This is a genomic window from Streptomyces curacoi (assembly GCF_001513975.1).
Taxonomy (GTDB): Bacteria; Actinomycetota; Actinomycetes; order Streptomycetales; family Streptomycetaceae; genus Streptomyces; species Streptomyces curacoi.
Genome location: NZ_KQ947991.1, coordinates 1 through 115,343 on the forward strand (window position 1 = coordinate 1; position 115,343 = coordinate 115,343).

Annotated in this window: 95 protein-coding genes, 2 pseudogenes and 1 riboswitch (1 of these 98 running past the window's edge); of the genes and pseudogenes, 37 read left to right on the forward strand and 60 right to left on the reverse strand. The window is 71.5% G+C overall.

Annotated elements, in window-relative coordinates; all coding sequences use genetic code 11:
• Positions 1–467 precede the first annotated feature (467 nt).
• Positions 468–917: a PTS sugar transporter subunit IIA gene (locus AQI70_RS25915; RefSeq protein ID WP_062154181.1), complete on the forward strand. Its 450-nt coding sequence runs from the start codon at positions 468–470 to the stop codon at positions 915–917.
• A gap of 82 nt (positions 918–999) precedes the next feature.
• Positions 1,000–2,670: a phosphoenolpyruvate--protein phosphotransferase gene (gene ptsP, locus AQI70_RS25920; protein ID WP_062154183.1), complete on the forward strand. Its 1,671-nt coding sequence runs from the start codon at positions 1,000–1,002 to the stop codon at positions 2,668–2,670.
• A 70-nt stretch (positions 2,671–2,740) separates the two neighbouring features.
• On the opposite strand, the gene AQI70_RS25925 is transcribed toward ptsP, so the two are convergent.
• Positions 2,741–3,634, reverse strand: a complete 894-nt coding sequence (locus AQI70_RS25925; protein WP_062154185.1) for a hypothetical protein — start codon at positions 3,632–3,634, stop codon at positions 2,741–2,743.
• Between the two features lie 135 nt (positions 3,635–3,769).
• Complete coding sequence (locus AQI70_RS25930; RefSeq protein ID WP_062154187.1) at positions 3,770–5,737, reverse strand: acetoacetate--CoA ligase; 1,968 nt, start codon at positions 5,735–5,737, stop codon at positions 3,770–3,772.
• A gap of 212 nt (positions 5,738–5,949) precedes the next feature.
• Here AQI70_RS25930 and AQI70_RS25935 point away from each other — a divergent pair, with 212 nt between their 5' ends.
• Complete coding sequence (locus tag AQI70_RS25935) at positions 5,950–8,316, forward strand: glycoside hydrolase family 31 protein (RefSeq protein WP_062154189.1); 2,367 nt, start codon at positions 5,950–5,952, stop codon at positions 8,314–8,316.
• A gap of 2 nt (positions 8,317–8,318) precedes the next feature.
• On the opposite strand, the gene AQI70_RS25940 is transcribed toward AQI70_RS25935, so the two are convergent.
• Positions 8,319–8,855, reverse strand: coding sequence for an NUDIX domain-containing protein (locus AQI70_RS25940; protein ID WP_004002789.1), 537 nt, complete (start codon positions 8,853–8,855; stop codon positions 8,319–8,321).
• A gap of 47 nt (positions 8,856–8,902) precedes the next feature.
• Positions 8,903–9,712, reverse strand: a complete 810-nt coding sequence (locus AQI70_RS25945) for a M15 family metallopeptidase (protein WP_062154191.1) — start codon at positions 9,710–9,712, stop codon at positions 8,903–8,905.
• 244 nt (positions 9,713–9,956) lie between these two features.
• Between AQI70_RS25945 and AQI70_RS25950 the strand changes: the two genes are divergently transcribed.
• From AQI70_RS25950 to glpK, 5 genes are all read left to right on the forward strand, one after another.
• Positions 9,957–10,382 (forward strand): Zn-ribbon domain-containing OB-fold protein, encoded by a 426-nt coding sequence (locus AQI70_RS25950; RefSeq protein WP_062154930.1) that lies wholly within the window; start codon positions 9,957–9,959, stop codon positions 10,380–10,382.
• Positions 10,379–11,569, forward strand: a complete 1,191-nt coding sequence (locus AQI70_RS25955) for a lipid-transfer protein (protein WP_062154928.1) — start codon at positions 10,379–10,381, stop codon at positions 11,567–11,569. The genes AQI70_RS25950 and AQI70_RS25955 overlap by 4 nt, the downstream gene beginning before the upstream one ends.
• Before the next feature lie 169 nt (positions 11,570–11,738).
• Entirely contained in the window at positions 11,739–13,394 is a 1,656-nt protein-coding gene (locus AQI70_RS25960) for a GGDEF domain-containing protein (RefSeq protein WP_062154193.1), read from the forward strand.
• A gap of 484 nt (positions 13,395–13,878) precedes the next feature.
• Positions 13,879–14,604, forward strand: coding sequence for an MIP/aquaporin family protein (locus AQI70_RS25965; protein ID WP_062154195.1), 726 nt, complete (start codon positions 13,879–13,881; stop codon positions 14,602–14,604).
• Positions 14,605–14,626: 22 nt separating this feature from the next.
• Positions 14,627–16,138, forward strand: a complete 1,512-nt coding sequence (gene glpK, locus AQI70_RS25970; RefSeq protein WP_062154197.1) for a glycerol kinase GlpK — start codon at positions 14,627–14,629, stop codon at positions 16,136–16,138.
• A 193-nt stretch (positions 16,139–16,331) separates the two neighbouring features.
• Here the strand turns inward: glpK and AQI70_RS25975 are convergent, their stop codons facing one another.
• From AQI70_RS25975 to AQI70_RS25995, 5 genes are read right to left on the reverse strand one after another with little or no spacing between them, the layout of a single operon-like run.
• Positions 16,332–16,937, reverse strand: coding sequence for a GTP-binding protein (locus AQI70_RS25975; RefSeq protein WP_062154199.1), 606 nt, complete (start codon positions 16,935–16,937; stop codon positions 16,332–16,334).
• Positions 16,918–20,556 (reverse strand): hydantoinase B/oxoprolinase family protein, encoded by a 3,639-nt coding sequence (locus AQI70_RS25980; RefSeq protein WP_062154201.1) that lies wholly within the window; start codon positions 20,554–20,556, stop codon positions 16,918–16,920. Before AQI70_RS25980 ends, AQI70_RS25975 begins: the two co-directional genes overlap by 20 nt.
• Before the next feature lie 24 nt (positions 20,557–20,580).
• Entirely contained in the window at positions 20,581–20,976 is a 396-nt protein-coding gene (locus AQI70_RS25985) for a DUF742 domain-containing protein (RefSeq protein WP_062154202.1), read from the reverse strand.
• A gap of 9 nt (positions 20,977–20,985) precedes the next feature.
• The gene (locus AQI70_RS25990) at positions 20,986–21,423 is read right to left on the reverse strand and encodes a roadblock/LC7 domain-containing protein (RefSeq protein ID WP_062154205.1); all 438 of its coding nucleotides are present in this window, start codon (positions 21,421–21,423) and stop codon (positions 20,986–20,988) included.
• Positions 21,420–24,275, reverse strand: a complete 2,856-nt coding sequence (locus AQI70_RS25995; RefSeq protein WP_062154207.1) for a nitrate- and nitrite sensing domain-containing protein — start codon at positions 24,273–24,275, stop codon at positions 21,420–21,422. The genes AQI70_RS25990 and AQI70_RS25995 overlap by 4 nt, the downstream gene beginning before the upstream one ends.
• A gap of 421 nt (positions 24,276–24,696) precedes the next feature.
• Between AQI70_RS25995 and AQI70_RS26000 the strand changes: the two genes are divergently transcribed.
• Together AQI70_RS26000 and solA are read left to right on the forward strand one after the other, a co-directional pair.
• Positions 24,697–25,338 carry a hypothetical protein gene (locus AQI70_RS26000; RefSeq protein ID WP_062154209.1) on the forward strand — a complete coding sequence of 214 codons (642 nt, stop codon included), beginning with the start codon at positions 24,697–24,699 and terminating at the stop codon, positions 25,336–25,338.
• A gap of 157 nt (positions 25,339–25,495) precedes the next feature.
• A complete protein-coding gene (gene solA, locus AQI70_RS26005; RefSeq protein ID WP_062154211.1) occupies positions 25,496–26,647 on the forward strand; it encodes an N-methyl-L-tryptophan oxidase in 1,152 nt (383 codons plus the stop codon).
• On the opposite strand, the gene AQI70_RS26010 is transcribed toward solA, so the two are convergent.
• The 4 genes from AQI70_RS26010 to AQI70_RS26025 form a co-directional block, all read right to left on the reverse strand.
• Positions 26,644–31,293 (reverse strand): coiled-coil domain-containing protein, encoded by a 4,650-nt coding sequence (locus tag AQI70_RS26010; protein WP_062154213.1) that lies wholly within the window; start codon positions 31,291–31,293, stop codon positions 26,644–26,646. The genes solA and AQI70_RS26010 overlap by 4 nt on opposite strands.
• 145 nt (positions 31,294–31,438) lie before the next feature.
• Positions 31,439–32,320 (reverse strand): hypothetical protein, encoded by an 882-nt coding sequence (locus AQI70_RS26015; RefSeq protein ID WP_062154215.1) that lies wholly within the window; start codon positions 32,318–32,320, stop codon positions 31,439–31,441.
• A gap of 31 nt (positions 32,321–32,351) precedes the next feature.
• Positions 32,352–33,878 (reverse strand): hypothetical protein, encoded by a 1,527-nt coding sequence (locus AQI70_RS26020; RefSeq protein WP_062154217.1) that lies wholly within the window; start codon positions 33,876–33,878, stop codon positions 32,352–32,354.
• A gap of 136 nt (positions 33,879–34,014) precedes the next feature.
• Positions 34,015–34,710 carry a GntR family transcriptional regulator gene (locus tag AQI70_RS26025; RefSeq protein ID WP_062154219.1) on the reverse strand — a complete coding sequence of 232 codons (696 nt, stop codon included), beginning with the start codon at positions 34,708–34,710 and terminating at the stop codon, positions 34,015–34,017.
• 134 nt (positions 34,711–34,844) lie between these two features.
• Between AQI70_RS26025 and AQI70_RS26030 the strand changes: the two genes are divergently transcribed.
• Genes AQI70_RS26030 through AQI70_RS26050 form a run of 5 tightly spaced genes read left to right on the forward strand, consistent with a single transcriptional unit; the run spans position 34,845 to position 39,247 of the window.
• Positions 34,845–36,143 carry an MFS transporter gene (locus AQI70_RS26030; protein ID WP_062154221.1) on the forward strand — a complete coding sequence of 433 codons (1,299 nt, stop codon included), beginning with the start codon at positions 34,845–34,847 and terminating at the stop codon, positions 36,141–36,143.
• A complete protein-coding gene (locus AQI70_RS26035; protein ID WP_062154223.1) occupies positions 36,140–36,961 on the forward strand; it encodes a putative hydro-lyase in 822 nt (273 codons plus the stop codon). The genes AQI70_RS26030 and AQI70_RS26035 overlap by 4 nt, the downstream gene beginning before the upstream one ends.
• 38 nt (positions 36,962–36,999) lie before the next feature.
• Positions 37,000–37,767, forward strand: a complete 768-nt coding sequence (locus tag AQI70_RS26040; protein WP_062154225.1) for a LamB/YcsF family protein — start codon at positions 37,000–37,002, stop codon at positions 37,765–37,767.
• Positions 37,764–38,381: a 5-oxoprolinase subunit B family protein gene (locus AQI70_RS26045; RefSeq protein WP_062154227.1), complete on the forward strand. Its 618-nt coding sequence runs from the start codon at positions 37,764–37,766 to the stop codon at positions 38,379–38,381. The genes AQI70_RS26040 and AQI70_RS26045 overlap by 4 nt, the downstream gene beginning before the upstream one ends.
• Positions 38,378–39,247, forward strand: a complete 870-nt coding sequence (locus tag AQI70_RS26050) for a 5-oxoprolinase subunit C family protein (protein WP_062154229.1) — start codon at positions 38,378–38,380, stop codon at positions 39,245–39,247. Before AQI70_RS26045 ends, AQI70_RS26050 begins: the two co-directional genes overlap by 4 nt.
• A 143-nt stretch (positions 39,248–39,390) precedes the next feature.
• Here the strand turns inward: AQI70_RS26050 and AQI70_RS26055 are convergent, their stop codons facing one another.
• The 5 genes from AQI70_RS26055 to AQI70_RS26075 all read right to left on the reverse strand — a co-directional run bounded on the left by AQI70_RS26055 (position 39,391) and on the right by AQI70_RS26075 (position 44,941).
• A complete protein-coding gene (locus AQI70_RS26055) occupies positions 39,391–40,248 on the reverse strand; it encodes an SGNH/GDSL hydrolase family protein (RefSeq protein WP_062154231.1) in 858 nt (285 codons plus the stop codon).
• Complete coding sequence (locus AQI70_RS26060; RefSeq protein WP_062154233.1) at positions 40,245–41,408, reverse strand: glycosyltransferase; 1,164 nt, start codon at positions 41,406–41,408, stop codon at positions 40,245–40,247. Before AQI70_RS26060 ends, AQI70_RS26055 begins: the two co-directional genes overlap by 4 nt.
• Entirely contained in the window at positions 41,405–42,535 is a 1,131-nt protein-coding gene (locus tag AQI70_RS26065; RefSeq protein ID WP_062154235.1) for a glycosyltransferase family 4 protein, read from the reverse strand. Before AQI70_RS26065 ends, AQI70_RS26060 begins: the two co-directional genes overlap by 4 nt.
• Positions 42,536–42,828: 293 nt before the next feature.
• A complete protein-coding gene (locus AQI70_RS26070) occupies positions 42,829–44,247 on the reverse strand; it encodes a hypothetical protein (protein ID WP_062154237.1) in 1,419 nt (472 codons plus the stop codon).
• Positions 44,248–44,548: 301 nt separating this feature from the next.
• Positions 44,549–44,941, reverse strand: a complete 393-nt coding sequence (locus tag AQI70_RS26075; RefSeq protein ID WP_062154239.1) for an ankyrin repeat domain-containing protein — start codon at positions 44,939–44,941, stop codon at positions 44,549–44,551.
• Positions 44,942–45,247: 306 nt separating this feature from the next.
• Between AQI70_RS26075 and AQI70_RS26080 the strand changes: the two genes are divergently transcribed.
• Both AQI70_RS26080 and AQI70_RS26085 read left to right on the forward strand, forming a co-directional pair.
• Positions 45,248–45,442, forward strand: coding sequence for a hypothetical protein (locus AQI70_RS26080; RefSeq protein WP_004002760.1), 195 nt, complete (start codon positions 45,248–45,250; stop codon positions 45,440–45,442).
• Positions 45,443–45,482: 40 nt separating this feature from the next.
• Entirely contained in the window at positions 45,483–47,117 is a 1,635-nt protein-coding gene (locus tag AQI70_RS26085; RefSeq protein ID WP_062154241.1) for an ATP-binding cassette domain-containing protein, read from the forward strand.
• Between the two features lie 54 nt (positions 47,118–47,171).
• Here AQI70_RS26085 and AQI70_RS26090 read toward each other — a convergent pair whose 3' ends face one another.
• The gene (locus AQI70_RS26090) at positions 47,172–48,671 is read right to left on the reverse strand and encodes an SCO1417 family PLP biosynthesis transcription factor (protein WP_062154243.1); all 1,500 of its coding nucleotides are present in this window, start codon (positions 48,669–48,671) and stop codon (positions 47,172–47,174) included.
• A 101-nt stretch (positions 48,672–48,772) separates the two neighbouring features.
• Between AQI70_RS26090 and yczE the strand changes: the two genes are divergently transcribed.
• The 4 genes from yczE (at position 48,773) to AQI70_RS26110 (ending at position 52,287) form a co-directional block, all read left to right on the forward strand.
• Positions 48,773–49,426, forward strand: coding sequence for a membrane protein YczE (gene yczE / locus AQI70_RS26095; protein ID WP_062154247.1), 654 nt, complete (start codon positions 48,773–48,775; stop codon positions 49,424–49,426).
• Positions 49,423–50,193: a glycerophosphodiester phosphodiesterase family protein gene (locus AQI70_RS26100; RefSeq protein WP_062154249.1), complete on the forward strand. Its 771-nt coding sequence runs from the start codon at positions 49,423–49,425 to the stop codon at positions 50,191–50,193. The genes yczE and AQI70_RS26100 overlap by 4 nt, the downstream gene beginning before the upstream one ends.
• Positions 50,194–50,248: 55 nt before the next feature.
• On the forward strand, positions 50,249–51,634 hold the full coding sequence (locus AQI70_RS26105; RefSeq protein WP_062154251.1) for an MFS transporter: 1,386 nt from the start codon (positions 50,249–50,251) through the stop codon (positions 51,632–51,634).
• 278 nt (positions 51,635–51,912) lie between these two features.
• Entirely contained in the window at positions 51,913–52,287 is a 375-nt protein-coding gene (locus AQI70_RS26110; RefSeq protein ID WP_003977404.1) for an RNA polymerase-binding protein RbpA, read from the forward strand.
• Positions 52,288–52,467: 180 nt separating this feature from the next.
• Here AQI70_RS26110 and fxsA read toward each other — a convergent pair whose 3' ends face one another.
• The 4 genes from fxsA to AQI70_RS26130 form a co-directional block, all read right to left on the reverse strand.
• Positions 52,468–53,022, reverse strand: coding sequence for an FxsA family membrane protein (gene fxsA / locus AQI70_RS26115; protein WP_062154253.1), 555 nt, complete (start codon positions 53,020–53,022; stop codon positions 52,468–52,470).
• Positions 53,023–53,094: 72 nt separating this feature from the next.
• Positions 53,095–53,916, reverse strand: a complete 822-nt coding sequence (locus AQI70_RS26120; RefSeq protein WP_062154256.1) for a polyprenol monophosphomannose synthase — start codon at positions 53,914–53,916, stop codon at positions 53,095–53,097.
• 556 nt (positions 53,917–54,472) lie between these two features.
• Positions 54,473–56,074 (reverse strand): amidohydrolase, encoded by a 1,602-nt coding sequence (locus AQI70_RS26125; protein WP_062154258.1) that lies wholly within the window; start codon positions 56,072–56,074, stop codon positions 54,473–54,475.
• 79 nt (positions 56,075–56,153) lie between these two features.
• On the reverse strand, positions 56,154–56,594 hold the full coding sequence (locus AQI70_RS26130) for an Lrp/AsnC family transcriptional regulator (protein ID WP_004002750.1): 441 nt from the start codon (positions 56,592–56,594) through the stop codon (positions 56,154–56,156).
• 267 nt (positions 56,595–56,861) lie between these two features.
• Between AQI70_RS26130 and AQI70_RS26135 the strand changes: the two genes are divergently transcribed.
• Positions 56,862–57,299 carry a hypothetical protein gene (locus AQI70_RS26135; RefSeq protein WP_004002749.1) on the forward strand — a complete coding sequence of 146 codons (438 nt, stop codon included), beginning with the start codon at positions 56,862–56,864 and terminating at the stop codon, positions 57,297–57,299.
• 493 nt (positions 57,300–57,792) lie between these two features.
• Here the strand turns inward: AQI70_RS26135 and AQI70_RS26140 are convergent, their stop codons facing one another.
• Positions 57,793–58,965 (reverse strand): acyl-CoA dehydrogenase family protein, encoded by a 1,173-nt coding sequence (locus AQI70_RS26140; protein WP_062154260.1) that lies wholly within the window; start codon positions 58,963–58,965, stop codon positions 57,793–57,795.
• Between the two features lie 335 nt (positions 58,966–59,300).
• Between AQI70_RS26140 and AQI70_RS26145 the strand changes: the two genes are divergently transcribed.
• The gene (locus tag AQI70_RS26145) at positions 59,301–60,533 is read left to right on the forward strand and encodes a glycoside hydrolase family 18 protein (RefSeq protein ID WP_062154262.1); all 1,233 of its coding nucleotides are present in this window, start codon (positions 59,301–59,303) and stop codon (positions 60,531–60,533) included.
• A gap of 62 nt (positions 60,534–60,595) precedes the next feature.
• Here the strand turns inward: AQI70_RS26145 and AQI70_RS26150 are convergent, their stop codons facing one another.
• The 5 genes from AQI70_RS26150 to AQI70_RS26165 form a co-directional block, all read right to left on the reverse strand.
• Positions 60,596–61,255 carry a TetR/AcrR family transcriptional regulator gene (locus AQI70_RS26150; RefSeq protein WP_062154264.1) on the reverse strand — a complete coding sequence of 220 codons (660 nt, stop codon included), beginning with the start codon at positions 61,253–61,255 and terminating at the stop codon, positions 60,596–60,598.
• 147 nt (positions 61,256–61,402) lie between these two features.
• On the reverse strand, positions 61,403–61,543 hold the full coding sequence (locus AQI70_RS38730; protein WP_107117085.1) for an SCO1431 family membrane protein: 141 nt from the start codon (positions 61,541–61,543) through the stop codon (positions 61,403–61,405).
• Positions 61,544–61,646: 103 nt separating this feature from the next.
• Positions 61,647–63,011, reverse strand: coding sequence for a peptidase C39 family protein (locus AQI70_RS26155; RefSeq protein ID WP_062154266.1), 1,365 nt, complete (start codon positions 63,009–63,011; stop codon positions 61,647–61,649).
• A gap of 273 nt (positions 63,012–63,284) precedes the next feature.
• On the reverse strand, positions 63,285–64,739 hold the full coding sequence (locus tag AQI70_RS26160; protein WP_062154267.1) for an amino acid permease: 1,455 nt from the start codon (positions 64,737–64,739) through the stop codon (positions 63,285–63,287).
• A gap of 125 nt (positions 64,740–64,864) precedes the next feature.
• Positions 64,865–65,818, reverse strand: coding sequence for a hypothetical protein (locus AQI70_RS26165; protein ID WP_208607446.1), 954 nt, complete (start codon positions 65,816–65,818; stop codon positions 64,865–64,867).
• Between the two features lie 241 nt (positions 65,819–66,059).
• On the opposite strand from AQI70_RS26165, the gene AQI70_RS26170 reads away from it, so the two are divergent.
• Positions 66,060–66,680, forward strand: coding sequence for a uridine kinase family protein (locus AQI70_RS26170; protein ID WP_079051493.1), 621 nt, complete (start codon positions 66,060–66,062; stop codon positions 66,678–66,680).
• A gap of 427 nt (positions 66,681–67,107) precedes the next feature.
• Positions 67,108–68,973, forward strand: coding sequence for an AAA family ATPase (locus tag AQI70_RS26175; RefSeq protein WP_062154272.1), 1,866 nt, complete (start codon positions 67,108–67,110; stop codon positions 68,971–68,973).
• A gap of 25 nt (positions 68,974–68,998) precedes the next feature.
• Here the strand turns inward: AQI70_RS26175 and AQI70_RS26180 are convergent, their stop codons facing one another.
• From AQI70_RS26180 to AQI70_RS26220, 9 genes are all read right to left on the reverse strand, one after another.
• Complete coding sequence (locus AQI70_RS26180; protein WP_004002738.1) at positions 68,999–70,087, reverse strand: hemolysin family protein; 1,089 nt, start codon at positions 70,085–70,087, stop codon at positions 68,999–69,001.
• Positions 70,084–71,409 (reverse strand): hemolysin family protein, encoded by a 1,326-nt coding sequence (locus tag AQI70_RS26185; RefSeq protein ID WP_062154275.1) that lies wholly within the window; start codon positions 71,407–71,409, stop codon positions 70,084–70,086. Before AQI70_RS26185 ends, AQI70_RS26180 begins: the two co-directional genes overlap by 4 nt.
• 213 nt (positions 71,410–71,622) lie before the next feature.
• Positions 71,623–72,078 carry a PH domain-containing protein gene (locus AQI70_RS26190; protein WP_062154277.1) on the reverse strand — a complete coding sequence of 152 codons (456 nt, stop codon included), beginning with the start codon at positions 72,076–72,078 and terminating at the stop codon, positions 71,623–71,625.
• A gap of 11 nt (positions 72,079–72,089) precedes the next feature.
• Positions 72,090–72,938, reverse strand: coding sequence for an ATP phosphoribosyltransferase (hisG, locus tag AQI70_RS26195; RefSeq protein ID WP_004002735.1), 849 nt, complete (start codon positions 72,936–72,938; stop codon positions 72,090–72,092).
• Positions 72,939–72,986: 48 nt separating this feature from the next.
• Positions 72,987–73,259, reverse strand: coding sequence for a phosphoribosyl-ATP diphosphatase (locus AQI70_RS26200; protein WP_030048796.1), 273 nt, complete (start codon positions 73,257–73,259; stop codon positions 72,987–72,989).
• Between the two features lie 34 nt (positions 73,260–73,293).
• Positions 73,294–73,779: a 6,7-dimethyl-8-ribityllumazine synthase gene (gene ribH / locus AQI70_RS26205; protein WP_004002733.1), complete on the reverse strand. Its 486-nt coding sequence runs from the start codon at positions 73,777–73,779 to the stop codon at positions 73,294–73,296.
• A gap of 25 nt (positions 73,780–73,804) precedes the next feature.
• On the reverse strand, positions 73,805–75,169 hold the full coding sequence (locus AQI70_RS26210) for a bifunctional 3,4-dihydroxy-2-butanone-4-phosphate synthase/GTP cyclohydrolase II (RefSeq protein WP_062154278.1): 1,365 nt from the start codon (positions 75,167–75,169) through the stop codon (positions 73,805–73,807).
• Entirely contained in the window at positions 75,166–75,807 is a 642-nt protein-coding gene (locus tag AQI70_RS26215) for a nicotinamide mononucleotide transporter family protein (RefSeq protein ID WP_062154279.1), read from the reverse strand. The genes AQI70_RS26210 and AQI70_RS26215 overlap by 4 nt, the downstream gene beginning before the upstream one ends.
• Complete coding sequence (locus AQI70_RS26220; RefSeq protein WP_062154280.1) at positions 75,804–76,421, reverse strand: riboflavin synthase; 618 nt, start codon at positions 76,419–76,421, stop codon at positions 75,804–75,806. Before AQI70_RS26220 ends, AQI70_RS26215 begins: the two co-directional genes overlap by 4 nt.
• 146 nt (positions 76,422–76,567) lie before the next feature.
• A riboswitch (FMN riboswitch) is annotated at positions 76,568–76,698 on the reverse strand.
• Between the two features lie 225 nt (positions 76,699–76,923).
• Between AQI70_RS26220 and AQI70_RS26225 the strand changes: the two genes are divergently transcribed.
• From AQI70_RS26225 to AQI70_RS26235, 3 genes are all read left to right on the forward strand, one after another.
• Positions 76,924–79,257, forward strand: coding sequence for a chitinase C-terminal domain-containing protein (locus tag AQI70_RS26225; RefSeq protein WP_062154281.1), 2,334 nt, complete (start codon positions 76,924–76,926; stop codon positions 79,255–79,257).
• 183 nt (positions 79,258–79,440) lie between these two features.
• The gene (locus AQI70_RS26230; protein WP_062154282.1) at positions 79,441–80,055 is read left to right on the forward strand and encodes a sigma factor-like helix-turn-helix DNA-binding protein; all 615 of its coding nucleotides are present in this window, start codon (positions 79,441–79,443) and stop codon (positions 80,053–80,055) included.
• A 50-nt stretch (positions 80,056–80,105) separates the two neighbouring features.
• Positions 80,106–80,861, forward strand: coding sequence for an SDR family oxidoreductase (locus AQI70_RS26235; protein ID WP_062154284.1), 756 nt, complete (start codon positions 80,106–80,108; stop codon positions 80,859–80,861).
• Between the two features lie 344 nt (positions 80,862–81,205).
• On the opposite strand, the gene AQI70_RS26240 is transcribed toward AQI70_RS26235, so the two are convergent.
• Complete coding sequence (locus tag AQI70_RS26240; protein ID WP_062154286.1) at positions 81,206–82,444, reverse strand: ROK family transcriptional regulator; 1,239 nt, start codon at positions 82,442–82,444, stop codon at positions 81,206–81,208.
• A 202-nt stretch (positions 82,445–82,646) separates the two neighbouring features.
• Between AQI70_RS26240 and AQI70_RS26245 the strand changes: the two genes are divergently transcribed.
• The gene (locus tag AQI70_RS26245) at positions 82,647–83,858 is read left to right on the forward strand and encodes an MFS transporter (RefSeq protein WP_062154288.1); all 1,212 of its coding nucleotides are present in this window, start codon (positions 82,647–82,649) and stop codon (positions 83,856–83,858) included.
• Here AQI70_RS26245 and AQI70_RS26250 read toward each other — a convergent pair.
• A pseudogene (locus tag AQI70_RS26250) lies at positions 83,818–84,275 on the reverse strand (acyl-CoA thioesterase). The gene AQI70_RS26245 and the pseudogene AQI70_RS26250 sit on opposite strands and share 41 nt — an antisense overlap.
• A gap of 145 nt (positions 84,276–84,420) precedes the next feature.
• Between AQI70_RS26250 and AQI70_RS26255 the strand changes: the two are divergent.
• The gene (locus AQI70_RS26255; protein WP_062154290.1) at positions 84,421–85,827 is read left to right on the forward strand and encodes a uracil-xanthine permease family protein; all 1,407 of its coding nucleotides are present in this window, start codon (positions 84,421–84,423) and stop codon (positions 85,825–85,827) included.
• On the opposite strand, the gene AQI70_RS26260 is transcribed toward AQI70_RS26255, so the two are convergent.
• Positions 85,809–86,948: a glycoside hydrolase family 6 protein gene (locus AQI70_RS26260; protein WP_062154292.1), complete on the reverse strand. Its 1,140-nt coding sequence runs from the start codon at positions 86,946–86,948 to the stop codon at positions 85,809–85,811. The genes AQI70_RS26255 and AQI70_RS26260 overlap by 19 nt on opposite strands.
• A 173-nt stretch (positions 86,949–87,121) precedes the next feature.
• On the opposite strand from AQI70_RS26260, the gene AQI70_RS26265 reads away from it, so the two are divergent.
• Complete coding sequence (locus AQI70_RS26265) at positions 87,122–87,808, forward strand: DUF5995 family protein (RefSeq protein WP_062154294.1); 687 nt, start codon at positions 87,122–87,124, stop codon at positions 87,806–87,808.
• A 98-nt stretch (positions 87,809–87,906) separates the two neighbouring features.
• Positions 87,907–88,836 (forward strand): LLM class F420-dependent oxidoreductase, encoded by a 930-nt coding sequence (locus AQI70_RS26270; protein WP_062154295.1) that lies wholly within the window; start codon positions 87,907–87,909, stop codon positions 88,834–88,836.
• A 13-nt stretch (positions 88,837–88,849) separates the two neighbouring features.
• On the opposite strand, the gene AQI70_RS26275 is transcribed toward AQI70_RS26270, so the two are convergent.
• Positions 88,850–90,550: a flavin monoamine oxidase family protein gene (locus AQI70_RS26275; RefSeq protein ID WP_062154298.1), complete on the reverse strand. Its 1,701-nt coding sequence runs from the start codon at positions 90,548–90,550 to the stop codon at positions 88,850–88,852.
• A 56-nt stretch (positions 90,551–90,606) separates the two neighbouring features.
• Positions 90,607–91,395, reverse strand: a complete 789-nt coding sequence (locus AQI70_RS26280) for a carbon-nitrogen hydrolase family protein (RefSeq protein WP_062154301.1) — start codon at positions 91,393–91,395, stop codon at positions 90,607–90,609.
• Positions 91,396–91,694: 299 nt separating this feature from the next.
• On the opposite strand from AQI70_RS26280, the gene AQI70_RS26285 reads away from it, so the two are divergent.
• A complete protein-coding gene (locus AQI70_RS26285; protein ID WP_062154303.1) occupies positions 91,695–92,228 on the forward strand; it encodes a hypothetical protein in 534 nt (177 codons plus the stop codon).
• Here the strand turns inward: AQI70_RS26285 and AQI70_RS26290 are convergent.
• Positions 92,197–93,441, reverse strand: a complete 1,245-nt coding sequence (locus tag AQI70_RS26290) for an MFS transporter (RefSeq protein WP_062154305.1) — start codon at positions 93,439–93,441, stop codon at positions 92,197–92,199. The two genes, AQI70_RS26285 and AQI70_RS26290, sit on opposite strands and share 32 nt — an antisense overlap.
• Before the next feature lie 169 nt (positions 93,442–93,610).
• Between AQI70_RS26290 and AQI70_RS40945 the strand changes: the two are divergent.
• Positions 93,611–93,784 (forward strand): annotated as a pseudogene (locus AQI70_RS40945) (cholesterol oxidase substrate-binding domain-containing protein); the annotation flags it as partial.
• A gap of 255 nt (positions 93,785–94,039) precedes the next feature.
• Positions 94,040–94,528, forward strand: coding sequence for a hypothetical protein (locus tag AQI70_RS38740; RefSeq protein ID WP_062154307.1), 489 nt, complete (start codon positions 94,040–94,042; stop codon positions 94,526–94,528).
• Positions 94,529–94,781: 253 nt separating this feature from the next.
• On the opposite strand, the gene AQI70_RS26300 is transcribed toward AQI70_RS38740, so the two are convergent.
• The 6 genes from AQI70_RS26300 to rpe all read right to left on the reverse strand — a co-directional run bounded on the left by AQI70_RS26300 (position 94,782) and on the right by rpe (position 100,923).
• Positions 94,782–95,234 carry an Lrp/AsnC family transcriptional regulator gene (locus AQI70_RS26300; protein WP_004002713.1) on the reverse strand — a complete coding sequence of 151 codons (453 nt, stop codon included), beginning with the start codon at positions 95,232–95,234 and terminating at the stop codon, positions 94,782–94,784.
• 10 nt (positions 95,235–95,244) lie between these two features.
• Complete coding sequence (locus tag AQI70_RS26305) at positions 95,245–96,714, reverse strand: amino acid permease (RefSeq protein WP_062154309.1); 1,470 nt, start codon at positions 96,712–96,714, stop codon at positions 95,245–95,247.
• A gap of 438 nt (positions 96,715–97,152) precedes the next feature.
• Complete coding sequence (locus tag AQI70_RS26310) at positions 97,153–98,595, reverse strand: GuaB1 family IMP dehydrogenase-related protein (RefSeq protein WP_062154932.1); 1,443 nt, start codon at positions 98,593–98,595, stop codon at positions 97,153–97,155.
• Positions 98,596–98,726: 131 nt separating this feature from the next.
• Positions 98,727–99,038, reverse strand: a complete 312-nt coding sequence (locus AQI70_RS26315; RefSeq protein WP_062154935.1) for a barstar family protein — start codon at positions 99,036–99,038, stop codon at positions 98,727–98,729.
• A 76-nt stretch (positions 99,039–99,114) separates the two neighbouring features.
• A complete protein-coding gene (locus AQI70_RS26320; RefSeq protein WP_062154311.1) occupies positions 99,115–100,158 on the reverse strand; it encodes a sugar-binding transcriptional regulator in 1,044 nt (347 codons plus the stop codon).
• A 78-nt stretch (positions 100,159–100,236) separates the two neighbouring features.
• Positions 100,237–100,923, reverse strand: a complete 687-nt coding sequence (rpe, locus tag AQI70_RS26325; RefSeq protein WP_062154313.1) for a ribulose-phosphate 3-epimerase — start codon at positions 100,921–100,923, stop codon at positions 100,237–100,239.
• Between the two features lie 146 nt (positions 100,924–101,069).
• Here rpe and AQI70_RS26330 point away from each other — a divergent pair, with 146 nt between their 5' ends.
• Positions 101,070–103,349, forward strand: coding sequence for an MMPL family transporter (locus AQI70_RS26330; RefSeq protein WP_079051495.1), 2,280 nt, complete (start codon positions 101,070–101,072; stop codon positions 103,347–103,349).
• Positions 103,350–103,619: 270 nt separating this feature from the next.
• On the opposite strand, the gene AQI70_RS26335 is transcribed toward AQI70_RS26330, so the two are convergent.
• Positions 103,620–105,038, reverse strand: a complete 1,419-nt coding sequence (locus tag AQI70_RS26335) for an RsmB/NOP family class I SAM-dependent RNA methyltransferase (protein ID WP_062154315.1) — start codon at positions 105,036–105,038, stop codon at positions 103,620–103,622.
• 76 nt (positions 105,039–105,114) lie between these two features.
• Positions 105,115–106,047 carry a methionyl-tRNA formyltransferase gene (gene fmt, locus AQI70_RS26340; protein WP_062154317.1) on the reverse strand — a complete coding sequence of 311 codons (933 nt, stop codon included), beginning with the start codon at positions 106,045–106,047 and terminating at the stop codon, positions 105,115–105,117.
• A gap of 447 nt (positions 106,048–106,494) precedes the next feature.
• Between fmt and AQI70_RS26345 the strand changes: the two genes are divergently transcribed.
• The gene (locus AQI70_RS26345) at positions 106,495–107,037 is read left to right on the forward strand and encodes a hypothetical protein (protein WP_062154319.1); all 543 of its coding nucleotides are present in this window, start codon (positions 106,495–106,497) and stop codon (positions 107,035–107,037) included.
• 93 nt (positions 107,038–107,130) lie between these two features.
• On the opposite strand, the gene AQI70_RS26350 is transcribed toward AQI70_RS26345, so the two are convergent.
• The 8 genes from AQI70_RS26350 to AQI70_RS26385 all read right to left on the reverse strand — a co-directional run.
• Positions 107,131–109,287, reverse strand: a complete 2,157-nt coding sequence (locus AQI70_RS26350) for a primosomal protein N' (protein WP_062154321.1) — start codon at positions 109,285–109,287, stop codon at positions 107,131–107,133.
• A gap of 409 nt (positions 109,288–109,696) precedes the next feature.
• Positions 109,697–110,905, reverse strand: coding sequence for a methionine adenosyltransferase (metK, locus tag AQI70_RS26355; protein ID WP_062154323.1), 1,209 nt, complete (start codon positions 110,903–110,905; stop codon positions 109,697–109,699).
• Between the two features lie 240 nt (positions 110,906–111,145).
• Entirely contained in the window at positions 111,146–112,348 is a 1,203-nt protein-coding gene (gene coaBC, locus AQI70_RS26360) for a bifunctional phosphopantothenoylcysteine decarboxylase/phosphopantothenate--cysteine ligase CoaBC (protein WP_062154324.1), read from the reverse strand.
• A 105-nt stretch (positions 112,349–112,453) separates the two neighbouring features.
• A complete protein-coding gene (rpoZ, locus tag AQI70_RS26365) occupies positions 112,454–112,726 on the reverse strand; it encodes a DNA-directed RNA polymerase subunit omega (protein WP_003988945.1) in 273 nt (90 codons plus the stop codon).
• A 79-nt stretch (positions 112,727–112,805) separates the two neighbouring features.
• Positions 112,806–113,363, reverse strand: a complete 558-nt coding sequence (gmk, locus tag AQI70_RS26370; RefSeq protein ID WP_062154327.1) for a guanylate kinase — start codon at positions 113,361–113,363, stop codon at positions 112,806–112,808.
• Between the two features lie 59 nt (positions 113,364–113,422).
• Entirely contained in the window at positions 113,423–113,746 is a 324-nt protein-coding gene (locus AQI70_RS26375; RefSeq protein ID WP_003977346.1) for an integration host factor, read from the reverse strand.
• 288 nt (positions 113,747–114,034) lie between these two features.
• Entirely contained in the window at positions 114,035–114,880 is an 846-nt protein-coding gene (gene pyrF / locus AQI70_RS26380) for an orotidine-5'-phosphate decarboxylase (protein WP_062154329.1), read from the reverse strand.
• Positions 114,877–115,343 carry the end of a quinone-dependent dihydroorotate dehydrogenase gene (locus tag AQI70_RS26385; RefSeq protein WP_062154331.1) on the reverse strand. 649 nt of this gene lie beyond the right edge of the window, so only the last 467 of its 1,116 coding nucleotides appear in the window; its start codon lies beyond the right edge, outside the window; its stop codon occupies positions 114,877–114,879. Before AQI70_RS26385 ends, pyrF begins: the two co-directional genes overlap by 4 nt.

Genomic DNA, 115,343 nt, shown 5'->3' on the forward strand with positions numbered 1-115,343 from the left:
TTTTTTTTCAAAGGAACCTCGTCCCAGCAGATGCTGGAGACGGGGTATCAACATATCTGGCGTTGATTTTTGGCACGCTGTTGAGTTCTCAAGGAACGGTCGCTTCCTTTGTACTCACCCTCGCGGGCTTTCCTCCGGGCGCTTCCCTTCGGTGTTTCCAACTCTATCAGTGTTTTTCCGACTCCCTGACCACCGTCCTGCGAGCACGCAGAAGGCGACCCCGAAAGAGGATCTGATAGTTGGATGCCGCTCAGGCCGGACACGTGGTCGCGTCACTCATCCCCGAGCAGGAGTACAACTGTACACGCAGTCGCGGAGCCGGTGCAAATCCATGTGAGATATGGTCTAGACCACTCCGCAGCGCCCGCGCGGAGCCTGCACTTCATGTGACATACCCTGCTGAACAGTGTGCCGTCCTGCACAGGCAGCGACGGCCCCTATCGATCTCCACCCCTGGGAGGCTTCCCATGACCACCGTGACGTCCCCGCTAGTAGGACGCGCCGTCGGACTGGCATCCGTGCCCGATCCGGTCTTCTCCGGGGCCATGGTCGGCCCGGGCACGGCGATCGACCCCGTGCGTGAGCCCTCCGAGGCCGTGTCGCCCGTGGACGGAGTGATCGTCTCTCTGCACCCGCACGCCTTTGTCGTCGTGGACGAGCAGGGTCACGGTGTGCTCACCCACCTCGGTATCGACACCGTGCAGCTCAACGGCGAGGGCTTCGAGCTGCTCGTGAACAAGGGCGACACCGTGCAGCGCGGCCAGGGGATCGTCCGCTGGGACCCGTCAGCCGTCGAGGCGGCCGGTAAGTCCCCGGTCTGCCCAATCGTGGCGCTCGAAGCCACCGCCGAGGCCCTCTCCGATCTGCGTGACGACGGCGATGTGAAGGCCGGCGACAGTCTCTTCGTCTGGAAGTGACATCAGCGCCGTCGTGTGACGGCAAGTAGGGACGACAACCACCGCGGCGGCGGGACCCGCCGCACTATCGGAGACGGGTGAGATGGAGACAACGCTGCGAGGCGTCGGCGTGAGCCACGGGGTGGCGATCGGCGAGGTTCGGCACATGGGAACGGCGGTCCTCGAGCCGCCTGCCAAGCAGATTCCGGCCGAGGAAGCGGAGCGTGAACAGGGGCGCGCCCGTAAGGCCGTGGAGGCTGTGGCAGCCGATCTGATGGCGCGCGGCAATCTGGCGGGCGGCGAGGCCCAGGCGGTGCTCGAGGCGCAGGCCATGATGGCCCAGGATCCCGAGCTGATGGCGGACGTGGACCGGCGTATCGCCGTCGGCAGCACGGCCGAGCGCGCCGTGTACGACGCCTTTGCCGCGTACCGCGAGCTGCTGGCCGGTGCCGGTGAGTATCTCGCCGGTCGTGTGGCCGACCTCGATGACGTGCGGAATCGTATCGTCGCCCGTCTGCTCGGAGTCCCGATGCCGGGTGTCCCGGACAGCGACGAGCCCTATGTCCTTGTCGCTCGGGACTTGGCCCCGGCCGACACGGCGCTGCTGGACCCCACCCTCGTGCTCGGCTTTGTCACCGAGGAGGGTGGGCCGACCAGTCACAGCGCGATTCTGGCCAGGGCGCTCGGGGTGCCGGCCGTGGTCGCGCTGCCGGGTGCCGGTGAGCTCGCCGAGGGTACGGTCATCGCCGTCGACGGCAGCACCGGTGACATCTTCGTGAACCCGAGCGAGGCGAAGAAGGCCGAGCTCGAGGCCGCTGCCGCCGCGCGCAAGGCCGCCCTCGCGGCGTCGACCGGGCCGGGTGCCACCGCTGACGGCCACAAGGTGCCGCTGCTGGCCAACGTCGGCGGACCGTCCGACGTGGCGGCCGCTGTCGAGGCGGGCGCCGAGGGTGTCGGTCTGTTCCGCACCGAGTTCCTGTTCCTCGACGACAGCAAGAAGGCACCGTCGGAAGAGAAGCAGGTCGAGGCCTACCGGCAGGTTCTTGAGGCCTTCCCCGAGGGGCGGGTCGTCGTACGTGTCCTCGATGCCGGAGCGGACAAGCCGCTGGACTTCCTGACGCCGGCTGATGAGCCGAACCCGGCGCTGGGTGTGCGTGGTCTGCGGACGCTGCTGGACCACCCCGAGGTGCTGCGCACCCAGCTGACGGCTCTCGCCAAGGCGGCAGAGGGGCTGCCCGTCTACCTTGAGGTCATGGCCCCGATGGTGGCGGACCGTACCGATGCGAAGGCGTTCGCGGGCGCCTGCCGGGCAGCCGGGCTGCAGGCGAAGTTCGGCGCGATGGTGGAGATCCCGTCGGCCGCGCTGCGGGCACGTTCGATTCTGCAGGAGGTCGAGTTCCTGTCGCTGGGGACGAACGATCTCGCGCAGTACACCTTCGCCGCGGACCGTCAGGTGGGTGCGGTGTCCCGTCTGCAGGATCCATGGCAGCCCGCGCTGCTCGACCTGGTCGCGCTGTCCGCGGAGGCGGCGAAGGCCGAGGGCAAGAGCTGCGGCGTCTGTGGTGAGGCCGCGTCCGACCCGCTGCTGGCGTGTGTGCTGACCGGTCTGGGTGTCACCTCCCTGTCCATGGGGTCGGCGTCGATCCCTTACGTTCGGGCGACGCTGGCGAAGTACACGCTGGCGCAGTGTGAGCGTGCGGCTGCGGCAGCGCGGGCGGCGGACAGCGCCGAGGAGGCGCGCAGCGCGGCTCAGGCGGTGCTGTCCGGCGAGTAGCCGGAGCAGTACGGCTGCGCGCCCGTTGCTGTGGGGCGCTCCACCTGCGGGTGGGGCGCCCCTCCTGCGTTCAGTGGTGGTGTCCTGGTGGCGCCACCTCGGTGCCGAGATCCGGCGGCACGCAGTAGTCGACGCCCGATTCCGGGGAGATGAGATCTCCGGATTCGATGTCGGTGCAGTAGGCGTCGAAGACCTCGCCTGCGGTGAGGGGTTCCAGACCGTCTCCGCGCAGGCGCCATCCGTAGATGCGGTCGGATGTGCCGGGAGCGCTGGTCCGCATGACGAGTCCGCCGGGGCTTCGGGTGGCGAGGCCGAGGGCGAGAACCGTGGTGAACTCCAGGGCTTCGGCCTCGTCGAGATGTGTTGCGCCCTCGGCGTCCTCGTCGGCGTGCAGGACGGCGACAAGTGCTTCCGGGGTCCCGGTGACGCTGCAGACGAGGTGTCGGCTGCCCGGCTGGGCCGTTTCCAGGATGCGCAGGACGAGGTTCGTGGCGCGAGTGAAGGCGGCGCGGCCGAGGTCCTCGCCGCAGGCGGCGCAGGCGCCGAGTCGCGCCAGCAGTGTGGACGCGTACTCCCAGGTGGCCTGTCGGACGGCTTCGTCGACGAGGGCGGGCACCAAGTCTGCCAGGGGCTGGCCCTCGTAGGGGAGGGTGGGTCCCGTGGTCGCCAGTTCGGCCGTGAAGCGTGTGCGGCTGGAGGGGATGTCGGGGTCGAGGCCTGTTTCCGTGCAGAATTCGGCGTATTCCTGCGGATCGAACAGGGCGATCGTCGTATGGCTGCCTTGGGAGGCCCGCGTCCTGAGGAGGGCTTCCACCTGTTGCAGATAGATCTTGTGGTCGTCGAAGGTGAAGCTGCGGTAGCGCCGCATGGCGCGGAAATCGTGCTCGTCGGTCAGCAGGCCGATCGTGCCGGCGATTTCGCGGCGCAGGACGCGTCGCATCGTCTGGTGGTCGGTGTGTGCCACGGTTCCCCCTGTGCGCAGTCGATCAATGCTCACTCACAGTAACCGGCGGCACTGACAACGGGGCTGGGCGATGGTGTTGCGGAGGGCCGGCCTCGGACTTCGCCGTGCTTCGGTGCGTCCGAGGCCGGACGTCGGTCAGGCGCGCTTGCGGGCCAGGTCCTCGTAGAAGTGCAGGAGGTCGAGGTTGTCGATGGAGCCGGGGTTGACCGCCTTCTCGAGCGGTGTGCCCTGGAGGAGGCGTTTGACCGGGACCTCGATGCGCTTTCCGGTGAGGGTGTGGGGGACGCCGGGCACCTCGATGATCTCGTCCGGGACGTGACGCGGTGAGAGCTGTTCGCGGATGGTCTGCTTGATGCGGCCCAGGAGGGCCTCGTCGAGCACGGCTCCGGGGACCAGGTGCACGAACAAGGGCATCCAGTAGCCGCCGTCGGGCTGCTCGATGCCGATGACGAGGGATTCCTTGATCTCGGGGAGGCGCTCCACGGCCTCGTAGATGTCGGCCGACCCCATCCGCACGCCCTGGCGGTTGAGAGTCGAGTCGGAGCGTCCGTGGATGACCACGGAGCCGCGTGAGGTGACCGTGATCCAGTCGCCGTGGCGCCATACGCCCGGGTAGGTGTCGAAGTAGCTGTCGTGGTACCGGCTGCCGTCGGGGTCGTTCCAGAAGTGGATGGGCATGGACGGCATGGGGTTCGTGACCACGAGCTCGCCCACTTCGTCGATGAGGGGCTTGCCGCTGGGGTCCCAGGACTGCAGGTCGGTGCCGAGGCTGGGGGCCTGGAGCTCACCGACGTACACCGGCAGGGTGGGCACGGCTCCCGCGAAGCAGGAGCACACGTCCGTGCCGCCGCTGACGGAGGCGATCCAGAGGTCGTCGCGGACCTCGTCGTGCAGCCAGCGGAACCCGTCGGGCGGCAGGGGTGATCCGGTGGTGGCGACGCATCGCACCTTGGTGAGGTCGAAGTCGCGGGCCGGATGCACGTCGGCCTTGCGGCAGGCCATGACGTAGGCGGCCGAGGTGCCGTAGAGGGTGGCTTGCGTGCGTTCGGCGACTCGCCACTGGGCGCCCGTGTCGGGATAGCCCGGGCTGCCGTCGTAGAGAACGATCGTGGTGCCGGTGAGGAGGCCGGAGACGAGGAAGTTCCACATCATCCAGCCCGTCGAGGTGTACCAGAAGAAGCGGTCCTCGGGGCCCAGGTCGCAATGCAGGCCGAGTTGTTTGAGGTGCTCGACGAGGATGCCGCCCTGGGACTGGACGATGGCCTTGGGGAGGCCGGTCGTGCCGGAGGAGTAGAGCACCCAGAGGGGGTGGTCGAAGGGCACCTGCTCGAATACGGGTTCCTCGTCGGCGGCTGTGAGTGCCTGCCACTCCAGTGCGCCTTCGGGGGCCGGTGTGCCGAGGAGCGGGATGTGGACCACGGCGCGCAGGGTGGGCAGCTCCCGGCGCAGTTCGGCGACGATGTCACGGCGGTCGTGCTCCTTGCCGCCGTAGCGATAGCCGTCGACGGTGAACAGCACGACCGGTTCGACCTGCTGGAAGCGGTCGAGGACGCTGCGCGCGCCGAAGTCGGGGGCGCAGGAGGTCCAGACGCCGCCGACGGCAGCTGTAGCGAGCAGGGCGACGACGGCCTGCGGGATGTTCGGGAGGTAGCCGCTGACTCGGTCTCCGGGGCGTACGCCGAGGGCGCGCAGCTCGGCGGCGAGGGAGCCGACCTGGCGGCGCAGCTCGGACCAGGTCACGGGGCGGGGCTCGTGGGATTCGTCGACGTACAGGAGCGCGGGTTCGTCGGAGCGTGTCGCGGCGGCGCGCAGGGCGTGCTCGGCGTAGTTCAGGGTCGCGCCGGGGAACCACTGGGCGCCGGGCATCGAGCGGTCGCCCAGCACGCGCGCGTAGGGCGTGGCGAAGCGTACGTCGAACCACTCCGTGACGGCTTTCCAGAAGGTGTCCAGTTCGTCGACCGACCAGCGGTGCAGGGCCGCGTAGCCGCCCTCGGAGGGGGCACCGTGGTTTTCGGCGGCCCAGGCCTGGAATTTCGTGACCTGAGCCTGGGCGATGCGCTGCGGATCTGGCTGCCAGAGCGGGTGGGGGTTCTCGGTCGACATGGGGCGGCTCCCGGACTGTGCGCGTCGTGTGCGTCTTCCGCGCACGGCTGGGGTGTGCGCGTGACGCGGATGACACGGACGATGCCATGTGATCGACTTCTGCACCAGGGTGCGCCCCACACAGTCCGTGTCGTGAAGATGTGGTCCCGGCACGGGTGAACGGCAGTTGAACAGCACGCGGGCGTGGGGCGGTCAATGGCAGGCTGAGCAGCATGGACGGTCGTGACCTGGTGCGTTCGATGAAGGCGGTCGGTTCGGTGGGGGCGGCACAGGGGTTGCGTACCGTACGAGCGGCGTGGCGCAGGAGGCGTGCCGACGCGGCGGGGCTGCCGCCCCGGGGTGCCGAGCGCGCCCGGGTGCCCGGCACCGTGCAGGAGGTGCAGCCCGGTCCTGGGGGCGGGGTCATCCGGTTCAGCCGGTCCGAGCTGCGCGTCACCGTCGCCGTGAACGGCGCCGTCTTCTGGGGCTGGGACGGAGCCGCTCCGGAGCCTTCCTACGCGCTCGCGGGCGCCTGTCCGGAGCCGGATCCGCGGGCGGTGCTGGAGCCGGACAAGGACGGCGGCTGGCGGGTCGTGGCCGAGCGGGTGACGGTCGTGATCTCCAGACACGGCGCCGTGGAGGTCCAGACGCCCGGTGGCGTGACACTGCGCCGTGACCTGCCGCCACGCTGGTGGGAGCCTGTCGGCGGTGGGCCGGCACGGTGGCTGCAGCGGTCGGAGGTGGCCGCGGACGCGCGGTTCTTCGGGCTGGGAGGGCGGGCGTCGGGGCCTCGGCTGAGAGGCGGAACGTACCGGCTGTGGAACACCGACCCCGGCTATGCGTTCGGTCCCGCGGACGACCCGCTGTACATCACCATGCCGGTGCAGCTGGTGGTGGCCGACGCGGGCACCCACCTGGCGTTCCACGACACGTCGTGGGACGGCGCGGTGACGCTGCGGGAGGGCGAGGAGGGCGCCGGTTCCGGACATGATCGGGCGGGGGTCAGCGAACTGCGGATGGACGGCGGTCCGCTGCGCTGCTGGGTGATGGTGGGCACTCCCGCGCGCGTGCTGCTCGTCTGGGCCTCCCTCACGGGAGCGGCGGCGCTGCCGCCGGCGTGGGCGCTGGGCCACCATCACGCGCGGTGGGGGTTCGGCAGCGAGCAGGAGGTGCGGCGGATCGTTTCGGGTTACCTGGAGCGGGGCCTGCCGCTGGACGCGGTCCATCTGGACATCGATCACTACGACGAGCATCAGGTGTTCACGGTCGACAGCGAGGGCTTTCCCAAACTGCCGCAGCTCGCCGAGGACCTGCGGCGGGACGGGATCCGCCTGGTGTCGATCGTGGACGCGGCGGTCAAGGCCGAGCCGGGCAATGCCGTGTACGACAGCGGGACGGCGGAGGACGCGTTCGTCAGGGACGCTTCGGGGCGGCTCGTGCGCGGGGTGGTGTGGCCCGGGGAGTCGGTCTTTCCGGACTTCACGCACGCACGCGTGCGGCGGTGGTGGGGTGGACTGTACGCCGAGCGGCTGGCGCAGGGCTTCTCCGGCTTCTGGCACGACATGAACGAGCCGACGTCGTTCGCCGCCTTCGGGGAGTCGACGCTGCCGCGTTCGGCCCGGCACTCCCTGGAGGGCCGGGGCGGGGACCATCGGGAGGCGCACAACGTCTACGGCCTGTGCATGGCCAGAGCGGGTTACGAGGGGCTGCGCGAACTGGCGCCCGAGGAGCGGCCTTTCGTCTTCTCGCGCTCCGGGTGGGCCGGCATGCAGCGGTATGGAGGGACGTGGTCCGGTGATGTGGCCACGGGCTGGCCCGGGCTGCGGGCGTCGCTGTCGCTGGTCTTGGGCCTCGGGCTGTGCGGGGTGCCCTACTCGGGGCCGGACGTGGGTGGCTTCGACGGGAGTCCGTCGCCGGAGCTGTATCTGCGGTGGTTCCAGTTGGCCGCATATCTGCCGCTGTTCCGTACGCACGCGAGTCTGCGGGCCGGGCGCAGGGAACCGTGGGAGTTCGGTCCCGAAGTGCTGGAGCACGCGCGCGTGGCGCTCGTCGAGCGTCGGAGGCTGCTGCCGTACTTCGTGACGCTGGCGCATCTGGCCCGGCGCACAGGAGCGCCGTATGTACGTCCGGTGTGGTGGTCGACGCCCGAGGACCGTGCACTGCGCGACTGCGAGGATGCGTTTCTGCTGGGCGACTGCCTGCTGGTGGCGCCGGTGCTGGAGCCAGGCGCTGACCGGCGTGTGGTGCAGCTGCCACGCGGGCGCTGGTACGACACGGTGACGGAGCGGGCGTACGAGGGGCCGACGCAGGTTGTCGTCGACGCACCGCTGTCGCGGATCCCGGTGTTCGCGCGCTCGGGTGCCGTCGTCCCGGTACGAGGGGACGACGGCGGGCTGGAGCTGGAGGTGTGGGCGCCCGCCCGGGGGCGTACCGGGGGCGGGCTGGTCGTGCCGGATGCGGGTGACGGCTGGGACGAGCCGGAGGTCGAGCGCTACGTCACCCGCTGGGAGGGCCGAAGGCTGGTCGTCGAGCGGGAGGGTGAGGACGGTGTGATGGCGTTGCCCCGCCCGGTGCGTGTGCGAGGGATCGGCGAGCGCTGAGTTCAGACGTAGCGGCCCTCGAAGAACGCCCGCACGGCCAGGGTGTGCAGCGGGAAGGCGAGCTCTTCCGGCCTGCGCAGGAGGTGCCAGCCCTCGGTCTCGTCCGTGGCGGCCGCGGTCGGCAGGCGGTCGGCGGGCCGTTCCGGAAGAAGTCCGAAGAGCAGCAGGTGGCCGTCGGGAGAGCTCATCGCGTCGACGAGCCGTACGTCGCGGCCGGCCGCGTCGATGCCGGTCTCTTCCTTGAGTTCGCGCACGACGGCGTGGCGCCAGTCCTCGCGGTCGTCGATGTAGCCGCCCGGCAGGGCGATGCCCCCGCGCGCGGGGGCGACGGTTCGGGTGATGACGACCAGGGCGGTGCCCTTCGTGTCGTACACGGGCTGGAGTGCGATCGCTACGGGCAGCGGATTGCGGTACGCCACGGTGCCGCACGCCGGGCAGGTGCGGGGCCAGCCGGAGACGCCCTCTCCGTAGGGCGCGCCGCAGCTCGAACAGTGGGAGTCCGCTGCGGAGTTGGGGGCGGAGAACTGAGTTTCGGACACGCGGCGGACTGTATCCGATCACTGGAAGGGCGTCTTCCGGGGGCCGGTCACCAGTGCGGGGTGAGGGACTTCGAGGACACCGGGAAGTCGAAGTAGGTGTCCGGGTAGGGCTCGGGCTTGTACGTGTAGTGCCACCATTCTTCGGCGAGGTTCACGAATCCGAGGGCTTCGAGGGTGCTCTTGAGCAGCAGCCGGTTGGCGCGTTGTTCGCCCTGGATGCGCGGGTCGAGGGTGTGGGAGAGGGTGTCGAAGCAGTCGAAGCCGGTGCCCATGTCGACGGAGTTGTCGGGGAATCGCTCGTCCTGGGGTGCGTAGCAGGGGACCAAGGGCTCTCCGGGTACGTACGGCCTGGTGGGCTTGGCCGGCAGCCGGACGAGCGTCAGGTCGACGGTGGAGCCGCGGCTGTGGCCGGATTTCTCCGCGATGTAACCGTCCGAGAACAGACGGGTCTTGTCGACGTTCGGGTAGAACTCCTCCTTCATGGCCTCGTCGTCGAGGTCCTCCGCCCAGCGCACGAAGTGGTCGACGGCGCGCTGCGGGCGGTAGCAGTCGTACACCTTGAGGGTGTAGCCCTGGGGCAGCAGCCGTTGCTGGGCCTTGTGGAGCGCTTCGGCGGCGGGTCGGGTGAGGATGCAGAGAGGCTGTCGGTAGCCGTCGATGCGCTCGCCCACGAAGTTGTGCGGGGTGAAGTACCTCATCTCCTGGACGATGGTGCGGTCGACGCTTCTCAGCGCCACGAAGTCCTTCGGCGCTTTTGGTTCGGTCTTCGCCTGGGCGGTGGTGGGGGCGGCGGTCACCGCCAGCAAGGTGGCGAACGTGGCGACCAGTCCCCGCACCGCGGTCGAGAGTCGTGTCATGTGTTCTGCATCTATCAGGAGTGTGTTCCGCCGGGGAAGCGATCGGATGCAGTGCGCCCGGAAAGTCGAGCGGGGGCGGCCGGTGCCACCCCCGTGAGCCCCGGCCGCCCCTCCCCTACCTCGACGCCGGACGGGCCGGTCCGGTTCGTCTGCCGCCCTGCCGCTTTCCGGTTGCCCATGGCACACTTCTGACGTCCCGTCAGGTCCACTGCCAGGAGGGGCTATGCCACGCAAGCGCACACCGGTGGTCGTCGGGTGGTTCGACGGTGACGGGGACGAGTTCCGGCTCCTGGGCACCCGTTGCTCGACCTGCGCGTCGGTCTTCTTTCCGCGCGAGGACGCCCACTGCCGCAACCCGGGCTGCCCGGGTGGTGAGCTGGACGAGGTCCCGCTCTCACGGCGCGGGCGCGTGTGGTCCTACACGGACAGCCGGTACCGACCCCCGTCACCCTATGTGACCAACCCGGAACTTCCCTGGGAGCCGTACGCGTTGATCGCTGTGGAGCTGGAGTCCGAACGCCTAGTGGTGCTGGGGCAGGCGGTTCCCGGTGTCACCGTCGCCGATCTGACGGTGGGCATGGAGGTGGAGGTCGTTCCCGGCGTGCTCCATGAGGACGCGGAGACGATCTGGACGACCTGGCAGTGGCGGCCGACGGGGGTGACGGCATGACGGGAGACGTGGCGGTGCTCGGCGCGGGGATGCATCCCTGGGGCAAGTGGGGGCGCGCCTTTGTCGAGTACGGGGTGGCGGCGGCACGCGCGGCGCTCGCCGACGCCGGACTGGAGTGGCGGGACATCGGGTCGATCGTCGGTGCGGACACCGTGCGGGGCGGCTACCCGGGCTATGTGGCCGGGGCGACGTTCGCGAAGGCGCTCGGCTGGCAGGGTGCCCGGGTCACGAGCGTGTACGCGGCGTGCGCGTCCGGGGCGCAGGCCGTCGACACCGCTCGGGCCCAGATACTGTCGGGGCTCGCGGACGTGGTGCTGGTGGTGGGCGCCGATGCGGCACCCAAAGGGTTCTTCCGGCCGGCGGGCGGTGACCGGCCCGACGATCCGGACTGGCTGCGTTTCCGCGTCCTCGGTGCGACCAATCCGGCGTACTTCGGGCTGTACGCGCGTCGGCGGATGGCCGTGCACGGAGACACGCCGGAGGACTTCGCGCAGGTCAAGGTGAAGAACGCCGCCCTGGGCGCCCTGAATCCCTACGCGCGTTACCGCAAGCGGGTCACCGCCGAGGAGGTCGCCGCGTCTGCCGTGGTCGCCGATCCGCTGCGTCTGCTCGACATCTGCGCGACCTCGGACGGAGGGGCGGCGCTGGTGCTGGCCGGCATGGAGTTCGCGCGTCGACACGGGGTGAGGGATCCGGTGCGGATCCGGGCGGTGTCCACTGTCACGCCGCGCTATCCCAACACGGTCCTGGATCTGCCCGACATAGCGACGGACTCCGCGGTGGCCGTGCAGCCGACGGCCGAGACGTTCCGGGCGTCGATCGCGGGCGCGGCCTACGAGGAAGCGGGGGTCGGCCCCGAGGACCTCTCCTTCGCCGAGGTCTACGACCTGTCCACCGCGCTGGAGTTGCAGTGGTACGAGGATCTGGGGCTGTGCGGCGAGGGACAGGCCACGAAGCTGCTGAGGGACGGCGCGACGACGTTGGGTGGACGAATACCGGTGAACGTCAGCGGTGGGCTGGCCTCCTTCGGGGAAGCGGTCCCGGCTCAGGCGATCGCCCAGGTCTGCGAGCTCACCCGGCAGCTGAGGGGTGACGCGGGTGACCGGCAGGTCACCGGGGCGCGTGTCGGCATCGCGGCGAACCAGGGGCTGTTCGGGCACGGGTCGGCGGTGATCGCCGTCCGGTGAAGCAGGGTGGTGCGACGAGCCCGAGTGGTCGGTCGCGTGAGCGTGGCGTCATCGGCGTACCGAGCAGGAGGATGCGTCAGTCCTACGCTGTGTGAGCGAGCCGGAATCCTGCGTGAACGTCTCATGAACTGGGCTCGGGCGGTGTGCGCAGTAGCGCCATCATGCTCCCGTGCGCTCCTGGACGGATACTCTCCGCTTCGCCTTCCAACCGGTGGTCAATCTGACGACCGGCGGAGTCGCGGGGCTGGAGATACTCGCCCGCCCGGAGACCGGCGACGTCCTGGCCGAGGCACGCCGCGATCCCGAAATCGACGGCACACTCGCCGTGTTGGCGTTCCGTGCGGCGGCTCGCAAGGAGACGTTGCTGCCCCTGTACGTCAACGTGTTCGCCGGGACCCTCGCCGACCTCGGCGGCCTCACACCGCTGCACGACGCCGTGCGCGCGGCGGGGCGGCTGCCGTGGGAGGTGACGGTCGACGTCGGCCCGCCGTACACGCATGTGCCTCAGCAGGCACTGCTGGAGGCGATCGGCGCGCTGCGCGAGCAGGGTTTCCGGATCAGCGCCGATGGTGTCGGCGACGGGGACGTGCCGCTGCGGTTGCTCACCGACATGACGCCGGACCTGGTGAAACTCGACGCGTGCCTGCTGGCGCGGCCGGCGGCGGTACGGGCGATGCGGACCCTGTGCGAGCAGTTGGACGCGCTCCTGTGCGTGGAGGGGGTGGAGACGGAGCTGCAGTGCGCGTCCGTACGGTCGGCCGGTGCGCAGCTGGCCCAGGGTGAGCTGTTCGCTCCGCCCGCTCGGTTGCCCGCGGCAGAGGTATACGTTCCGCCTCGCTCCCCAGGAGCGGTCGTGCCGCCGCCCTCGGGGCCGTCGGTGCGGGAGTTCGTGCGGCCGGCCGCGTTGCTCCCCGCCGGCGCGTCGGCGGGACAGGTGCGGGCGCTGCTGACCGGGTCGCCGGACGTGTCCGGGGTGCTGCTGGTGGACGCGAACGGCGTGCCCGTCCGGTCCGTGCACCGCTCGCGTTTCCTGCTGTCGATGTCGGGACGGTACGGCCATGCCCTGTATGCCGACCGGCCCGCGGCCAAGCTCAGCGATCCGCCGCGCACGGTGGGCGTCGATGCCACCGCGTGGGAGGTGCTGGACGTGGTAGCGGTCGGCGGCCGGGACCGCACGTCGGACGATGTGGCCGTGGTCGACCGGTACGGCCGGTGCGTGGGCGTGGTACGGCTCGCGGACCTGGTGCGGGCTCTTGCCGAGACCCGCGTCGAAGAGGCCGCCGGGCTCAATCCGCTGACCCGGCTGCCGGGTTCGGACGCAATCACGGGTGAGGTGGACCGGCGGATCGCCGACGGGCGTACGTTCGCGCTGAGCTGGCTGGACGTGGACCACTTCAAGCAGGTCAATGACGGCGCCGGGTTCGCCGCGGGAGACGAGCTGATCCGGTCGGTCGGGCGGGCGCTGCAGCGGGCGGCGTCCGACAGTACCCGGGTGGGCCACATCGGCGGGGACGACTTCCTCGTACTCGCGGATCCGGAGGGGCTGCATCCGCTGGCCGCCTCCGTGCTGGACACGTCGTGGTCGGCGGGCGGACGTCCCGTCACCCTGTCGCTGGCCACGGTCCTGTGCCGGCCCGGGAGCGTGACGGACCATCGGCAGGCCGCCGCCTGTCTCGCGCCGCTGAAGAAGGCCGCGAAGTCACTGAGCGGGGCGAGCTGGGTGCTGGGCCGCGCCGGACTGCCCGGACACGAGATCCTGCGCGGGGTGGAAGCGGCGTCGGACCAGGCCGAGTGGGCGGCGGTGGCGGAGCCGGGCAGGGGGTGAGACGCTTCTTCTACGAGGTCGGCGGAGGCCGGGAGGCGTCCGTACGGCCTGAGCACAGACATGGCCTTCGACCCCTGCCGGGTTCAGCAGGAACTGGCCTCCCTGCCGGCCTCAGCAGGGCCTCGGTGTCCGTCCCACCCGCGAACGGGCGTGCCGCGAGCCCGGTCGCCGACGGTCCGTGACCCGTCGGCGCGCCCTCAACCGTTGCGTCGGCGACCTTGACGCCCCCTGAACGCCGGTGAACACTTCCCGGTGTCGGCCGACATCGCCGTACATTCTCGGCGTATCCACGCACTGCGCCGCGCGGTTCCGCCTTGCACCAAGGCCCTTTCCCCCACGGGCGAGTCGGCTGCGACGGCACGCTCGTCACGGACGCCGGGCGGGGCGCGGGACCCTCCCTGCCTTCGGCTGAAGTCGCCATGGGAAACGCACCCCGCACGGAGAAACCGGGGCCGATCGTCCCGGTCAGGGCCTAGGAGCCGCCATGAGCAACGCAGACATCTTCCTCGGTGAGGTCATCGGTACCGCGATCCTGATCCTCTTCGGGGCCGGAGTGGTCGCCGCCGTCGTACTCAACTACTCCAAGGCGAAGGACGCGGGCTGGGTCGTCATCGCGTTCGGCTGGGGATTCGGCGTGATGACCGGCGCGTACACGGCAGCCCCGCTCTCCGGCGGGCATCTGAATCCGGCGGTGACACTCGGGATCGCCATCGACACCGGTGAGTGGGACAAGGTCCACTTCTACATCGCCGGCCAGATGGTCGGCGCGATTCTCGGTGCGGTGCTGTGCTGGCTGGTCTACTTCGCCCAGTTCCAGGCCAACGCCGACGAGGAGATCGCTCAGCCGACCCTCGGGATCTTCTCCACGGCGCCCGCGATCCGCAATCCCGTGGCGAACCTCGTCACCGAGATCATCGCGACCATCGCGCTGGTGCTGCCGATCCTGGCCTTCGGCCTGACCAAGGGGCTCGGCGAGTCCGGCACCGCGATTCTGATCGTCTCGTTCCTGGTGGTCGGTATCGGTCTGTCGCTGGGCGGTCCCACGGGATACGCCATCAACCCGGCCCGCGACCTGGGCCCGCGCATCACCCACGCCTTGCTCCCGATCCCCAACAAGGGCACCTCGGACTGGGGTTACGCGTGGGTCCCGGTGGTGGGCCCGCTGATCGGCGGGGCGCTGTCCGGGCTCATCTTCAACGCAGCCTTCTGAAGGAACCGACGAAGGGGACGTCATGACGGACAAGTTCGTCGCCGCTATCGACCAGGGCACCACCTCCAGCCGCTGCATCATCTTCAACCAGGACGGCGCCATCGTGGCCGTCGACCAGCGCGAGCACCGCCAGATCTTCCCCAAGCCCGGCTGGGTGGAGCACGACGCCACCGAGATCTGGTCCAAGGTGCAAGCGGTGGTGGCGGGGGCGATCGCCAAGGCCGGACTGCGCGCCGACCAGCTCAGTGCCCTCGGCATCACCAACCAGCGCGAGACGACGGTCCTGTGGGACCGGGCCACGGGCAAGCCGGTGCACAACGCGATCGTGTGGCAGGACACGCGTACCGCGGCGCTGTGCAACCAACTCGGCGGCGCGGACGGACAGGACCGTTTCCGCGAGCAGACCGGGCTGCCGCTGGCCAGCTACTTCTCCGGCCCCAAGGCGGCCTGGCTGCTGGACAACGTGCCCGGCCTCAGGGCGCGTGCCGAGCACGGCGAGATCGCCTTCGGCACCATCGACTCCTGGCTGATCTGGAACCTCACCGGCGGCACGGACGGCGGGCACCATGTCACCGATGTGACGAACGCCGGACGCACCATGCTGATGAACCTGGAGACCCTCCAGTGGGACTCCTCGATCCTGTCCGCCATGAACGTGCCCGAGGCGGTCCTGCCGGAGATCAGGTCCTCGGCCGAGGTCTACGGCACCGCAGTGGGCCAACTGGCCGGTGTGCCCGTCGCCTCCGCGCTGGGCGACCAGCAGGCGGCAGTGTTCGGGCAGGCCTGCTACGACGTGGGCACGGCGAAGAACACGTACGGCACGGGCAGCTTCCTGCTGCTCAACACCGGCAACCGGCCGGTGCCGTCGAAGAGCGGGCTGCTGACGACGATGGGCTACAAGATCGGCAGCGAGGCGCCGGTGTACTGCCTGGAGGGGTCGATAGCCATAACGGGCGCGCTGGTCCAATGGTTCCGCGACCAGCTCGGCATCATCCGCACCGCCGACGAGATCGAGCCCTTGGCGGCGAGCGTGGAGGACAACGGCGGCGCGTACATCGTGCCCGCCTTCTCCGGTCTGTTCGCACCGTACTGGCGCTCCGACGCGCGCGGCGTCATCACGGGCCTGACGCGGTACGTCACCAAGGCGCACCTCGCCCGCGCGGTGCTGGAGGCGACGAGCTGGCAGACGCGCGAGGTCGTGGACGCCATGTACCAGGACTCCGGAGTGCAGATCACGACCCTGAAGGTCGACGGCGGCATGACGAAGAACAACCTGCTCATGCAGCATCAGGCGGATGTGCTCGACGTGCCGGTGATCCGGCCCAAGGTCTCCGAGACCACCTGCCTGGGTGCCGCCTACGCGGCAGGCCTGGCCACCGGCGTGTGGAACGACCTGGACGAGCTCAAGGCGCACTGGGCGAAGGAGGCCGAGTGGACGCCCGCCATGTCCGCCGAGGTGCGGGACCGCGAGTACCACAACTGGCGCAAGGCGGTGGAGAAGAGCTTCGGCTGGCAGGAGGACGGCCAGAACTGACCGTGCACTCGGGCGCGGTCCACGCGCGCGTGCGTCGTGCGTGAACGACGGGCGTGCGTCGTGCGTGAACCACGCGCGCGTCGTGCGTGAACCACGCGCGCGCGTGTCTCTCGTGAGGCGCACGCACGCGTGCCCATGAGCCGCGGCCCGTACCCCGGTCGGCGGGGGTACGGGCCGTGTCGCGCGCCGGCCCTCAGGTGGTCACGGTCTGGCGGCGGTCCGCCTGGTAGGCCATGGCGTGCTGAACGACGCCGATGAGGACTTCCTTGACGGACTCCCGGTCGCGGGCGTCGCACAGCAGCAGCGGTACGTCGTCGTCGAGGTCGAGGGCCTGACGGACGTCCTCAACCGGGTAACGGGCGGCTCCCTCGAAGCAGTTGACTGCGACGAGGAAGGGTATGGAGCGTCGTTCGAAGTAGTCGACGGCCGCGAAGCAGTCCTCCAGGCGGCGGGTGTCGGCGAGGACCACCGCGCCGAGCGCGCCCTCCGAGAGCTCGTCCCACATGAACCAGAACCGCTCCTGACCGGGCGTGCCGAAGAGGTACAGCACCAGGTCCTCGCGCAGCGTGATGCGGCCGAAGTCCATGGCCACGGTGGTGGTGCGCTTGCCCTCGACACCGCTCGTGTCGTCGACCGGGCGTCCGGCCTCGGTGAGCAGTTCCTCGGTGCGCAGCGGCCTGATCTCGCTGACCGCGCCGACGAGGGTGGTCTTGCCCACGCCGAAGCCGCCGGCCACCAGGATCTTGAGCGTGACGGGCTCGACCGGAGGCTTCCCGCGCTCAGAACGCCCGAAGATCATCGATCTCTTCTCCTGCTTGGTAAGGGTCGGGTGACGGTGGGCCGTAGCCTCCGCCGCCGGGGGTTTCGATGACGAGTACGTCGCCGGGGCCGACGTCCACAGAGTCGCTTCCGGCGAGTGCGGTGACCGTGCCGTCCGCGCGTTCGACGCGGTTGGCTCCCAGCGCGCCCGGTTCGCCGCCCGCCATGCCGTACGGCGGGACCCTTCGGTGCTGGGACAGCGTGGAGACGGTCATGGGCTCGTGGAACCGGATGCGGCGCACGGCACCGTCCCCGCCGCGCCACTGCCCGGCGCCCCCGCTGCCACGCCGTACGGCGAACTCGTCGAGCTGTACGGGCAGTCGCCACTCCAGGACTTCGGGATCGGTGAGCCGTGAGTTGGTCATGTGGGTCTGGACGACGGGCGCGCCGGGGAATCCGTCGCCGGCGCCGGATCCGGAGGCCACGGTCTCGTAGTACTGGTGGCGTTCGTTGCCGAAGGTGACGTTGTTCATCGTGCCGGAGCCCTCGGCCTGGACGCCCAGCGCGGCGTAGAGGGCGCCGGTGATGGCCTGGGAGGTCTCCACGTTGCCCGCGACGACCGCCGCAGGGGGTTCGGGCGCGAGCATGGAGCGGGGCGGCACGATGATCCGCAGAGGGCGCAGACAGCCGTCGTTGAGCGGGATGTCGTCGGCGACAAGGGTGCGGAAGACGTACAGGACAGCCGCGTTGACGACCGAGAAGGGGGCGTTGAAGTTCGTGGCCAGCTGCGGTGATGTGCCGGTGAAGTCGACGGTGGCGGAGCGGTTCTCGCGGTCCACGCGCACGCGTACCCGGATGACGGCGCCGGAGTCGGTCTCGTAGGCGTACTCGCCGTCGTCCAGGGCGTCGATGACGCGGCGGACCGCTTCCTCGGCGTTGTCCTGGACGTGCCTCATATAGGCCTGGACGACGTCGAGGCCGAAGTCCTCGATCATCCGGGCGACTTCGTCGACGCCCTTCTGGTTGGCCGCGATCTGGGCGCGCAGATCGGCCAGGTTGGTCTTCGGGTTGCGGGACGGGTAGGGCGCCTCGGTGAGCAGGCGGAGGGTCTCCTCCTCGCGGAAGCGGCCGTTCTCGGCGAGGAGCCAGTTGTCGAAGAGGATTCCCTCCTCCTCGATGGTGCGGCTGTTCGCGGGCATGGAGCCGGGGGCGATGCCGCCGATCTCGGCGTGGTGGCCGCGTGAGGCGACGTAGAAGAGGATCCGGTCACCCTCCGTGCTCGCGGTGTCGAAGACGGGGGTAATCACGGTGACGTCGGGCAGGTGGGTGCCGCCGTGGTACGGGTCGTTGACGGCGTAGGTGTCGCCGGGGCGCATCCGCGGTCCGCGGCGCCGGATGACCTCCTTGACGCTCGTGCCCATCGAGCCCAGGTGGACGGGGATGTGCGGGGCGTTGGCCACCAGGTTTCCGTCCGGGTCGAAGAGCGCGCAGGAGAAGTCCAGGCGTTCCTTGATGTTGACGGACTGGGCGGTGGATTCGAGGCGGGCGCCCATCTGCTCGGCGATGGACATGAAGAGGTTGTTGAACACCTCAAGGAGAACCGGGTCGGCTTTTGTGTCGACGTCGGAACTCTGCGTAATCGCCATGCGTTCCATGACCAGATGCCCGTCGTCGGACGCCGCGGCCTGCCAGCCGTCGTCGACGACGGTCGTCGCACTGGCCTCGGTGATGATCGCCGGGCCGGTGACGGTTTCGCCGGGGGGCAGGTGCTCACGGCGGTGGAGGGGTACGTCGCGCCAGATGCCGCCCGTGTGGAGGCGGACGGTCTGCGGGGCGGCCGGGCTGCCCTCCGGGGTGGCCTCATAGGGGGCGAGAGCGGAGAGATCGGGGGGTTCGGTGATGCCGGTGGCTTCGACGGAGAGGGCTTCGACGACGATCGGGCGGTCGAGGGTGAAGGAGTACGTGGCGCGATGACGTTCTTCGAAGGCACGCCGCATCGCGTCGGGCTCGGTCAGCTCGACGGTGAGGGTGGTGTCCGTGCCGTCGTAGCGGAGCTGTGCGCGGCGGGTGACCTTGATGCGGTTCTCGGGGATGTCCTCGTCGAGGAGTTCTCTACGAGCGGCTGCTTCGAGGCCGTCGGCCGTCTTCAGGACGCCGGGCATCGAGGCGGCCTGCAACGGTGCCTCGACGGACTGTTCGCGCATGGCCGTGGTGTCGGCGAGGCCGATGCCGAGCGCGGAGAGGACGCCGGCCATGGGCGGCACGAGGACGGTGCGGATACCGAGCGAATCGGCGACCATGCACGCGTGCTGGCCGCCCGCACCGCCGAAGGTGCTGAGGGCGTAGCGAGTGACGTCGTGGCCCTTCTGGACGGAGATCCGCTTCACGGCGTTGGCGATGTTGGCGACCGCGATCCGCAGGTAGCCCTCGGCGACCTGTTCGGGCGTGCGGTCGTCGCCGGTGTGCTCGCTGATGTCGCGTGCGAGGGCGCTGAAGCGCTCACGGACGAGGGCTTCGTCGAGGGCCTGGTCGCCGTCGGGGCCGAAGACCTTGGGAAAGTGGGCGGGCTGGATGCGGCCGAGCATGACGTTGGCGTCGGTCACGGCGAGCGGGCCGCCGCCCCGGTAGCAGGCGGGCCCTGGATCCGCGCCCGCCGAGTCAGGCCCTACGCGGTAGCGGGACCCGTCGAAGTGGAGGACCGAGCCGCCGCCGGCCGCGACGGTGTGGATGTCGAGCATGGGGGCGCGCAGCCGGACGCCGGCGATCTGTGTGGTGAACACACGTTCGTAGTCGCCCGCGAAGTGCGAGACGTCCGTGGAGGTGCCGCCCATGTCGAAGCCGATGACGCGGTCGTAGCCGGCGAGTTGCGACATGCGTGCCATGCCGACGATGCCGCCGGCGGGGCCGGAGAGGATGGCGTCCTTGCCGCGGAACTGCCCGGCTTCGGCGAGACCGCCGTTGGACTGCATGAACATCAGCCGTACGCCTCGGAGTTCGTCGGCGACGTGCCGGACGTAGCGGCGCAGCACAGGCGAGAGGTAGGCGTCGACGACGGCGGTGTCCCCGCGCGGCACGAGCTTCATCAGCGGGCTGACCTCGCTGGACAGCGAGATCTGCGGGAAGCCGACGCGGGCGGCGAGCCTTCCGACGGCCTGTTCGTGGGCGGGATGGAGGTGGCTGTGCATGCAGACCACGGCGACGGCGCGGATCCCGTCGTCGTACGCCTCCTGAAGAGGACCGGTGAGGGCGTCCAGGTCGGGGGCGTGCAGGACGGTGCCGTCGGCGGCGATGCGTTCGTCGACCTCGACGACGCGTTCGTACAGCAGCTCGGGGAGTTCGATGCGGCGGGCGAAGATGTGGGGGCGGTTCTGGTAGGCGATGCGCAGGGCGTCGCGGAAGCCACGGGTGACGACCAGCAGGGTCCGCTCGCCCTTGCGTTCGAGGAGGGCGTTCGTGGCGACCGTCGTGCCCATGCGGACGGCCTCGATGGTGTCCGGGGAGCCGTCCAGGAGCTCGCGTACGCCGGCGACGGCCGCGTCGGAGTATCGCGCCGGATTCTCCGACAGCAGCTTGTGCGTCAGCAGGCGGCCGTCCGGGCGTCGCGCGACGATGTCCGTGAAGGTGCCGCCTCGGTCGACCCAGAACTGCCAGCCGGTCACGTCACTACCCCGCTTCCACGCCGCTCACAGCGCCCGCAGGCCGTTGATCACGTCGCGCAGGATACTCTCGTCCACCAGCTCGGCAGGCGGTACGGGCCGGTTCACATGGACGAATTCCGCGTCCACGAGATCCCCGATGAGGACCCGTACGACTCCGATGGGCAGGTCGAGTTCGGCGGAGAGTTCGGCGACGGACTGCGGGGCGTCACGGCACAGTTCGACGATGTCCACGTGCTCCGGGGACAGCATCGAGTCCCCTTCCGGATCATCCGCGTGCGGTTCGGCGACGACCACCGCGATCAGGTCGAGGCGGTGCTGGGCCGCACTGGTGGTGCGGCCGCGCGTCATGGCGTACGGACGGACGACCGGCCCGGCCTCGTCGTCGAACCAGTGGCTTCTTCCCTGACCGTCAGCGCTCATGCCACCCCACTACCCGCCGGAGGGCAGATCGGTGCGCGGAGCGGTGCCCAGATGCACGCCGACCCGCTTGACGAGGAGCGTCATCTCGTATGCGACCTGGCCGACGTCCGAGTCGGCGTCCGAGAGCACGGCGAGGCAGCTGCCGTCACCGGCGGCCGTGACGAACAGGAAGGCGTCATCGAGTTCGACGACCGTCTGCCGGACGCTGCCCGCCTCGAAGTGGCGGCCCACGCCCTTGGCGAGGCTGTGGAACCCGGACGCGACGGCGGCCAGGTGCTCGCTGTCCTCGCGCGTCAGATCCTTGGACACCCCCGTCGGCAGGCCGTCGCCGGAGAGCACGACGGCCTTGCGGATGCTGGCGACGCGATCCACCAGGTCGTCGAGAAGCCAGTTGAGCTCGCCGGATTGGTTGGTCGCGATGTGGCCGGTCGCCTTCGGTGCGGTCATCGACCGTCCCCCTTAGTCGTTCCTTGTGGTGCTGAGCCGCTGTGGGCGCCATCGCCCGCGGCGTTCTCCTGGCGGCCGCGCTGCCAGCCGCGCTGGAGCGAGGCCATTCGGCTGCGTACCTCGTCCGCGTCCCGCTCGGCGACCTCCGTCGTGTCCTCGGCACGCCGTGCGGGGCCCTGCTTGAGCTGGGGAGCCAGGCTGGCCTGTCGTACGCGCCGGGGCAGCGGCCCCGTGCCGGTGCCGGTCTCCCGCTGTGGGTCGGCCGTGCCCCGCGTGGTGTCGTCGGGCCCGCTCGACGCGATCGCGGGGCGTCGCGTGCGCCTCGGCAGGGCCGGTGGCTCCGGCGGCTCGCCGCCGCGGCCGTGTCCGGCAGTGGGCGGAGCGCCGGCGCGGTCACCGATCCGGTCGGGTGCACCGGCCGCGTTGCCACGGGGTCCCGTACCGCGGCGGCGGCTCGGCAGCGGAGCCAGGCCGTTCGGCTCCGGACGGCCGGGGCCTGTCGACGGCTCCGGGTCCGCGTCCTGTCGCCGGGAGCGCTGCTCGGTGACCGGGCGTCCGTGCGAACTGACCAGCTTGGGTGTCCTGCGGCGGGGCAGCGGGACCGGGGCGCTCACATCGTCGTCCCGTTCGGCGGGGTCCGGTCCGCCATGGAGGCCGACGGCGGAGTGCGGTTCACCGAGCGGGTCTGCCGCCTCGTCCTCCAGCCGGGCGAGGGTGCGACGCGGACGGAAGAGACCGCCGCGTTCGCCGTCCTCGTCGTCGAGCGCGTCCGGGAAGTCGCTGAGGGCGTCGAGGTCGACGGGTGCCTCCAGCTCGACCGGGCCGTCCAGGAGCGAGGCGGGGAGGCCGGGCACACGGACCGGCACCTGGGAGAGGGCGGCCCGGCGCACCTCCTCCAGCTCGGCCTCCTTCGAGGGCGTGGGCCGGTCGAGGCGGAATCCGATGCCGTTGGTGTCCGGGATGTCGTCGGTGAGCAGCGCGTCGGGGATGAAGACGACGGCGGTGGTGCCGCCGTACGGCGACGGCTGCAGCGAGACCCGGACGTTCTGCCGCTGGGCGAGCCGGCTGACGACGAACAGGCCGAGCCGGTCGGTGTCGGACAACTCGAACTCGGGCGTCTCGGCGAGCCGGAGGTTGGCGTCCAGCAGCGCGTCGGCCGCCATACCCAGGCCGCGGTCGTGGATCTCCAGGGTGAAGCCGTTGGCGACCCGCTCGCCCAGCACCTGGACGGCGGTGTGCGGCGGGGAGAACACGGTGGCGTTCTCCAGGAGTTCGGCCACGAGGTGGGTGAGGTCGGCGACGGCAGGTCCGGTCACGGCGACGCGGGGCAGACGGCGGACCTCGATGCGCTCGTAGTCCTCGACCTCGGCGACCGCGGCGCGCACGACGTCCATGAGCTGGACGGGCTTGCGCCACTGCCGGGAGGGGGCGGCGCCGGAGAGGATCACCAGGCCTTCCGCGTGCCGGCGCATACGGGTCGTCAGGTGGTCGAGGCGGAACAGGTCGGCGAGTTCGTCGGTGTCCTCGGTGCGGCGTTCCATGGTGTCGAGGAGCGTGAGCTGCTTGTGGAGCAGGACCTGGCTGCGGCGGGCGAGGTTGACGAAGACCTCGGAGACACCGGCGCGCAGTTCGGCCTGTTTGACGGCGGCCTCGACGGCGGCGCGCTGCAGGGTGTTGAGGGCCTGGCCGACCTCGCCGATCTCGTTCTTGTCGTACTCCAGGCGTGGGACCTCGGTCTCCACGTCGACCTGTTCGCCTGCGGAGAGGCGGCGCATCACGCTCGGCAGCCGTACGCCGGACGCCTCGTGGGCCTCCAGCCGCAGCTGCCGCAGATCGCGGATGAGGCTGCGGCCGATGCGCACGGACAGGAAGAGCGAGAACAGCAGGGCCAGCAGACCGAGGACGCCGGCGACGGCCGCCTTGATGATGACGCCCATCGCGACGGGGCGGACTCGGTCCTGGTACCGGGCGCCCGCCTCGTCGTTGAGTTTGCTGAGCTCGCCGAGGACGCTGCCGGCGGCGGTGTCCCAGCTCTTGGCGTCGACCTTGCTGGGCCTGCCGGGCTGGGAGGAGATGACGGCCTGTTCGGCGACGCCCAGCGGAGCGGTGGAGGCGCTCTTCCAGAAGCGCTCGTAGCGTTCACGCTCGTTCGTGGGCAGGTCCGCCAGGCTGATGTCGTACATGAGGGTGCGCTGGGCGACGAGGTCGGAGACGCCGCGTATCTCGTCCCGGGAGAGCTTCCCGACCACGAGGGCGGAACTGAGCAGCGCGTCCTCGCGGGAGAGGAGTTCGCGGGCACGGGTGACGTTGAGGAGGGCGCGGGCCTGCTTGTCCATCGCCACGCTGTCGATCCCGTCGAGGGAGCCCAGCAGGGCGTAGCAGGGGTCGACGAGCCGGTTGTAGAGGTCGAGGGCCTTGGAGCGGGTCACCGTTCCGTCCTCGACGCTGCGGCGAAGTGGGTTGATGCCGTCGAAGGCGTCCAGTACCGCGGTGAGGCGCTCGGCGTCGCTCTCGTCCATCCCGTCGCGGACGTCTGGGTCCTTGGCGTTCTTGCGGATCTCGGCGACGGCGGTGTCGGTGGCGCTCCGGGTGGCCCGCAGCGCGGAGAGCGCGTCCGAGGCCCGGGGATCGGCGAGGTAGACGAGGGCCTGGCGGCGTTCCTGCTGCAGGACGCGGACGGCGTCCTCGGTGGAGTAGCCGATCTTCTCGACGAGGGCCGACACGGTGAACAGCTGGGCCACACCTCGCCCCGTGAGTACCGTGGCGAAGCCCCAGATCGCGGTCAGGGACACCAGCGGCACGAGAAGCAGCGCCACCATCTTCCGGCGGATCGACTTCCCGCGAAAGCGCATGGCCTCCCCCAGCTCAAACCCCCACCGGTCAGGGGGCACACCTGTGCGTCAACAATTGGCGCGAGCCTACTACCGACGCACAAGTAACTCGAAGAGGGATCCGGAACCTGAACTTCCGCTCCGGGGGCGAGACGTGGGGAGTTGTCCGGGCATTGGGGGAGATTGCCTCCCGCGATCCCACGACGCCCTCATGGACGGATCCGGCCGGTCTCCCGGGCCAGTTGGCCGGAAATTTATCTTCCCTGGGAATCTTCAGGCCGCGTCGATCGTCCTTCTCTACGGGAGATGGGGGCGGAATGGGCCACAGGAGCCGCATCCCGTCCCCGGGCGGCGTAAAACAGCGCAAGCCGGGCAACCACTGGGGAGCCGAGTCTTCGGACACGGGGCGAGCGGTCTGCTGGCAGTGGGGAGTGACACGGTGATGGGCACGGCGGAGCGGCGCGAGGCGCCCGAGGACGGCGCGACAGGACAGGCGACGGCGCGACGTGGCCCTGAAGCGCTGGATCGCGACATTCCGGCGGGCGGGCGCGATGCGGGTGGCAGCCCCGTTGCCGCGGGCGCGAGTGCGGTGGCGGTCGAGCGTGACGTTCCGGTCGGCTCCGGTGACAGGGCGGCCAGGGACGTGAGGGCGGCCGAAGCCATGGATGGCGGGGCGGCCCGGGAAGGTTCGGCGTACCGGCCGTTGTGGGTGGAGGAGCCCGCCCGGCGGCGCCGGATGCCGGATCCGGTGCGGACAGCGGCGGTGCGAGCGGTGCTGATCATCGCGGTGACGCTGATCCAGGCGATGGTGGCCTTTCTGTGCACCCTGGCGGAGTCGTGGCTCGCGTTCCCGATGGTGATCAGCAGTGTGGTCAGCACGGTGGTGGCCACTTGGGGCGCCCTCGACGTCTGGGTGACCCGCCAGGTGTGGAACCAGCGCCACGGCGTCGTCTCGACGCCGAGCAGCACGGCGCGCTCGCTGCGGCGCGAGCGGCGACGGGCGCGACGACAGGCGCGGGAGGCCGAGCGCACCCAGGAGCGAATACGCCGACAGCGTGGGACCGGGCAGTTGTCCCACTCCTGAACCGGCTGGGAGGGTCCGTCGCTGAGGGCTGAGTGAGCGTCATCCGGCATGCTGGCCATGCCTGACCACGCTTGACCACACCTGGCCAACCAGGCCGCCCAGCGGCTCCTAGAGCGCGTCGCGGACCGGCCCGCATCCGCCGACAGGAGACGCCCGCATGTCCCCCACCCACGACGTGATCGTGATCGGTCTCGGCGGCATGGGCAGCGCCGCCGCCCACCACCTGTCCGCACGCGGCGCCCGCGTCCTCGGTCTGGAGAAGTTCAGCCCGGTGCACAACCGCGGCTCCAGTCACGGCGGTTCACGGATCACCCGGCAGTCCTACTTCGAGGACCCGGCGTACGTCCCGCTGCTGCTGCGCGCCTACGAGCTGTACGACGGCCTGGAGCGGGCCACCGGCCGGGACATCGCCACGCTCTGCGGCGGCGTCATGGTCGGCCGCCCCGACACGCCGGCCGTCTCCGGCTCCCTGCGCGCGGCCCGGCAGTGGGACCTGCCGCACGAGGTGCTGGACGCGAAGGAGATCCGCCGCCGCTTCCCGACGTTCGCACCGAGGGACGACGAGGTGGCGTTCCACGAGCGCAAAGCCGGTCTCCTCCGGCCCGAGAACACCGTCGCCGCCCATCTTCAGCTGGCCGCCCGGCAGGGCGCCGACCTTCACTTCGACGAGCCGATGACGCGCTGGGAGCCGTACCAGGACGGCGTCCGCGTACACACCGCCGAGAACACCTACACCGCAGGCCAGTTGGTGATCTGCCCGGGCGCCTGGGCGCCTCAGTTGCTGACCGATCTCGGGGTGCCGTTCACCATCGAGCGGCAGGTCATGTACTGGTTCCAGCCCGAGCGAGACATCGAGCCCTTCCTGCCCGAGCGCCACCCCATCTACATCTGGGAGGACGCGGCCGGCGTCCAGGTCTACGGCTTCCCCGCCATCGACGGCCCCAACGGCGGCGCCAAGGTCGCCTTCTTCCGCAAGGGGGAGATCACCACCCCGGAGACCATCGACCGGACCGTGTACGACCATGAGGTCCGGGCCATGGCGGACCACTTGTCCGGCTGCGTCCCGGACCTGCCCGGTACCTTCCTCAAGGCCGCGACCTGCATGTACTCGATCACGCCCGACCAGCACTTCGTCATCGCCCGCCACCCCGCGCACCCGGAGTCGGTCACCGTGGCCTGCGGGTTCTCCGGGCATGGCTTCAAGTTCGTGCCCGTCGTCGGCGAGATCCTCGCCGACCTGGCTCTGACCGGCAGCACCGAGCACCCCATCGGTCTGTTCGACCCAGCTCGCCTCGCCGCCCCCCGCTAGGGCGCTGCGGGCGCCGGTCGTTTGAACATCCGGGTCGCAGTGATCTCGCTGTGCACCGCTTCACCGGCCGCGGCCTGCTGAGGCAGTCCCGGCCGAAGATGCTCCTCCACCCTGATGTACTTCAGCCCCGCCCTGAGGTCGGCGTCGTTGCGCAGCCGGATGACCAGCGGGAACTCTGCCAGCGCGGTCGTGTCGAACAGGCCGGTGGTGTAGAGGAGTTGCACGCCCAAGGCGTCCGACACGGCTCGCTGGAGCTCCAGCAGGTAGGTGGCGTTGGCGCGGCCGATCGGGTTGTCGAGGAACAGCGTCCCGGCATGCCGGTGCCTGTCGCGGCCCCGGTCGTTGGAACGCAGCGCGGCCATCGTGCAGTACAGGGCGATGGCCGCGGTAAGAAGCTGGCCGCCCGAGAACACGTCGCCCATCTGTCCGACCGGCACGCGCTCGGCGCGCAGCACGGCGTCGGGCTTGAGGATCTCCACCGCGACACCCTTCGGCCGGAGCGCCGCCGCGACACCCCGCAGCAACAGCGACATACCGTCGCGCCGCAGGTCGGAGTTCTTCTTCACGGCTGCCCGCGTCGCCTCGTCGATGACCTCGCCCAGCCGTTCGGTGAGCGTGGCCTGGTCGGGTTCCTCGAAGCGGATGCGCAGGAACTCCTGCCCGGACCACTCGCCGAGCCCTTCGGGCAGCCGGGAGAGCCGCTGGGCGGACCGCAGGGTCGCCAGCGCCGACTCCACGAGGCCTCGCAGCCGGTCCACGATCGAGTCCCGGTTGCGCTCCAGCTGCGCCAACTCGTCGGTGAGCACCCGGAGTCGGGGCGCGAAGGCGTCCGCCCACTTCTGCGCGTGCTCGGGCAGCGCGGAGGCGGGCAGCTCGCGGATCTGCTGGCGAGCGGGGGTGCGGACCTGTTCGTAGCGCGTGGAGTTGGCGTGCCGTACGAGTACGTCGCTCGCCTCACGCACGGCGGCCTCGGCGGCCGACAGGTCGGCGGCGCAGCCGCGTAGCGACCGGCGGGCCTCGGCGGCGGACTGCCGGGCCTCCTCCAGGCTGCCGGGGTACGGCTCCGGCTCCTCGTGCTCCTCGTCCGTGGTGTGTTCGCGCAGCAGGTCGCGCAGCATCGCGGCGATCTCGTCGAAGCCGCTCGCCGCGTCCTCGGCGGCGCGGTGGGCTTCGAGGAGCTCGGCGTGTGCCTCGCGGGCCTGTGCCAACGCCTCGGTGCGAGAGGCGAGTTCGGTGGTCGCGGTGCGCAGCAGGGCCTGCGCGTGCTCGGCGTCGCGCGGCTGGAGTTCCTCGGCCAGCTCGGTGTGCGCCTCGCCGTCCTCGGGCGCGTGCCGCTCCGCCTCGCCGCGCAGGCGCCCGAGCTGCTCGCTCGCGCTGGACATCCGGGTCTCCAGGAGCTGGACCAGCTCCTCCGCGCGCGCAGCAGCCGCCTGCCGGGAGGGCCCGTCGGAGCCGTCGGGCGACTGAAGGAGCTGTTCGGCCCGGGTGCGGACCTTGTTGCTGAGCCGGTCCAGCTCCGCGCGCGCCGCGCTCTCGTCGCTCTCCGCGCGGGCCTGCTCGGCGCGCAGATCGGCGCCGACGCCGACCTTCTCGTACACCTGGGAGGCGGCCCGGTACGCCTCGCGCAGGGCGGGCAGGGACGCCTTCGGGGCGTCCGCGTCGGTGTCCGGTACGTCGTCCGGGGCACCCGCGATCTCCGAGCGCTCGGCGCGCAGGGCACGGGCGGTGCGGCGGGCGTCGTCGGCGGCGCGCTGGGCGGCGCGGCGGTCCTCGTCGGCGGCGCGGGCGCGCTCCAGGCAGGCCTGGGCGCGGGCCTCGGACTCGGTGGCCTCGTCGGCGAGTTCGCGCAGCTTGACCTGCCAGCCGGCCCGCTCCCGCAGCCGGAAGGCAAGTCCGGCGAGGGCGTCGGCGGCGCGCCGGGCCTTCTGCGCGGCCTCCTGGCGCTCGTCGCGGACCTGGGCGGCCTCGGCGGCGGCTTCGTCGGCCTCGGCCCGCACGGTCCGCGCCTCGGCCAGCTCGGCCTCGGACTCCTCGGCGAACTCGCGCGCGTCCCGGGCCGCCTGGGCCAGCTCCACCAGCCGTCCGGCCGGGCAGCCGGTCCGCCATGAGGCGAGTCGTGCCGCCAGCTCCCGGTCCTTGCCGAGCCGCGCGGCGAGCGTGCGGATCTCCTCGTCCCGCTCGGTCGCCCGGGCGCGCAGCGCCTGCCGTTCCTCGTCGGCGGCGTGCTCGTCGTGCATGGCGGGGTTCGGCGGCACGAGGAAGACGTCACCGTCCTGCGCCTCGGGCGCGGGCGTCGGGGCGAGCAGCGCGGCGGCCGTACCGACCGCGACGGCCGACCGGGGCAGCAGGGCGGCGTCGCTCAGCGCCTCGCGGGCACGGGCGTGCGTGTCCGGGTCGGTGATGATCACGCCGTCGACCAGCTCGGGCCGGGCGGCCAGCACGCGCGCGTGGTCGGCGGGGTCGACGGCCTGGGCGAGGTAGCGCCAGCCCGGCAGCGCGGGGATGCCCTGCTCGCCGAGGAACTCCACGGTGGCCAGCACGTCCGGGCCGGGCGGCAGCAGTCCGCCGTCACCGAGCGCGCCCAGGATCCGGGAGTCGTCGGCGGCGGCCGTACGCAGTTCGAAGAGCTGCCGCTCGGCGCCGGAGACGGCGTCGTCGAGCAGCTCGCGCAACTCGTCGGCGAAGCGGTCCAGCTCCTCCGGGGTGAGGGCGCCTTCGGTGAAGGCACTCGCGACGGCGCCCTTGGCGTCGTCGCCCCCCGATCGGGGAGCGGGCACGGTCCCGCGCTTCGCGCCCGATTCGCCGGCGAGGCCGAGCAGTTCCGCGAGCCGCTCCTCCGCCGCCAGGCTCTCGGCGAGCCGGCGCTCCGCCTCGTACGACCGCTCCGCCGCCGCGGCGGCGTCCGCCGCGCGGGCGGCAGTCAGCTCGGCACGGGACTCGGCCGAGGCCGCCTCGCGCGCGTGCTCCGAGGCGCGCCGGGAGGCCTCGCGGGCGGTGTCCCAGGCGGCGACGGCGGTCTTCTCGGCGTCGCTCGCCGCGAGGGCCGCGCGGGCCGGGTCGGCGTCGGGCGCGCTGTCGTCGAGCCAGCCCGCACGGACGGCCTCGGCGGTCTCCTGCTCGACCTCGGACAGCCGCTGCCGCAGATGGCCGATCTCACTGCGGGCGCGCTGGGCCTCCGTGGCGGCCGTCGTGGAGTCGCGGTACGCGGACTCGCTGACCTCCTGGAGGGCGGCGGAGCGCTCCTCCTCCTCGTTGGCGAGGGTCTCGGCGCTCTCCGCGGCGGCGTGCAGGGCCCGTACGAGATCGACGGCGGCCTTGGCGCGGGCGGCCAGCGCGGGGGCCGCGTCCCGTTCGGCCTCCTGGATCGCGGCGGCCACGCGTGCGACGCGGTCGGCGGCGGCACGGTGTCGCAGGACGGCCTCGGCGGCCTGCCAGGCGGAGTGCAGGGTGCGCGCGTCGGCGAGCTCGCGCTTCTGCGCGGCCGCCGACTTCTCGGCCGCCGCGAGCGCCAACGAGGCGTGGCGGTAGGCGAGTTCGGCCGCGATCAGCGCGCTGCGCTCCCGCGCCGCCTCGGCGTGGGTGACGGCGTACGCGGCGGCGGTGACCCGCTGGGCGAGGTCGGCGGCCCGGACGCGCTCCTGGGCTCCACGCACGGAGAGCCGCCGCGCCAGGGTCCGGGTCCGCCGCTCGGCCCCGGCATGGATGTCACGCGCGCGTGAGCGTGCCTCGGCGGCCTCGACGATCCGCCCGAGCAGGTCGACGGACCCGGCGGTGAAGTCCCTTTCGGCGATCAGCTCGGCGCGCCGGCCCAGCTTGTTGCCGAAGCCGCTGACCAGGTCGGCGAGGCCGTCGGTGTCCCGGGTGTCGGTCACGGCACGCAGCAGCAGGTCGGTGAAGTCGGAGTCCTTCTTGACCGCGAAGAGGCCGGCCGCCTCACCTTCGTCGGCGTTCATCTCCCGCTGGTAGCGGAAGAGTTCGGGGTCGAGGCCGAGGTCGCCGAGGTGCTCGATCCACCGGTCGTGGATCTCCTCCCAGTGCACCTCCAGATGCGGATACGCCTTGCCCGCCTCCGTGATGGCGTCCCGGAAGCCCTTCATGGTGCGGCGGCGCCCCTGCGCGCCCGACTGGCCCTCGGCGGGCGGTCGTACGGCGGTGGACTCGGCGACGGGCAGGTTGTCCAGGGACAGTCCGGGACCCGGCCGGAAGGAGTACCAGGCCTCGGCGAACTTCCGCGGGTCGTTGGAGACCTGGCGCCCGCGCCACTCGCTGACCTTGCCGACCACGACGCACTCGCCGGTGAGCGTGTGCTGCCACTCCAGCGCGACATGCCCGCAGTCGTCGGCGAGCAGGAACTTGCGCAGCACACCGGAGCTGGCGCCGCCCAGGGTGTTGCGGTGGCCCGGCAGCATCACGGAGAAGATCAGCTTGAGCAGGACCGACTTCCCGCCGCCGTTCTCCAGGAAGAGCACCCCGGCGGGAGCGGGCCGGCGCGGCGGCCCGACGGGCTCCTCCTCGAAGAACTCCGCCTGGGTGGGCGCGGGGTCGGGCACGGGCTCGCCCACACCGCGCAGGTCCAGCACGGTGTCGGCGTAGCGCGCACCGGCCGGCCCGATGGAGTAGAGGCGGACCCGGGACAGCTCGTACATGGCGGACTCTCGTAAGTCTTCGTCAGATCGGGGAAGATCGGGGCTTCAGGTGGGGTTTCGGGGAGCTTCAGGCGGAGTGCGGAGTTTCGGGCTTCAGGCGGAGTGCCGAGTTTCGGGCTCCGGGCGAAGTGCGGAGTTTCGGGCTTCAGGCGGAGTGGAACGGCAGCCCGGCGTCGGCCACCAGATCCAGGTCGTCCGTGTCCTCGGGCGGCAGCAGGGTCGGCGTGCCGTCGGTGACCGGGACCACGCCCAGCTCCAGCAGTTCGGCCATGGCGGCGCTGCCGGCCATGTCACGCACCTGGAGTTGGTAGCGGGCGGTCGTGCGGTAGGTGCCGCCGTTGTCGTCGCCCGTGCGCTGCAGGAAGCCGGAGTCGGTGAGGAACGCCACGGCCTTGCCGACGATGCCGGTCGTGGAGCCCGCGAGCCGGCGGGCGTCCTTGGTGGCGCCGGTGGCGCTGCGTCTGACCCAGATCCGCCAGGCGGCCTCCAGGCCGGGCGCGTCCGTGGCGGGGTCGGTGTTCTCCCCCTGCTCGGCCGCCCGTTCCTCCAGGCGACGGCAGGCCTGCCGTACGAAGGCGTCGACGCCGTTGACCGTGACCCGCCCGATGTAGCCGTCGTCGGCGAGGTCCTCGGGCCGCGGAAACGCCATGGCGGCGACGGCGAGATGGGCCAGCCCATGCAGGAACCGGTCGCTGCCGTCGGCCGACGTACGACGCGCGTAGTCGCCCATGCGCACGGCGAACACCGAGTCCTCGGCGGCGGTCACCGCCATCCCCGCGCGCGGGGACACCTCCAGCACGATCAGTCCCAACCCCGCGGCCACGGCGTCGGCCAGCCGCGCGAACGACGGGTCCTCGCGATAGCGCCGCAGCAGCTCGGTGTACTCCTGGTCCCGGGCGGGCTGCAGCTTGGGCTGGAGCCCGAAAGCGACGAGCCGGGCCGCGTCGGCGGCGTCCGCGGGGGTGACCGCGGCGGTCGCCGACGGGGCGGGGGCCTCCGCGTCACTCCACTCGACGTGCTCGCTCACGGTTGGTGCTCCTTGCTCCGCTGTTGCTCACTCATGCTGCTTCCGTCCGGTCGGCGGCCATCCCGGCCGCGTCCAGCAGGGCCGTCCCCACGATCAGGTCGGCCCCGCCGAACTCGGGATCGTCCAGCTCCGTCCCGTCGTCCACGGCGAACAGCAGCTTCTCCTCCCCCTGCCGATAGGCGGTCCCGACCGGCGGGCTGGCGGCGTGCACCGCCAGCAACGCCACCAGGTAGGGAAGGTCCGGGTCCTGGCGCCGCGCCTCGGCCAACAGGCCCGACAGGCGGCGCGGCGCGTCGGCCGGCAGGTCCAGCAGGTTCATCGCCGCGGCCAGCTGCTCCTCGCTGAACCGGCTGTCGTCCGGCGTGGCGATGAGATCCGGCTCGGGCATCTCGGCCCCCAGGTGCTCCCGTTCCACCGGCGGCGTCAGCAGTATGTCGACAAGATCACCCACCCGGACCGACACCGGCGTCCGCAGCCCGGTCCCGCGCGCGAAGAAGGCGTCCGTGACCCGGACGGCCTGCTCCAGCGGCAGCGGCAGGACGGGGGCGACGAGATGTCCGTACAGGTCTATTCCGGAGGTCGTCATGGGCGTCGCGAAGGCCTGTCGGTCCTGTTCGGCACGGAACAGCGGTCCCGCCTCCAGCAGGCGGGACTGCAGCTGGGTGTGCCGCCGGATGCAGTCCTTGACGATGTCGACCAGCTCGGCCGCACGGCGCTTGTGCTCCGGGTCCTCGGTCTCGTCCCGTGCCTTGCGGATGTTGGTGAGGATCGCGTTCTCGTGGCGGTACCGGTCGGCGACGTGGTCGAGCGCCTCGGCGATCATGTCCGGCACGGCGTTCAGCCAGTCCACCGCGCGGACGTTCCGCCGGGTCGCCTCCAGCGCCTTGCGGAGCGTCTCCGAGTACTGGACGGTCCGGTACCGGGCCTGCTCTGCGGCCAGCTGCGCGTCGGCGAGGCGGCCGCGGTTGATCAGGACCTCCAGCTTGACCTCGGCGGCGATCTGCGCGCTGGTCACGTCGGTGTCGAGGGCGCCGACGAGGACGTTGACCGCCTCGTCGGTGGTACGGAGGTACACCGTGCCCCCCGGCCCGGGCACCTCCTCGATCAGCTTGAAGTCGTAGTCACGGCGGACATAGCTGCCGTCCGGCGCGAAGGTGCCGTACACCGCCCGGAAGCCGCGGTCCACACTGCCGACGTTGATCAGGTTCTCCAGGACCCAGCGGGCCACCCGCTCGTGCTCGGCGACGGGGCGCCGCGGGGCCTGGGCGGCGATGCGCGGGATGAGCCGGGCGACGATCTGGTCGTGGTCCGCGCCGGTGTCGAAGTCCATGTTCAGTGTGACGAGGTCGATGGCGGCGAGCGCCACCTCCGCCATGCCGTACACCGAGTACTCGCCCGCGAGGTTGGCCTTGCGCGCGTCGAGGTCGTGCAGCGGCGCGGTGCAGGCGAGCGCGCGCAGCCGCCGCGCCAGTCCCTCGTCGGCGGCCGGGCCCGGAGCGGGGCGCGGCCCCGCGCTGAGCTGGGGCGGAACACGGTCCGTCGGTGCAGGCGAAGTCACGGTGCACAGACTAGGTCCTGGGTCTGACATCGACCCAAACGAAGCGCTCCGCCGGTTGAGCCGGGGAACAAGAGTTGTGTGACAAGGGTTGTGTCTACAGGCCGTCTGTGGCTGGTCGCGCAGTTCCCCGCGCCTCTCAGGGGGCGCTTGCCACCCGGCGTCGATAGACCTCCACGACCCGCTCGAGCGAGTCCTTGAGGTAGACCCGCAGCAGCTTCTCGGCCTCCGTCTTGTCTCCTGCCTCCAGCGCCTGGAGAATCTGCCGGTTGCGCGCCAGATACGGCTCGTGCAGCCGCTCCGGGTCGTCCACGACGTGGAAGGCGAGGCGCAGCTCGGCGAAGACGCTGCGCATCAGTTCATCGGTGCGGGCGCTCCCGGCGAGGGAGACCAGCTCGCGGTGGAAGTGGATGTTGGCGGTACCCACACCTTTCCAGTCATCCTCGGCAGACGCCCGGCGGCCCTCCTCGACGGCCGCTGCGAGGCCGTCCAGACCGTACGGCGGCTCCCCGAGCCCCCGCACGACGGCACACTCGACGAGCCCGCGCGTGCGGTAGATGTCCTCGACGTCCTCCACGGTCAGGACCCGGACGAAAACGCCCCGGTTCAGCTCGTGCACGAGGAGACGTTCGTGCGTGAGCAGCCGGAACGCCTCGCGCAGCGTGTTGCGGGAGACGCCGAGCGCGCCGCCGATGCTGTCCTCCGACAGCCGGGTGCCGGGTGGGAAGAACCCCTCGGCGATACGGCTACGAAGGATGTCCGAAACCCGCTCCGCGGTGCTGGTGCGGCCCAGGAGGGCGCGGTCCTCGGCGAGTGAGGTCAGCTGCTCTGCCATGCCGGAATTCAATCGCAGATGACAAGAACGAACCAACATGGGTATTGAGGGATCGTTGAACAATCCTCTACGGTGCTACGACACCGGCACGGCTCAATCCCCAGCACCCTCCGTCCCCTCTCTGCGAGGTGCCCATGAGCTCGACCCCTCCATCGCAGGCACTGACCGACACCCACGCCACCTCTGACGAACGCGCCGCCGACGACGGCGCGTTCGGCTGGTTGCGCGCCCTGGGTCCGCGCGGTCGCCGCGCCTTCGCCGGGGCGTTCGGCGGCTATGCCCTGGACTCGTACGACTACTTCACGCTGCCGCTGAGCATGGTCGCGCTGGCCGCGTACTTCGGCCTGGACAGCGGCCAGACCGGCCTGTTCACCACCGTCACGCTCGTGGTCTCCGCGATCGGCGGCGCCCTCGCGGGCGTGCTGGCCGACCGGATCGGCCGAGTGAAGGCGCTGATGATCACCGTGATCACCTACGCGGTCTTCACCGTCGCCTGCGGCTTCGCGCCCAACTACGAGACGCTGCTGGTCTTCCGCGCCCTCCAGGGCCTCGGTTTCGGCGGTGAGTGGGCGGTCGGCGCGATCCTCGTCGCCGAGTACGCGAGCGCCAGGCACCGGGGCCGCACCCTCGGCGCGATCCAGAGCTCGTGGGCCGTCGGCTGGGCCCTGGCCGCGATCATGTACACCCTGGTCTTCTCCCTCGTCGACGACGACCTGGCCTGGCGCGTGATGTTCTGGACCGGCGCCCTGCCCGCGCTGCTCGTCATCTGGATGCGGCGCCGGGTGCACGACGCTCCCGAGGCAGTGGCCGTGCGTGAACAGAGCGCCGAGAAGGGCTCGTTCGCGGCGATCTTCAAGGGCCGTCTGCTGCGTACGACGGTCTTCGCGGGGCTGCTCTCCACCGGCGTCCAGGGCGGCTACTACACCCTCGCCACCTGGGTGCCCACCTATCTGAAGACCGAGCGCGAGCTGTCGGTCGTCGGCACCGGCGGTTATCTGACGTTCCTGATCTCGGGCGCCTTCATCGGCTATCTGACCGGCGGCTACCTCACCGACCGGCTGGGCCGCCGGCGCAACATCTGGCTGTTCGCCCTGCTGTCGGCGGTCTGCATCCTGGCGTACGCGAACATCCCGAGCGGCGCCAACACCCTGCTCCTGGTGCTCGGGTTCCCGCTCGGGTTCTGCATGTCGGCGATCTTCAGCGGGTTCGGGTCCTACCTGAGCGAGCTGTACCCGACGGCCGTGCGCGGGACGGGACAGGGCTTCACCTACAACACCGGTCGCGCGGTGGGCGCCGTCTTCCCCACCACCGTCGGCTTCCTGGCGGACAGCTGGGGCGTGGGCGGTGCGCTGGTCTTCGGCGCGATCGGCTACGGCATCGCTGCGCTGGCCCTGCTCGGACTGCCGGAGACCCGCGGGAAGGAGCTGGTGTGAACCGTACGGAGGACCGCCCGGTCACCCTCGTCGACGAGCACGCGCGCGCGTGGAGCCCGAAAACCGCCCGCGCCCGCTTCCGGAACGGCCTCACGGGCCCCACGGCCGGGGTCGCGGCCGGCCACACCCAGGCCAACCTGATCTCGGTGCCCGCCGACTGGGCGTACGACATGCTGCTGTTCTGCCAGCGCAACCCCAAGCCCTGCCCGGTCCTCGACGTCACCGACGCCGGCTCCTGGACGACCGTCCTCGCCGACGGCGCCGACCTGCGCACCGACCTGCCGCGCTACCGGGTGTGGCGGGACGGCGTGCTGGTGGACGAGCCGACCGACGTACGGGCGCACTGGCGGGAGGACCTGGTGTCGTTCCTCATCGGCTGCAGCTTCACCTTCGAGTGGGCGCTGGCCGGGGCGGGCGTCCCGATCCGCCATGTCGAGCAGGGCCGCAACGTGCCGATGTACGTCACCAACCTCCGGTGCCGCCACGCGGGGCGGCTGCGCGGGCCGATGGTGGTGTCCATGCGCCCGGTGCCGCCGGAGCACCTGTCGGCGGCCCTGAGGGAGAGCTCTCTCCTCCCGGCGGTGCACGGCAGCCCCGTACACTGCGGCGATCCCTCGGTGCTCGGCATCGACGACCTCGGCCGGCCCGACTTCGGCGACCCGGTGGACGCCGAACCGGACGACATCCCGGTGTTCTGGGCCTGCGGAGTGACCCCACAGGCGGCGGTGATGGCCTCGCGCCCGCCCTTCGCCCTCACCCACGCCCCTGGGCAGATGTTCCTCACCGACGCCCGCGACGAGCAGTACCGCGTGGCCTGACCGCACACACCGTCCGACGACACGGAGACCCGACGTCCATGACCTCGATCGACCTGAACGCCGACCTCGGCGAGGGCTTCGGCCGCTGGCAGCTGACCGACGACGAACGGCTGCTGTCCGTCGTCACCAGCGCCAACGTGGCCTGCGGCTTCCACGCCGGGGACGCGGCCACCATGCGGCGGGTGTGCGAGCAGGCGGCCGAGCGCGGGGTACGGATCGGCGCGCAGGTCTCCTACCGGGACCTGGCGGGGTTCGGGCGGCGCGCGATGGACGTGCCGCCCGCCGAGCTGGCGGCCGAAGTGGCCTACCAGATCGGCGCCCTGGAGGTCTTCGCGCGGGCGGCGGGCACGCGCGTGTCGTACGTCAAGCCGCACGGCGCGCTCTACAACCGCGTCGTGCACGACGAGGAGCAGGCCGGCGCGGTCGTCGACGGCGTGCTCCTCGCGACACGGGCGGACGCCACCCTGCCCGTGCTCGGTCTGCCCGGCTCCCGGCTGCTGGAGCTGGCCGCCAAGGCCGGGCTGCCGGCCGTGACGGAGGCGTTCGCGGACCGCGCGTACACGGAGCGGGGCACGCTCGTGCCGCGCGGGCAGGACGGCGCCGTTGTCACCGATCCGGAGGCCGTGGTGGAGCGCTCGGTGGGCCTGGCCCGCTCGGGCGTGGTCATCTCCCACACCGGGACGCGGGTTGAGGTACGCGCACGCTCCCTGTGCCTGCACGGGGACACGCCCGGTGCCGTCGAGCTGGCCCGCCGGGTGCGGGCGCGGCTGGAGGAGTCGGGTGTCCGGGTGGAGGCCTTCGTATGAGGGCCCTGCCCGTCGGTGACGACGCCCTGCTGGTGGAGGTGTCCTCGGGCGAGGAGGCCCAGGCGCTGCACGCGGAGCTGCTGCGGCGCCGGGCGCAGGGCTCGCTGGCGGTGCGCGAGATCGTTCCCGCGGCCCGGACGGTCCTGCTCGACGGACTCGCCGACCCGGCCCGTCTGGCCTCCGAACTGACCACGTCCGAAGTGCCGCCCGCTCCCCCACGCGCGCGTGCCGTCGTCGAGCTCCCCGTGCGCTACGACGGCCCGGACCTGGCCGAGGTGGCCGCGCACTGGGGCGTCTTGCCGCACGAGGTGGCCGAGATCCACGCGAACACCGAATTCAGCGTCGCCTTCTGCGGTTTCGCCCCCGGATTCGGCTATCTCACCGGCCTGCCGCCGCGCTACGACGTCCCGCGCCGCGCCACTCCGCGCACGGCCGTCCCGGCCGGTGCGGTGGCGCTGGCGGGCCCGTACACGGGCGTGTACCCGCGCTCCTCGCCGGGCGGCTGGCAGCTGATCGGCACCACCGACGCCGTGCTGTGGGACCACACGCGTGTGCCGGCCGCGCTGCTGTCACCGGGCACGCGCGTGCGCTTCGTTCCGGTGGGGCGCTCATGACCGACCGCGCGCTTGCCGTCGTACGCGCCGGGGCCCTCACCACCGTTCAGGACCTCGGCCGCCCGGGGCACGCCCACCTCGGCGTGCCCCGTTCCGGTGCGCTGGACGCCCCGGCGGCGGCGCTGGTCAACCGCTTGGTGGGCAACGCGCCGGAGGCGGCCGTACTGGAGACCACGCTGGTCGGCTGCGCGGTGCGGCCTCGTTCGGCGGTCACCGTGGCGGTCGGCGGCGCGCCGTGCCGCGTCACGGTGGACGGACGCCCGGCCGCCTGGGGCGCTCCGGTGCGGGTGCCCGCGGGTGCGCTCCTGGACATCGGCGCGGCCATCTGCGGCGTACGCAGTTATGTGGCCGTCTCCGGCGGCATCACCGTCGAGCCGGTCCTCGGCAGCCGCTCCACGGACCTCCTGTCCGGCCTCGGCCCCCCGCCCCTCACGGACGGCACGGTGCTGCCCCTGGGCCGGCCGACGCGGCCCCACGCGCGCGTGGACGTGGCTCCGCAGCCGGCGCCCCCGACCGAACTCGTCCTACGCGTGACGCTGGGCCCGCGCGACGACTGGTTCACGCCGGAGGCCGTGCGCGTCCTCACCTCCCGCCCGTACAGCGTGTCCCCCGCGAGCAACCGCATCGGGCTGCGCACCGACGGTCCCGCCCTGGAACGGGCCCTGACCCGCGAACTCCCCAGCGAGGGTGTGGTCCTGGGCGCAGTCCAGGTCCCGCCCGACGGCCAGCCGGTCGTGTTCCTGGCCGACCATCCGACCACCGGCGGGTACCCGGTGATCGCGGTGGTCCGCACCGCCGATCTGGCCGCCGCCGCACAGGCGGCACCGGGCACGCCCATCCGCTTCGTCGCCGTACGCCGTCGCTGACTCGCCCTACCCCGCCGCTGACTCACCGCACGCCGTCGCTGACTCGCCCTACCCCGCCGCTGACTCACCGCACGCCGTCGCTGACTCGCCCTACCCCGTCGCTGAGCCCGACGGCGCCCCAGGGCCTGTGCGGCGGACAGGCCCTAGACGACGTCCGGCCGCACCTGTTGCTCCGCCACCGACAGCGCCGCCAGCGCCGCCGCCACCGCGTGCGCCGCCCCCAGGTCGAGGCGGGCGCTGCTGCCACGCGCGCGGTGACGCATCTCGTCGGCCGCGAGGCGCAGCAGCTGCGGCAGCAGATCGTTGCACCGGCGGACCACCCAGGCGGTGCCCGCGGTCGCCAGCCACCACAGGCTCGCCGACCTCGTGGGCGGCGCGAACTGGGGCTCGGGCGAGGGCGGGGCCCCCGTCGCGACGCCCGCCTCCATGAGCAGCCCGTGGAAGCGCAGCGCCAGCTGCCGGTGTCCGCGCTCCCCCGGGTGCAGCCGGTCCGCGCTCCACAGCGCGCGGTCGGTGAGCCAGGCATCCTCGGACGCGTGCAGATGCACGGCCCCGTACCGCTCGGACAGCGCGTGGACCACCGTGTTGACGGCCCGCTGCCGCCGAGCCAGCGGGCGGGCCAGGGCGCCCGGCAGGCCGAGCATCGAGCCGGGGTCGGGCAGGCACGCCGTGAGCAGCACCGTGCCCTGCGCGGTGAGCGCGGAGTACACCTTGTCGAGCCGCGCGGCGACCGCCTGGATGTCGAAGGTGCGGCGCAGGGTGTCGTTGACGCCGATGACGACGGACGCGACGTCCGGCCGCAGGGCCAGCCCGGCGGGCAGCTGCCGTTCCAGCACGTCGCGGGTCTGCGCCCCGCTCACCGCGAGGTTGGTGAAGTCCACGGACTCCGCGCCGAGCCCGCCGGCGAGCAGCGCGGCCCAGCCGCGCCACCCGTTCCCGACGGGATCGCCCACCCCTTCGGTCAGCGAGTCGCCCAGGGCCACGAACCGCACCGGTCTCATGCCACGCCCTCCGGCGCGAACGCCCGAGCCCGGCGTGGGACCGTGGCGTCGTGCGCGGCGAGGAAGGCCTCCACCGCCGTGCTCCACCCGAAGCACTCCGCACGCGCGCGTGCGGCCTCGCGCCGCTCCGCCTCGGGGCGTTCGAGCAGCATGTCCACGGCGTCCGCGAAGGCCTCCCCGTGGTCCGCCGCGACCGCCCCCGCGGAGCCGATGACCTCCGGCAGCGCGGAGGACGTGCTCACCGCCACGGGCGTCCCGCACGCCATCGCCTCCAGCGCGGCCAGCCCGAAGGTCTCGGCGGGCCCCGGCGCCAGGCACACGTCGGCGGAGGCCTGGAGCGCACCGAGCAGCCGACGGTCGGCGACATGCCCGAGGAAGGTCACGGGCAACGCCCGCTCCCGCGCCCGCTGTTCGAGCCGGGCCCGCAGCGGCCCGTCTCCAGCCACCACCAGCACCGCCTCGCGCCCGCGCCGCAGCAGCGCCTCCAGGGCGTCGAGGCCGGTGCCGGGCCGCTTCTCGACGGACAGCCGGGTGCACATCACCAGCAGCGACTCGTCCACGCGCGCGTGCCGGTCGCGCAGCCCGGCGTCGCGCAGTGCGGGGTGCCGTTCCACCAGATCGACGCCCAGCGGCGCCCGTACGACATTGCGCGCCCCGATCCGCACGAACTCCCGCTCGGCGAACTCGGTGGTGCACACCACGCGCGAGTACGTGTGGGCCGTACGGACGTTGAGGGCGTCAGCGGCGCGCCGGGCCGTGCCCTCGGGCAGCCCCCAGGTGCGCAGGACGCCGTCGGCGGTCTCGTGGGAGACCATCACGGCGGGCACCCGGGCGCGCCGCGCCCACTTGCCGGTCCACCTGAGGGTCGTGCGGTCGGAGACCTCCAGACGGTCGGGGGCCAGCTCCTCCAGGACCCGGGCCACCCTTCGCCTGTCGGTGAGGACGCGGTAGCCGCCCGTGCCGGGCAGCAGCGGGCCGGGCAGGGTGATCACCCGGCCCTGTTCGGTCTCCCGGTCGCTCGCGCGGTCTCCGGGCACGATGAGCACCGGGTCGTGTCCGGCCTCCTTGAAGCCCTTGCCGAGCTCGCGCAGCGCGGTGCGCAGACCACCGGAGGCGGGCGCGACGAAGTTGGCGAGCCGGACGATACGCAGGCCGCTCATGCCGCCACCACCGCCCGGCGGGCGGCGACCACGTCCCCGTAGTGCCCGATCAGCTGGTCGCCGACGGCCGCCCAGGTGCGGCCCTCGACCGTCGCCCGCCCGGCGGCCCCGTAGGCGGCCCGCAGCGCGGGGTCGGCGACCAGGGCACGTACGGCGTCCCGCAGGGCGTCCGGGTCGCGCGGGGGTACCAAGAAACCGGTGCGGCCGTGGTCGACCAGGTCCAGCGGGCCGCCGGCGGCGGGCGCGACGACGGGCACGCCGCTCGCCATGGCCTCCTGCACGGTCTGGCAGAAGGTCTCGAACGGGCCCGTGTGGGCGAAGACGTCGAACGCGGCGAAGATCCGGGCGAGGTCGTCGCCGCCGCGCCGGCCCAGGAAGACCGCGCCGGGCAGCGCCTCGACGAGAGCGGGCCGGCTCGGCCCGTCGCCGACGATCACGAGCTTCACGCCCGGCATGCCGCACACGCCGGAGAGCAGCTCGATGTGCTTCTCCGGGGCGAGCCGCCCGACATAGCCGACGATCACCTCGCCGTTCGGGGCCAGCTCATGGCGCAGCGCCTCGTCCCGCAGCCCGGGACGGAAGCGCGCGGTGTCCACGCCGCGCCGCCACAGCTGGACGCGGGGCACTCCATGGGTCTCCAGGTCGCGCCGGGAGGCCGTGGAGGGGGCGAGGGTGCGGTCGGCGGCGGAGTGGACGGCACGTATGCGCCGCCAGGCCGCGGCCTCGCCGGCACCCATGTAGGTACGGGCGTATCCGGCCAGGTCGGTCTGGTAGACGGCGACGGTGGGGATGCCGAGCCGGGCGGCGGCGGCCATGCCGCGGACACCGAGGACGAAGGGACTGGCCAGGTGCACGATGTCGGGCTGGTGCCGGATCAGCGCGGCGGCCGGACGCCGACTGGGGAGGGCGACCCTGACCTGCGGGTATCCGGGGAGCGGGAGGGAGGGGACATGGACGACGGGGCACGGCGCCAGAGCGGCGGCTGCCTTGTGCCCGGGAGCGGGGGCCGGGGCGACGACGAGGGGAGCGTGACCGCGATCGACGAGGTGTCGGGCGGTCTGGAGCGCGCAGTGGGCCACGCCGTTCACATCGGGGGGAAAGGATTCGGTCACGATGACGACACGCATACCGGTGTTGTCGCCGTGCTGGACGTGGCCGCGTCAAAGTGGATCTTTCCGAACGACAAACGTCCCATGAGCGTTCCGCTGCGCACCCGAGCGGGTCAGGCCGCGTCCATACACGCCTGACCCGCAGGTCATTCCGCGTTCACCCGCCGCGCGGGGTTCCCCGACGTACGCATCGAGAACACATGGCCGCCGTCGCCTGCCCACGCCGCGCCGACACGGCCCGCGCGCCCAGGCCCTGGTGGGCCGCCCAAGCCCTGGTGGGCCGCCCGCGCCTTGCCCCGCCCGCCCGGTGATCAGCCGGCCGTCGGGTCCGGCCCGATCCGGCTGCGTACGGCCGTCTGGACCTCGGCCTCCTCGGCCGGGTCGGCGGCGAGCCGGCGCAGCCGCTCGACGACACGGTTGTCACCCGTCTCGGCGTGCCGGGCGGCGATCTCGCGGGTGGTCTCCTCGCAGTCCCAGAGACATTCGACGGCGAATCCGGACGCGAAGGAGGGATCCGTGGCGGCGAGGGCACGGGCGGTGCGACCGCGCAGATGGGACGAGGCCGTCTCCCGGTAGATATGGCGCAGTACGGGGGCGGCGCAGGCGATGCCGAGCCGTCCGGTGCCGTCGACGAGGGTCCACAGGGTCGGCGCGTCGGGGCCTTCGCCGCGTACGGCCTCGCGGAGCGCGGCGAGGACCAGGTCCTTGTCCTCGGCTCCGCCCCGGCAGGCGAGCATGCGTCCGGCGGCGGCGCCCAGCGGGTCGGGCCGTCGGGCCCAGCCACGCGCGCGGTCGACGGCGGCGACGCTGCGCATGCGTTCGAAGGCGTCGACGGCGGCCTCCACGACGGCCGGTGAGCCGGTGACCACGGCCGCCTCGATCAGGTCGAGGGCGTCCGGGTCGTTGCTGTCGGCGAGGTAGCGCAGGGCGGTGCACCTGGCTCCGTCGGTGCCGTCCTTGGCGGCGGCGACGATCTCGGGGCGGTCCTCGCGCCCGGCGACGGCCGAGAGACAGCGGGCGGCGGGCACATGGAGGGCGGCGCCGCGCTCCATGCCCTGCTGGGCCCACTCGAAGACCGCCTGCACGCTCCACCCCGGACGGGGCCCGGTCGGTCGCATCTGCCGCTGCCAGCGGTCGAAACAGCCGGCCTCCTGAGCGGCACGCACGCGTGTGGCGATCGATTCGCGCGGATCCTCGGCCCACAGCCGCCACGGCCGTGGCTCGAAGGCATCGCGTACGGCGACGGCCAGCTCGGCCTCGCCCTCGGGATCGGCCGGGAAACGCGCCAGCACGGGCGCGGCGAGGGCACGCAGCCCCGCGTCGTCGTCCCGGAGCGCCAGTTCGTCCAGGGCCCAGGCCCAGTTGGAGCCGGAGGCGGCGTACCTGCGCAGCAGTGCGAGGGCGTCCCGCCTGCCGTAGGAGGCGAGGTGGCCGAGGACGGCGAGGGCCAGCCCGGTGCGTGATTCCTCGGTGTCGAGGGCGTCCTCGACATCGAAGAGGTGCGCCTCGATCTCGTCCAGCTCGCCGTTCAGGTCGAGGTAGAGACGGGCGTAGTAGAGGGAGCGGTTCTCCACCTGCCAGTCGTGGCGGGGGTCCCGCAGCACGCAGTGGTTCAGGGCCGCGAGCGCCTCGGCGCGCGGGGCGGTGAGCGCGTGCAGTGTGCCGTCGCCGCGGCCCCGCTGGAGCAGGCCGAGCAGCGTACCGCTGGGCGCTATGACCGGTTCGAACATGGGAAACAGCCTCACATCAAGCGTCGACGCAACCGGGTTTCTTGCTTCACCTGGCCGCGTGACAACACGTCGGGGCGCCCGCCGTTTCCTGCTTGCTGTAGACCATCTTCCTCTGCCTCTCGTCGGTGGCCCATGCGGACCGCATCACGGCCCGCGCGGTGCGGCAACACCTGCCCAGCCATCGCGTCCGTGAATCACGACGTCATGATGACTCGGCAGTTCCATCTGCCGCGACCGAAATTTCGGCGGCCCTGTACCGCCTCCCCCGTTTTCCGTGTTTTCGCTGGTCAGAATGGTCGGCTCAGTGTGCGCCGAACAGTTCGAGCAGTTCCGCCTTGCCGAACATACGAGCTGTGTCGACCGCTGACGGGGTGCCCGCCCCCGGGTCGGCGCCCCTCTCCAGAAGAGCCTTGATCACTTCCGTCTCGCCCTTGAAGACGGCACCGGCGAGCGGCGTCTGGCCTCGGTCGTTGACCCGGTCCGCCTCGGCGCCCCGGGCGAGCAGGGCGCGCACCGTGTCGGCGTGGCCGTGGTAGGCGGCGAGCATCACGAGCGAGTCGCCGCGGTCGTTGGTGAGGTTGGCCGGAACACCCGCGTCGACGTACGCCACGAGCGCCTCGGTCTGCCCCTGCCGGGCCAGATCGAAGATCTTGGTCGCCAGCTCCACGACCTCGGGGTCGGGGGCTTCAGTCATCGGCCGGACCGCCTCTCACTACGAACACGGGGACTGCGGGGAAAGGGTACGGCCGGCCAGCGGTGCTGGGCCGTCCGAGTGATTCGCCAGGGTACTGGCTCGCGTGGCACATGACCCGATGTGCCCGAGGTAAAGATCATCGCAGACACCGTCGGACGCAACACCCAAGCTCATCCGCTCAAGGACACTCCGCCGACCGAAGGAAATCCACCGAATTTCACCCAGTTGCACCTTTTATCGTATGGATACATGCTGTGAGCCTGGAAGTACTCATGGTGACTGTCCCCACCAACCAGGAGCACTCACATGATCCTCTCCATCTCAGGCGTCGTCCTTCTCGGCATCGTCGTCTTCATCTTCTTCCGCAAGGACGGACTGAAGGCGTCGCACGCCCTGATCTCGGCTCTGTTCGGCTTCTATCTGGCGAGCACGGCCATCGCCCCGAGCATCAAGGCCGGCGGCGAGAGCCTGGCGAGCCTCCTCGGCGGCATCCAGTTCTGACGCCGCCCCTCCCGCCCGTACGCACCTGTAGGAGACAGCAGTGGCCCGCCGCCCTCTCCCCCGCATCCTGAGCACAGGCAGCGCGCAGATCGCCCGGAGCCGAGAGCTGGCCCGGACGCAGCTCGCCCGAAGCCGGGAGCTGGCCCGGACGGCGAGCGACAGCGCCTCTGACGTTCTCCACCCGCTGATCACGATCACTCGCGGTCTGCGCCGGCTGGCCTCGGCCGGGCGGCGCAAGTGGGCGGACACGCCCAAGGACCGGCGCGGGTCACTGCTGTTCATGGTGGCCTCGGTGATCCTGGTCGTGGCGCTGGTTCCGTACGGCCCGCTGCTCGCCGTCATCACGCTGATGGCGGCAGCGGCCTGGCAGGGCCGGGACCGGGGGCCGTCGGCGCCCGAGGGCCCCGACGCGTCGCAGACGGAGCGACTGAGGTCGCTGTACGAGGCACTCGTGCCCTACTTCTCCGCCGCCGAGGACCCGGCACCCCTGTACGCCCACGGCGGCGAGTGGGAGAAGGCCTTCCCGGAGTACGAGTTCGACGGCACCGGACGCGTCAGCAGTCTGCTGATCCGCTACCCGGCCTACTTCACCGACGGCGAGGCGCAGTCCCGGGCGCGGATCGAGCACCTGCTCACCGCCAAGTCCGGCCGTGGCCGCGAGTACCACTTCCTCTGGGACGAGGAGGGCAACGAGCTCACGGTCACCGTCCTCGCCCCGCTGCCCACCGACATCGCCGCCCAGCGCTTCGTCACGGCCCCGGGCGAAACCGTCCTCGGCTTCACCGACGACAGCCAGGTCCAGCGCACGCTCCCCGTCATCCACGGTGAGGAACAACGCGACGTACCGCCGGTCGTCTGGCGCACCGGCATCCGCTCCACCGAGCCGCACCTGCTGGTCATGGGCCAGCCCGGCAGCGGCACCTCGACCCTGCTGCGCTCCATCGCCCTGCAGGCCCTGCAGTACGGCGACGTCGTCATCGTCGAGGGCGGCGGCACCGGCGAATACGCCTGCCTGATCGGCCGGGACGGCGTCCTGGCCGTGGAGTGCGGGCCGGCCGGGGCGCTGGCGAGCCTGGAGTGGGCGGCGACGGAGACGGAGCGGCGCCTGATCGCCGTGAACCGGGCCCGCCAGGCGGGCAACCCTCCGCCGGACGACACCAAGCGCCCGCTGTGGCTCCTCCTCGACCGCCCCACCGCGTTCTCCCACCTGGCCGCCGCCGACCACCGCAAGGACCCCCAGGCACTCCTCCAGGTCCCGCTCCGGCACGGCCGCGCGGCCGGCGTCACGGTGGTCGTGGCCGAGCAGTGGGACGGCCTGGACGCGCTGAGTGACGCCGTACGACAGCACACCCGCGCGCGTGTCGTGCTCGGCCCCGCGACGGCGGAGCAACTCGCCGCGGTCCTGGGCGCTCCGCCGCACACCACCCCGGTCGCCGACGTGCCACCCGGCCGCGGCTACGCCCGCCTGGGCACGGGCCCGGTCCACCGTCTCCAGGTCCCGGCGACACCGGACCCGTACGACGACGCGACGAGCGACGCGCACCGGCAGGCGGTGCTGGAACTGCTGCCGGAGCGGACGACGCCGATGGAGGCGGAACCGCCGGCAAGGCTGGAGAAGGCGGAACCCGAGCCGGAGCCGGTACCAGCGAAGGCTGTCGTGGCCGAGACCACGTGACCGGCGGAGCCGCGGGCGGTCGTACCGCCGGGACGGCACCCGCCCCGGGCGCAGTCAGGCGACGAACGGCCGTACCGACTCCCCCGGCCCGCTCACCCCGCTCTCCACCAACCGCGCCGCCGCGGCCAACCGCACCGCGGCCTCCTCCGCCAGCGCGCCGCCCACGGTGAACGGCAGCCGCACATACCCCTCAAAGGCCCCGTCCACCCCGAACCGAGGCCCGGACGGCACCCGAACTCCCACCCGCTCCCCCGCCTCCGCGAGCCGCGACCCCGACAGGCCCCCTGTCCGCACCCACAACGTGAGCCCGCCCCGCGGCACCTCGAACTCCCACCCGGGCAGCTCCCGCCGCACAGCCGTGACCAGCGCGTCCCGGTTCTCCCGCGCCTGCCCCCGCCGGATGTCCACCGCCTGCTCCCAACCCCCCGTGCTGAACAGCCAGTTCACGGCCAGCTGCTCCAGGACGGGCGTCCCCAGATCGGCGTACGCGCGCGCGGCCACGAGGCTGCGGATCACATCCGGAGCCGCCCGCACCCAGCCGATCCGCATCCCCGCCCAGAACGCCTTGCTGGCCGACCCGACCGTGATGACGGTCGACCCCGCCGGGTCGAAGGCACACACCGGCCGCGGCATCTCCACCTCCGCGTCCAGCCACAGCTCGCTCATCGTCTCGTCGGCGACGAGCACCGTCCCCGCCGACCGCGCCGCGTCCACCAGCCGCCGCCGCTGGTCGTCGTCGGCCAGCGCCCCGGTCGGGTTGTGGAAGTCGGCGACCACATAGGCGATCCGGGGCGCGGCGTCCCGCAGCACCTGCCGCCAGCGGTCCATGTCCCAGCCGGCCAGCCCCTCGGCCATGGCGACGGGCACCAGCCGGGCGCCCGCCTCCCGCATCAGCTGGAGGATGTTGGCGTACGACGGCGACTCGACCGCGATGCGCTCACCGCGCCCCGCGAAGAGATGACAGATCGCGTCGATCGCGCCCATCGCCCCGGTCGTCACCATGATCTGCTCGGGCATGGTCGGAATCCCACGCGCCGTGTACCGCTCGGCGATCATCGACCGCAGCGCGGGCAGCCCGGCCGGATAGTCGCCGTGGGTGTGGGCGTAGGGGGGCAGCTCCTCCAGCGCGCCCTGGACGGCACGGGTCAGCCACGGCTCGGGTGCGGGCAGCGCCGCGCAGCCGAGGTCGATCATCGAGCCGAGCGCCTCGGGCGGCAGGGGCTCCAGGCCACGGGCGGGCAGCGGGTTCCCCGCCGGTACGGCCGTCCAGCTGCCGGCCCCGCGCCGCGACTCCAGGAACCCCTCGGTGCGCAGCGCCTCGTACGCGGCGGCCACGGTCGTACGGCTCACCGAGAGCGCGAGGGCCAGTTCCCGCTCGGCGGGCAGCCGGGCGGCGACCGGGACGCGGCCCTCCAGGACGAGCAGCCGGATGCCGTCGGCCAGCGCCCGGTACGCGGGCGGGCGCTTGGTGCCGGGGCCAGCCGGACGGTCCTGCTGGGAGGTGAGGAGCCGGGCGAGCTGCGCGGCACCCACCGCGGAAGTCCACTGCACCATGATTTCCAGTCCACCTTCCCCGAATTGGCCATGGAGGGCGTCCCCTCCCAAGCCACAGGGTGTCATGCATCAGGCCACTACCACCACACAGGGGGCACTCCTTGTCCACGCAGGGGCATCTCATACGGCGGCTGTCGCAGCTCTATGTCGGGCTCGCGCTGTACGGCGCGAGCTCGGCGCTGCTCGTCGAGGCAGGCCTGGGCCTGGAGCCCTGGGGCGTGCTGCACCAAGGCCTCGCCGAACGCACCGGCCTGTCCATCGGCGTCGTGTCGATCGTCGTCGGCGCGGCGGTGCTGCTCCTGTGGATCCCGCTGCGCCAGCGCCCGGGCCTCGGCACGGTCTCCAACGTCTTCGTGGTCGGCGTCGCCATGGACGGCACGCTCGCCCTGGTCCCCGAGGCGCACACCCTGACCGTAAGGATCCCCCTGCTCCTGGCCGGCATTCTGCTCAACGGCGTGGCCACCGGCCTCTACATCGCCGCCCGCTTCGGACCGGGCCCCCGGGACGGCCTCATGACCGGCCTGCACCGGCGCACCGGCCGCTCGATCCGCCTGATGCGCACGGCCGTCGAGATCGCGGTCGTCGTGACGGGCTTCGCGCTGGGCGGCACGGTCGGTGCCGGCACCCTCCTCTACGCGCTGTCCATCGGCCCGCTCGCCCAGCTCTTCCTGCGGGTGTTCGCCGTCCCCTCGGCATCCGACGGCAGCACGGTCGTTGCCACCGGGCAACCCCGACGGGCGATACTGCGTCCGTGAGCACCACGCGGATACGCCACCCCTACCTCGACCACCCCGGCCCGATCCCCTTCGCCCACCGGGGCGGGGCTGCGGACGGCCTGGAGAACACCGTGCGCCAGTTCCGGCGCGCGGTCGAACTGGGTTACCGGTACATCGAGACCGACGTCCACGCCACACGCGACGGCAAGCTCGTCGCCTTCCACGACGCGACCCTGGACCGGGTGACGGACGGGGCGGGCCGGATCGCGGACCTGCTCTGGGACGACGTACGGCACGCGCGCGTGGCGGGCAAGGAGCCGGTGCCCCTCTTCGAGGAGCTCCTGGAGACCTTCCCCGAGGTGCGCTGGAACGTCGACCTCAAGGCGGAGCCGGCACTCCACCCCTTCCTGGAGCTGATCGAGCGCACGGGCGCCTGGGACCGCGTCTGCGTCGGCTCCTTCTCCGAGGCCCGTGTCGTGCGCGCCCAGCGCCTGGCCGGGCCGCGCCTTGCGACGTCGTACGGCACCCGGGGCGTCCTCAATCTGCGGCTGCGCTCCTGGGGGGTGCCCGCCGCGCTGCGCCGCTCGGCGGTCGCCGCGCAGGTTCCCGAGGCGCAGTCCGGGATCCAGGTGGTGGACCACCGCTTCGTACGGGCCGCCCACGCGCGCGGGCTGCAGGTGCACGTGTGGACCATCAATGATCCCGATGCGATGCACCGGCTCCTGGACCTGGGGGTCGATGGCATCATGACCGATCACATCGACACACTGCGCAAGGTCCTGGAGGACCGGGGCGTCTGGGTCTGACCCCGTCCTGACTCCGCCCTCGCGCGGGATCACCACGGGGAAGCGAGGGCACGGGGTGGGCACCGGTACCGTGCGGACGGACGCGGCCGACGAGGCCGCCGGGCGGCGGCGCGAGCAGCGCGGCTGGTACTTCTACGACTGGGCGTGCTCGGTCTACTCGACGAGCGTGCTCACCGTGTTCCTGGGCCCCTATCTGACCTCGGTCGCCGAGAGGGCGGCGGACGCGGAGGGGTTCGTCCATCCCTTGGGCATCCCGGTCCGCGCGGGATCCTTCTTCGCGTACTCGGTGTCCCTGTCGGTGATCGTGGCCGTCCTGGTGATGCCCCTGGTCGGCGCGGCCGCCGACCGCACCGGACGCAAGAAGCCCCTCCTCGCGACCGCCGCCTACGTCGGGGCCACGGCCACCACGGCCATGTTCTTCCTCGGCGGCGACCGCTATCTGCTCGGCGGTGCCCTGCTGGTCGTCGCGAACGCGGCGCAGTCGGTCGCGATGATGCTCTACAACTCCTACCTCCCGCAGATCGCCCCGCCCGAGGAGCGTGACGCGGTCTCCTCCAGGGGCTGGGCCTTCGGCTACGCCTCGGGCTCCCTGATGCTGATCGTGAACCTGGTCCTGTACCTGGCGCACGACTCCTTCGGGGCCTCCGAGAGCACGGCCGTGCGTATCTGCCTGGCCTCGGCGGGCCTGTGGTGGGGCGCGTTCGCCCTCATCCCGCTGCGACGACTGCGCGACCGCCGGTCCGCGAGCACCGCGGCCGAGGCGGACGGCACGAGCGGCGAGGCGGCCGGGAAACCGGCCGCTCCCGGCTTCCGGCAGCTCGCGGCGACGGTCCGCGACATGCGCCGCCACCCCCTGACCCTCGCCTTCCTCCTCGCCTACCTGATCTACAACGACGGCATCCAGACCGTGATCTCCCAGGCGTCGATCTACGGCTCCAAGGAACTGGGCCTCGGGCAGTCGACGCTCATAGGCGCGGTGCTGCTGGTCCAGGTCCTGGCGGTGGCGGGCGCGCTGGCGATGGGGCGACTGGCCCGGACGTACGGCGCGAAACGGACGATCCTCGGCTCGCTGGTGGCATGGACGGTGACGCTGGCGGCCGGGTACTTCCTGCCGGCCGGGGCGCCGGTGTGGTTCTTCGCGCTGGCGGCCGGCATCGGGCTGGTCCTCGGCGGCAGCCAGGCCCTGTCCCGGTCCCTGTTCTCCCATCTCGTCCCGCCGGGGAAGGAGGCCGAATACTTCTCCGCGTACGAGATGAGCGACCGCGGCATGAGCTGGCTCGGCCCGCTGCTGTTCGGTCTCACCTACCAGCTGACCGGAAGTTATCGGGACGCAATCATCTCGCTGGTGGCCTTCTTCGTCATCGGATTCGCCCTGCTCGCAAGGGTTCCGGTGCGGCGGGCGATCAGCGACGCGGGCAATCCGGTACCGACGACGATTTAGCGTTCGGCGTGAAAGGGCGGTAGTGTACGCGTTTGGCCTGCCAGGCGTACCGTTACTGCGCGTCAAAGATGCCGAAACGCTGGGTCACATCTGCTAGCAGATGTGACAAACCGGGCGCCGGTGGGTACGACATTGGTCAGCAAGGCTGCGGCTACGACGGCGACGCACGACCCGGAACGTGACTCGGAACGGGAATCTTTACCGCCGACCGGACGTTGACCGGATGACGACGACAGCGACACCTGTCCTGTGGGCGACAAGCCCGGGAGGCACGATTCATGAGTGAGCGAGCTCTTCGCGGCACGCGCCTCGTGGTGACCAGCTACGAGACGGACCGCGGCATCGACCTGGCCCCGCGCCAGGCCGTGGAGTACGCATGCGAGAAGGGGCACCGATTCGAGATGCCCTTCTCGGTCGAGGCGGAGATCCCGCCGGAGTGGGAGTGCAAGGTCTGCGGGGCCCAGGCACTCCTCGTTGATGGCGACGGTCCTGAGGAGAAGAAGGCCAAGCCCGCGCGTACGCATTGGGACATGCTGATGGAGCGGCGCACCCGCGAGGAACTCGAAGAGGTCCTTGAGGAGCGTCTTGCCGTTCTGCGCTCGGGGGCGATGAACATCGCGGTTCACCCCCGGGACAGCCGCAAGTCGGCATAGTTCCCTACCAGTCCCTGCGGGGCTTGGGCGGGTTTGACCAGGCAACGCACGTAACCGCGGGCGCCGTACGTGAGAGTGACGTACGGCGCCCGCGGTTTGCTGTGCCCGAAAAACCTGCTCCCGAAAGGCTGTGCCCGAAAAAGAAGCCCGGTGCTCAGTGGCGCCGGGCTTCCCGCGAGGTCAGCTCGTCAGCGGCGGCCTCGGCCCCTGCGGCGAGTCCCCCGGCTCGTCCCTGATGACCTCGCCCGGCACGATCTTCCCGTCGGGGCGGTGAATGCGGGCCTGCTGGAAGGCGTCGCCGAACGAACCCGAGGTCGCCTCGCGCAGCTTGCGCTCGAAGGTCCGCTCCGCATGACGGCTCAGGGCCTTCTGGACCGGCGGGATCAGCAGGAGCAGACCCAGCGCGTCCGAGATCAGGCCGGGCAGCATGATCAGCAGGCCGCCCAGCATCATCAGGCCGTTGCCGCCACCGCGGGCCGGGGTGCCGCCTTGTTGCAGCGCCTCGTTCAGGGCCTGGAAGGCGCGTCGGCCTGCCCGCTTGATGACCACCGAGCCCAGCACCAGACCGGCGAGCAGCAACAGGAACACGGTCAGCCCGCCCGCCGCGCCCGCGACCACGGTCAGCAGCCAGATCTCCAGCACCAGCCATGCGGCGACGCCCAGCGGCAGGAAGGTGCGCAGCCGGGAGCGCCGGGGCCGGGCGGGATAGGTGGGGGTCGGTGCGCCAGTCGTCATACGTCCAGTGTGCCTTCGCCCGGCTCAGAGCGGGATAAGGGAACGACCGACGCCGCCTCGGCGGTCGTGGGCCTACGACTGTGACGGCCGCGACGGCGACGACGACGGCCTGGTACGGCCCAGCAGCTTGCCCACCCGCTCCTGCGCTCCCCACGACGTGACCCGCCACAGCGCCTCGACCAGGATGTCGCGGCTCATCTTCGAGTCACCGAGTTCGCGCTCGACGAAGGTGATCGGCACCTCGACGACGTGGTAACCGGCCTTGACCGCGCGGCGGGCGAGGTCGACCTGGAAGCAGTAGCCCTGGGAGGCGACGTCGTCCAGGCCGAGGCCTTCGAGGGTCTCGCGGCGGAAGGCGCGGTAGCCGCCGGTGATGTCGCGCAGGGGGAGGTCCAGGGCGAGACGGGAGTAGAGGCTGCCGCCGCGGGAGATGAACTCGCGGGACTTCGGCCAGTTCACGACCCGGCCGCCGGGCACCCAGCGGGAGCCGAGGACCAGGTCGGCGCCCTTGAGGGCGGTCAGCAGACGGGGCAGTTCCTCGGGCTGGTGGGAGCCGTCCGCGTCCATCTCGATCAGAACGCCGTAGCCCTTCTCCAGGCCCCAGCGGAACCCCGCGAGGTAGGCGGCGCCGAGGCCCTCCTTGCCCTTGCGGTGCAGGACGTGGACGTGGTCGTCCTCGGCGGCCAGTTCGTCGGCGAGCTTGCCGGTGCCGTCGGGGCTGTTGTCGTCGGCCACCAGTACGTGCGCCTCGGGGACCGCCTTGCGGACCCGGCCGACGATCGACTTGATGTTCTCCGCCTCGTTGTAGGTCGGAATGATCACCAACGCCGTGCCGAGCGGCCCGAACTGCCTCCCCCGGTCCTGTGCCGCGCGGGTCCCGTCGCCGTCGTTCACTGCTGCCCCTTCACATCCGTACGCAGACGTCCACCATAGTGGGCGCGGCCTGCGCCGACGTATCAGGACGTTCGTATGGTGGTGTCGATTCCACAAGAGCGGGGTAAGACCTTTTTTTCCGGCCCGTGCGCCGATGCGCGCCTTCGGCGGATGGGGGCCCGGCGCCCTTCGGGCCGACCTGGGACCCGCTGGCTGCGGATCGACCGAAAGCCGTTGTCTACTGAGCACCCGGGCCCCACCCGGGTCACACCTCCCCGACCGGCCGGAACGTTCCGTCGTCGCCGCTCGGGCGCTGAGCCTGGCTCCCAGTGGCGGTGTTCCGGTGCGGCACACCGTCCCTGACCCAGCGGCGTTGCGACGGGTTCCCGGAAGTTCCGCGGTTTCCCCGGTCGGGCGTCCGGTGGTGGACCCGGCCGAACCTACCGGCCCCGGGCCGCCGCCTGTCAACAGCCGTCTGAGCTGCGGGTCTTCGCTCAATTCCCTGGTCAGCGCGGAGGATGCGCAGGTCGCACGACGGGGTGGTGCGGACCGATCCGATGCGCGCCACCCCGGGAGATCACTCGCCCGGCCGTACGAAGACCGTTCGTCCGCCCACAACCGTGCGCAGGCAGACGGGGAGCTCACGGCCGGGGGTCAGATCGGGCAGGCCGGGGGTGCCGGAGCGGGGGTCGGTGGACCAGCGCGCGACCCGGTCGTCGGGGGCCTGGACCACCAGTTCGTCGGTGCGCCACACGGCGTAGTCGGCGGGCGCGCCCGGCACCAGGACGCCCGCGTCGTCGCGCCCGACCGCCCGCCAGCCGCCACGCGTGTGCGCCGTGAACGCGGCGCGCACGGAGACGCGGTGTTCGGGCGTGTGGTGGAAAGCCGCGGCACGGACCGTACCCCACGGGTCGAGCGGGGTGACCGGGCTGTCGGAGCCGAAGGCGAGCGGGACACCGCCGCGCAGCAGGGCCGCGAAGGGGTTCAGGGTGCGGGCCCGCTCGGCTCCGAGGCGCTGGGCGTACATGCCGTCCTCGCCGCCCCACAGCGCGTCGAAGGCGGGCTGGACCGAGGCGGTCAGGCCGAGTTCGACGAAGGCAGCGATGGTGTCCGGCGTGAGCATCTCGGCGTGTTCGACGCGGTGGCGGGCGGCGCGGATCCGGGCCAGGCCGAGCTTCTCGGCGGCGGTGCGCACGCCCTCGACGACGGCGGTCACGGCGGCGTCGCCGATCGCGTGGAAGCCCGCCTGGAGGCCGGCCTCGGTGCAGGCGACGACGTGGGCGGCGACGGCGGCCGCGTCCAGGTAGGCGGTGCCGGTGTGGCCGGCGTCGGCGTACGGCTGGTGCAGACAGGCGGTGTGCGAGCCGAGGGCGCCGTCGACGAAGAGGTCGCCGGCCGCGCCGATCGCACCGAGCTCCCGTGCCTTGCGCACGTCCTGCTCGGCCCAGTAGCCGACGACTCGCGGGGCCGGTTCCGCGGCGGCCAGGCGCAGCAGGTCGGTGAAGTCGTCCTCGGAGGAGATCTCGGGGCCGGCGCACTCGTGGACCGAGCCGATGCCGAGGGAGGCCGCGTGCGCGAGGGCGGCGCGCTGGGCCTCGGCGCGCTGCTCCGCCGTGACGGCGGCGAGGGCGGTGGCACGCACGGCGTGGTGGGCGTCGGCGACGAGCGGGCCGTCCACCGGCCCGAGGCCGGGGGTCAGGTCCAGCAGGGCCGTCGTGACGACCGCCGAGTGGACATCGATGCGGGAGAGATAGAGGGGACGGCCGCCGGTGGCCTCGTCGAGCTCGGCGCGCGTCGGCGGCCGGCCGCCGGGCCAGCGGGCGGCGTCCCAGCCGTGGCCGAGGAGGACGCGGTCGTGCGGGCGGGCGGCGGCGAAGTCCCGTACCAGGGCCAGGGCGGCTTCCAGGGAGGGAGCACCGGACAGATCGAGGCCGGTGAGGGCGAGGCCGGTGGCCGTGGTGTGCACATGGGCGTCGGTGAACGCGGGGGTGACCAGGGCGCCGTCCAGGTCGACCACCTCGTCCACCCCGTCCGCGAAGGCGTCGGCGGCCCCCTCCGAGCCGACCCAGGCGACCTGGCCGCGCTCGACGACCATCGCGGTGGCGAACGGGTCGGCGGGGCTGTGCACTTCTCCGCGACGGAGGAGGACGGTCTTCGGCTGGGCGGTGGACTCACTCATGGGAAACAGTCTCGCGCCTCACCCGGACCGATCCTTACCCAGGTCCCTCACTGCTTGCGGCGATCGGTCCCGCGTCCGATCAGATCCGCGGCGGCCGTGCCTCGTACGGCGTCGACAGCACCACCGTCGTCCGGGTCGACACCCCCGCCAGCGAGCGCAGCCGGGCCAACAGCTCCTCCAGCTCGTGCGGGGTCGCCACCCGCACCTTGAGGATGTAGTTCTCGTCGCCCGCGACGCTGTGGCACGCCTCGATCTCGGGCACACCGGCAAGCCGGTCCGCGATGTCATCAGGGGCGCTGGGGTCGAACGGCTTCACCGAGATGAAGGCGGTCATGGGCAGTCCCACCGCCTCGGGGTCCACGACCGCGGCATAGCCGCGGATGACGCCGCGCTGCTCCAGCCGGCGCACCCGCTGGTGCACGGCCGACGTGGACAGCCCCGTGGCCTTGCCCAGGTCGGTGTAGCTCATCCGCCCGTCCTTGACGAGCAGCTGCACGATCTGTCGGTCCAGCTCCTCCATGGCGCAAGAACCTACAGTGCCGCTGATCTCCTCGGATACCTGAGCAGCCCAGGTCATGCCCGGTTTGTGATGTGGCGGGGAGCGACCGTGAGCCGACCGAGGGACAAACCGGCCGCGTCGGGCACCTGCGGGAGGCATGTGACGAACGCCACAGGCCTCGAACAGGCTCCGTGATGTTCTTGTGATTACCGCTGAGACCGGACGGGAAGTGCTTGCTGTGGTCGAGGCCGCAGCGCCTTCACGGCCCAGCCCGAGGGGGAGAATCCCATGCAGAGTCTTAAGCGCCCTGGTCGTACCGCACCCAAGCGGCAGCAGCCGGTCATCGAGCCCACTCCGGAGGGTGTCGAACCCGACGCCCTGGAGGACGACGAACTCGACGCGTACGACACCTTCGAGATGTACCGGGTGATCTGCCCGGACTGCGCGCAGCCCATCGCCCTGCTGGCGGACGAGGAGGTCCTGCCGGAGCACGCGCTGTGTGCCTCGCCGTGGAACCCGTTCGGCCTCACGGTGTGCGCCGGCACCGGCCGCAGGGCCTCCGAGGCCCGCTCCGCGGACGAGTCGGTGGAGCCCCAGGAGCAGGACACGGCCCTGCTGTTGACGCTCCCTCAGGGGCTGAACTGGCGGACCCAGCCCTTCTCGCATGTCGGCGGCCCGGGCTCACGCCCGATCAGGATCCCCGTCATGCGACGCCAGGCCGCCTGAGCGCAGGCCACACCGCTCGCGTCGCTCAATCCCAGTAGCTGCCCTGCACCATGGCTCGCAGGCTGCCATGGTGCAGGATCAGATACAGGGGACCTGGCGCACCGGATACTCGTCGAGCGGTGCCGGGTGGTCGCCATCGGCCACGGCAAATCCCTCTGGACGCCAGTGGGCTGACGGTTCGTCAGCCAGCGTCAGGTGGGCAGAGAGGAGCCGGACATCGGCGAACTCACGCCCGAATCAGACTGACGGTGACTTGTCCCCCCACCTCCGCGTTGCCCTGGTATGCCCCTCTCCTATTCAGCGACCGGGCCGCAGCGCCGCATCTTCGTCCCGCGACCTGCAGGAACGGTTCCGCCGACGCCTCCGCAGCAGCCGGATCCGCCCATCTACCAGGATCTGATGCGCATGTGGGCCGACCGTGGCCGCACCCTGCCCGGGCGCCACGACCCGGAGTGGATCCGGCTCACGGCGCCGCAGGTCAAGCGTGGCCAGTTCAGCGCCCTTCGGGACCCGCTACGTGACGGGCGATGACCATCCGCTGGATCTGGTTCGTGCCCTCGACGATCTGCAGGACCTTGGCCTCGCGCATATAGCGCTCCGCCGGGAAGTCCGCGGTGTAGCCGTACCCGCCGAGAATCTGGACGGCGTCGGTCGTGACCCGCATCGCGGTGTCGGTGCAGTGCAGCTTGGCCATCGCCGCCTGCTTGGCGAACGGCCGGCCCGCGTCACGCAGCCGCGCCGCCGCCAGATACAGCGCGCGCCCGGCCTCGATCTGGGTCGCCATGTCGGCGAGCATGAAGCGCAGCCCCTGGAAGTCGGCGATCCGCTTCCCGAACTGCCGTCGCTCGGTGGCGTACGCGACCGCCTCGTCCAGCGCCGCCTGGGCCACGCCGATCGCGCAGGCCGCGATGCCGAGCCGACCGGAGTCGAGCGCGGACAGGGCGATCGAGAAGCCCTGGCCCTCGTCACCGATGCGCCGCTCGTCCGGGACCCGGACGCCGTCGAAGTGGACCTGGGCCGTGGGCGAGCCCTTCATGCCCATCTTCTTCTCGGGCGCCGCCGCGCTCACCCCCTGCGCGTCACCGGGCACCAGGAACGCGGTGATCCCGCGCGGCCCCTCCTCGCCGGTACGCGCCATGACCGTGTAGAAGTCGGCGACGCCGCCGTGGGTGATCCAGGCCTTGGTGCCGGTGATCACCCAGTCGCCGCCGTCCCGCACCGCCTTCGTGCGCAGGGAGGCCGCGTCCGAGCCGGACGACGGTTCGGAGAGGCAGTAGGCGCCGAGCAGCCCGCCGCCGAGCATCGCGGGCAGGTGCTCGACCTGCTGCTGCTTGGTGCCGTAGGTGGCGAGAGCGTAGGAGGCCAGCGTGTGCACGCTGACGCCGAGGCCGACGGTGAGGCGGGCCGCGGCGAGCTCTTCGAGGACCTGGAGGTAGACCTCGTACGGCTGCTCGCCGCCGCCGTACTCGGCGTCGTACGGCAGGCCGAGCAGTCCGGATGAGGAGAGCAGGGTGAAGACCTCGCGCGGGAAGTGCCCGGCGTCCTCCTCCTCGGCCGCCTTCGGGGCGATCTCGCGCTGCGCGATGTCGCGGACGAGCGAGAGCAGATCCCGGGCCTCGTCCGTGGGCAGTTGACGATCCACCGGCTGCGGGGCGCGGTCGGGCATGGCGACGATCCTCCCTGTCGGGCACATCGGCGGACGTCCGCCTTGGGTGGGGCGGCTCCGCCGGGTCTCACTGATGCCGGGCCGGTGCTCGCATCCCGGGTCTCGGAAGCTGCTGACCAGCGGCTGTGCGCTGTGAGTATGCCCGATCAGAGGCACCCCGTCACCAGTTAACGACCGCTTACTTCAAGAAGTATCGAGCAACACACGCGTCCGTCGAAATTGGTCCGAACCATTGACGTACTGGTCTAGTCCTCCTACCTTGGCGAAGCGATTCCCGCCATCGTGTTCATGCCAATCGGCGCACGTTCCCCTCTCCCCCACGGAGGAGACACCCGATGCACATTTCGCACCGCCCCCGCACCCGGTTCCGGACGCTCGTGGCCGCGGCCTGCGCGGCCGTCCTCGGCGCCGGACTGCTCGCCGGCGCGGGCACCGCGACCGCCGAGCCCTCCCCCAGGCTCGCCGCCGGCTCCAAGGTCGTCGGCTACTTCACCGAATGGGGCACCTACGACCGCAAGTACTACGTCAAGAACATCGAGACCTCGGGCTCGGCCGCCAGGCTCACCCACATCAACTACGCCTTCGGCAACGTCACCGGCGGCAGGTGCGCGATGGGCGACTCCTACGCGGCGACCGAGCGCACCTACACCGCGGCCGAGTCCGTGGACGGCGTCGCCGACACCTGGGACCAGCCCCTGCGCGGCACCTTCAACCAGCTGCGCGAGCTGAAGAAGAAGCACCCCGGCCTGAAGGTCCTGTGGTCCTTCGGCGGCTGGACCTGGTCGAGCGGCTTCGGTGAGGCCGCACGGAACCCGGCCGCCTTCGCCCAGTCCTGCTACAACCTGGTCGAGAACTCCAGGTGGGCCGACGTCTTCGACGGCATCGACATCGACTGGGAGTACCCGAACGCCTGCGGCGCCACCTGTGACACCAGCGGCCGGGAGGCCTTCAAGAACCTGATGGCGGCGGTGCGCGCCAAGTTCGGCCCGGGCAACCTGGTCACCGCGGCGATCACGGCCGACGCCACCAGCGGCGGCAAGATCGACGCGGCGAACTACGCGGGCGCGGCGCAGTACGTCGACTGGTACAACCCGATGACGTACGACTTCTTCGGCGCCTGGGACGCGACCGGTCCGACGGCCCCGCACTCGGCGCTGCACTCCTACACCGGCATCCCGAAGGCGGGCTTCCACACCTCGGCGACCATCGCCAAGCTCAAGGGCCTCGGCATCCCGTCCTCGAAGCTGCTGCTCGGCATCGGCTTCTACGGCCGCGGCTGGACCGGCGTCACCCAGTCGGCACCCGGCGGCACGGCGACCGGGGCGGCGAAGGGGACCTGGGAGAACGGCATCGAGGACTACAAGGTGCTGAAGAGCAGGTGCCCGGCGACCGGCACGGTGGGCGGCACCGCGTATGCCAAGTGCGGCAGCGAGTGGTGGAGCTACGACACCCCGGCGACCATCGCGACGAAGATGACGTACAAGAACCAGCAGGGGCTGGGCGGGACCTTCTTCTGGGAGCTGAGCGGGGACACGACCGGCGGTGAGCTGATCAAGGCGATCAACTAGCCGGGCCCACGGGGGACTTGGGGCGGAGGACCACGAGGCCTCCGCCCCTTGTGCGGGCCGGGTCAGCCGTCCCGGCGGGCGGGCCCGGGAGCCTTGTAGGAGGGGTCGAGCTCCTCGATGGCCCGCATGGCGCCGCCCAGGGTCTTCACCAGCAGGTCGCGCATGGTGTCACGGGGCAGTTCGGGGTGGTCTATCCAGTCGAGGGTGGCGCCCTCCACGCTGCACACCCAGGCGAGCAGTCCCATCCGGGCGAGCGGGGCGATGTCGGTGCGGCCGTACGCCCCCTCGGCGATGGTCGCCACGATCGCCTCGCGCACGCCGTCCCGGATGGCGTGCACCTCGGCGTCGAAGCCGACACCGCCGCTGACGATGGTGCGATAGGCGGCCTGGTTGTGCTCGGCGTAGCGGAGATAGCTTTCGATGGTGCGGTGGACCCGGTCCACCGGCTGCAGTTCGAGGCCGCTCGCGGCATAGGTGACCAGGTCGGCGACGGAGTCCTGGATGATCGCCAGGTAGTAGCCGCGCTTGGACTGGAAGTAGTAGTAGATGAGCCCCTTGGCGACATGGGCCTGCCGGGCGATGTCGTCCATGGAGAGCGCGTCGTACGACGTGTCGGCGAACAACTTCCGCCCGATGGCGATGAGTTCGGCCCGGCGCGCCACCGAGCGCTCGGTGCCGCGGGCCCGGGGTCGGGCCGTCTCGCGCTGTTGACTAATATTCAATTCAGACCCTGGTTTTCCAACGGGCGGCGGGATGTCGGCAGTATGGCAGACCTGCGCCAGCTGCTCGTTCGAGTCTGATCGACTTTGATGAAACCGCTTCACCCGGGGTCGTTATATGTCCGACCATGGGGTCTCGTGTGTGTCAGGTCACAGCAGGCCGAGCTGGGTGACGAGCATCGCGACGACCACGACGAGGGTCCAGCCCATGACGTGCTCGAAGATCTCCGGGCCGTCTTCCTCGGGGCCGCCGGTGCGTATGTGGTCGGCTGTGGCTGAGTGTGCGGTCATATGCCCACCTTGCCACCGAGGCCCGCGCTTGCGGCGGAGACGTTGCTCACAGCACAAGGGCCCCGGTTCACCGGGGCCCTTCCGTGCCTCCGTGCCCGGCGGCTCAGCGCACGCCCACCGCGGCGAGCGCGGCGCGCCGGCGCGGCGTGGGACGCGCCGGGAAGTAGAGGTAACAGACGCCGCCCGTGCCGGAGACGATCTTGCCGCTGGCGTTGTACCGCTTGGTCCTCAGCCAGATGTTCTCGAACTCGCGCCGCTTGTAGACGCGCCGCACGGCCTCGTTGCTCGGTGAGTTCGGGTCGTTGGCGATCACGTCGCCGTCGGCGGTGAAGCCGATGACCGTCATCAGATGACCGGCGGTGCCGTACCCCGCCCCGGTCAGTTCCTTCTCCAGGAAGGACTGCGACGTTATGGCCGGGATGCCGGCCGCGATCAGCGTCTCCAGGTCGGTGAGCGAGCCGAGCCGGGTGACCACGCCTTGCAGGTCCTTGAAGGTGGCCGCGTAGGCGGCGTTGAACGGCCAGTTGCCGCAGCCCTCGTACTGGTAGTCATAGGTGAACCGGGCCGCGTGACAGACCTGCGGGTCGGCGTACGACGGGTCGACCCAGGCCAGCTGCTCGGGGGTGAGCCGGCCGCCCCAGTACTCGATGATCATCTGCGAGGAGGTGGGGCTGCACCAGGCCTCACCGCCGTTGTCGTACTCCGGGTACTGGCCCACGTGGATCTCCTGCGAGTAGCGCGGGACGATCAGCTCCTGGGCCAGGCCGGGGGCGGAGGCCGGGACGGTGAAGCGGTCGGGGACGTCCGAGCCCATCACGCCGGCCCGCCAGACGGTGGGGGTGAGCTTCGTGCCAGGCCTGCGGAAGAGGGTCAGCCGCAGCCGGTACGAGGTCAGCCGCAGCCCGGAGGCCGGATCGTCGATGGCGAACGTGTCCGTCCAGATGCTGCTCTTGTCGTCGCTCTGGTCGTCGACCGAGGTCCGCCTGATGTCCCGGTCGCCGGCGGCCCAGCGGCCCATCACGTACCAGGGGGTGGCGGTGCCGTCGGAGTACGCGCCCTTCAGCTCGATCTGGAGCCAGGTGCCGTCGGGGGTGTGCGCGTTCCAGGAGGCGATCGCCTCGGTGGCGGGGACGGCGAGCCGGTGGACGGGGGACGTCCAGGTCGCGTACTCCCAGCGGGCGCTGTTGCCGGTGTGCGGGTCGGTGTAGTCGGTGGTGCCGGCGGGCCTGGCGATCACGATGCCGGGTCGGGCGCCGGCGAGGGCACGGGTGCCCCGGGCTGCGCCGCTGCGCCAGTCGCTGTACGTGGTCCAGGCGCGGTTGTCGACGGTGCGGGGCGGGGCCTGTGCGGGGGCGGGGGCGTCGGCGGTGCCGCCTGTGGCGACCGCCGGGCCCGCGCTGCCGGCGACGACGGCCGCGACCGTGGCGGCCAGGACGGTTCTGCGGGACGGCTGTTCGGCTCTGCTCATGGGCGGAAGACCCCCAAGTGTCCGAGTCGGGCGGGTCCGGTGCACAGCTGTCCGCCCACTATGAACGCAGGCGGCAACGTCTGCCAGCACTTCGGGCCTGGCGCGCCCACGAATATGGGGGTGACCACTGGCAGGGCCCGGGCCGGCACCCGGGCCTCGACACTCCGTACGGGCACGTGGAGGTGACCGAGATGGTGTCCCGGCGTCCGCCGCCGAGGTGGCGGACGCCGGGAGAGGGTGGCGGAGCGCCGGACGGGCTCCGCTGACGTGGCGTCAGACGAGGTCCATCGCCGCGACCTCGTCGGGGCGGCCGTAGCTGACCGGGCCGTGGAAGCGGCGGCGGGCGGTGGCGAACCACCAGACCGTGGCGACGGCCAGGACGACGGCCAGGGCGATCGGCGCGTAGTTGAAGGAGTGGGCGGTGATCGGCGAGGCCTGCGGCAGCATGAACAGGACGCTGCTGAGCAGGATCCAGGTCACCGCGACGACACCGACCGGCCGGCCCCAGCGGCCCAGATGCCAGGGCCCTGGCTGGAACTCGTCGCCCAGTCGCAGCCGGAGCAGGATCGGGACGGCGTACGCGAGGAAGAGCCCGACGACGTTGACGCTGACGATGGCGGTGAACGCCGTGTGGGACCACCAGCCGGGCAGGACGAGCGCCAGCGAGCAGGCCACCGCCAGCCACACCGCCTTGACGGGCGTGCGCGTGCGCGGCGAGACCGAGTGCCACCAGCGGGAGCCGGGCATCGCGCCGTCCCGGGAGAAGGCGAAGATCTGCCGGGTGTTGCTGGTGAGATTGGCGAGGCCGCAGAAGAGCATGGCGCCGATCACGATCAACAGCAGCGCCTTCGCGGTGCCGACTCCGAGCCCGTCGATCAGGATCTGCACGGGAGGTGCGTCGGCGCTCGCCACCCGGTCGTAGTCACGAATGCTGTAGACCAATGCGAGCATCAGCAGCAGTCCTGCGATCGCCGAGTAAGCGATCGCCCGGGTGATCCCTCTCGGCGCGTTCACCGTCGCCCGGACCGTTTCCTCGGACATGTGGAAGCTGCCGTCGAAGCCGGTGAAGGTCCAGCTGGTCACCAGCAGACCGAGCATCCCGCCGTAAAGGCCGCTCGTGAAACCGGTGTTGTTCACGAAATGCGTGACAAAGGAAGGCGACTGATGATGATCGGGTATGGCGATCAGGCTGCTCACGATGACCACGAGCCCGATCAGCAGCCACCACACGGAGATCCGGTTCAGTACGGCGACCAGGTGCACGGTGTAGGTGTTGGCCAGCCCCTGGAGCACGATGATCAGGGCCGTGATCAGCACCGTCCGCTGCGGCGTCGGCTCGTACGAGGGCCACTGCAGCGCGATGAAGGCCTGGAGGAAGGTGGCGGCGGCGTACCCGGTGGCGGCGGTGCCACCGACCTGGCCGACGAAGTTCAGCCAGCCGGTGAACCAGGACCAGGCACCCTTGTGACGTCTGGCGAGCTTTCCGGCGGAGAAATACAGCGCGCCGCTCGTCGGATAGGCCGAGGCGACTTCCGCCATCGCTGCTCCCACGAAGAGCACCATGACGGAGACGCCGATCCAGCCGAAGACGAGAATGCTCGGACCGCCCGCGTTCAGACCGAAGCCGAAGCCCGAGAAAATACCCGAGATGATATTGATGATGGTGAACGAGATGGCGAAATTGTCGAACGCCTTGAAGCGCCGCGTGAGTTTTCTCGGATAACCCATCGCATGCAGGGTCGCGTCGTCGTCGAGCGCGATCGGAACCGCTCCCCCGCGCGCTCCGGCACGCGGGGCCGATATCCGTTCTGACACGGGTCGGACCTTTCTTCTTGGTGGGGGGTTGCGGCGCGTCAGACGCTCGGCACGGGCAGGCCGCAGGCGCGCCGCGCCCGGGACAGCTGCTCGGCCGGGTCGCCGAAGACGCACCAGGGCATTCGCGAGGCGTACGGCCCCATCGCCGTCAAGACGGCGCGTGCCTCCTCCTCGCGCCGGGCCATGACCAGAGCGTGCGCGAGGTAGGCCAGGTCCAGGACCGGGGTGAAGGGGTATTCGGCCACCGTGGGCAGCCAGTTCTGGTGGATCGCCAGGGCGGTCGAGCGCCACTGCGGCTGCTCCCAGACCCGGTCGGCGAGCAGCTGGGTCGGGTCGTAGCACTCCACCAGTGCGACCAGCGGGAGGAGGCGCAGCGGCGAGTCGGCGGGCGCGCGCTGGCCGAGGAAGGCGGCGACGTCCCAGGCGGCCGTCACGGAGCCGCCGTACCGGGTGAAGAAGCAGGCCAGGAAGCGGTGGTGGGCCTCTCGGTGCCAGGGGTCGAGGGAGAGGATGTGGGCGAACAGACGCCACGGCCCGGGCGGCGCGGTGAGCAGTCCGCGCGGCGCCTGGTCGCGCAGCCGGTGCAGCCGGGCCATGGCCAGCTTGGCCACCCAGGGCGTCGGATCGGCGAGGTCCGCCTTCGCGGCCCGGTCGCAGGCGGCCAGCGCTATCCGCTCCAGCGCCTCCGTGCGCGGGTCGCCCGCGTCGGCCGCGCGCAGCGCCCGCAGCACCGCCACCCGTGCCCACATCAGCGCCGCCTCGGGGCCGGGTTCCTCGGCCAGCCAGCGCTCGACGAGGTCGGAGTCGGCGGCCTCCGAGGCGAGCACGAGCGAGCGGTGGGCGCGCAGGCCGAAGTCGCCGCGCGTTTCGGCCAGGGCGTCCCGGGCGCTCAGATAACGGCCCGCCCGTACATCGACGCATACGCTCGCGAGCAAGCGGTCGTCGGCCGCCGGATGCCACACATACTGCCCTTCGAATAGCCCCGCGGCCATCTGTCCCAGCCCATCCCCGTTACGGCACCTCACAGTTGTGCACCAGGCACCTTACTCAGCGTGGGGCTCAACCGGAACGCAGATTTCGCAGTGGTGGCCGGAGTTTTTCGGAAGAGTCGCGGGCATCCGACGGCTAGTTCAAAGCGACACCTTTTCTCATCCCGTCCCACCACCCGCTTTCACCCACTACTAGAATGTTCCAACGAAATATGCCCACCTCCACTTCACTCGGGGAAAAACGATTCACGACCTCGCCACCCGGCTCCGCCGTCTGCCCCCGTCCTGCGGCCCGGTCCGCCTGATCGGTGTCGACGGGCATGCCGGCTCGGGAAAGTCCACGTTCGCCGGGCAGTTGGCCCGGGCGCTCGGCGACGCCCCGGTGCTGCACCTCGACGACATCGCCAGCCATGCGGAGTTGTTCGAGTGGACCGAGCGCCTGCTGAGCCAGGTGATCGAACCGCTCGCACAGGGCCGGACCGCCCACTACACCCCCTACGACTGGCACGGCCGCCACTTCCGTGCGCCCCTCGCCGTACCACCGGCTCCGGTGATCGTCGTCGAGGGCGTCGGTGCGGGCCGCCGCGCCCTGCGTCCGTACCTCGCCCAGCTGTTGTGGATGGAACTGCCCCACGAGGAGTCCTGGTCCCGGGGCCGCGCACGGGACGGGGAGGAGCAACGGGAGTTCTGGGACGGGTGGGTCCGGGCGGAGCTGAAGCACTTCGCCGACGACCCGTCCCGGCCGTTCGCCGACCTCCTGGTTCGGCAGCGCGGCAAGGGATACGAGGTGATTCCCGGGCCTGCCGGGACCAATGGACCGGACCAGGCGGTCACCCAGGGTGACGATCCATCGGCAATGTGCTGAACTTGTGAAGAGCCTTGCCAGGCAAGTTCCCGGAGTGCTTCAACTCGGCTTGACCCGGGGGCCGTACAGGACTTACGTTCTCAATGTGCGGCCGGTCGAGGCCGCCCCAAGACGCGAAGCCCCCGGTTGTTCCCCCGTGATCGGGGGCTTCGTTCTGTCCTCACCCCTCTTTCCGGGCGCCGAGAGGCGCGATTCGCTCACCCTCGGTCACCGACTGGGTGCGCCCGATCTGCTCCCACCTCGCCAAACGGCCGGTGCGGCACCCTGGGGCGCGCCGCACCCTCGCAGGTACGATGCCCTCGGTGCGACCTACGACGGCTGCTCTGCGCACCGCTGCAACTCCGGTCCGCGGTACGGCTGTTCGATCAAGGCGGCCGACGGGCGACCGCTCGGCCAACCGACGGGGGCAGGGTTTGTGGGGGACGTGATGGACTTCGGCACGCAGGGCCCGGAGGCCCCGGCCGACCTCGCCTGGCTGCGAGGTGTGGATGCCTACACCATGGGGGCCTATCCGCAGGCGGAGGAGGAGTTCCGCGCCGCGGTGCGCATCGATCCCGGGATGGCCGACGGCTGGCTCGGCCTGCACGCGCTGCGCGTCGACACGACGACCGCGCTGCTGCGGATGTTCCGGCACCGGGACCGCTTCGGGGAACAGCGCACCCGGCATCGGCGCACCCTCAACTCCTGGTACTGGCTCGGCTGGTGGGTGCAGCCGGTCCTGGAGAGCCCGCGCGACCTGCTGCTGGCCCACGCCTCGCACTGGCTCGACGGGCGGCACGTCCCGGAGCTGGACCGGGCGCTGGCCGGACTCCCGCCCGTGGACACCGACCACCAGGTCCGCTTCCTGCACGCCTGCCGCGCCTATCTGGTCAAGGACTGGGAACAGCTCGTACGGCACACCGACCCCCTGCTCGACGACCCGATGCTCGGCATCGAGGCCGGCCTGTTCGGCGGCATGGCACGGGTACGGCTGGAGATGTACGGGCAGGCCGAGCCGCTGTTGTCGGCCGCGTTGATGCGGTGCCGCAGTGAGCAGCCCCAGCGCAAGGAGCTGCGGTACTGGCTGGCCCGGGCGCACGAGGGCACGGGCCGGTCCGCCGCCGCCCTCCCCCTCTACCGTGCCGTGCACCGCGTCGACCCCGCCTTCATGGACACCTCGGCCCGGCTGGCGGCGATCGCCGAGGGCGACGGATACGACGACACCGCCGACCTCGCGGCGATCACGCTCACCGGGGTCGGACAGGACGCGGCCGACTGCCCGGACGGGCTCGACCCCCTCTTCGGCACCGAGGGCCGGGACCTGAGGCTGTCGGACCCCGATCTGCCGCCGGCCGGACCCCTGCCGTCGGTGGCCGACCCGGCGGTGCGGGAGAAGACCGCCGTGTCGTCGCAGTCACTGCCCGCCGGGCCCACCGATCCCGGACTGTTGGAGGAGGCGCTCGCCGAACTTGAGCGCATGGTGGGCCTGGAGCCCGTCAAGCGCCAGGTCAAGGCGCTGTCGGCGCAGTTGAACATGGCCCGGCTGCGCGCCGGGCAGGGTCTGCCGGTCCAGCCGCCCAAACGGCACTTCGTCTTCTCCGGTCCCTCGGGCACCGGCAAGACCACGGTCGCGCGCATCCTGGGCCGGGTGTTCTACGCCCTCGGGCTCCTCGGCGGCGACCATCTCGTGGAGGCCCAGCGGGCCGACCTGGTCGGCGAGTATCTGGGCCAGACGGCCGTGAAGGCCAACGAGCTCATCGACTCCGCGCTCGGCGGGGTCCTGTTCGTGGACGAGGCGTACTCCCTGTCCAACTCCGGCTACGGCAAGGGCGACGCCTACGGCGACGAGGCCCTGCAGGTGCTGCTGAAGCGGGCGGAGGACAACCGGGACCACCTGGTGGTGATCCTGGCGGGCTATCCGGAGGGCATGGACCGTCTGCTGGCGGCGAACCCCGGGTTGTCGTCGCGCTTCACGACGCGAGTGGACTTCCCGTCGTACCGGCCTCTGGAGCTCACCTCGATCGGCGAGGTGCTCGCGGCGGACAACGGTGACGTGTGGGACGAGGAGGCGCTGGAGGAGCTGCGGTCGATCGCCGGGCACGTGGTCGAACAGGGGTGGATCGACGAGCTGGGCAACGGGCGGTTCCTGCGGACGCTGTACGAGAAGAGCTGCGCGTATCGGGATCTGCGGTTGTCGACCTGTCCGGGGGCGCTGACGAGGGACGACTTGTCGACACTTCGGCTGCCGGATCTGATGCAGGCGTACGGGGAGGTCCTGTCGGGGAGGGGCCCGCAGGATCCGTCGGCGATGTGACGGACCCCGCGGCTCCGCGCCGGTGTCAGCCGGCCAGGACCTCCTCCGGCTCCCCGCTGTTCAGCCGCGGACCCGTCACCCGCACCTCCGGCAGCTCCCGGTGTGCCGGGTCCCGGACCTCGCCGACCAGCAGCTCCAGGACGTCCTCCAGCGCGACGAGCCCGAGCACCTTGCCGGACGCGTCGGCCACCTGGGCCAGGTGGGTCGCCGCGCGGCGCATCACCGTCAGGGCGTCGTCGAGCGGGAGTTCGGAGCGCAGGGTCGTCATGGGGTGCCACAGCTGCTGGGGCACCGCCCGTTCGGACTCCTCCAGATCGAGTACGTCCTTCACGTGCAGGTAGCCCATGAAGGCGCCGTTCTCCGCCGCCACGGGGAAGCGGGAGTAGCCGGTGCGGGCGGTGAGCGCCACGATCTGGCCGGGGGTGACCGAGGGGCTGACCGTGACCAGGGACTCGCGCCCCAGCAGCACGTCCGTCACCGGGCGGGAGCCCAGTTCCAGGGCGTCCTCCAGGCGCTCCTGCTCCTCGGGGGCGAGGAGGCCCGCCTGGCCGGAGTCCTCGACCAGGCGGTTGAGCTGCTCGCTGGTGAACACCGCCTCGACCTCGTCCTTCGGCTCCACGCGGAACAGCCGCAGGATGGCCTGGGCGACCGCGCCCAGGGCCACGGTGATCGGCCTGCAGAAGCGGGCGAAGTACACCAGCCCGGGGCTGAGCCACAGCGCGGCCTTCTCCGGCGCCGCCATCGCCAGGTTCTTCGGCACCATCTCGCCGATGACCAGATGGAAGAAGACCACCACGGCGAGGGCGATGACATAGGTGAGCGGGTGGATCATGCCGTGCGGCAGGTGGATCCACGCGAACACCGGCTCCAGCAGATGCGCCACCGTCGGCTCGGCGACCGCGCCGAGCGTCAGGGAGCAGACGGTGATGCCGAACTGGGCCGCCGCCATCATCTGCGGCAGCCGCTCCAGGCCGTACAGGACCTGGCGGGCCCGGGCCGTGCCGAGTGGTTCGATCTGGCTGCGGCGGACCGACACCAGGGCGAACTCGGCGCCCACGAAGAAGCCGTTCGCGAGCACGAGCAGCGCGGCGAAGAGGAGTTGGAGCACGCTCATCGGGCGACCTCCACCACGGACCCGGTCCTGACCAGCCGGACCCGCTCGGCCCGGTAGTGGCCGACCCGGCGCACCGAAAGCCGCCAGCCCGGCAGTTCCGCCTTGTCACCGACGGCCGGGATCCGGCCGAGCAGGTCGGCGACGAGGCCGGCGACGGTCTCGTACGGCCCCTCGGGCACGTCGAGTCCTATGCGCTGGAGGATGTCGACGCGGCAGCTGCCGTCGGCATCCCAGGCGGGCCGGCCGTCCTCCGGCGGGGCGGCGGCGAGTTCGGGCAGGTCCTGCCCGTCGTGTTCGTCGCGGACCTCGCCGACGAGCTCCTCGACGATGTCCTCCAGTGTGACCACTCCGGCCGTACCGCCGTACTCGTCCACGACGACCGCGATGGGCTGCTCGTTGCGCAGCTGGGCGAGGAGCGGCTGGACCGGCAGGGTCTCGGGGACCAGCAGGGCGGGGCGGGCGATGCGGCCGACCGGGGTGCGCAGCCGGTCACCCGAACGGATCGCCAGCGCGTCCTTCAGATGGACCATGCCCACGATCTCGTCGATCTTCTCCCGGTACACCGGGAAGCGGGACAGACCCGTGGCGCGGGTCAGGTTCACCACGTCCTCGGCGGTCGCCGACGACTGCAGTGCGCTGACCTTCACGCGCGGCGTCATCACGTGCTGCGCGGTGAGCTCGCCGAGCGACAGGGTCCGCACGAAGAGATCCGCGGTGTCCTGTTCCAGGGCGCCGGCCTGGGCGGAGTGCCGAGCCAGGGAGACGAGCTCGCCGGGAGTGCGGGCGGAGGCCAGCTCCTCGGTGGGCTCGATGCCCATGGCGCGCACCAGGCGGTTGGCGACGGAGTTCAGCCCGGCGATCACCGGGCGGAACAGGCGCGCGAAGACATGCTGCGGGCCGGCGACGAAGCGCGCGACCTGCATCGGCCGGGACACCGCCCAGTTCTTGGGCACGAGCTCGCCGATCACCATCTGCACGGCCGAGGCCAGCAGCATGCCGACGACCACGGCCACCCCGGGCACCGCGCCCTCGGGGACGCCGATCGCGGTGAAGGGGCCGCCCAGCAGCGCGGCGAGCGCGGGCTGGGCGAGCATGCCGACGACGAGGGACGTGATGGTGATGCCGAGCTGGGTGCCGGAGAGCTGGAAGGACAGCTCCCGCAGCGACTCGACGACCCGGTGGGCCCGTCGGTCACCTTCCGCGGCGGCCTTCTCGGCGTCCGTCGCCTCGACGGTGACCAGGCCGAACTCGGCGGCCACGAAGAAGCCGTTGGCGAGAATCAGGAGGAACGCGGCTGCCAGAAGCAGCAAGGGGATGCTCATGATGCCGCCGCCCCGGTATGTCGGGAGGGGGCGGCGCAGGTACTACAGGACGATCCGTCCATCGCTGGAGGGAATCACTCCTCGGGTAGCAGGGGCCTCTGAAGACCGGCGTCTGGAGACCGGCGGAACATCAGTGGCGGAGACGCGTCAAAACGCCTCCGCCAACAGATTAATCAAGACATGGGGATTTACGGCAGGGTGAACGACCCCGAGTCAGCCCTGATGGCTCTCGGGATCCTTGACGGCCCGCGCCTCGGCGAGGGCCCGCAGAGCGCGCGCGTCCGCGATGGCGCGCTGTCTGGCGATGCCCGGCTGGATGCCGAGCGCGGGCAGGCTGGTGCCGTCGCTGAGGTTGAGGAACACCCAGGGATCACCCGGGCGGAGGTTCACCTGGACGATCTCGGCCCACTCCAGCCGCCGCTTGCTGGCGATGTTGACGACCGTCACACCGCTGTCGTCGGCGACGACCTTCACCCGGGCGAGCATGGCCAGCACGCCGGCCATGAGCGCCCCGGTGAAGATGAAGCTGAGTCGCTCGCCCGGGCCGAGCCGCTCCAGCATCAGCGCGACCGCCGTGATCACCACGAAGATCGCGGCACCGGCGGTGAGCAGGACGGCCCGGGTGCGGCCCGGCCGGAACGTGACGGGAAGGGCAGGCAGTTCGGACATGTCTGTGCTCACTACAGGCGGCAGGCGTGGATGGCCGTGGTCAGGATGGCCCGGGCGCCGATGTCGTACAGGTCGTCCATGATCCGCTGGGCTTCCTTGGCCGGGACCATCGCCCGGACCGCGACCCAGCCCTCGTTGTGCAGCGGGGAGACGGTCGGGGACTCCAGGCCCGGGGTGAGGGCGACGGCCTTCTCGAGCTGCTCGACACGGCAGTCGTAGTCCATCATCACGTAGGTCCGGGCGACCAGGACGCCCTGGAGGCGGCGCAGGAACTGCTGCACCTTGGGCTCCTCGCCGTTCTCGCCGGTCCGGCGGACCACGACGGCCTCCGACTTCATGATCGGCTCGCCGATGACCTCCAGACCGGCGTTGCGCAGGGAGGTGCCGGTCTCGACGACGTCCGCGATGACCTCGGCGACGCCGAGCTCGATGGCGGTCTCGACGGCGCCGTCGAGGTGGACGACGGAGGCGTCGATGCCGTTGTCGGCGAGGTGCTTGGCGACGATGCCCTCGTAGGAGGTGGCGACCGTCATGCCGCTCAGGTCCTCGACGCCCTTGGCCGTGCCCGGCTTGGTGGCGTAGCGGAAGGTGGAGCGGGCGAAGCCCAGCGGCAGGATCTCCTCGGCGTTGGCGCCGGAGTCGATCAGCAGGTCACGGCCGGTGATGCCGATGTCGAGGCGGCCGGAGGAGACGTAGATCGCGATGTCACGGGGGCGGAGGTAGAAGAACTCGACCTCGTTCTCCGGGTCGACGATGCGCAGTTCCTTGGACTCGCGGCGCTGCTGGTAGCCGGCCTCATGCAGCATCTCCGCCGCAGGGCCGGACAGTGAACCCTTGTTGGGGACGGCGATGCGCAGCATGAGGTCGGCTTCCTTCGTTCGCTCTTACGGTGTGCGGGTTGCTGGTGCTCAGAGGTGGGCGTAGACGTCGTCCAGGGAGATCCCGCGGGCGACCATCATCACCTGGACGTGGTACAGCAGCTGCGAGATCTCCTCGGCGGCCGCCTCCTTGCCCTCGTACTCGGCGGCCATCCAGACCTCGGCGGCCTCCTCGACGACCTTCTTGCCGATGGCATGGACACCCTTGCCGACCAGTTCGGCGGTGCGGGAGGTGGCGGGGTCGCCGTTCACGGCCTTGTGCTGGAGCTCGGTGAAGAGCTCCTCGAACGTCTTCTTGGACATGGTGGCGCCCACTCTACGCGTTTGACCGGGCGACCTAACGCCATGGTTCAGATACTGAACGGAGCGTGGCGGCGGTGGCCACCGCCGCCGTCACCGCCTCGTGCCCCTTGTCCTCGCTGGAGCCCTCGATGCCCGCCCGGTCCAGGGCCTGCTCCTCGGTGTCGCAGGTCAGCACACCGAAGCCGACCGGCACGCCGGTGTCGACCGAGACCTGGGTGAGGCCCTGGGTCACGCCCTGGCAGACGTACTCGAAGTGCGGGGTGCCGCCACGGATGACGACGCCGAGGGCGACGATCGCGTCGTAGCCCCGCCCGGCCAGCACCTTCGCCACCACCGGGAGTTCCCAGCTGCCGGGGACCCGGAGCAGGGTCGGCTCGTCGATTCCCAGGTCGTGCAGGGCGCGCAGGGCGCCGTCCACCAGACCGTCCATCACCTTCTCGTGCCACTGCGCCGCGATGACCGCGACCCGCAGGTCGCCCACATTGCGTACGGACAGTTCAGGTGCGCCCTTGCCGCTCACGTTCTCGTGTCTCCTCGTCGGTCTCTTACTGGTTGCCACAGGTGGCCGCGGACGCGGCGGCGGAGGCTGCCGCGGGTGCCGGGTCCAGCCAGGGCAGGTCGTGCCCCATCCGGTCGCGCTTGGTGCGCAGGTACCGGAGGTTGTGCTCGCCCGCGGTCACGGGCATCGGCTCCCGCTCGGTGACCTTGAGGCCGTGGTCGAGGAGCGCGTCGGACTTGTCGGGGTTGTTGGTCATGAGGCGGACGCTCGTCACGCCCAGGTCCGCCAGGATCCGCGCTCCGGCGCCGTAGTCGCGGGCGTCGGCGGGCAGGCCGAGTTCGAGGTTGGCGTCGAGGGTGTCGCGGCCGCGTTCCTGGAGCTCGTAGGCGCGCAGCTTGGACATCAGGCCGATGCCCCGGCCCTCGTGTCCGCGCAGATAGACCACCACTCCCCTGCCCTCGGCCTGTATCCGCGCGAGGGAGGCGTCGAGCTGGGGTCCGCAGTCGCAGCGCGCCGAGCCGAAGACGTCCCCGGTGAGACATTCGGAGTGGACGCGGACGAGGACGTTCTCGCCGTCGCCGATCTCGCCGTGGACGAGGGCGACGTGCTCGACGCCGTCGACGGTGGAGCGGTAGCCGTACGCCGTGAAGGTGCCGTGGACGGTGGGCAGGTGGACCTCGGCCTCGCGGCGGACGGTGGGCTCGGGGACCGGCTCGGACAGGGCCGGCGCCTGCTCGACCGGCTTGGGGAGCTCCTGGCCGCGGCGGTAGGCGATCAGGTCCTCGATGGAGATGATCGTCAGGCCGTGCTTGCGGGCGAACGGGATCAGCTCGGGCAGCCGCAGCATCTCGCCGTCCTCGCCGGCGATCTCGACGATGGCGCCGGCCGGGCGCAGGCCCGCGAGCCGGGCGAGGTCGACGGCGGCCTCGGTGTGGCCGTCGCGGACCAGGACGCCGCCGGGCCTGGCGCGCAGCGGGAAGATGTGGCCGGGGCGGACGAAGTCCGACGGCTCCGCCTCGCCGCTCGCGAGCAGCTGGAGTGTGGTCGCGCGGTCGGAGGCCGAGATGCCGGTGGTCACACCGTGTGCGGCGGAGGCGTCCACGGACACCGTGAACGCGGTCTTCATCGACTCGGTGTTGTCGTCGACCATCTGCGGGAGTCCCAGCCGGTCCAGTTCCTCGCCCTCCATGGGGGCGCAGATCAGGCCGCGGCACTCGCTCATCATGAAGGCGACGATCTCGGGGGTCACCTTCTCGGCGGCGATGACGAGGTCGCCCTCGTTCTCGCGGTCCTCGTCGTCGACGACCACGATCGGGCGGCCGGCGGCGATGTCGGCGATGGCCTGCTCGATCGGGTCGAGCGACCAGTTCTCGACGGTGTCGGTGCTGTACAAGACGGGGGCCGTGGTCATGCCGGCGCTCCTTCCAGAACGGGCCGCGCGTCCTTGCGGGAGCGCAGCCACCAGTCGCGCATGCCCCACAGGACGAGTGCGCCGTAGATGACGTAGACGAAACCGGAGAAGGCGTAGCCGTTGGCGAAGTTGAGGGGCACGCCGACCAGGTCGACGAGCAGCCAGGCGAACCAGAACTCGACCATGCCGCGCGCCTGGGCGTACATGGCGACGATGGTGCCGACGAAGATGTAGGCGTCGGGCCAGGGGTCCCAGGACAGGGTCGGGTACGCCTTGAAGAGCAGCGCCACCGCGATCGTGCCGGCGGCGGCCGCCGCGACCATCGCACCGCGCTCGCGCCAGGTGGCGAAGCGTACGGCGATGTGGCCGTCCTCCGTCCTGCCCGTGCCGCGCTGCCACTGCCACCAGCCGTACAGGGCGACGAGCATGACGACGGCCTGCTTGCCGGCGCTGCCGGTGAGATGGCCGAAGAAGGCCCCGAAGAGGATCAGGCCGGCCAGGAACTGCACGGGCCAGGTCCAGATGGAGCGCCGCCAGCCGAGGGCGAGGGCGGCCAGGCCGAAGAGGTTGCCGACCATGTCCGACCAGAGGATGTGCTGGCCGAAGAGGGTGAAGGCCTCGGAGTTCAGCGCGTTCACCGGGCTGCCGGCCCTTCGGCGGAGGCGCGGTCGCCCAGCATCCGCTCGACGTACTTGGCGATGACGTCGACCTCCAGGTTGACCGGGTCGCCGGGCTGCTTCAGGCCGAGCGTGGTCAGGGCGAGGGTGGTGGGGATGAGGCTGACCGTGAAGTAGTCGGGGCCGGCGTCGACAACGGTGAGGCTGATGCCGTCGACGGTGATGGAGCCCTTCTCGACCACGTAGCGGGAGAGGTCCGCCGGGAGCGAGATCTTCACGATCTCCCAGTTCTCGGACGGCTTGCGCTCCAGCACCCGGCCGGTTCCGTCGACGTGCCCCTGCACGATGTGCCCGCCGAGGCGCGCGCCCACGGCGGTGGGGCGTTCGAGGTTGACGCGGGAGCCGACGGTGAGGGCGCCCAGGCTGGAGCGGTTCAGGGTCTCGGCCATGACGTCGGCGGTGAACTCGTCGCCCTCGTGGTCGACGACCGTCAGACACACGCCGTTCACGGCGATGGAGTCACCGTGCTTCGCGCCCTCGGTGACGACGGGGCCGCGCAGCCGGAAGCGACAGGCGTCGTCGAGGCTCTCGACGGCCGTGACCTCGCCCAGCTCTTCGACGATTCCGGTGAACACTTCCCGGGTCCTCCTGCCTCATTCGGGCACGGACTCCGGGGCTGTCGATGACGACAGAATGTACGAGCAGGGACACCGAGGGCGACGCCGGACAGGGCTCGCCTCAAGGACGAACCGGTACGGCGGCGCGCACGAATGCCCGCCCGCCGCGCACTGCCTCCCATCCGGACTTTAACCGTCGGTCCAGGAATTTCACCTGGTCAACCGGCCGCTGGAGGCGACCGGGTCGCGGACTGTAACCGCCGGTTCGGACTTTCACCGACCCCGGAGTGCGCTGCTTCTGGTACAGGGCCAGTGTGCCACGCCTGATCGGCGTCCATGCGAGCGAACGATGTGGGGTGGCTCACAGGCCTCCGCGCTGGACTTCCCCGGCGGGGCACGGAGCGCCCAACCCCCCAACGAGGAAATGCCCTTGAGATTGGTCCATACCTATTGACGCTTTGGTCTAGTCCTCTCTAGGGTCTGCGCAGCTTCCGTGGCCTTTTGTGGAGAGGAACCGACTGTGCTGTCCCCCTCGCTCCACCGCGCGAGACCCGCCCTGCTCGCCGCCGTCGGTACGGTCGCGGGGCTGGTGCTCGCCGGCCTCCCGGCGACCGTCTCGCACGCGGCCGACCAGGAGTCCTGCCGCCCCGACGGCCTCTACCGGACGCCCGGCGTCGACGTCCCGTACTGCTCGGTCTACGACTCGGCCGGCCGGGAGAAGATGGGCGCCGACCATCAGCGCCGGGTGATCGGCTACTTCACCGGCTGGCGCACCGGCAAGGACGGCACGCCCGCCTACCTCGCCCCCGACATCCCCTGGGACAAGGTCACGCACCTGAACTACGCCTTCGCGCACATCGACGGCAGCAACAAGATCTCCGTCGGCACGGACGGCGCCGCCAATCCGGCGACGGGCATGACCTGGCCGGGCGTGAGCGGCGCGGACATGGACCCGGAGTTCTCCTACAAGGGCCACTTCAATCTGCTGAACAAATTCAAGAAGCAGCATCCGGACGTCAAGACGCTGATCTCGGTGGGCGGCTGGGCCGAGACCGGCGGATATTTCGACGACAGCGGCACGCGCGTGAACTCGGGCGGCTTCTACTCGATGGCCACGAACGCCGACGGGTCCGTCAACCAGACCGGCATCGACACGTTCGCGACGTCCGCGGTCGACTTCATCAGAAAGTACGGCTTCAACGGCGTCGACATCGACTACGAGTACCCGACGTCCATGAAGGACGCGGGCAACCCGCTCGACTGGTCCCTCTCCAACGCCCGCAGGTCCGGCCTGGTCAAGGGCTACGCGGCCCTGATGAGGACGCTCCGCGAGAAGCTCGACCGCGCGGGCGCGGCCGACGGCAGGCACTACCTGCTCTCCGTCGCGGCGCCCTCCTCCGGATATCTGCTGCGCGGCATGGAGACCTTCCAGGTCCAGAAGTACCTGGACTACGTCAACATCATGTCCTACGACCTGCACGGCGCCTGGAACGAGCACGTCGGCCCGAACGCCTCCCTCTTCGACGACGGAAAGGACGCCGAACTCTCGACGGCGGGCGTGTATTCCACGGCCCAGTACGGCGGAATCGGCTATCTCAACACCGACTGGGCCTACCACTACTTCCGCGGTTCGATGCCCGCGGGCCGCATCAACATCGGACTGCCCTATTACACCCGGGGATTCAAGAACGTCACCGGCGGCACGGACGGCCTGTGGGGCAGGGCGCCCTCGACGAACTGTCCGGCGGGCTCCGGACTGACCAAGTGCGGTGACGGAGCCGTGGGGATCGACAACCTCTGGCACGACCTCGACACCGACGGCAAGGAGTCACCGGCGGGTTCGAACCCGATGTGGCACGCCAAGAACCTGGAGAAGGGGATCGTCGGGGACTACGTCACGAAGTACGGCTTCCCGGCCGACACGAAGCTGACCGGCACATACGCCCGCAGGTACGACTCCACGCTGGTCGCGCCCTGGCTGTGGAACGCCGAGAAGAAGGTGTTCCTGTCCACCGAGGACGAGCAGTCGGTGAACGCCAAGGCCGACTATGTGGTCGCCAACGGCATCGGCGGCACGATGGTGTGGGAGCTGGCCGGTGACTACGGCTGGAACGCGGCCAAGGGGCAGTACGAGCCCGGCTCGACGCTCACCTCCGCGATGTACGAGAAGTTCAGGTCGGCGACCCCGTACGGCGCGAAGCGGTCGACGACCGAGCTGCCGGCCGAGGCGCTGGACATCGACGTCGACTTCGGGCAGTTCCCGCTCGGCGACTCCAACTACCCCATCAGCCCCAAGCTCAGGATCACCAACCACACGACGGCGACGCTGCCCGGCGGCACGGAGTTCCGGTTCGACTACGGCACCTCGGCGCCCGGGAACGCCAAGGACCAGTCGGGGTGGGGGACTTCGGTGGTCCGCAGCGACCACACGGGCAGCAATGTCGGCGGCCTGAAGGGCGACTATCACCGCGTTTCCCTCAAGCTGCCGAGCTGGCAGACGCTGGCGCCGGGGGCGTCGGCGGAGGTGGACTTCGTGTACTACCTGCCGGTGTCGACGCCGTCGAACTGGACGGTGACGTTCGGCGGGCGGACGTACGCGCTGGCCGGGGACCTGGCGCGCGGGACGACCGTCGTGGAGCCGGGGCCGGGGACCCCCTCTGGAACCCCCTCCCCCTCTCCGACCTCTTCCAGTACGCAGTGCACGGCCGTTGGCTGGAACCCGACGACGGAGTACGGCGGAGGCAGCACGGTGTCCCACAAGGGGCACTCGTGGAAGGCCAGGTGGTGGACGAAGGGCGAGGAGCCCGGCACCACCGGTGAATGGGGTGTGTGGCAGGACCAGGGAGCCTGCTGAACCCCGTGCAGACGGCCCGGCGGCGGTGACGACGGCCCTTGCCCGCCGCCGGGTCTCCCAGCCGCTCGCGCCGGGCCCTGGCCGAGGTCAGCCGGGTCAGGCAGAGGTTGGTGACGACCTTGGCGAGCCAGGCCGCCGGGTAGGCATGACCTCACCCGGCCAGAACCGCCGGACGCCCAGGCGATGCTGGTGCTGCTGGAGCGGCCCACGCCGACCGAGCGTGCCGTGTACGTGCTGCGGGAGGCGTTCGCGTACGGCCACCGGGAGATCGCCGAGGTGCTGGACCTGACCGAGGCCGACTGCCGGCAGCTGTACCGGCGGGCGGTCCGGCGGGTGGGTGAGCCGCGGGCGCGGTTCGAGGCGGCTCCCGAGCGGCAGGAGGAGCTGGTCGCGTCCTTCGTCGCGGCGGCGCGGGACGGTGATCTGGCCCGGCTGGAGAAGCTGCTGGCGGCCGACGCGACCTGGTCGAGTGACGGGGGCGGGAAGGTCACCGCGGCCCGGCGGCCGGTCGAGGGCCGCGAGAAGGTGTCGCGTTTCCTGGTGGGCCTGTTCCAGCGGTTCGCGGCGGGCATGCGCTTCACGACGGCCGAGATCAACGGCGAGCCTGCGGTGGCCGCGTGGGCGGGCGAGGCGCTGCTCGGCTCGCGGTCGCGCTCGAACTGCCCCAGGGGCTCGTCGTGCACGCCCGGGCCGTGTGAACCCGGACAAGCTGGCGTTCGCGGACCGTCAGCCGGCCGGGGCGTAGGTCCGGCGCACGGAGGTTGTCACATTCGGCACCGGTTGTTCCGTCTCACCTGAAGAGGGCCGCTCCACGCGGGAGCGGCCGATGTCCGAAGGGGCTGAACAGCATGACGACGATCCTGGTGACCGGCGGCACCGGAACGCTCGGCCGGCTCGTCACCGAGCGGCTGCGCGCGGACGGGCACGAGGTGCGGGTCCTCAGCCGGCACGCCCAGCCGTACGCCGTCGATCTGCGCAAGGGCGGCCCGGGTCTGGACGCGGCGGTGGCGGGCGTGGACACGATCGTGCACTGCGCGTCCTCGCCGGGCGGCGGCGACGAGGAGGCGGCCGGGCATCTGCTCACGGCGGCGCGGAACGCCGGGGTACGGCATCTCGTCTACATCTCGATCGTCGGCGTCGACCGGGTGCCGTTCGGTTACTACAAGTCCAAGCTCGCGGTTGAGCGGCTGATCGAGAAGTCGGGGCTGGGCTGGACCGTGCTGCGCACCACGCAGTTCCACGACCTGTTGGTGCGCGTGTTCGGGATCCTCTCCAAGTCGCCGGTGATGCTGTTGCCGGCCGGCGTGAAGGACCAGCCCATCGAGGTCGCCGAGGTCGCGGACCGGCTCGCCGAACTGGCCCTGGGATCTCCCGCCGGGCGGGTGGAAGACATGGGCGGCCCCGAGGTACGGACCCTCGACGCCCTGGCCCGCGCGTATCTCGCGGCCACGGGCCGCAGGCGGCTCGTGGTGAACGTACCGCTGTGGGGGAAGGCGTACCGGGCCTTCCGCTCGGGCGGCCATCTGACACCGGGGCGGGCGGTGGGCAAGGGGACGTTCGGGGGGTATCTGGGGCGGCGGGGCGGTGGGCGGCGGGGTGTCTGACGGGGGGCGGGAAGTGGGGTGTCTGGCCGGGGGGCGTTGGGGGGCGCCTGACCGGGGGTTTCAGGGGCAGGGTGCCCGGCCGGATTCACAGGTGGGGTGCCCGGCCGGATTCACAGGTGGGGTGCCCGGCCGGGGCCCTCACGGGCGGGACGCCTGACCGGGGGCTTTGACGCGTGGGGCGCCTGACCCGCGGTCGTGTAAGGGCGCGGCGCCTGCCGTTCCCGGCTCGTGGGTGGGTGCGGCATCTGATCGGCGGTCCGGTGACGGCGACCGGATCCTGACGGCACTTCCGGGCAGGGGTCCTGACCGGGGTCACCAAGTGGGACGGCCGTGCGCCGGGCAGGTCACCGGTCCCGGGGCGCGAACAGTTCGTCCTGTGCCGCGTCCCGTGCGGTGAGCAGCGCTCCGCGCAAAACCGCTTCGCCGCCGAGGCTGCTGGGCCGCACCACGGTCGCCGGCGGCGCCATCCGCCGCACCCGCTCCTCCACCCGCCCGGCCAGCGCTTCCCCGCCGGCGTGTCCGACCTCTCCGCCGAGGACGACACAGCCGGGGTCCAGGACGGCGACGACGGAGGCGACGCCGATGGCGATGCGATCGGCGAGGGCGTCCAGGAAGCGGGCGGCGGACGCCGTGTCGAGGCCGCCCTGGTCCTTCCCCGCCCCCTCGGCGTCGCTCCGCGCGACCAGCGCCACCGCGTCCCTGACCACCCCTGCCGCCGACGGCTCGTGCGCGGCGCCGCCCTCGACGGTCAGCCCGTAGGCCCCGGCGAGCTCCACGATCGCCGCTGCCCCGGCCAGCGAGTGGAATCCCCCGGCGCAGTCCACCGCGGACGGCAGCCCCGACGTTCCCGGCACCGGCAGGAACCCGATCTCCCCGGTGCCTCCGGAGGCACCGCGGCGCAGTGCCCCGTCGAGGACCACGGCCGCGCCCGTGCCGTGGCCCAGCCACAGGAGGACGAAGGTGTCCCGGTCGCGGGCGACGCCGTCGCGCTGTTCCGCGAGGGCGGCGAGGTTGGTCTCGTTCTCGACGTTGACGCGGGCCTCGGGGAGGCGTTCCTGGAGGGCCGCCACCAGGCGGCGGTGCCATTCGGGCAGGCCGGTGGAGTCGCGCAGTTCGCCCGTGGCCGGGTCGATCAGGCCCGGGGCGCCGATTCCGACCGTATGGAGCCGGTCCGCCCCCGCCTCCTTGACCACCCGCTCCACCAGCGCGACCGCCTGCTCCACCGCGGGGCCCGTCCCGGTGTCGCCGCCGATCGGCACCGACGCCTCGGCGAGCACGGCGCCGACCAGGTCGGACACCACCACCGAGACGCCTTCGGTACGGACGTCCAGCGCGGCCAGGTGGGCGCGGTCGGCGACGATGCCGTACAGCTTGGCGTTCGGTCCGCGCCGCTGCTCCCCCGCTTCGCCGACCACCGCGATCAGCCCGGCGGCGGTGAGACGTTCGACGAGGTCGGCGACGGTCGGCCGGGACAGGCCGGTCAGCTGCTTCAACTGCCCTGCCGTCAACGGGCCCTCCTGCTGGAGCAGGCGCAGGGCGAGCCGGTCGTTGATGGCCCGGGCGGTGCTCGGGGATGCGGGCATGCCGGGATCCTTCCAGATCGGCGAGGCCGTGCGGCAGGCGGAGGGCGGCGGGCGGCCGGTTAAATCCTCTATCTATCAGGCAGGCTCCCTGATAGTTTACGCCGCGGCGCAGACAATGGGCGCAGGCAGGGCCCGAGGGCCCGGGCAGGCACGTTCCGAGCGCCAGGACAGGCACGGACCGAGGACCAGGAAGGGTCGCACAATGAGTGAAGTGGTCTACGACCTTCGCGAGGTGAGGCGCGCCCGGTACGCGGTGGCGGCCGTCTTCGCCGTGCACGGCGCTGTCACCGGCTCCTTCGCGACACGTGTGCCGTGGATCCAGGACCATGCCGGGGTCAGTGCGGGCCAGTTGGGACTCGCCCTCGCCTTCCCGGCGCTCGGCGCCTCCGTCGCGATGCCCGTCGCGGGCAGCATCAGCCACCGCTTCGGCGCCCGCAACGCCCTGCGCGGACTGATCGCCCTGTGGACGCTCGCCCTCACCCTGCCCTCCCTCGCTCCGAACCTGCTGACCCTGTGTCTGGCCCTGTTCGTCTTCGGCGCCACGGCGGGCATGGCGGACGTGGCGATGAACGCGCTCGGCGTCGAGGTCGAGAACCGCCTCGACCGGTCGATCATGTCGGGCCTGCACGGCATGTGGAGCGCGGGCGCCCTGATCGGCTCGGCGGCCGGCACCCTCGCGGCCCACCTGGGCACGGACGCACGGCTGCACCACGCGCTCGCGGCGGCGGCCCTCACCTTCCTCGGCGTACTGGCCTGCCGGTGGGTGCTGGATCTGCAGCCCGCCGAGGACGAGGAGCCGCCGCCCCGGTTCGCGCTGCCACCCCGGTCGGCGCTGCTCATTGGCGCGGTCGGGTTCTGCGCGGTCTTCGCGGAGGGCGCGAGCCTGGACTGGTCGGCGGTGTATCTCCGGGACCAGCTGGGCACCTCGGCCGGCCTCGCGGCCGCCTGCACGACCGGCTTCACGCTCACGATGGCGCTCGCCCGGATCGCCGGTGACCGGGTGGTGGACCGCTACGGGGCCGTGCGCACGGTCCGGTTCAGCGGCGTACTGGCCACACTCGGCGGCCTGTGCATCGTCGCGTCGGACCGTCCGGCGGTGGCGATGGCCGGATTCGCCCTGCTGGGCCTGGGCATCGCGGTGGTCGTCCCGCTGTGCTTCGCGGCGGCGGGCCGCAGCGGCCCCAACCCCTCGCTGGCCATCGCGGGCGTCGCGACGATCACGTACACCTCGGGGCTCGTCGCCCCGAGCGCGATCGGCGGCATCGCCCAGGCCACCAGCCTGATGGTGTCCTTCTGCCTGGTCACCGTGCTGGCCTCCGGGCTCGCCGCCTTCGCGGGCGTCCTGCGCGCCGGCGACCGGGACCGTCCGAAGGTCAGCCGGCCGGACGCAGCAGTTCCCGACCCGCGGCCCTGAAGCCCTCGCTCCACGGCGCCGGCCGCAGCGTCGCGGCGTCCAGCCGGACCAGCACCCGGGTGCCGTGGGCGTAGGTCGTCGAACCGTCGGCCGAGCAGAAGCGGAAGCCGTACGTCAGGCCGGTGTCGCCGAGCCGTTCCAGCCAGAGGTGGACGGCGTAGGTGCCCGGCCGCGTGACCGGCGCCTCGTAGCCGATGCGCAGTTCCCTGACCGCGTTGCAGGCGTCCCCGGCGGCCACCCAGTCGCCCTCGAAGCGGAAGCCGTGCTCCTGCCACAGCTCCGCCCAGGCGCGCTCGACCATCAGCGGATAGCGGGCGTTGTGCAGCAGCCCGAGCGCGTCCAGTCGTCGAAGTGGACGGTGACGGGGATGAGCCGGCCGTAGGACAGGGCGGGCGCGGTCGGGGCTTCGGCGGTCACGTGCGGGACTCCTGGGACGTACGAGTTGACTCCAGTCATCCTAAGCGGACGCTCAGCAGCCCTGATCAGCCCCCGTCGGGACGGTTTCGGGCGTCCCTCACAATGGTCCGGACACCCGCACGCACGACGAAAGCGAAACCGCACCATGGATCTCGGCGTCCGCTGGAAACCGCACGGCGACGGACGCACCCCGGCGCCGGGAGCGGTGGTCCGGCCCGACGAACGGCTCTCCTGGCCCCGCACGGTGGGGCTCGGCGCCCAGCATGTGGTGGCGATGTTCGGCGCGTCCTTCGTGGCCCCGGTGCTGATGGGTCTGGACCCCAACCTGGCGATCATGATGTCGGGCGTCGCGACGGTCGTCTTCCTGCTCGCCACCCGCGGCCGGGTGCCCAGTTACCTCGGCTGTTCCCTCTCCTTCGTCGGCGTCGCCGCGGTCATCCGGGCCGACGGCGGCACGAGCGCGACCGTGACCGGCGCGGTCTTCGTCGTCGGTGTCGCGCTGTTCCTGGTGGGGCTCGCCGTACAGCGCTTCGGGGCGCGGATCATCCACGCCGCGATGCCGCCGATCGTCACGGGTGCCGTCGTGATGCTGATCGGCTTCAACCTCGCGCCCGTGACGGCCAAGACCTACTGGCCGCAGGACCAGTGGACGGCGCTGCTGGTCATGCTGTTCACCGGCCTCGCGGTCGTCTGTCTGCGCGGCTTCTGGTCCCGGATCGCGATCTTCCTGGGGCTGGTCTTCGGTTACGGCGTCTCCTGGGCCTTCGACCGGATCTTCGGCAAGATCCACTCGGTCGACGCGAGCGGCAGGCTCACCGACCACTGGCGGCTCGACCTCTCCGGTGTCGCCAAGGCCGACTGGATCGGCCTGCCGGATCTGCACGGCCCGTCCTTCCAGTGGTCGGCGATCCTCGTCGCCCTCCCCGTCGTCATCGCCCTGGTCGCCGAGAACGCCGGGCACGTCAAGGCGGTCGGCGAGATGACCGGCGACGACCTGGACGGCAAGCTGGGCACCGCCATCTCCGCGGACGGCGCCGCCTCCATGCTGTCCACGGCGGTGGGCGGCCCGCCCAACACCACGTACTCCGAGAACATCGGCGTGATGGCCGCGACCCGTGTCTACTCGACCGCCGCCTACTGGGCCGCCGCCGGCTTCGCGCTGCTCTTCGGCGTCTGCCCCAAGTTCGGGGCGGTGGTGGCCGCGATCCCGGGCGGCGTCCTCGGCGGCATCACCGTCATCCTGTACGGCATGATCGGCCTGCTCGGCGCGCAGATCTGGATCAACGCCAAGGTGGACCTGCGCAATCCGCTGAACCTGGTGCCGGCCGCGGCGGGCATCGTCATCGGCGTCGGCGACGTCACCATGGAGTTCACCGACACCTTCGAGCTGAGCGGCATCGCGCTGGGCACGCTGGTCGTCATCACCGGCTACCACGCGCTGCGGGCGTTCGCCCCGGCCCATCTCAAGACGCAGGAGCCGCTGCTCGACGAGGGCACGTCCTCCTACGACGAGCCCTCCCACGACAGCGAGGGTCAGCGCGCCAAGTCGTAGGCGTACGACGCCGTGAAGGTGCCGGGTCGCCCCTTGCAGCCGTCCGACTCCCCCGGCAGCTTCACCCACAGGTAGGCGTCGATGCGTGCCTCTCCCGTGCTCAGCGTCGGCGCCCGGCCCAGCTTGCGGCCCGCCGGGTCGCACCACTCGCCGTCGGCCGGGGCCCCGGCACCGTTGCGGCTGGTGTCGATGACGGCGCCCAGGCCCGCGGGGCCGCCGAGGGCGTCCAGGACCTGTCGGTCGTAGGCGATCTCGTCGGCCGTGGTGTGGAAGTTGGAGACGTTGCTGAAGATGCCGTCGGAGGACTCGGGCGAGGCGGCACCGGCCCGCTTCAGCCATTCCGCCTGCTTGCCGGGGGCGTTCCAGCCGGAGTGACCGGCGTCGTAGTAGACGCGTGCCTTGGGGTTCGCGGACTTGAGGGCGCGGCCCGCGCGGGCCAACGAGGCGAAGCGGTCGGCGCGTTCCCGGGCCGGGAGACACTCGGCCTGGGCGATGGAGTCGGGCTCCAGGATCACGATGACATCGCCGGAGCCCAGCCCCGCGGCGAACGCGTCGATCCAGGCGTCGTACGCCCCGAGGTCGGGCGCCCCGCCCTCGGAGTGCCCGCCGCAGTCACGGCCCGGAATCGCGTACGGCACGACCACCGGTATGCGCCCCAGCTCCGATCCGCCCGAGGTGACCGCGCGCACCCGGGCGGTGACGGTGTCCGGCGCGAAGTCGGCGAACCACACCGCGGCCGGCTGGGCGGCGATCCGGGCCCGGATGACGGCGTGGCGCGGGTCGCCGGGGTTGTCCGCGACCCACGCGAGCACCTGGGACTCGGGGTGGCGGTAGAGCCGGGCGGACACCACGGACGTCTGCCGCTCCCGCTCGGTCCTCGTCGGCGAGGGCGTGGGGCTCGGCGTCTTCTCCGGGGTGGGGGAAGGCGTGGGAGACGTGGGGGAAGGGGACCGTGTGAGGACCGGCGGGGAGGGCGAGGGCGCGACCGGCAGGGCGTCCAGGCCCGGCGAACGCGTCACCGCGGGCGGCCCGGCCTCGTCGGAGCCCCGTCTGTCGTCGAGCGCGGAGATCATGCCGGCCGCGGTGCCGACGGCGACCACGACCGAGGCCACCACGACCATGGCAGTGCGCCGGGCAGCCTTCCTTCGCTCGGACCTGCGTGCGGCCAGTCGCTGGGCACGTAAGCCTGACACGGTCCTGCTCCCCCTCCCCCACAGCGAGCGCGTTCCCCCGTTCTGGGGAAGCGCCGGGCCCGCCGACACTTCCGCCAGCCTAAAGCTGGGACTCTGCCCCCATGGCGCAATGCGAACAATTCACCACACCTGTGGACGCGATCGTCTCCCGTATGCGCGCCCTCGACGCGACCCTGCCCGAGCGGGACGGGGTGGCGGTCTTCAACCGCGTCTACCTCACCGTCACGGAGGCGGTCGACCGGCACATCGACGGGGGCCGGTTCGCGGACGCGCGGGCGGCGATCACGCTGGACGTGCGGTTCGCGGAGCGGTATCTCGCCGCGGTGGAGAGGGCCGCGGACGAGCGGCGCCCGCCCGCCTGCTGGCGGCCCCTGCTCCAGATGCGCCACCATCCCGGCGTACGACCACTGCAGTTCGCGCTCGCGGGCATCAACGCGCACATCGGGCACGATCTGGCGCTCGCCGTCGTGGACGCCTGTCGTAGCCTCGGCTGCGAACCCGCCGATCTGGAGGACGAGTTCGACCGGGTGGGTGATCTCCTCGTCTCGCTGGAGGAGCGCATCCGCGAAGATCTGATGCCGGGTCCCGACCTGCTCCAGATCGCCGACCCGCTCACCCACCTGCTCGGCTCCTGGAGCCTGGAGCGGGCCCGCGACGCCACCTGGTCGGCGGCCCGGGCACTGTGGGCGCTGCGCCGACTGCCGGAGCTGGCCGGGGAGTTCACCGAGCGGCTGGACGCGGCGGTGGGGTTCGCGGGGCGCATGCTGCTCACGCCACTGCCGGACTGATCTCGGCCACTCCGCCTGTCGCTGACCCTCAACCCCCTTGCGTCAGCGTTAGGTTGCGCATTGAACTGCCAGGCGAATCGACGCGAAGGAGCGTACGTATGGCCATCCGGCTGGGACTGAGCCTCCCCCAAGCGCGGCAGTACGACATCGGACGTGACGTGCCGGGTGTGGCGCGCGCCGCCGAACAGATCGGCTACGAGAGCGTGTGGGTCTACGAGCGCGCCCTGTTCCCGGAGCCCGCGACCCAGGGCCTGTACGGCGTACCCGGCCTGCCCTGGCCCGACCACTACCGGGGCGTCCCCGACCCGCTGGTGACGCTGACGCTGGCGGCCGGGGCGACGGAGCGGATCCGGCTCGGCACGGGCGTTCTGGTGGCCCCGCTGCACAACCCGTTCCAGCTGGCCAAGGCGCTCGCCACGCTGGACGCGGCGAGCGGCGGCCGGCTGACGGTGGGCCTCGGCACGGGCTGGTCGCTCGACGAGTACGCGGCGGCGGGCGTGGCCCCCTTCGAGGAGCGCGGCCGGATCCTCGACGAGGTCCTCGACGTCTGCCGGGCGGTCTGGGGCCCGGACCCGGTGACGTACGACGGCTACATCACCAAGATCGCCTCGTCGGTCGTCGGGCCCAAGCCCGCCGGGCCGATCCCGGTTCTGCTCCCCGCCAACAGCAAGAAGGCGCTGACCCGGCTGGTCGACCGCGCCGACGGCTGGCTGCCCGTGGCCATGGGCGCCGACCAGCTCGCCGAGCAGTGGCGGCAGGTGCACGACCTCGCCGCCGAACGCGGCCGCACGGAGCCGATCCGGGTGGTGGCGCGGGCGAACACCCAGTACACGCCCAAGGCGTACGACGGCGACGACCGCGCCCCCTTCCGGGGCAGCGTCGGCCAGATCGTCGAGGACCTCGCGGCCCATGCCGAGTCCGGCGTCGAGGAGTTCTTCCTCGACCTGCAGAGCACCACGCGGGACGGCCAGGAGCTGCAGGACGTCGCCGCCGAGGTGTACGAGGCGGTGCGGACCGCCGGGCTCTGAGCCCTGGCCGGGCTCAGTCCTCCGGCAGCTCGACCGGCGCGATCTCGTCGTAGACGTCACCCGGACCCGGGTTGGTCGCGTCGGTCCCCCCGCCGAAGTGGTGCATGACCCCCCAGACCGCGTTCAGCGCGGTCTGGACGGCGCCCTCGGCCCAGCCGGCCGTCCAGGAGATGTCGTCACCGGCGAGGAAGATGCCCCGCTTGTCCTCGGGCAGCCGGTCCTGCATGAAGTGGGTGAACAGGCGCCGCTGGTAGCGGTAGTGGCCGGGCAGGTTGGCCTTGAACGCGCCCATGAAGTAGGGCTCGTTCTCCCAGGAGACGGTCACCGGGTTGCCGATGATGTGCTTCCTGATGTCGACCTTCGGGTAGATCTCGCCGAGCGACTTCAGCATGACCTCCATCCGCTCGTTCGCGGACAGCGGCAGCCACTTCAGGCTGTCGTCGCACCAGGTGTACGACAGGCAGATGACGGCGGGCTTGTCCGGACCGTCGTCCAGGAGGTAGGTGCCGCGGGTCATGCGGTCCGTCAGCGTCATCGACATGACGTCCCGGCCGGTCTCCTCGTCCTTGTCCAGCCAGAACGGCCGGTCGACGGGCACGAAGAGCTTGGAGGACTCCATGTAGTGGGTCCGCTCGATGGCGGTCCAGTGGTCGATCGGGAAGAGCGAGTCGTCGCAGTCGATCTTCGACAGCAGCATCCAGGACTGGGCGGTGAAGATCGCCGCCTTGTACGTGCGGATGTCGCCCTTCGCGTCCGTCACGGTGATCTGGTTCCCGGCCGTGCGGTGCAGCCGGGTCACGGCCGGGCGGGGCTCGCCGTTCTCGTGCAGCTTCGCGAGCGAGGTGCCGTGGGCCCAGTGGACGATCTTCTCCGGCTCACGCTCCCACAGGCGCAGCGGCAGCTGCTGGGAGCCGCCGACGATGCCGCGGTGGTGGTCGTCGGCCTCGGTGTAGACGACCCGCAGGATCTCCAGGATGGAGTTGGGGAAGTCGGTGTCCCAGCCGCCCGTGCCGAAACCGACCTGGCCGAAGATCTCGCGGTGCCGGAAGGACTTGAAGGCCTCGGAGTCGCAGAGGAAGCCGTAGAAGGTCTGGTTGTCGAGCTTCTCGACGAGCTTCGCCCAGATCTCGCGGATGCGCGGCACGTCCCGCTCGCGCATGGCCCGGTTCATGTCCGAGAAGTCGGCGCCCTCTTCGAGGCACTTGTTCCAGGCCTCGGCGACGTCGCGGTAGACCTGGGGCAGGTCGTCGATCGTCTCGGCGTAGTGGGACTCGCCCTTGAGGTCGACGACCGTCGAAGGGGTGGCCTCCGCGAGGGGGTTGGGGAAGGGCCGGGTCTCCAGGCCCACCAGGTCGATGTAGTGCTGGAGGGCCGTGGAGGACGGCGGGAAGCGCATCGCGCCCATCTCGGCGGTCAGGCCCTCGGTGTTGGGGCCGTCGAAGCCGACGGTCCGCAGACGCCCACCGATCTGGTCGGCCTCGTACACGACCGGCTTGAGGCCCATCTTCATCAGCTCGTACGCGGCCACGATGCCGGAGAGCCCGCCGCCGATGACCGCGACCTCGGTGCCGTGCTCGGTCGCCGGTATCTGGCCGAGCCCCGCCGGGTGGGCGAGGAAGTCGTCGTAGGCGTACGGGAAGTCCGGGCCGAACATGGTGATCGGCGGCTGCTGCTCGTCGGCGTGCTGGACGGCGTTGGGCACCGTGGACGTCATGGGGTACGGACTCCTTGCGACTGCGACAAAGAAAGCGGGGGGAGGCTCGGGGGGTTTCAGACCAGGGACCCGTACAGACCGGGGCGGCGGTCCTTCAGATACGGGTTCTCCTCGCGGGAGGCGGCGAGGAAGGCGGGGTCGACGTCGGCGAGGACGAGTTCCTCACCGCGTCCGGCGCGGGTGCGGGCGACCCCGTCGGGGCCGGCGAGGGTGGAGAGGCCGACGAACTCGAACTCCCCTTCCCGGCCGGCCCGGTTGACGTACGCGACGTACATCTGGTTCTCGAAGGCCCGCACCGGGATCATCGACTCGGCGACGAACTGGAACGGGTGCATCTGCGCGGTCGGCACGACCAGCAGGTCGGTGCCGGCGAGGGCGTGGGCGCGGACGTTCTCCGGGAACTCGACGTCGTAGCAGATCAGGATGCCGACGCGGAGGCCGCCGAGCTCGGCCTGGACGACCTGCTGGTCGCCCGGCGTGAAGTGGTCGCGCTCGAAGCAGCCGAAGAGGTGGGTCTTGCGGTAGTTGGCAAGACGCGTGCCGTCGGCGGAGATCAGCTGGGCGGAGTTGAAGACGGTGTCGCCGGCCCGCTCCGGGTAGCCGTAGGCGATCGCCAGGCCGTGCCGGGTCGCCGTCTCGGCGATCGCGTCCGCGCTGTCGCCGTCGGCGGGCTCGGCGAGGCGGGCGATGTCGCCGCCGATCGCGTACCCGGTCAGGAACATCTCCGGCGCCACCAGCAGCCCGGCGCCCGCGGCGGCGGCACGGCCCGCGGCCTCGTCGAGGACCTTGAGGTTCTCGACGGTCGAGCCGGGGCGGCCGGAGCTCTGGAGCAGGGCGGTGCGCATGCGTGATCCTCACCGGGCGGAAAGGGGGATTCGGGGGGCCACGTAGAAGGTACGGGCGGCTGACCAGGGCGGACAAGAAGGAGCCGTTGCGCGCCGGTGAGCGGTTCGTTGCGTGCGTCGGGGGGCGGGCGGCGATTCGTTGCACGACGCCGGTCGTAGCCCGGGTCCGCCTCGGAGCGCAGGCCCGGCCGGTTTCCCCGCCGGACGGCGGAGGCGCGGTCCCGTCCCCGGTGCGATGTGCCGCGGGCGCGGCGCCGGGAGAGTGGTCACTGTCCGCTTGACCTGCAGAAAGGACCACGATGAACCGCCGTACGAAGATCGTCGTGCTCGGCTCCGCACTGCTGCTCACCGCCGGAGCGGCCGCGTCCGCCACCGCGTCAGACGCACCGCGGCAGCGGGAGGCCGCCGCGCTCACCGGCACCGCCGAGCTGTACCGCTCGGCCGGGGACGACATCACGTTCACCTTCGACGCTCACTTGGCGGCGAAGGACAAGGACGACCCGCTCAAGGCAACCGGCACCTTCGAGTGGAGCCACTACCTGGGCGACAACGGGGGCTGGGCGAAGGCGAAGGTCGACTGCCTGGTCACCGGAGGAAAGGTAGCCGTCGTCTCGGGCGTGGTCACGGACACGAACCTGCCCGGCTCCAAGGGCACCCGTGTCGGCATCACGGTGCACGACCTCGGCCGCCACGACCGGCTCGGCTACAGCTGGGCGACGACCGAGGACCTGGGCCCGAAGGATCTGCCGAAGTGCGTGAGCTCCGCCCCCTTCGAGAAGGTCAAGAAGGGGACGGGCGACTTCACGGTCGTGCCGTGGAACCCGCCGCTCTAGCCAGCAGCACCGCCGTCACCAGGTACGGCACGGCGAACAGCGCGAACACGGTGCCGTGCGCGGCGGCTCCGCCGAGCACCGCGTAGCCGCCGAACACGGTGCCGTGCGCGGCGGCTCCGCCGAGCACCGCGTAGCCGCCGTACACGGCGACCGTGGCCAGCTCGGTGCCGAGCCCGGCGACCGAGGTGAGCGTGGCCCGCTCGCTGTCCCGGATGCGGTGCTGGAGCCGGGCGTCGGCGAGCACGGTCGCCAGCTGGAAGCCGCCGAAGGCGAGGGCCACCAGGCCGAGGCCGGCCGGTGTGCCCGCCGCGGCGCCGACGGCCAGGGCCAGCGCGGCGCCGGCGAGCACCGCCGCGAGTCCGTTCGCGCCGAGGGCCTCGGCCCTCCCGGCGAGCAGGCTCCCGGCGGTGGCTCCGGCCCAGATCAGCATGATCAGGTAGGGGACCAGCGTGTCCGGAACCCCGGTCTCCCGGACCAGCAGCGGCGTGTACTCGTCGAGCGCGCCCCATACGGCGCCGACGGCCGGCACGAGCAGCAGCGCTCCGCGCAGGGACCGGTCCCCGCGGGCGGCGGCGAGCCCGGACCGCAGGGTCACGGACCAGCTGCCGCCCTCAGTCGCCGCCGGCGTCCGGTGTTCCGGGAACCGGGTCGCCGTCGCCGCGGTCAGCAGGGCCGCCAGTACGCTGGCCGCCCCGACCACCGCATAGCCGCCGAGCGCGAACACCGGCCCGGCGAGCCCCACCGCCATGACTGTGGCCACGAGGCGCACCGCCTGGGCCCGCCCCATGACACGCGCGTACCGGTCGGCCGCGCCGAGCCGGTCCAGCTCCTCGTACACCAGCGCCTCCAGAGCACCGGAGCCGAGCGCTCCCCCGGCACCCCACAGCACGAAGCCGACCGCGAAGGCCCAGTACGAGGGCACGAGCACCCACAGCGCGAAGCCGACAGCCGTGAGCAGCGGGCCGAGCCACAGCAGCAGCCGGCGCGAGACGGCGTCGGCCCAGGCGCCGGAGGGGACCTCCAGCAGGACGCCGGTGAGCGACCACAGGGCGAACAGGGAGGAGATCTGCCAGAGCGACAGGCCGGTGTCGGCGAACAGCAGCGCGTACACCGGGTAGAGCAGGACGAAGTCGTCCAGGAACGAGTAGCCGTACAGCGTGGCCGTGAGCCGCCGGACGCCGGTGGCGGGCACACGCGCGGGTGAGAGTGTCATGAGGCCTTCCCAGAGGGGCTGTTCGGACGCCGGAGGTACGGCGTCCGAGGCGGCCCTCGGGAGGCACGGCTGGAATATCAATGTCGCCAGGTCATGACATCGATGGTAGGCGGGCAGGGCCCGTCGGCGCATCGGGATTGCCGCGACCGCGTGCGTCAGCCGTACGGACATCCCGGCCGGCGAGCTCTTCGCCGCGCCCGGCGTCGGCCGGACGCACCTTCGCGGGCTTCCTGGACCGGGCGGGGCGCGTCCAGGCGATCTGGTTCGCCTTCACCGAGTCCCGTGGCTGACGGTGCGGAGCGTCTCCCCCACCCGGCCGCTGACCTCGCGGCATGTGACGACGCCGTACAACTACCCGTTCTCCGACAGCGTCCCGCGCCCGGTGGCGGAGCTGGTGGGCACATGGTGTCGGAGGGGGCCTGGCACCTGGCGCCGGTGCGCGCCCTTCGCCAGGAGGAGGCGGGCGCCGGGCTCCTCCGCCGAGCGGCTATGTACGTCGGCCCACCGGTGGAGGCCGGCGCACGGACCGGCGGGCGAGACTGCCGGACAGAACCCGGATGCCGGACAGAACCCGGACCGCCAGACCCAGGGAGCCTTCATGGACACCGCCGAGCTGCTCGCTCTGCCGTTCGTCGACGCGCACACGTCGGTCGTCGCCGCGGAGCCGGACGCCGTCTGGCGAGCCGTCGGCGAGACCGTGGCCCGCCGCTTCGGGGAGCGGCGCACGGCGGTCGCCGCACGCCTGCTCGGCTGCGCCGACCGCGCCGTCGCCGGCCCCCGCCCCTTGGCCGAGGGTTCGACGGTCCCCGGGTTCCATGTGGTGACCGCGGTGCCGGGGAGGGAACTGGCGCTCGCCGGAAGCCATCGCTTCTCGGCGTACGCCCTGATCTTCCGCCTGGAGGAGGCGGGCGCGGGCCGTACCCGCGTGCGCGCCGAGACATGGGCCGCCTTCCCGGGCCCGGCCGGCCGCCTCTACCGGCTCCTGGTCATCGGGACGCGCGGGCACACGGTGATCGTACGGAGCCTGCTGACGGCGATCCGCAACCGAGCGGAGACGCCGCGGGCTGACCGAGCCACGGGGCGGTGACGCGCCCGAGAGGGGCGCTGAGCTGGAGAGATGTGCGGCTCCGCCGCGTAGGCACGGCCAGCCCCCACCAGCCACCGGACGACTCACTACACAACCGAACGAAAAGGCCGCGACCGGCCGAGACGCGGAGCGGTGAACGCGCCCCGACAGGGGCGCGGGACTGTACAGCTGTGCGGCTCCGCCGCGTGGGCACGGCCAGCCACGACGGCGCCGCAACCGACCGACGGCCCCACGCGGCGCTACCGGCGGAGCACTACGTGGGGGACCCGGAAGAAAACCGCCGCAGCAACGGCGACAGCACCAGCACCGACTTGGTCCGCTCCACGAACGGCTCCCCGGCGATCCGTTCCAGGACCCGCTCGAAGTGCCGCATGTCGGAGGCGAAGACCTGCACGATCGCGTCCGCGTCCCCGGTGACGGTGGACGCGGCCACGACCTCCTGGTAGCGCTCCAGACCTCGCTGGATGGTCTCCGGCGAGGTGTTGCGCCGGCAGTAGATCTCGACGAACCCCTCGGTCTCCCAGCCGAGCGCCGCCGGGTCGACCCGGACGGTGAACCCGGTGATCGCTCCGGTGGCGCGCAGCCGGTCCACGCGCCGTTTCACGGCGGGCGCGGACAGGCCGACGAGCTGCCCGATGTCCGCGTAGGAGCGGCGGGCGTCCTCGGCGAGGGCGTGCACGATGCGTTCGTCGAGATCGTTCAGCACTGCGGGGGTTTCACTTCACTTCTGGTGTTGCAAGCCTGGAACGGCGATAGCCGTACAGGAAGTAGAACACGAGACCGGCGGCCATCCAGAACCCGAAGACCACCCAGGTCACGGTGTCGAGGCTGAACATGTTGTACGCGCAGAACAGGAAGCCCAGCACCGGCAGCACCGGCCCGAACGGCACCCTGAACGTGCGCTCGAGCTCCGGCCGCCGGTAACGCAGCACGATGACGGCGATGTTGACCAGCGCGAAGGCGAAGAGCGTGCCGATGCTGGTGGCGTCGACGAGCTTGCCCAGCGGGATGAGGGCGGCGAGGGCACCGCAGAAGAGCGAGACGATCACCGTGTTGAGGCGGGGCGCGCCGGTCTTGGGGTGGACCTTGCCGAGCGCCTTCGGCACCAGGCCGTCGCGGGACATCGCGAAGAGGATGCGGGTCTGGCCGTAGAGCACGGTGAGCACGACGCTCGCGATGGAGATGACCGCGCCGAGCGCGAGCAGGGTGCCCCAGAAGGTCTGGCCGCTGACGTCGTTCATGATCGCGGCGAGGGAGGCGTTGGAGCCCTCGAACTTCGTCCAGTGCCAGGCGCCGACGGCGACGCCCGCGACGAGCACGTACAGCGCGGTCACGATGATCAGCGACAGCATGATCGCCTTCGGCAGGTCCCGCTTGGGGTCCTTGGCCTCCTCACCGGCGGTGGAGGCGGCGTCGAAGCCGATGTAGGAGAAGAAGAGCGTGGCGCCGGCGGCGCTCACGCCCGCCATGCCGAGCGGCATGAAGTCGGCGTAGTTGCCGGACTTGAAGCCCATGAACCCGACCGCGCAGAACAGCACCAGCGCGGCGATCTTCACGGCGACCATGATCGTGTTGGCGCGGGCGGACTCACGGACGCCGCCGAGCAGGAACACCATCGCCAGCAGGACGACTATCAGGGCGGGCAGGTTGATGATCCCGCCCTCACCCGGCGCCGAGGACAGCAGGGCCGGGATGGTCACCCCGATGGTGCCGTTCAGCAGCTCGTTGAGGTACTCGCCCCAGCCGACGGCGACGGCGGCCACCGACACGCCGTACTCCAGCACCAGACACCAGCCGCAGACCCAGGCGACCAGCTCACCCATCGTTGCGTATGCATACGAGTACGAGGAGCCGGCGACCGGGATGCTGCCCGCGAGCTCCGCGTACGACAGGGCCGAGAACAGTGCGGTGAGACCGGCGATCACAAAGGCCAGGGTGACCGCGGGACCGGCCTCCGGGACGGCGTCGCCCAGGACCACGAAGATGCCGGTGCCCAGGGTGGCACCGATGCTGATCATGGTGAGCTGCCACAGGCCGAGGGAGCGCCGCAGGGACCCTCCCTCACCCTGACCGCCCTCCGCGACCAGGTGTTCCACGGGCTTGCGACGCATCAGACGCGCGCCGACACCCGGGGACGGTGGGGCGGTCTGGGTACTGCTGTGCGGGGGTGCGCCTTGGTCGAGCACGCGCTGACTCCTTCGTCGCTGCCTCTTCAGGGCGGCGGGGACCGGCGGCACTCCGCGCGAGCAGAGACCCACCGAGCGGGGTCCCTGCCACGCCACGTACGAGGCGACAGCCTACGAGGAGCGGCGTTGCCGTTGTAATGCAGCAACCTTGCGTATGCCCGAAAGATCATTGCGTTCCTCGGGGCTGGGTGGGTGTTCGTTGCACGGCGGCTTTCGACCATTGCGCAGGGGGCGGTCAGAGGGCCTTGACGAGGAAGGTGCACGGGAGCGGGGCCCGGCGCCAGAGCCGCGCTCGGGATGACGTTCGAGCACGTCGATGTCCTCGGCCCGGCAGACGGTGATGTCCATCACCCGACCGTGGAGTCCGGGCATGCCGAACGGCCCCCGATGTTCCCGGCGGGCGGGTCAACGGGGGCCGTACGAAAGGGCGTTGGGGCGTCAGTTCCAGCTGGCGTGCAGCGGCTTGCCCTCCGCGTAACCGGCCGCGCTCTGGATGCCGACGACCGCCTTCTCGGCGAACTCCTCCAGGGAGCCGGCGCCCGCGTAGGTGCAGGAGGACCGCACGCCCGCGATGATCGAGTCGATCAGGTCCTCCACACCCGGGCGGGCCGGGTCGAGGAACATGCGGGAGGTGGAGATGCCCTCCTCGAACAGCGCCTTGCGGGCGCGGTCGTAGGCCGACTCCTCGGACGTACGGTTGCGCACGGCACGCGCGGAGGCCATGCCGAACGACTCCTTGTACGCACGCCCCTGAGCGTCGTGCTGGAGGTCGCCCGGCGACTCGTACGTGCCCGAGAACCAGGACCCGATCATCACGTTGGACGCACCGGCCGCGAGCGCCATGGCGACGTCCCGCGGGTGCCGGACACCGCCGTCGGCCCACACGTGCTTGCCGTACTTCTTCGCCTCGGCGGCGCACTCCAGCACGGCCGAGAACTGCGGCCGGCCGACGCCGGTCATCATGCGGGTGGTGCACATCGCGCCCGGTCCGACACCGACCTTGATGATGTCGGCGCCGGCCTCGACCAGGTCCCGGACACCCTCCGCGGCGACGATGTTGCCGGCGACGATCGGCACCTGCGGGTCGAGCGCCCGCACGGTCCTGATCGCGGCGATCATCGACTCCTGGTGGCCGTGCGCCGTGTCGATGACGAGCGTGTCCACGCCCGCGTCGAGCAGCTGCTTGGCCTTGCCCGCCACGTCGCCGTTGATGCCGACGGCGGCCGCTATGCGCAGCTTGCCGTTCGCGTCGGTGGCCGGCGTGTACAGCGTGGCGCGCAGGGCGCCCTTGCGGGTCAGGATGCCCGCGAGGCGGCCGTCCTTGTCGACGGCCGGGGCGTAGCGCCGGTTGTGGTGGTCGAGGGTGTTGAAGGCCTCGCGCGGGTCCTGGTCCGCGTCGAGGAGCAGCAGGTCCCGGGACATGACCACTTCGAGCTGGGTGAAGCGGTCAACGCCGGACAGGTCGGAGTCGGTGACGACGCCGATCGGCTTGAAGTCCTCGTCGACGACCACACCGGCGTTGTGCGCGCGCTTGGGCAGCAGGGCCAGCGCGTCGGCGACGGTCTGGTGCGGGGCCAGCACGATCGGGGTGTCGAGCACGAGGTGGCGGCTCTTCACCCAGGAGATGACGTCCGTGACGACGTCGATCGGGATGTCCTGCGGAATGACCACCAGACCACCCCGCCGGGCCACGGTCTCGGCCATACGACGGCCCGCGATGGCGGTCATGTTGGCGACGACCAGCGGGATGGTGGTGCCCGTGCCGTCCGGGGAGCTGAGGTCCACGCCCTGTCGCGAGCCGACCGCGCTGCGGCTCGGGACCATGAAGACGTCGTCGTACGTCAGGTCGTACGCGGGCTGGATGTCATTGAGGAAACGCACGTGCTGCACATCCCAGTCGTTCAGAGGTGGCCCCCGGACAGGTCAGCCAGGGGGAAGAGCACGTACTTCATTGTCCCATGCTGACCGGAACGCACTGCACGGTCGCTTCATACGAGCAGGTCAGAGGGGCCTTAGGAGGATCCTCCGAGAGCAAGCATCACCGTGAGCGACGGCGCCCGGTCCACGGCCGCGGAGAACACCTCCTGGGCGATCTCCCACTCCTCCGGCCGCGCCTTGGCGTACGGCTGCCAGTTCCGTACGACGACCAGGAGCCCGTCCGCGGCCTCGGCGGGCCAGACGGAGGGGTCGGCGAGGCTGTCGGCGAGGGCGTCCCAGTTGCGGCCGAACCAGTCGGGCAGCTCCAGGGTCTCGGCGCAGCGGTCCATCAGGCCCGCCTTGTCCTTGACCCCGTCGAGGTCCAGCGTTACCACGAGTTCCGTCATCTCGGCACCGCCCAGGTCGTAGTGATCGTCGATGAACGAGGGGACGGCGCCACGGCCGCCCCCTCCTGACACGGCGTCAGTGTCCGTCCGGGTCCGCCCGGTTGAGCGCGGGCTTGGGAGCCGGCCCCGCCGTCATCAGCACGTCCGCCGCCGAGGTGTCCGTCACCAGGCTGGTGACGAGCCCCGAGCGCAGCACCGCGTCGATCGCGGACGCCTTGCGCGCCCCGCCCGCGATCGCGACGACCTCCGGGATACGGCGGAGCTGGTCGGCCTTGACGGTGATGCACCGCTCCCCCAGGTCCCGTCCGACCCGTCGGCCCTCGGCGTCGAAGAGGTGCGCGGACATCTCGGCTGCCACGCCGAGCGAGGCGTAGTGCGCGCGCTCCTCGTCGCTGAGCATGTCGTGCACGGTCGAGATGCCGGGCTCCCAGGAACCGATGGAGACGCAGGCGACCGTGACCTTGTCGAAGTACTCGAAGGCCCGGGCGATCCCGGTCTGGTGGCGCAGCGCCGCCGCGGTGGCCGCGTCCGGCAGCAGCATCGGCGCGTAGATGGGGTGGGCGTCGCCGCCCGACACCTGGGCGGCCCGCCGTACCGCCTCCACCGAACCGCGTTCGGCGGTCCCGGCGTCGTACACGCCCGTCAGCTGGACCACGGTGCACGGCGGCAGCCGGTCGAGGGCGGCCGCCATGTGGATGGTGGACCGGCCCCAGGCCAGGCCCAGCACATCCCCCTCGTTCACCAGCTCGCCGAGCAGGTCGGCGGCCACTTCTCCCAGGTTCTCGGGGTCGGGCGAATCCTCGGCCTCGGCCGGGGACTCGACCACCACGGCATGCCTGAGGCCGTACCGGGCGCGCAGCGCGTCCGAGCGCTCGGCGTCCAGTTCGGCCGGCACGCGGATCTCGATGCGCACCAGATCCCGTTCGAGGGCGGTCTCCAGGACCCGGGCCACCTTGAAGCGGCTGACGCCGAACTCCTCCGCGATCTGGATCTTGGATTTGCCCTCGAGGTAGAAGCGGCGGGCCATGGCCGCCGCCTGCACCAGCTCAGCGGGTCCCATCCGCATGGCTGACCGGCCCGCCGACATACCCGACACGGCGATCTCCTCACTGCTGTTCACACTCTGGATTCGCCGTTCATCCTTGCAGATCCGGCGCTCTTGATCCGCCCTGATGGCGGCCGTTCACGTTCCCTTGGCTCAGTGGTCGCATGCCCAGGCTGCGGTCTTCGTGACCGCCTCGGCCTGAGCACGCAGTGCCCGTACCGCTTCGGCCGGGTCCTCGGCCCCGTACACCGCCGACCCGGCGACGAAGACATCGGCGCCCGCCTCGGCGCACTGCTCGATGGTCGAGGCGGAGACTCCGCCGTCCACCTGGAGCCACAGCTCAAGGCCGTGCTTGCTGATCAACTCGCGGGTGCGGCGGATCTTCGGAAGCATGATGTCGAGAAACGCCTGACCACCGAAGCCCGGCTCGACCGTCATGATCAGCAGCATGTCGAGCTCGGGGAGCAGATCCTCGTACGGCTCGATGGGCGTCGCGGGCCGAAGCGCCATGGAGGCACGGGCGCCCTTGGCCCGGATCTCCCGGGCCAGCCGTACGGGCGCGGCGGCGGCCTCGACATGGAAGGTGACGGAGGAGGCCCCCGCTTCGACGTACTGGGGCGCCCACCGATCGGGGGCCTCGATCATCAGATGGCAGTCCAGCGGAGTGTCCGTCGCTCGGGCCAGGGACTCTACGACCGGCACGCCGAGCGTGAGGTTCGGGACGAAATGGTTGTCCATGACGTCGACGTGGAGCCAGTCGGCTCCATCGACCGCCTTGGCCTCGTCCGCGAGGCGGGCGAAGTCGGCGGACAGGATGCTGGGGTTGATCTGCACGGCCATGACCCAAGACTGCCATGCCGGGGCACGAATGTTCGCGCCGGTACAGACCTGAGACGTTCATCGGATGTTGTGTCCGGTTCGTGCGTGCCATGCTGGGCGGCCGACCGGATGGCCGACCGGATCGTTGTGCGGCTGCGGGGGTGGCCATGACGGAGATCCAGGAGCAGAAGCGGCGGACGCGACCGGCACAGCGGGGCATCGCACATCTGGTGTGCGGGCGGCGCGCCAAGTGGGTGGTGCTCGTCCTGTGGCTGGCGGTGCTGTTCGTGACGGCGCCGTTCGCCCAGAAGCTGACCGACGCCCAGGACAACGACGCGGCCTCCTGGCTGCCGGGGTCCGCGGAATCCACCCAAGTCCTCGAACTCTCCGAGAACTTCAGGCCGGAGCAGATCCCCGCGATCGTCGTCTACGCCCGCGACAGCGGCCTGACGGCCGAGGACCGGGCGGCGATCACCGAGGACGTGGCCCGGCTCAAGCAGCTGACCGACCACGGCATCCGGGGCGCCGAGACCCGGAACCCTGCCTTCGACCGGGAGACCGACCCGCGAGCGGCCCGGATCCACGTCCCGATCACCATGGACGAGCAGGGCTGGGAGCGCGTAGCTCCGGCCGTCGACTCCATCCGGGACGTCGTGGGCGCGGGCGGCGGCGGACTCGCCGTGCACATCACGGGCCCGGGCGGCACGTCCGCGGACTTCGCGGAAGCCTTCGAGGGCATCGACTCCACGCTGCTGCTCTCGGCGATGGCGGTGGTCGTCGTCATGCTGCTGCTGACCTACCGCAGCCCGACCCTGCTCCTGGTCCCCCTGCTCGCCGTGATCGTCGCCCTGTTCACCGCGCAGGCCCTCATCTATCTCCTGGCGGAGCACGCGGGCCTGACGGTCAACGGCCAGAGCGCGGGCATCCTCACGGTCCTGGTCTTCGGGGCGGGCACGGACTACGCCCTCCTCCTCGTCGCCCGCTACCGGGAGGAACTACGCCGTCACGAGGACCGCCACGAGGCGATGGCGCTGGCCCTGCACCGCGCGGGCCCGGCGGTGATCGCCTCCGGCGCGACCGTCGTCCTGAGCATGCTGGTGCTGCTGGCGGCGGAGATGAACTCGACGAGCGGCCTCGGCCCGGTCGCGGCGATCGGCGTGGCGGTCGGCCTCCTGGCGATGCTGACCCTGTTCCCCGCCCTCCTCGTCGTCTTCGGCCGCTGGATCTTCTGGCCGGTGATCCCGCACCTGGGCACGGAGAACCCGGACCAGCGGGGCATCTGGGCCCGCATGGGCCGCCGTATCGCCCACCGCCCGCGCATGATCTGGGCCGCCACGGCCATCGCCCTGGCGGTCTGCTCCCTGGGCCTGATCCAACTGCGCGCCGAAGGGCTGAGCAACGCCGACGCGTTCACCGACAAGCCGGACTCGATCACCGGCCAGGAGGTCTCCGCCCGCTACTTCCCGGCCGGCAGCGGTGACCCGCTGGTCATCGTCAGCAACCAGGCGCAGGCGGAGCGGGTGGGCCGAGCGGTGGCGGAGACCCGGGGCGTCGTCCCCGAGTCGCTGGGCCTGCCCCCGGGCACGAAACCGTCGTACGACGGCAAGGTGCTCTTCGAGGCCACGCTGAGCGACCCGTCGGACAGCGAGGCGGCCAAGCAGACAGTGGAGCGGGTCCGCGACGCCGTGCACGCGGTCCCGGACGCCGACGCGCAGGTGGGCGGCGGTACGGCGGCCCTGCTGGACTTGGACAGGGCGACCACCCATGACAACGTCCTGATCATCCCGCTGGTCCTGGTCGTGGTGCTGCTGATCCTCTGCGTCCTGCTGCGCGCCCTGATCGCCCCGCTGCTCCTCATCGCGACGGTGATCCTGTCCTTCACGGCAGCGCTGGGCATCAGCGCGCTGGCGTTCCGCCACCTCTTCGACTACGCGGGCGAGTCGACGGACTTCCCGTTGTTCGTCTTCGTCTTCCTGGTGGCCCTCGGCATCGACTACAACATCTTCCTCACGACCCGCATCCGCGAGGAGGCCACCCACCAGGGCACCCGCCCCGGCGTGGTCACGGGCCTCGCGGCGACGGGCGCGGTCATCACCTCCGCCGGCCTGGTCCTGGCCGGCACCTTCGCCGCCCTCGGCACCCTCCCCATGGTCGCCTTGGCCGAGATCGGCTTCGCGGTCGCCCTGGGCGTACTCCTGGACACCTTCATCGTGCGCTCGATCCTGGTGACGTCGCTGTTCCTGGACGTGGGTCCGAAGGTGTGGTGGCCACATCGGCTGGCGCGGGGGGACGGCGGGGCGTCGGTGGCCAGAGAGGCCCGGGAGGCTTGGGAGGCCCGAGAGGCGGGGGAGGCTGGGGAGGCGCGGGAGGCTTGGGAGGCGCGGGAGGCCGGGGAGGCGCGGCAGGCCAGGGAGGCGGAGGGGACGGCCGACCGGCCGGGCGGGTGACGGGCATGCCGCCTCGCCTTGGACGGCGCACGCAGCGGCGGCCGCTTCCCCAGACTCAGCGGCGGCCACTTCCCAACGCCGGCCGGTGTACTTCAGCCCGTCCGGCGTTTGAGGACGAGGCCCGTTCAGGGCCGATGGCGGGGGTCTGGGGGCCGCAGGCCCCCAGGAACGCGGGGTCGAAGGGGCGGCAGCCCCTGGAGGACGGGACGGGTAGGGGCGGCGGGGGCGAAACCAACCGGCCCCGCACCGAGACCACCCGGCAGACCCGACTCAGCCCACCCGCCGAATCAACGCGAGATACATCGCGTCCGTCCCATGCAGATGCGGCCACAGCTGAACATCAGGCCCCTCCCCCAGCTCCGGCACCCCCGGCAGCAACGGCCGCGCATCGATCAGCTCAGCTCCGCCCCGCTGCTTCAGCACGTCATCCACAACGGCCCGCGTCTCAGCGAGATGCGGCGAACAGGTGGCGTAACCGACAACCCCACCCACCCGCACGGAGTCCAGCGCGGTGAGCAACAACGCCCGCTGCAACGGCCCAAACCCCTCCAGATCCTCCGGACGCCGCCGCCACCGCGCCTCAGGCCGCCGCCGCAGCGCCCCGAGCCCGGTGCAGGGCACATCCATCAGCACCCGGTCGAAGGAACCGGCCCGCCACGGCGGCCGCGTCCCGTCCGCGGCGATGACCTGATACGGCCCGGGATTGCCGTGCAGGGCCTTCGCCACCAGCCCCGCCCGATGCGGCTGCTTCTCGGAGGCGAGCAACACGGCCCCCCGCTCGGCGGCCAACGCTCCGAGCAGCGCCGCCTTGCCGCCAGGCCCGGCACACCCGTCGAGCCACTTCGCGTCGGGCCCGTCGAGGGGAGCGTTGGCAAGGGCGAGCGCGACCAGCTGACTCCCCTCGTCCTGCACACCGGCACGCCCCTCCCGTACGGCCTCGATGGCCCCCGGCTCCCCGCCTTCGGCCAGCCGCACGGCATACGGCGACCAGCGCCCCGGCACCGCGGCCTCCTCGCCGAGCAGTTCCTCGGTCGTGGCCCGCCCCGGCCGCGCGACCAGCGTCACCTCGGGCCGCTCGTTGTCGGCCTCCAGCAACCGCTCGATCCCGGCCCGCCCGCCGCCGAGCGAGTCCCACAGCGCCGAGACGACCCACCGCGGATGCGAGTGCACGACGGCGAGATGGTCCTCGGGATCCTCGTCGTAGGGCGGCGCGACCCGCTGGATCCACCCGTCGAGATCGTCCTGCGCGACCTTCCGCAGCACGGCGTTGACGAACTTGGCCCGCCCGTCCCCGAGCACCACCCGCGCGAGCTCGACGGACGCGGACACGGCGGCGTGCGTCGGAATCCGCGTACCGAGCAGCTGATGCGCACCAAGGCTCAGCACATCGAGCACAGGCGGATCGACCTCCCGCAGCGGCCGGTCGACACACGCGGCGATCACGGCGTCGTACGTCCCCTGCCACCGCAGCGTCCCGTACACCAGCTCGGTGGCGAGCGCCGCGTCCCGCCCGTCGAAGTCACCCTTCTCCCGCGCCTTGCGCAACAGCGGCGGCAGAACGAGGTTGGCATAGGCGTCCCGCTCGTCCACGGCACCCAGCGCCTCGAAGGCGAGGATGCGGACGGGGTCCTTCTTGGGCCGTCGGTACGGCTTGCCGGGTTTACGGGGCCGACGGGAGGTGTCGCTCACGAAAAAGGTGCTCCGGATTGCTGGATGAGATGTACGACCAGCCTACGTCGCACCACCCGCCCCGCGTACGGCCCGGTCACGCCCCGAGGCTCTCCCCGTCCCCGATCCGCACACCCCGCGCCCAGTCCGCGGCGCGCATCGGCTTCTTGCCCTGCGCCTGCACCCACAGCAGCTCGACGGCGTACGAACCGGTCCCGACGTACACGTTGTTCTTCCCCACGGAGAGCGCGCCGGGGGCGAGATCGTCCCGCCCGGGAACCGTCTGCACCTGGATGAGCTTGAGGCGCTCACCGCGGAAGGTGGTCCAGGCGCCGGGTGCGGGGGTGCAGCCGCGCACGACACGGTCGACGCGCAGGGCGGGAGCGCTCCAGTCGACGTGGGCGTCCTCGACGTTGACCTTCGGGGCGAGGGTGATCCCTTCGGACGGCTGCGGTACGGCCTTAAGCGTGCCGTCCTCGATCCCGTCCATGGTCGCGGCGAGCAGCCCGGCGCCGGCGAAGGCGAGCCGGGTCAGCAGGTCACCGCTGGTGTCGGTGGGCCGGATCTCCTCGGTGACCGTGCCGTAGACGGGTCCGGAGTCGAGCCCTTCCTCGATGAGGAAGGTGGAGGCTCCCGTGATCTCGTCTCCCGCCATGATGGCGTGCTGCACGGGCGCGGCCCCGCGCCAGGCGGGCAGCAGCGAGAAGTGCAGGTTGACCCAGCCGTGGGCCGGAATGTCGAGGGCGACGCGCGGCAGCAGGGCGCCGTAGGCGACGACGGGGCAGCAGTCGGGCGCGATCTCCCTGAGCCGCTCCAGGAACTCCGGGTCGCGCGGCTTCGCGGGCTTGAGCACCTCGATCCCGGCCTCCTCGGCCCGCTCGGCCACCGGACTCGCCACCAGCCTGCGTCCCCGCCCGGCCGGCGCGTCGGGCCGCGTGACGACGGCGGCCACCTCGTGCCGCCCGGAGGCGATCAGAGCGTCCAGAGCGGGTACGGCGACCTCGGGGGTACCGGCGAAGACAAGCTTCATGGGTGGGTACGGGCCTCTCGGGCGGGGGTTGTTGCGGGCAACGCACAAGTTTATGGGGCGGCGGTACAGGGTTGCGCGGTCTGTATGCAGTGCGTGGGGCGGGGCGCGTCACGAATGCGACGGACGGCAGCACTCGGGGCGGCAGTGCGCCCCCTCCTCCCCCACGAAGAAAAAGCCGCCGACGACGAGCAACCCCCGCAGGGAGAGCCCAGCCTCTTGCCCCACCGGACCCCACCGGAAGCGGGTGGTGCGCGGGCGGACAAGCATCCGGGTCCGAAGGCCGAGGCGCACACCCCCCGCGCAGGGGCGTAGGCATATGCCCACACGCCCCCTTTGCGTGACCCGCGGAGCGATCCCGCGTTGGTCAAGAAAGAGTTGACCACAACGGGCCGCATGCACCGTATGCGCGGCCCACTCCTTTTCAACGCCGGTTCGAGAGGCTTGTTCATGGCCGACCACGCAACCCACGACGCCCAGGCTCGGGCCAGCCTGCACTTGCTGGTGCGGGACATCGAGCGGGTCCGCCGGCAGGTGGACGCACTGCGCACGCTCACCGCCCAACTGGGCAACGTCTACCGCCCGCGCCGCTCCGGCCCCTCCACGGGCTTCGTCGTCTACGGACGCGCCCCCGCCCCGACGGTCCGTCTCGCCCAGGAGCTGCGGGACAGTGTCGAGACCCTGGTCACGGCAGCCGTGGACTTCGACCGCTCACTCGGCTTCTCCTGGGACGCGGTGGGTTCCGCCCTCGGCGTCACCAAGCAGGCGGTCCACCGCCGTTACGGCGCGCGCCGCGCCGCCGCCCAGGCGGCAGCCGAGGCCGAGCGGTCGCCCGAGCCGTCGGGAACCCGCACGGTCAACGTCACCACCGCCATCCCCACCGTGCCGACGGTCCCCGCGGCCCGCTCCATGCCGACCCAGCCGACGGCGGGCAGCCCCGGGCTCCGCGACGAGGCCCGGCCCACGGCCTTCCCCGGCCCTCGCAACGGCTGACGCCCCCGCCCCCCGTCCCTCGGCCCTCCTGGAGCGCACCCGGGAGGGCCGAGACATGCCGGCCGCCGGACGCGCCCCGACGCACGACGAGGCTCACCCGATATCAGGCGGGTCAATCCGAACCCGCACGGCGACGCCCTCCCCGCCCCCACGCGCCATCCGAGCCGCCTGCGCGGCCTTCAGCGCGGCCGCCAGCGCAGCGCCCCTCCCGGGCGGCACCCGGATCAACGCCCGGTCCCAGTGCTCCCCGGGTGGCGGCGCCCCCGTGCGCCGCGGCCGGCCCGCCGCCGTGACGGGCAGCGGCACCGGCCCCAGTACCTCGGCCTCCGGCGGCAGTTCGACCGTACGCAGAAACTCGGCGACCGCCTCCCCCGGCCCGGCCACGGAAGCCATCCGGGACACCGGGGGGAACCCCAGCTCGGCCCGCTCGGCAAGCTCCCGCACCGCATGCCCGACGGGATCCCACCGCACCAGTGCCTGCACGGGCCGCAGCGTGGGCTCGGCGACGACGACCACCGTCCCTCCGGCACTCTGCGGCCGTACCAGCGAGGCAGCCCCGATCCACCGCCGCAACGCGTCCTCCCCCGCCCGCAGATCGGGCCGCCCGAGCATGGCCCAGCCGTCCAGCAAGAGGGCCGCCGCATACCCGCCCTCGGCGACGGGCTCGGCGCCCGGCGTGCTCACGACCAACGAGGGCGTCCCCGGCACGGTGTCCAGCACATGCTCACGCCCGGAGGTGCGCACCGGAACGGCGGGAAAGGCCCGCCCCAACTCCTCGGCGGTCCGCCGTGCCCCGACCACCTGCGCCCGCAACCGGAACCCACCGCACTCCGGACAGTGCCAGGCGCCCTCCTCGCGCCCACACCACCCACAGCGCAGGTCCACCCCGGAGCCGTGCGCCTCCAGGGGCCCGGCGCAGTGCCGACACCGAGCGGGCGCCCGGCAGTTCGCACAGGCCATCCGCGGCACATACCCCCGCCTGGGCACCTGGACGAGGACCGGGCCCTGCCGCAGTGCCTCCCGGACCACCTGCCAGGCAAGAGTGGGCAGCCGAGCGGCCCGCGCGGCCTCGTCCCGGGCCAGATCGGCGTCCCCCACGGTCCGTACGAGGGGAGCCGTGGCGCGCACCTGCTCCCGCGCGGCGACCAGCGGCCGGGCCCAACCGCTCTCGACCAGCTGGGCGGCCTCGACGGTGCAGCCCCAACTCCCCAGCAGAAACCCGCACTTGTCCTGCGCGGCTCGCAGGAGCAGCACCTCACGGGCATGCGGCTGAGGCGCGTGCTGCTCACTGTGGCTGTCGTCGCCGTCGTCCCAGAGGGCGACCAGCCCGAGCTCCTGTACCGGAGCGAACATGGCGGCCCGGGTCCCTACGACCGCCCGCACGGACCCTCTCCGCACGGCGAGCCACTCCCGATATCGCTTCTCCGGCCCGGCATCGGCGGTCAGCACCGCGTGCCGCCCCTCCCCCATCAGCGAGGTCAGGGCAGCGTCGACCCTTGCGACGGCCCTGCCGTCCGGCAGGACGACGAGGGCACCACGTCCGGAGGCCAGCGTGGCGACGACGGCCCGAGCCAGCTCCTCGCTCCACTCGGGCCCGGGCAGCGCGTTCCACACGGCGCGCGGCGCGTCCCCGGAGGCCAGTGCCGCCAGAAACGCGGCCCCCCGCCCGTACCTCCGCCAAGACCCCACCTCGGGCACACCCGGCTTCGGCGGGGGCTCCGGCGAAGGCCGCTGCTCGGCCCGCGCACTGCGCGGCGGCACGGCCAGCTGCAGCACATCGGCGAGCCCACCGGCATACCGATCGGCCACGGCTCGCGCGAGCCCCAGCAGTTCCTCGCTCAACACCCGCTCGGGCGAGACGACCTGGGCGAGAGCCGCAAGCGGCCCGGAGTAGTCGGACTCGGCAACCCGCTCGACCAGGAACCCGTCGATGAGCCCCCCGCCCTCACGCCGCCCCTCCCGCACCCGATGCCGCCCGGCCCCGAACCGCACCCGGACCCGCACCCCGGGCTGGGCGTCCGCGTCCAGCTCCTCCGGCACGGCGTAGTCGAAGTACCGGTCGAGATGCAGCACGCCCTTGTCGACCAGCACCCGCGCGACGGGCAACTCCTTGGCGAGCTCGGCCCCCCGCCAGGTCCTGGGCTTGGCCCGCGGCGCCTTCGCCTTCCGCACGCTCTCCCGAATGAGCGCGAGCTGCTCGGGCGACGCCCCCTCGGCCCCGCCACCCACCTGCTCGTTCTCGCTGCTCACCCTTGCATTCTTACCAAACACCACTGACAGCGCCGTCCGCCCGAGATCACCCCGAGCACGGACCACGAACGCCACACGGCGCTTTTGCCTTGGACCACTCGGCCATACCGATCAAGAACCGGCAGCAGGATTCGAACCTGCGAGGGAACACATCCCGGAAGTACCCGCACCCATCGCACCGGACGACGTCACCGCTCCCGAGATCCCTTCGGCATCGGCACACATTCCCAGATTCACCGCACGCCCAAGGCGCACTCCACTGAAGTAACCGAGGCCATCGCACCGGGAGATCACCAGCGTACGAAGCCCTCGTACGACCCGCGAACGCATTTCCCGGGCCCTGAACACGCCGAGTCCCGGCATCCCCTGGGGACACCGGGACTCGGCGAAAACTCGGGCGCCGTACGGCCTACAGCCCCGTCGCCTTCCGCAGCGCCTCCACCCGGTCCGTCCGCTCCCAGGTGAAGTCCGGCAGCTCACGGCCGAAGTGGCCGTAGGCGGCGGTCTGGGAGTAGATCGGGCGGAGCAGGTCCAGGTCGCGGATGATGGCCGCCGGACGCAGGTCGAAGACCTCGTCGATGGCCTTCTCGATCTTCTCGACGTCGACCTTGGCCGTGCCGAAGGTCTCCACGAACAGGCCGACCGGCTCGGCCTTGCCGATCGCGTACGCCACCTGCACTTCGCAGCGGGAGGCCAGACCCGCGGCCACCACGTTCTTGGCGACCCAGCGCATCGCGTACGCCGCCGAACGGTCCACCTTGGACGGGTCCTTGCCGGAGAACGCGCCGCCGCCGTGGCGGGCCATGCCGCCGTACGTGTCGATGATGATCTTCCGGCCGGTCAGACCCGCGTCACCCATCGGACCGCCGATCTCGAAGCGGCCGGTGGGGTTGACCAGGAGGCGGTAGTTCTCGGTGTCGAGCTTGATGCCGTCGTCCAGCAGCGCCTTCAGCTCCGGCTCGACCACGAACTCCCGGATGTCGGGGGCGAGGAGGGACTCGAGGTCGATGTCGCTCGCGTGCTGCGAGGAGACGACCACCGTGTCCAGGCGGACCGCCTTGTCGCCGTCGTACTCGATGGTGACCTGCGTCTTGCCGTCGGGGCGCAGGTAGGGGATCGTGCCGTTCTTGCGCACCTCGGAGAGGCGCTTGGACAGGCGGTGCGCCAGGAAGATCGGCAGCGGCATCAGGGTGGGCGTCTCGTCGGTCGCGTAACCGAACATCAGGCCCTGGTCGCCGGCGCCCTGGCGGTCCAGCTCGTCGTCGTCGCCCTCGACCCGGGACTCGTACGCCGTGTCCACGCCCTGCGCGATGTCCGGGGACTGCGCACCGATGGAGACCGAGACACCACAGGAGGCGCCGTCGAAGCCCTTCTTCGAGGAGTCGTAGCCGATCTCGAGGATCTTGTTGCGGACCAGCGTCGCGATGTCCGCGTACGTCTTGGTGGTGACCTCTCCGGCCACGTGCACCAGGCCGGTCGTGATGAGGGTCTCGACGGCGACCCGAGAGGTCGGGTCCTCGCGCAGAAGCGCGTCGAGAATGGTGTCACTGATCTGGTCAGCGATCTTGTCGGGGTGACCCTCGGTCACGGACTCCGAGGTGAACAGGCGACGGGACACAACGCTCCCTGTGGTTGCAGCGGCTGCTGGCTGATCATTGGCGGACGGGACGGGGGCTGCGCCCGGCGTCGTCCGAGGACAGTTTATCTGTCGTGCTCGGCCGCGGACCCCCTGTCTCGCCTCTCGGGAGCGCTGTGACCTGCGGCACGGGCATTCTGCCCAATGCCAAGCGCCCTTGGCCAGGGGCGCCACGCCCGAATCGGGCAAGACTGGGGAGAAGCCCAGAGCACCGCGAACATGTCAGCGCAGTCTTCGCGCCACGAGGTCCCACACCGTCTCGGCCAGGGCCTCCTTGGGTCCGTGCGGTACGGGTGTCTCGCTGCCGTCGGCGCCCAGGACGACCGCCTCGTTCTCCTCGGAGCCGAAGGTCTTGCTCTCCCCCACCTCGTTCACCACGAGGAGGTCGCACCCCTTGCGTTCCAGCTTCTTACGGCCGTTGGCCAGGACGTCGTCGGTCTCGGCGGCGAAGCCGACGATCACCTGGCCGGGGCGGGCGCGGTCGGCCGAGATCTCCGCGAGGATGTCCGGATTGCGCACCAGGACGATGGGGTCGGGGTCCTGGCCGTCCTGCTTCTTGATCTTTCCGGCGGCGTACGTCGCCGGGCGGAAGTCGGCGACCGCCGCCGCCATCACCACCGCGTCGGCGTCCTGGGCCGCCTTCAGCACCGCGTCCCGCAGCTGGACGGCCGTGCCGATCCGCACGACGTCCACGCCCGCCGGGTCGGGCAGCCCGGTGTTCGCCGCGACCAGTGTGACCCGGGCGCCCCGTGCGGCGGCGGTGCGAGCGAGGGCGTAGCCCTGCTTGCCGGAGGAGCGGTTGCCGAGGAAGCGGACCGGGTCCAGGGGCTCGCGCGTGCCGCCGGCGCTGACGACGACGTGCCTGCCCTTGAGGTCCGGCTCGGCGACACCCCGGGCCAGTACGCGGCGGCAGACCTCGAAGATCTCCGCGGGCTCGGGTAGCCGGCCCTTGCCGGTGTCGACACCGGTGAGGCGGCCGACGGCGGGCTCGATGACGACGGCGCCGCGCCGACGCAGCGTCGCCACGTTCTCCTGGGTGGCCGGGTGCTCCCACATCTCCGTATGCATGGCGGGCGCGAAGACCACCGGGCAGCGGGCGGTGAGCAGGGTGTTGGTCAGGAGGTCGTCGGCGAGGCCGTGCGCCGCCTTGGCGAGCGTGTCCGCCGTGGCCGGGGCGACGACCACCAGATCGGCGTGCTGACCGATGCGGACGTGGGGGACCTCGTGAACGTCGTCCCAGACCTCCGTCGAGACGGGGTTGCCGGACAGGGCCGACCATGTCGCGGCGCCGACGAAGTGCAGCGCGGAGGCGGTGGGTACCACGCGGACGTCATGACCGGACTCCGTGAGCCTGCGCAGCAGCTCACAGGCCTTGTACGCGGCAATGCCGCCGCTGACGCCCAGAACGACCTTCGGCTTGTCCACCGTCTCTCCCCGCCATCGGAACCGTGTGACTCCATCACACACCACAGGCCCGGCAGTCGCGCTGCCGGGCCTGTGGAAAAGTCAGCTGCAAGCTGTAAATCGTACTTACTGCGCCGGGCCTTCAACGGCCTCGGACGTCAGCAGACCCGCGTTGATCTCGCGCAGGGCGATCGAGAGCGGCTTCTCGTGGACGTGGGTGTCGACGAGCGGACCGACGTACTCAAGGAGACCCTCACCGAGCTGCGAGTAGTACGCGTTGATCTGGCGGGCCCGCTTGGCCGCGTAGATCACGAGGCTGTACTTCGAGTCGGTGGCCTCGAGGAGCTCGTCGATCGGCGGGTTGATGATGCCCTCGGGCGCGGAGATGGAAGAGGACACGCTCTACCTTCCGATGGATGGGAAAGATTCAGTGCGAATGATCGAGCCGGAACGATCGGGGACGATCACAAAGGCACGATCACACAACGTCCATCAAGGCTAGCAGCTCGCGCGCCACGTCCTCGACGGAGGTGTTGACCAAGGTCACGTCGAACTCCGGCTCGGCCGCCAGCTCGATCTTCGCCGCCTCCAGGCGGCGCTCGATCACCTCGGGCGGCTCGGTGCCACGTCCGGTGAGTCTGCGCACGAGCTCCTCCCAGGAGGGAGGAGCCAGGAACACCAGCTGGGCCTCGGCCATGGACTCACGGACCTGGCGCGCGCCCTGGAGGTCGATCTCCAGGAGCACGGGCTCGCCCGCCTCCAGCCGCTCCAGCACGGCCGCACGCGGCGTGCCGTAGCGGTTGCCGGCGAACTCGGCCCACTCCAGCAGCTCGCCGTTGGCGATCAGCTTGTCCATCTCGTCGTCGGTGACGAAGAAGTAGTGGACTCCGTGCTGCTCGCCGGGGCGGGGCTTGCGGGTCGTCGCCGACACCGAGAGCCAGACCTCGGGGTGTTCCTTGCGCATATGGGCGACGACCGTGCTCTTGCCGACCCCGGAGGGGCCGGAGAGCACGGTCAGCCGCGGACGTTCACTCATGCAGCGATTATTCCAGCAATCCCGGAGTGCCCGGGACTCCAGGTCCGAAGTGCCCGGACTCAGGAGCCGGTGCTGCCGAACTCACGCTCCAGGGAAGCGATCTGGTTGGAGCCGAGGCCACGCACGCGGCGGCTCTCGGAGATACCGAGTCGCTCCATGATCTGCTTGGCGCGGACCTTGCCCACGCCCGGCAGGGACTCGAGCAGGGCGGAGACCTTCATCTTGCCGATGACGTCGTTCTCCTGGCCCTGCTTGATGACCTCGTGAAGGGAGGCGCCGGAGTGCTTGAGTCGATTCTTGACCTCGGCCCGCTCCCGGCGAGCCGCGGCGGCCTTTTCGAGCGCGGCTGCGCGCTGTTCAGGGGTAAGGGGCGGAAGAGCCACGCCTACGTCACCTCGGATGTTGAACTGTCGGATACGGACCGGTGAGGAACCTAGTCGCCCCACACCTGGGGAGCTACGAGCAACACGCTTTGCCCGTTCACTCTCGTCGGAGACTAGCGGCCAAGTCCGCCAGAGTCAGCGAGAACAGCGGAAAAGTCCTGGTCAGCCTCCGTCAGGCCGGACATTTAGGACATAATGCCCCGGATTTGAGGATGTATTCAGACTCAAGTCGACCCCGAGCCACTCATCGGAGGACTCATGGAACGGCGCGAAGGCCTCCGACGGCGATCAGTCGACCGACACAGCGGCCCGGACCTCATCGGCGAAGCGTGACGCGGCGTCACGCAGCGCGACGACGTCGGGGCCGTGCCGCAGCACGCCCCGGCTGACGTTCGGGACGACGTTGCGCACCGCCGCGCCGAAGACCCGGGGAAGATCGGCCGGCGTGGCCCCCTGGGCCCCGATGCCGGGCGCGAGGAGCGGACCGTTGATGTCGAGGTCGTACGAGGACAGGTCGCCGAGCGTGGCGCCGACGACCGCCCCGAAGGACCCCAAGGGCTCCTCCCCCGCGTTCTCGACGGCCAGGTGGCCCAGCATCGTCGCGCCGACGTTCCGGCCGTCCGCGCGGATCGCGTGCTGGACCTCGCCGCCCTCCGGGTTCGAGGTGAGCGCGAGCACGAACAGGCCGGTGCCGCTCTCGCGGGCCAGCGCGACGGCCGGCGAGAGCGAGCCGTAGCCGAGATACGGCGAGACCGTCAGCGCGTCCGAGAACAGCGGGGAGTCCTTGTGGAGGAAGGACTCGGCGTACGCGGCCATGGTCGAGCCGATGTCGCCGCGCTTGGCGTCCATCACGACCAGCGCACCGGCCGCCCGCGCCTCCTGGACCGACTTCTCCAGTACGGCGACGCCGCGCGAGCCGAAGCGCTCGAAGAACGCGCTCTGGGGCTTGAGCACGGCGACCCGGCCGGCCATCGCCTCGACGACCGTACGGCTGAACCGCTCCAGGCCGGCCACGTCGTCGTTCAGGCCCCACTCGGCGAGCAGGGACGCGTGCGGGTCGATGCCGACGCACAGGGGGCCGCGCTCGTCCATGGCGCGGCGCAGGCGTGCGCCGAAGGGCTCCAGAGCGGTCATGCGGCTTCCCTTGCCTTCCTGACGTCGGCGCCGACGGCGTCGGCGAGGGTGGCGTAGGGGCTGGTGCGCAGGCGTGCGGCGAGCCCCTTGTGGATCGCGCGGCCCCAGAAGGGACCCTCGTAGACGAAGGCGCTGTAGCCCTGCACCAGCGTCGCGCCGGCCAGGATGCGCTGCCAGGCGTCCTCGGCGTTCTCGATTCCGCCGACGCCCACGAGGGTGATCCGGTCGCCCACGCGCGCGTACAGGCGCCGCAGCACCTCCAGGGAGCGCGCCTTCAGGGGTGCGCCGGAGAGACCGCCGGTCTCCTTGACCAGAGAGGATTCGGATTTCAAACCGAGCCCCTCGCGAGCGATGGTGGTGTTGGTGGCGATGATCCCGTCCAGACCCAGCTCGACGGCCAGGTCGGCGACCGCGTCGACGTCCTCGTCGGCGAGGTCCGGTGCGATCTTCACGAGCAGCGGCA

Coding starts and splice junctions, on each gene's coding strand:
- AQI70_RS25915 (WP_062154181.1), top strand. CDS start 468: ATGACCACCGTGACGTCCCCGCTAGTAGGACGCGCCGTCGGACTGGCA.
- ptsP (WP_062154183.1), top strand. CDS start 1,000: ATGGAGACAACGCTGCGAGGCGTCGGCGTGAGCCACGGGGTGGCGATC.
- AQI70_RS25930 (WP_062154187.1), bottom strand. CDS start 5,737: ATGTCGACCGAGAACCCCCACCCGCTCTGGCAGCCAGATCCGCAGCGC.
- AQI70_RS25935 (WP_062154189.1), top strand. CDS start 5,950: ATGGACGGTCGTGACCTGGTGCGTTCGATGAAGGCGGTCGGTTCGGTG.
- AQI70_RS25945 (WP_062154191.1), bottom strand. CDS start 9,712: ATGACACGACTCTCGACCGCGGTGCGGGGACTGGTCGCCACGTTCGCC.
- AQI70_RS25955 (WP_062154928.1), top strand. CDS start 10,379: ATGACGGGAGACGTGGCGGTGCTCGGCGCGGGGATGCATCCCTGGGGC.
- AQI70_RS25965 (WP_062154195.1), top strand. CDS start 13,879: ATGAGCAACGCAGACATCTTCCTCGGTGAGGTCATCGGTACCGCGATC.
- glpK (WP_062154197.1), top strand. CDS start 14,627: ATGACGGACAAGTTCGTCGCCGCTATCGACCAGGGCACCACCTCCAGC.
- AQI70_RS25975 (WP_062154199.1), bottom strand. CDS start 16,937: ATGATCTTCGGGCGTTCTGAGCGCGGGAAGCCTCCGGTCGAGCCCGTC.
- AQI70_RS25985 (WP_062154202.1), bottom strand. CDS start 20,976: ATGAGCGCTGACGGTCAGGGAAGAAGCCACTGGTTCGACGACGAGGCC.
- AQI70_RS25990 (WP_062154205.1), bottom strand. CDS start 21,423: ATGACCGCACCGAAGGCGACCGGCCACATCGCGACCAACCAATCCGGC.
- AQI70_RS25995 (WP_062154207.1), bottom strand. CDS start 24,275: ATGCGCTTTCGCGGGAAGTCGATCCGCCGGAAGATGGTGGCGCTGCTT.
- AQI70_RS26000 (WP_062154209.1), top strand. CDS start 24,697: ATGGGCACGGCGGAGCGGCGCGAGGCGCCCGAGGACGGCGCGACAGGA.
- solA (WP_062154211.1), top strand. CDS start 25,496: ATGTCCCCCACCCACGACGTGATCGTGATCGGTCTCGGCGGCATGGGC.
- AQI70_RS26010 (WP_062154213.1), bottom strand. CDS start 31,293: ATGTACGAGCTGTCCCGGGTCCGCCTCTACTCCATCGGGCCGGCCGGT.
- AQI70_RS26025 (WP_062154219.1), bottom strand. CDS start 34,710: ATGGCAGAGCAGCTGACCTCACTCGCCGAGGACCGCGCCCTCCTGGGC.
- AQI70_RS26030 (WP_062154221.1), top strand. CDS start 34,845: ATGAGCTCGACCCCTCCATCGCAGGCACTGACCGACACCCACGCCACC.
- AQI70_RS26040 (WP_062154225.1), top strand. CDS start 37,000: ATGACCTCGATCGACCTGAACGCCGACCTCGGCGAGGGCTTCGGCCGC.
- AQI70_RS26045 (WP_062154227.1), top strand. CDS start 37,764: ATGAGGGCCCTGCCCGTCGGTGACGACGCCCTGCTGGTGGAGGTGTCC.
- AQI70_RS26050 (WP_062154229.1), top strand. CDS start 38,378: ATGACCGACCGCGCGCTTGCCGTCGTACGCGCCGGGGCCCTCACCACC.
- AQI70_RS26055 (WP_062154231.1), bottom strand. CDS start 40,248: ATGAGACCGGTGCGGTTCGTGGCCCTGGGCGACTCGCTGACCGAAGGG.
- AQI70_RS26060 (WP_062154233.1), bottom strand. CDS start 41,408: ATGAGCGGCCTGCGTATCGTCCGGCTCGCCAACTTCGTCGCGCCCGCC.
- AQI70_RS26065 (WP_062154235.1), bottom strand. CDS start 42,535: ATGCGTGTCGTCATCGTGACCGAATCCTTTCCCCCCGATGTGAACGGC.
- AQI70_RS26070 (WP_062154237.1), bottom strand. CDS start 44,247: ATGTTCGAACCGGTCATAGCGCCCAGCGGTACGCTGCTCGGCCTGCTC.
- AQI70_RS26075 (WP_062154239.1), bottom strand. CDS start 44,941: ATGACTGAAGCCCCCGACCCCGAGGTCGTGGAGCTGGCGACCAAGATC.
- AQI70_RS26080 (WP_004002760.1), top strand. CDS start 45,248: ATGATCCTCTCCATCTCAGGCGTCGTCCTTCTCGGCATCGTCGTCTTC.
- AQI70_RS26090 (WP_062154243.1), bottom strand. CDS start 48,671: ATGGTGCAGTGGACTTCCGCGGTGGGTGCCGCGCAGCTCGCCCGGCTC.
- AQI70_RS26110 (WP_003977404.1), top strand. CDS start 51,913: ATGAGTGAGCGAGCTCTTCGCGGCACGCGCCTCGTGGTGACCAGCTAC.
- fxsA (WP_062154253.1), bottom strand. CDS start 53,022: ATGACGACTGGCGCACCGACCCCCACCTATCCCGCCCGGCCCCGGCGC.
- AQI70_RS26125 (WP_062154258.1), bottom strand. CDS start 56,074: ATGAGTGAGTCCACCGCCCAGCCGAAGACCGTCCTCCTCCGTCGCGGA.
- AQI70_RS26130 (WP_004002750.1), bottom strand. CDS start 56,594: ATGGAGGAGCTGGACCGACAGATCGTGCAGCTGCTCGTCAAGGACGGG.
- AQI70_RS26135 (WP_004002749.1), top strand. CDS start 56,862: ATGCAGAGTCTTAAGCGCCCTGGTCGTACCGCACCCAAGCGGCAGCAG.
- AQI70_RS26140 (WP_062154260.1), bottom strand. CDS start 58,965: ATGCCCGACCGCGCCCCGCAGCCGGTGGATCGTCAACTGCCCACGGAC.
- AQI70_RS26145 (WP_062154262.1), top strand. CDS start 59,301: ATGCACATTTCGCACCGCCCCCGCACCCGGTTCCGGACGCTCGTGGCC.
- AQI70_RS38730 (WP_107117085.1), bottom strand. CDS start 61,543: ATGACCGCACACTCAGCCACAGCCGACCACATACGCACCGGCGGCCCC.
- AQI70_RS26155 (WP_062154266.1), bottom strand. CDS start 63,011: ATGAGCAGAGCCGAACAGCCGTCCCGCAGAACCGTCCTGGCCGCCACG.
- AQI70_RS26160 (WP_062154267.1), bottom strand. CDS start 64,739: ATGGGTTATCCGAGAAAACTCACGCGGCGCTTCAAGGCGTTCGACAAT.
- AQI70_RS26165 (WP_208607446.1), bottom strand. CDS start 65,818: ATGGCCGCGGGGCTATTCGAAGGGCAGTATGTGTGGCATCCGGCGGCC.
- AQI70_RS26175 (WP_062154272.1), top strand. CDS start 67,108: ATGGACTTCGGCACGCAGGGCCCGGAGGCCCCGGCCGACCTCGCCTGG.
- AQI70_RS26180 (WP_004002738.1), bottom strand. CDS start 70,087: ATGAGCGTGCTCCAACTCCTCTTCGCCGCGCTGCTCGTGCTCGCGAAC.
- AQI70_RS26185 (WP_062154275.1), bottom strand. CDS start 71,409: ATGAGCATCCCCTTGCTGCTTCTGGCAGCCGCGTTCCTCCTGATTCTC.
- AQI70_RS26190 (WP_062154277.1), bottom strand. CDS start 72,078: ATGTCCGAACTGCCTGCCCTTCCCGTCACGTTCCGGCCGGGCCGCACC.
- hisG (WP_004002735.1), bottom strand. CDS start 72,938: ATGCTGCGCATCGCCGTCCCCAACAAGGGTTCACTGTCCGGCCCTGCG.
- AQI70_RS26200 (WP_030048796.1), bottom strand. CDS start 73,259: ATGTCCAAGAAGACGTTCGAGGAGCTCTTCACCGAGCTCCAGCACAAG.
- AQI70_RS26210 (WP_062154278.1), bottom strand. CDS start 75,169: ATGACCACGGCCCCCGTCTTGTACAGCACCGACACCGTCGAGAACTGG.
- AQI70_RS26230 (WP_062154282.1), top strand. CDS start 79,441: ATGCTGGTGCTGCTGGAGCGGCCCACGCCGACCGAGCGTGCCGTGTAC.
- AQI70_RS26235 (WP_062154284.1), top strand. CDS start 80,106: ATGACGACGATCCTGGTGACCGGCGGCACCGGAACGCTCGGCCGGCTC.
- AQI70_RS26240 (WP_062154286.1), bottom strand. CDS start 82,444: ATGCCCGCATCCCCGAGCACCGCCCGGGCCATCAACGACCGGCTCGCC.
- AQI70_RS26245 (WP_062154288.1), top strand. CDS start 82,647: ATGAGTGAAGTGGTCTACGACCTTCGCGAGGTGAGGCGCGCCCGGTAC.
- AQI70_RS26255 (WP_062154290.1), top strand. CDS start 84,421: ATGGATCTCGGCGTCCGCTGGAAACCGCACGGCGACGGACGCACCCCG.
- AQI70_RS26260 (WP_062154292.1), bottom strand. CDS start 86,948: ATGGTCGTGGTGGCCTCGGTCGTGGTCGCCGTCGGCACCGCGGCCGGC.
- AQI70_RS26265 (WP_062154294.1), top strand. CDS start 87,122: ATGGCGCAATGCGAACAATTCACCACACCTGTGGACGCGATCGTCTCC.
- AQI70_RS26270 (WP_062154295.1), top strand. CDS start 87,907: ATGGCCATCCGGCTGGGACTGAGCCTCCCCCAAGCGCGGCAGTACGAC.
- AQI70_RS26275 (WP_062154298.1), bottom strand. CDS start 90,550: ATGACGTCCACGGTGCCCAACGCCGTCCAGCACGCCGACGAGCAGCAG.
- AQI70_RS26280 (WP_062154301.1), bottom strand. CDS start 91,395: ATGCGCACCGCCCTGCTCCAGAGCTCCGGCCGCCCCGGCTCGACCGTC.
- AQI70_RS26285 (WP_062154303.1), top strand. CDS start 91,695: ATGAACCGCCGTACGAAGATCGTCGTGCTCGGCTCCGCACTGCTGCTC.
- AQI70_RS26290 (WP_062154305.1), bottom strand. CDS start 93,441: ATGACACTCTCACCCGCGCGTGTGCCCGCCACCGGCGTCCGGCGGCTC.
- AQI70_RS38740 (WP_062154307.1), top strand. CDS start 94,040: ATGGACACCGCCGAGCTGCTCGCTCTGCCGTTCGTCGACGCGCACACG.
- AQI70_RS26315 (WP_062154935.1), bottom strand. CDS start 99,038: ATGACGGAACTCGTGGTAACGCTGGACCTCGACGGGGTCAAGGACAAG.
- rpe (WP_062154313.1), bottom strand. CDS start 100,923: ATGGCCGTGCAGATCAACCCCAGCATCCTGTCCGCCGACTTCGCCCGC.
- AQI70_RS26330 (WP_079051495.1), top strand. CDS start 101,070: ATGACGGAGATCCAGGAGCAGAAGCGGCGGACGCGACCGGCACAGCGG.
- fmt (WP_062154317.1), bottom strand. CDS start 106,047: ATGAAGCTTGTCTTCGCCGGTACCCCCGAGGTCGCCGTACCCGCTCTG.
- AQI70_RS26345 (WP_062154319.1), top strand. CDS start 106,495: ATGGCCGACCACGCAACCCACGACGCCCAGGCTCGGGCCAGCCTGCAC.
- gmk (WP_062154327.1), bottom strand. CDS start 113,363: ATGAGTGAACGTCCGCGGCTGACCGTGCTCTCCGGCCCCTCCGGGGTC.
- pyrF (WP_062154329.1), bottom strand. CDS start 114,880: ATGACCGCTCTGGAGCCCTTCGGCGCACGCCTGCGCCGCGCCATGGAC.